Origin of the sequence: Cupriavidus sp. YR651 (assembly GCF_900101625.1) — a bacterium.
GTDB lineage: Bacteria > Pseudomonadota > Gammaproteobacteria > Burkholderiales > Burkholderiaceae > Cupriavidus.
Genome location: NZ_FMYZ01000002.1, coordinates 619,162 through 731,215 on the forward strand (window position 1 = coordinate 619,162; position 112,054 = coordinate 731,215).

Genomic DNA, 112,054 nt, shown 5'->3' on the forward strand with positions numbered 1-112,054 from the left:
AGGCGTTGCCGGTGGCCAGCGCCGCGCCCACGCTGCGGCCGAAGATCTGCAGAGGATAGTTCCACGGGATGATGTGGCCGGTCACGCCGTGCGGCTCGCGGATGGTCAGCACCGTGTAGCCGGGCTGGTAGGGAATGGTCTGGCCGTGGAGCTTGTCCACGGCGCCGGCGTAGAACTCGAAGTAGCGCGCGACGGCACGGGCGTCGGCGCGGGCCTGGCGCAGCGGCTTGCCGGTATCGCGGGCTTCCAGCTCGGTCAGTTCGTCCTCATGGGCGATCAGGACCAGCGCCACCCGGTTCAGCAGGCGCACGCGATCGGCCGGGGCCATCGCACCCCAGGCGCCTTCGGCGGCCTGGCGGGCGGCGTGGACGGCCACGCTGATGTCGGTGCTGTTGCCGCGGGCGATCTCCGCAAACGGTTGGCCGCTGGAGGGGTCGAATACCTTGATGCGCAGGCCGGAGTCGGGGGCGATCAGGCGGTTGGCGACGAAATGCTGGGCGTGCATGGGTGCCTCCGGGGCTCAGGTTTTGAGCAAATGCTTAATCGGGAATGCCGCATTATCGCGCAGTGCGCGGGCCGCGCAAGGCACCTGCTTTGTCAGCGTGCGGTCAGGCCTGACCCGCTATAATGCCGCCCATCCCACAACACTGGCATTCGGAGAACTCGCATGAGCTTCAACCTCGTCTCCCCGGGCAAGGACATTCCCAACGATTTCAACGTCATCATCGAGATCTCGGCCCAGAGCGATCCGGTGAAGTACGAGGCCGACAAGGAAACCGGCCTGCTGTTCGTCGACCGTTTCATCGGCACTGGCATGCGCTATCCGGCCAACTACGGCTTTATCCCCCAGACCCTGTCGGGCGACGGCGACCCCGTGGATGTGCTGGTGCTGACTCCGTTCCCGATCCTGGCTGGCGCTGTCGTGCGCTGCCGTGCGCTCGGCATGCTGAAGATGACCGACGAATCCGGCGTGGACGCCAAGCTGGTGGCCGTGCCTGTGGACAAGCTGTCGCCGGCCACCGCCTTCATGAAGGGCCTGTCGGATGTGCCGCAGAACCTGCTGGACCAGATCAAGCACTTCTTTGAGCACTACAAGGCACTCGAAGCCGGCAAGTGGGTGAAGGTGGACGGCTGGGCCGGCATCGAAGAAGCCCACAAGGAAATCATCGACGGCGTGGCGAACTACAAGAAGTAAGCGGCACCCGGCGGCTTCTGCCAGAATGAACCCCGCCAGCGTGCGGGGTTTTTTTATGACTTCCGGGCGATCTTGCGGCCCCGGACTGGGCATCGCCCGCGATAGCGCGCGGCTTTGCACGCAGACGCGAAGCGAGTGCCGGAGCCTCCGCGCATCCCCCGGCAATCACCCAAGCGCCTGTTGCGCCGCACAAGGAGTCTTCATGCGATTCGTGCCTGCCGCCGGAGAGCCGGACGGCATCCGCCGCTATGCGCCACCGCTGGTTTATCTGCACTGGGCGATGTTCGTGCTGGTGGGAGTGGCCTACGTCGCCATCAACCTGAAGGGGATGTTTCCCCGGGGCAGCGACGCCCGGTCGATGGCGATGGCCACCCATGAGGTTGCCGGCATCCTCGTGCTGGGGCTGGCCGCGCCAAGGCTGCTGTGGCGTCTCGTGGCCGGCGCACCGCCGCCGGAGCCGGGCCCGCGATGGTCGCACGTGCTGGCGCATGGCGCCCACATCGTGCTGTATGCATTTCTCTTCGCCCAGCCGGTGCTGGGGTGGCTGACGGTCAATGCGACGGGGCATGCGGTCGAGCTGCGCTCGCTGGGGATCGTGCTGCCCACGCTGGTCTCGCCGGACAAGGCGCTGGGCACGACGTTGAAGGGCGTGCACGAATGGCTGGGGACGGCGTTCTACCTCGTCATCGGCCTGCATGCCATGGCCGCGCTGTTCCACCACTACATGCTTGGCGACAACACCCTGCGGCGGATGGGGCGCGGCCGCTGATCAGCCGCGTGCGAACGGATTGCGCTCGTTGAGCTCGTCCATGTAGGCGTCGATGCCCTGGCGCTCGCGCACCAGGAAGCGCTCGACCGCGTCGGCAAACGACGGATGGGCGAGCCAATGCGCCGAACGCGTGGCCACGGGCAGGAAGCCGCGTGCCATCTTGTGTTCGCCCTGCGCGCCGCCTTCGAACGTGCGCAAGCCTTCGGCGATGCAGAATTCCAGCGGCTGGTAATAGGCCGTCTCGAAGTGCAGGCAGGGGTGGTGCTCCAGCGCGCCCCAGTAGCGGCCGTAGAGCGTGCTGACCTTCGGGTCCGCGTCGTAGAAAACCAGCGAACTGGCAATGGCCTTGCCGTCGCGTTCGGCGATGACCAGCAGCAGGTGCTCCGGCATCGCTTCCCCAATCCTGCGGAAGAAATCGAGGTTCAGGTACGGCGTGGAGTGATGCTCGCGGTAGGTCTGGCGGTAGCAGCGGTTGAACAGCTTCCACGCTTCATCGTCGATCTCCGCGCCGCGCAGTTGCCGGAACGTGATGCCGGCCTCGGCCACGCGGCGGCGTTCGGCACGGATATTCTTGCGCTTCTTTTGCGACAGCGTGGCCAGGAAGGCTTCGAAGCTGTCATAGCCCGGATTGGTCCAATGGAACTGCACGCCATGCCGCATCATCATGCCGGCTTCCTGCATCAGGTCCGCCTCATGGTCCGACGGGAAGAGCACATGCAGCGACGAGAGCTGGCTTTCTTCGGCCAGTGCCAGGGCAAAGCGCAACAGCACGCGGCGCGCGATATCGCTTTCGGCCAGTAGCCGGGCGCCGCGCACCGGCGTGAATGGAATGGCGGATAACCACTTGGGGTAGTAGGGGATGTCGTGCTGGCGATAGGCATCGGCCCAGGCCCAGTCGAACACGTATTCCCCGTAGGAGTGGGATTTTGCGTAGAGCGGCATCGCGGCGGCCAGCCGGTCCCGGCCGGGGGCGTGGCCATCGGGCACCCAGAGGGTCAGGAAACGGGCCGACCAGCCGGTGTCGTCGGTGGCGCTGCCGCTGGCGTGCATCGCATGCAGGAAGGCGTGACGCAGGAACGGCGTGGCTTCGGGCTGCGCGGCGACCAGGGCGTCCCAGTCGGCGGCGTCGATGTCGGCCAGGTCCGACACAATATCCGTCCGGTAGTTGGCCACCGGATCGCTCTCCAGCGGGGACTTCCCGGCCTCCCGGTCTTCCACCGGCTTGCAAGATTCCGACTGCATTCCGCCCGATCCACTCATGAATTCCATGTTTTCCGACACTTCAGCGCCGGTCGAGTCTACCGGAAGACTTGCTGCAGTGCAGGCGGCACAGGTGCATGACACGACGTGCGGCGCGGGCGCGTCGTAGAATGGCAAAAAGCCGCCATCCAGGCCCGACATGACACACCCATTCTTCAATCTCTATTCCCACGGCTTTGCGCGCGTGGCCGTTGGCGTGCCCGAGTGCCGGGTGGCCGATCCCGCCTACAACGCCGCGCAGACGCTCGCGCTGGCGCGGCAGGCTGCCGACGGCGGCGCGGCGCTGGTCGCGTTCCCGGAACTGGGCCTGTCGGCCTACACCTGTGACGACCTGTTCCATCAACGCGCGCTGCTGCGCGAATGCGAAACGGCGCTGCAGCAGATCGTGGATGCATCGGCCTCGATTCCGGCTGCGCTGATTGTCGGCATGCCGCTGCTGGTGGAACACCAGTTGTTCAACTGCGCCGTGGTGGTGGCCAACGGGGCAGTCCGGGGCGTGGTGCCCAAGAGCTATCTGCCGAACTACTGGGAGTTCTACGAGGCGCGCCAGTTCAGCGCCGCCGATTGCGCGCCCACGGGCCGCATCCCGCTGCTCGGCGTGAACGTGCCGTTCGGGGCGGGGCTGCTGTTCGAGATCGAGAACATCCCGTTCTTCCGTTTCCATGTGGAAATCTGCGAGGACGTCTGGGTGCCGATTCCGCCATCGTCGTTCGCGGCGCTGGCCGGGGCGACGGTGCTGGTGAACCTGTCGGCGTCGAATATCGTGATCGGCAAGTCCGGCTACCGGCACCAGCTGGTGTCGCAGCAGTCGGCGCGTTGCCTGGCGGCCTACCTGTACACCTCGGCCGGCAAGGGCGAATCGTCGACCGACCTGGCCTGGGACGGGCAGGCGCTGATCTATGAGAACGGTGAACTGCTGGGCGAATCGGAGCGCTTTTCCGATACGTCTCATTTGCTGTTTGCCGACGTGGACCTGGAGCGCTTGTCGCGCGAACGCATGCACCAGACCACGTTTGGCCAGTCGGTGCGCCGCCATCGCGAGGAGGTGGAGCAGTTCGACGTGGTGACTTTCCGCGTCGAGGTGCCGATGACGAAGGACCTGCCGCTGCAGCGCAAGGTCGAACGCTTCCCGTACGTGCCGTCGGACCCGCGCCGCCGCGACGAGCGCTGCATGGAGGTCTACAACATCCAGGTCCAGGCGCTGGTGCAGCGACTGTCGTCCAGCAAGATTTCCAAGGTGGTGATCGGCGTGTCCGGCGGGCTCGATTCCACCCACGCGCTGTTGGTCTGCGCCAAGACCATGGACCGCCTGGGACTGCCGCGCTCGAACATCCTGGCCTACACGATGCCGGGCTTTGCGACGAGCGACCGTACGCTGCAGCAGGCCCGCCAGCTGATGACGCTGATTGGCTGCACGGCGCGCGAGATCGACATCCGCCCGAGCTGCATGGCGATGCTCAAGGACCTGGGCCATCCGTACGCGCATGGCGAGCCGGTCTACGACGTGACCTTCGAAAACGTGCAGGCCGGCGAGCGCACCAATCACCTGTTCCGGCTGGCCAACCACAACCATGCGATCGTCATCGGGACCGGTGATCTCAGCGAACTGGCGCTGGGATGGTGCACCTATGGCGTTGGCGATCACATGTCGCACTACAACGTGAACGCCAGCGTGCCGAAGACGCTGATCAGCCACCTCGTACGATGGGTGGCGGAAACCGGGCAGGTGGCGGCGGGCGGGCAGGATGTGCTGCTGGCCGTGCTGGCCACGGACATCAGCCCGGAACTGGTGCCTGGCGGCGCGACTGGGAAGGGGCAGGACGAGGCGCCCGAGCAGAAGACCGAGAACATCATCGGCCCGTACGAGTTGCAGGATTTCAACCTGTACTACACGCTGCGCTTCGGGTTTTCGCCGTCCAAGGTCGCGTTTCTGGCGCTATCCGCCTGGGGTGACGTGGAACGTGGCGTCTGGCCGAACGGCCCGCATGTGGCGCGCAACGCGTACCAGCTTCCGGAAATCAAGCGCATCCTCGGTATCTTCGTCGACCGCTTCTTCCGTACGAGCCAGTTCAAGCGGTCCTGCATCCCCAATGCCCCGAAAGTGGGCTCGGGCGGGTCGCTGTCCCCGCGTGGCGACTGGCGCGCGCCGAGCGACGGCGAATCGGCGGTGTGGATGCGCGATCTGGCGCGGATTCCCGACTGAAGGGCGCCGGCAATGCGATCGAATCCGGCTGGTTTCCGGCCGGATTCGAGCAATTTTCGACCGGTATCCGGGCGGTTTCCGGCCTTGTGTGGGCGGGTCCGCAGTCCCGGAGTGGGGTTTCGGGCTAGAATCTGTCATCTTCCGACAAACAAATACAGGGGCCAGCCATGAAGCAGATTACCGCCATCATCAAACCGTTCAAGCTCGACGAGGTGCGCGAGGCGCTGGCCGATGTGGGCGTGACGGGGCTGACGGTGACCGAGGTCAAGGGGTTTGGCCGTCAGAAGGGGCACACCGAGCTGTATCGCGGCGCCGAGTACGTGGTGGACTTCCTGCCGAAGATCAAGATCGAGGTGGTGGTTGCCGAGAATCAGCTGGATACGGTGCTGGATTCGATCGTCAAGGCGGCCCACACGGGCAAGATCGGTGACGGCAAGATCTTCGTGACGGAAATCGAGCGCGTGATCCGCATCCGTACCGGCGAACAGGACGAAGCGGCCGTCTGATCGCCGAGACGTCGCCACACAATGGGAAAAGCCGGCCTTGCGCCGGCTTTTCTGCTTTCCGGCAAGTGCCGCTAACTGGGGAGCTTCCAGCCGAGCTGGACCGACAGCAGCCGCATGGCCATCGTGACCAGGGCGCCGGCCAGCAGCGCCAGTTCCTGGTCCGCACGCAGCCAGGTCAGCCCGACATAGACCCAGCAGCCGACGAACGAGCATGTGGCATAGGGTGAACGGTCGCGCAAGATCATCGGCACCTCGTTGCACAGCACGTCGCGCACCACGCCGCCGAACACGGCCGAGATGATGCCCATCATGACCGCCACCGTCGGCGTCATCTGCGCCACCAGCGCCAGTGACGTGCCTGTCACAGAGAACAGTCCGAGCCCGATCGCGTCGGCCACCAGCATGGCGCGGTCCGATGCCACGGTGCTGACCACGCGGAAGACGATGGCCGCGCCAATCGACATCGCGAAGATCAGCAACACGTAGTATTCGTGCTCGACCCAGTAGAAGGGCCGGCGGTCCAGCAGCACGTCACGCACGGTGCCGCCGCCGAATGCGGTGGCGAAGGCGACGATGAAGGTGCCGACGGCATCGAGCCGCTGCTTGCGGGCATCGACCACGCCGGAGATGGCAAACGCCAGGACGCCGATGACCTCCATCACGTGAAGGATCAGGGGCAGCCGCCCCATCAGGAGATCGATCGGCAGGTGCAGGTGCATCAGGCGCGCGGCTGGCGCAGCAATATCATGAGGGCGCCCGCGCCGCCCAGGGACTCGCGGGCCTGGACGAAGGCGATGACCTCTTCCTTCTGCACCAGCCAGCTGCGCACCTTGCCCTTGAGCACGGGCAGCTTGTCGGGCGAGCCGATGCCCTTGCCGTGGATCACGCGCACGCAGCGCACGCCGTTGCGTACGGAGCGCCGCAGGAATTCGGCCAGTGCCTCGCGTGCTTCGTCGCTGCGCAGCCCATGCAGGTCCACCTTGTCCTGCGGTACCCATTCGCCGCGCCGCAGCTTCTTGATCACGTCCAGCCCGATGCCGGGGCGGCGGAAAGACATGGTTTCGTCGATATCGAGCAGGTTCTCGACATCGAACTCGTCGGACAGGGAGGCCTCCAGCACGGCCTTGTCGTTGCGCTGGGTCTGCACCGCGACGGGGGCGGGAAGTTTCTGAGGGGGCGAGACGCGATTGCGGTCGCGCAGGGTGCTGACCTGGCCGATGCTGGCGCGGAAGACGTTGGCTTCTTCCTCGGCGCGCCGTGCGGCGGCTTCGGCTGCGATGCGCTCGGCCTCGCGCCGTTCGGCATCGGCCTTCAGGTCGTCACGCAGGTTGGCCAGATCGTGCAGGCCGAATCGCTTGGATGGGGTTTTTGCGCCGTGCGGCATGGGATTTCTCCGGGGGCTCGGCGACGATTATATCGGGGGACGCCGGGGCGCAGGGCCCCGGCAGGTCGGACCTTACTGCAGGGCTTCCACGAAGCGCTGGGCGTCCAGCGCGGCCATGCAGCCCGTGCCGGCGCTGGTGATGGCCTGGCGGTAGACGTGGTCCTGCACGTCGCCGGCGGCAAACACGCCCGGGATGCTCGTGGCGGTGGCGTCGCCGCCCAGGCCGCTCTTGGTCACGATGTAGCCGTTCTTCATCTCGAGCTGGCCTTCGAACAGGTCGGTGTTCGGCTTGTGGCCGATCGCCACGAACACGCCGGCCAGCTTCAGCTCTTCGGTCTGGTTCGTATCCTTGGTGCCGCGGATGCGCAGGCCGGTCACGCCCGATTCGTCGCCCAGCACTTCGTCCAGCGTGCTGTCGTAGCGAAGTTCGATGCGGCCTTCCTTGACGCGCTGGAGCAGGCGGTCCACCAGGATCGGCTCCGCGCGGAACTTGTCGCGGCGGTGGATCAGCGTCACCTTGCTGGCGATGTGCGACAGGTACAGTGCTTCCTCGACGGCCGTGTTGCCGCCGCCGATGACGGCGACTTCCTGGTTCTTGTAGAAGAAGCCGTCGCAGGTGGCGCAGGCGGACACGCCGCGGCCCATGAAGGTTTCTTCCGAGGGCAGGCCCAGGTACTGCGCCGAGGCGCCGGTGGCGATGATCAGGGAATCGCAGGTGTACTCGCCGGAGTCGCCGATCAGGCGGATCGGCCTTTCGGTCAGCTTGGCCGTGTGGATGTGATCGAAAATGATTTCAGTGTTGAAGCGCTCGGCGTGCGCCAGGAAGCGCTGCATCAAGTCCGGGCCCTGCACGCCGTTAGCATCGGCAGGCCAGTTTTCCACGTCGGTGGTGGTCATCAGCTGGCCGCCCTGGGCCAGGCCGGTGATCAGTACGGGGTTCAGGTTGGCGCGGGCTGCGTAGACGGCGGCGGTGTAGCCGGCGGGACCGGACCCGAGAATCAGTACTTTTGCGTGTTTTGCGGACATGATGCTTTCCTGTGGCCGGCGTTGCGCGCCGTAGGCGTCGCGCCGGTGTAACTCGAAACCGCCATTATAAGTGGGCTGGCGTTTGCCTACTGTTGCAAATTCCAATGGAGGCGATAGGGCCGGCCAAGGTTAAAATGGCCGCCATCGTCCACATCGAGCGATCTATAGACCCACCGAATGGCCCGCGCAACCACCACTACCCGGACCGACCCGTCGGCACTCCCATCGCGCATCGGCAAGCTGCTTGGCGAGGTGCGATGGTTCCTGTTGCTCGCCGTCACCCTCGGCTTCCTGTGCGTGCTGGCCAGCTACAGCAAGGCTGACCCAGGCTGGTCCCACGCCAGCCAGGTGGCGGATATCCACAACCTGGGCGGCCGCGTCGGCGCCTGGGTGGCGGACGTGCTGTTCTTCATCTTCGGCTTCTCCGCCTACTGGTGGAGCGTGCTGCTGATGCGCCGCTGCTGGCGCGGGTGGCGCACGCTGACCGCGGAGCTGCCCGAACGCGTGGCGGAGCCCCATCACAGCGTGACCATCAGCTGGATCGGCTTCGCGCTGACGCTGGTGTCCAGCATGGGTCTCGAAGCCATTCGCATGTATCCGCTGCGGTCGGCGCTGCCGCGCGCGCCCGGCGGCGTGCTGGGCGATCTGCTCGGCGGCTGGCTGCAACTGGCGCTGGGGTTCTCCGGCGCCACGCTGCTCCTGCTGCTGATGTTCGCCATCGGGCTGTCGCTGCTGTTCCATTTCTCCTGGCTCTCCGTGGCCGAACACGTCGGCGGTTTCGTCGAGACGCTGTTCCTCGGCTTCAAGGCCCGCCGCGAGAAGAAGCAGGACCGCATCATCGGCGCCGCGGCCAAGGTGGAACGCACCGAGACCGTGGAAGTCCAGCGCGTGCGCCAGGAGGAAGCGGTGCCGGTGCAGATCGTGCGTCCGCAGGCCGTGCCCAAGCACGAGCGCGTGGAGCGCGAGAAACAGCAGCCGCTGTTCGCCGATATCCAGGACTCCGCCCTGCCGCCGCTGTCGCTGCTCGATCCGACTCCCACCCACCAGGAAACGGTGAGCGCCGAGACGCTGGAATTCACATCCCGCCTGATCGAGAAGAAGCTCAAGGACTTCGGCGTCGAGGTCAAGGTCGTGGCTGCCTATCCCGGTCCGGTCATCACGCGCTACGAAATCGAGCCGGCCACCGGCGTGAAGGGCAGCCAGGTCGTCAATCTGGCGCGCGACCTGGCGCGGAGCCTGTCGCTCGTGTCGATCCGCGTGGTCGAGACCATCCCGGGCAAGAACTACATGGGGCTGGAACTCCCCAATCCCAAGCGTCAGACCGTTCGTCTGTCTGAAATTCTCGGTTCCCAGGTCTACAACGAAAGCGCCTCCAGCCTGACGATGGCGCTGGGCAAGGACATCGCCGGCAAGCCGATGGTGGCCGATCTGGCCAGGATGCCCCACTGCATGGTTGCGGGCACGACCGGTTCCGGCAAGTCGGTGGGCATCAACGCGATGATCCTGTCGCTGCTCTACAAGGCCCGCGCCGATCAGGTGCGGCTGATCCTGATCGACCCGAAGATGCTGGAAATGAGCGTCTACGAGGGCATCCCGCACCTGCTGTGCCCGGTGGTGACGGATATGCGCCAGGCTGGCAATGCGCTGAACTGGGCCGTGGGCGAGATGGAGCGCCGCTACAAGCTCATGAGCAAGCTTGGCGTGCGCAACCTGGCCGGCTACAACAAGAAGATCGACGAGGCGGCGGCCCGGGAAGAGAAGATCCCGAATCCGTTCAGCCTGACGCCGGACGCGCCGGAGCCGCTCGACAAGTTGCCGACGATCGTGATCGTCATCGACGAACTGGCCGACCTGATGATGGTGGTGGGCAAGAAGGTCGAGGAACTGATCGCCCGCATCGCGCAGAAGGCGCGCGCGGCCGGCCTGCACCTGGTGCTGGCCACGCAACGTCCGTCGGTGGATGTGATCACCGGCCTGATCAAGGCCAACGTGCCGACGCGGATCGCGTTCCAGGTCAGCAGCAAGATCGACTCGCGCACCATCCTCGACCAGCAGGGCGCGGAAGCGCTGCTGGGCATGGGCGACATGCTCTACCTGGCGCCGGGCACCGGCCTGCCGATACGCGTGCACGGCGCCTTTGTGTCCGACGACGAGGTCCACCGCGTGGTCGACAAGCTCAAGGAATCGGGCGCGGCCAACTACATCGAGGGCATCCTTGAAGGCGGACTGGTTGACGGCGACGGTGCGGGCGACAGCCTGGGCGGCGGCGCCGGGATTGCCGGCGGCGGCGGTGGCGAGGCCGATCCGCTCTACGATCAGGCGGTGGAAGTGGTGATCAAGAACCGCCGGGCGTCGATCTCGCTGGTGCAGCGCCATCTGCGCATCGGCTACAACCGTGCCGCACGGCTGCTGGAAGACATGGAGAAGGCTGGGCTGGTCTCCGCCATGTCGGGCAATGGCAACCGCGATATTCTGGTGCCCGCCGGGGCCTCGGCACGCGACGACGAGTAGCCGACGACGAATAGTTTGCGTTGGGGCCGGCGACGAATAGCCGGCGACGGGCGAAATGTGACGGGTAACATACCGTTACCGTCGTCACAGGAATTCGCCTTCCAACGCCGTGCTCTAACCCGGCATCCAGTGACTCACGAAGAAGGGATCTGAATCCATGGGATATCGCATTCTTGCGTCGACGTGTGCGGCGCTGGCCATGCTGGCCGCCACCGTGCCGGCCGCCCAGGCTGCCGCCACCGACCAGTTGCAGAGCTTTGTCACGAGCGTGAAGAGCGCTCGCGGCGAATTCACGCAAAAGCAGCTCAAGGGGCAGGGCGGTGACGCCAAGGTGGCGGGCTCGTCCAGCGGCACGTTCGCGTTCTCGCGGCCTGGCAAGTTCACGTGGCGCTACACCAAGCCGTATGACCAGCTGTTGCAGGCCGATGGCCAGACGCTCTACATCTACGACAAGGACCTGAACCAGGTCACCGAGCGCAAGCTTGACGGCGCGCTGGGCTCCAGCCCGGCCGCCATCCTGTTCGGCAGCAACGACCTGACGAAGAACTTCGACGTGAAGAATGGCGCGACGCGCGATGGCGTGGAGTGGCTGGACCTGACGCCGAAGTCGAAGGACACGCAGTTCGAGAAGATCAGCATCGGCTTCAAGGGCGGCAACCTGGAGGCGATGGAGTTGCGCGACGCGTTTGGCAACACCACGCTGCTGACATTCACCGCCATGCAGAAGAATCCGTCGCTGCCGGCGGACGCATTCCGCTTCACGGTGCCCAAAGGCGCCGACGTGATGAAGCAATAGGAGCCGCGATCAACATGACCCCGTCGTTCGATTTGTCGTCCGCTTCTTCGTCGGTTCCATCGTCCGTGCCGCCGGCCCGCCGCAAGCTCGGTGTGCCGGGTGGCGCCCTGGTCGCCGCGCTGTTGTTGTCCGCCTGCGCCCATTCCGGCGCAAGCAAGTTCGATGTCGATGCCTTCCTGCGCGCGTCCGACACGGCGCTGCCGGAAGTGCTCGGCAATGCGGATTTCCTGAAAGCAACGCGCGTATCGCACGAGCAATGCGCCACGCTCCTGCAGTCGCCTCACATCGGCGCGCTGGAGGACCTGCCGGCCAGCAACACGGCGCGGGGCCCGGCATGGCTGCTCCATCCGGCGGGTTCGCCGGACAAGGTCTGGCTGGTGGTGAGCGAGGCCGGTGGCCAGCGCAACTGCCACGGCCCGCTGCCCGCGGACGCCATGAAGGCCCTGACGTCGCGGGCCAAGGGCTGACGCCCCTGGGGAAGGGCTACGCCTGCGCCTCGCGCGCGTAGCGCTGCCGCGGCACGGGCAGCTTTTGCAGCTTCTCGCGCCGGATGCGGATCGCCTCCTCGTCACCGCGCTTGATGGCCGCGCGCAGCTTCAACACGGCTTTCCGGTATTGCTTTTTCTTGCGGATGCGGGTCGTGATGGCCATGGCAGTGGCTCCCTCCTGGATGACGGCAACGGCGCCGGCTGACCGCCATGGTAAGCCCGACGGCCGCGGTCACGGCCGAAGTCAAAAGAATTCAGATCGGGCGTCGAAGGGACTGAATTTGGCTCCGGCACACGGCCGGTGGCGATTCAGAGCAGAAAGCGACGGTTATCGTTCGGCGGGTAGGGTGTTTCGACCTTGCGGAACCGCAACTTGGTGCTGCTATTGAGCTTGCGGCCGGCCATCTTGCGCTGCAGCTGGCGATGCACGGCCCCAATATGGCCTACGGATCCCTGCGCGTATGGCTTGCCGTCGGTGGCGCCCGGCAGGCCGCCACCAGCCGCCAGCGCGGCATTGTGGGCCGCGGCCGATTTCTGGATCAGGACGTCCAGCACCTGGCGCGCCCGCACCGCCGCGTGAAGCGGACCGTCGGCCGGGTTGGCGCGGGCGCGGACCGCATCTTGCGGCAACTGCACATTGCCGGCCACGCGGCGCAGCCCCGCACGGAGTTCCGCGCCGTCCATTTCCGCTTCCTGCACGATCCACACGGCGTCATGCCGCAGCCAACCTTCCACGTCCGCCAGCCGGCGCACCAGCGCGGGCAGCAGCAGGGCGCCGCCAAACCGGCGCGAGCGGCGGATCGCGCTTAGCCCGATCCGGCGTACCTGCGGATTCTCATGGTCGATCAGGTCCGAGATCACGCGGTCGGCGTCCTCCTGTGCGGAAATCAGCTCGGCAAATTGCCCTGCCAGCGAGATCTCCTCCACGCCGCTGAGCTTGTTCTTGCTCGCGAGCCTGGACATCTTGAACAACAGCATGCGGTAACGCAGCATAGAAATCCTCGAACTTGGTAACCGATGAATGTCTGCGACAACCGCCGGTCACGCCGGCGTGGCGTCTCGCGTCGAATAAGACGCGGGCCATTGGAAGGTATCGGCAACACGGCAGGAATCTTTAGCCCGTTGCCGCACATTTTCAGGCGGCTCGGCACCGGGCGTGGGGGCTGGATGGTTGTGGGTGCGGACTGGCGGGCTGGCAAGCGTCAATCGTCTACACTGTCACGTTCCGCGCCGCTGCCGGCCGCTGCCGCCGCGCGCGCTTTGACTACGAGGTAGATCGACCGTGGCGGACTCGCTGTTTTCCGACCCCCCTGAACGTACCCGCCAGCCGCTGGCGGAGCGCCTGCGCCCACGCACTATCGATGACGTGATCGGGCAACAGCACCTGCTCGGCCCCGGCAGGCCGCTGCGTGTGGCGTTCGAATCGGGCGAACCGCATTCGATGATCCTGTGGGGCCCGCCCGGCGTGGGCAAGACCACCCTGGCGCGGCTGATGGCGGACGCCTTCGATGCGGAGTTCATCGCGCTGTCCGCGGTGCTTTCTGGCGTCAAGGACATCCGCGAAGCGGTGGAACGCGCCGAGCAGTACCGCGCGCATGGCCGCCGCACGCTGGTGTTCGTGGATGAGGTGCACCGCTTCAACAAGAGCCAGCAGGATGCCTTCCTGCCACACGTGGAAAGCGGCTTGTTCACGTTCATCGGCGCGACGACCGAAAATCCATCGTTCGAGGTCAACGGCGCACTGCTGTCGCGTGCCGCCGTCTACGTGCTCAAGAGCCTGGACGAGGGCGAACTGGGGCAGCTCGTGCTGCGCGCCAGCGAGGAACTGGGCGGCGTGACGTGGGATGAGGAGGCCTTGCAGCTGATCGTCGCTTCCGCCGACGGCGATGGGCGCAAGCTGCTGAACAACATCGAGATCGTGGTGCGTGCAGCGCGAAACGCTGGCGTGGACAAGGTCGATACCGCATTGCTGGGCAGCGCGCTGTCCGAGAACCTGCGCCGTTTCGACAAGGGTGGCGACGCGTTCTATGACCAGATCAGCGCGCTGCACAAGTCGGTGCGCGGCTCCGATCCCGACGGCGCGCTGTACTGGTTCTGCCGGATGCTGGATGGTGGCGCCGACCCGCGCTATCTGGCGCGGCGCATTGTGCGGATGGCGTGGGAAGACATCGGCCTGGCCGATCCCCGTGCCGCCCGCATCACGCTGGACGCCGCCGAAACCTATGAGCGCCTGGGATCGCCCGAAGGCGAGCTGGCACTTGCGCAGGCGCTGATCTACCTGGCCGTGGCGCCGAAGTCGAACGCGGGCTACAACGCCTACAACGCCGTGCGTGCTTTCGTTGCCAAGGACAAGTCGCGCACGGTCCCCGTGCACCTGCGTAACGCGCCCACCAAGTTGATGAAGGAGCTGGGCTACGGCCACGCGTACCGCTATGCCCATGACGAGCCGGAGGCCTACGCTGCCGGCGAGCATTACCTGCCGGACGACCTGCGCCGCCAGGACTGGTACCAGCCCACGCCGCGCGGGCTGGAGGGCAAGATTGGCGACAAGCTGCGCCATTTGCGCGACCTGGACGACGCCTGGCATCGGGCACGGAAGGGCGGGGCGCGTGGGCCGGCGGGCGGCGGCGAGATGGGGCAAATGAGGGACGAAAAGAAGGGCGAAAAGAAGGACGAAAAGCATGGCGAAAATGCGGCCCGTGACCCCGACCCGGAGGGCGATCGCTAAGCGGCCACCCGAAGCCGATTCTGAAATCGCGGAACAGGACCGTAAATCCCGGCAGATTCGGTCACGGCAGGGCTGGCCGGTGCAGTAAAATGTCGCGTTCGCCGGCATGTCGCCGGCACTGCACACCGATCGCAACATGCTCGACATCCAGCTGCTCCGCAAAGACATCGACGCCGTGGCCCAACGCCTTGCCACGCGCGGATTCCAACTCGACGTGGCTGCGTTCAAGGCCATCGAGGCCGAACGCAAGCAACTGCAGACCCAGACCGAGGAGCTGCAGGCCCGCCGCAACAGCCTGTCCAAGCAGATCGGCATGCTCAAGGGCAAGGGCGAGGATGCCTCGGGCCCGATGGCGGAGGTGGCTGGCATCGGCGACACGCTGAAGGCATCGGCCCAGCGACTCGCCGAGATCCAGGAACAGATCAGCGACGCCGTGCTCTCGATTCCCAACCTGCCGGATGAGAGCGTGCCGGTCGGCAAGGACGAGACCGCCAACGTGGAAGTGCGCCGCGTCGGCACGCCGCGCACGTTCGACTTCGAGATCAAGGATCACGTGGACGTGGGCGCGAAGCTCGGCTTGGACTTCGACACCGCCGCGCGCGTGACCGGCTCGCGCTTCGCGTTCCTTCGCGGCGGCGTGGCCCGCATGCATCGCGCGCTGGTGCAACTGATGGTGGACACGCATTCCGCCGAGCACGGCTACACGGAGATGTACGTGCCGTACATCGTCAATGCGGCGTCGATGCGAGGTACCGGCCAACTGCCGAAGTTCGAGGACGACCTGTTCAAGGTGCCGCGCAAGGTAGGCGGCGAAGACGGCCAGGACGCCATCGAGAATTTCTACCTGATCCCGACCGCCGAAGTGCCGCTGACCAATATGGTTCGCGATGCGATCGTCGCCGGCGACAAGCTGCCGCTGCGCTTTGTCGCCCATACGCCATGCTTCCGCTCGGAGGCGGGTTCCTACGGCAAGGACACGCGCGGCATGATCCGCCAGCACCAGTTCGACAAGGTGGAAATGGTGCAGGTGGTGGCGCCCGATCAGTCGATGGCCGCGCTGGAAGAGCTGACTGCGCACGCCGAGGCAATCCTGAAGAAGCTGGAACTGCCGTTCCGCACGATCGTGCTGTGCACGGGCGACATGGGCTTCGGCAGCACCAAGACCTACGACCTGGAAGTCTGGATCCCGGCGCAGAACACGTATCGCGAGATCAGCTCCTGCTCGAATATGGGCGATTTCCAGGCGCGCCGCATGCAGGCGCGTTTCCGCGCGGGCCAGGGCAAGCCGGAACTCGTGCATACGCTCAACGGCTCCGGCCTCGCCGTTGGTCGCACGCTCGTCGCGATCCTGGAGAACTACCAGAATGCCGACGGTTCGGTGACAGTGCCGAAGGCGCTGCAGCCGTACATGGGCGGCATCACGCGCCTGGAACCGGAAGCGTAAAAATTGTTGCGGAAGTCGCTTGCATTCCCGCGAGCGATCTCGCTATAATCTTGGTTTCGCCGCTGACGCGCGACCCAGTTACCGGAGAGGTGGCAGAGTGGTCGAATGTACCTGACTCGAAATCAGGCGTAGGTGCGAGCCTACCGTGGGTTCGAATCCCACCCTCTCCGCCATATAAGAAGCCACCCAGCAGCATCGGGTGAGCAACAACTTGCTGTATCGCTCAAACCGACGCACTGCGCAAGCAGCCGTCGGTTTTGTTTTTCTGCGAAGCCCATCCTTAGCGGGGTATGGAGTCTGCTATCAGACGCACGACATAGATTGTTCCAAACAACAACAATCTACTCAGCGGTCACATGTTAGTCGGATATGCACGCGTAAGTACGCAGGAACAAGAAACACACGCCCAAACCGATGCACTGCGTAACGCAGGCGTCGGTTTTATTTTTTCCGAGAAGCGATCAGGCGGCAGCATGGCCAAGCGGCCTGCACTCGAGGAAATGCTCACCAAGATCGGCGCCGGCGACACGGTTGTCGTGTACAAGCTGGACCGCATCGCACGCTCGCTCAAAGACCTACTCATCATCATCGAGCGAATCGAGGCTGCAGGGGCAGAATTCCGCAGCTTGACGGAACTAATTGATACCCGTTCCCCGGCTGGGCGGATGTTCTTCCAAATCGTAGGGGCATTTGCAGAGTTCGAACGCGAGCTGATCCGAGAGCGAACACGCGTAGGGATGGCGGCGGCAATGCGGCGCGGGGTCAAGATGGGCCGACCCACGGCCATGAGCGAAGCAGAAGAGGCCGAAGCTATGCGACTATGGTTCACAGGCGACTACACAAAAATCGCCCTAGCCCGCCGATACGGCACACACATCTCCAGCATCAAACGAGCCATCAAGCGATACCGTGAGCGTCACCAACCAAGCCTCCTGGACGCAGCGTAACGTGATAGCGCTGCAAGGCGTGTGCTCACGGCACCGCACGTAGCTGCTGCTAAATCCCATACCGGCTGACTCGAATCGAGTTCAACAGGCTCGTTGCTTTGATGCGTTCCAGCGCTTCCTTTGCCTTAGCTGCAATTTCTGCATGCTCAGTGTCTACCCATCTCAACGTCCACTTGATCAGAGCTGACAATGTTGGGTCACGGTGATCACCCATGAATAGCGCATAGTAGTCGTCTACCGAGGCCTTCCTCATCGCTTCGATATGTTCGGGGTTGTAGCCGCTGTTCTTAGCCATAAAGCTGACAGCCTCTTCGAGGCTGGGCAGCTGCGTGAGCGTGCTTTGCACAGTCGCGAAGGTGGCACGAAGTTTTCCGTCATCGATAGTTCCGCCGAAGGGATGCCCGGTTAAATCAAATGTTGCGGGCTTCGCCATATTCGTATCGACATATTTGCCGATCAAGTCGTCTGCTAAATCGTCTCGTCTCAGCTCTCTCAGCAGGCGGACGGTGCCGTTGAGATCGCCAACGCTGATTTCAGCGAGCGCGCTAGTCGCGGAGGAATGGAGGTCCGTGATAAACAGTTCCTGATCGCCGACAAAGGAGTTGTGAAAGCGCTGCCATGTGGCCGTAAACGGTACGGACACTTCTGTGCGGCGAAGCTCTTCATCCGTTTTTTTAGCGACGTCTACGAACCCTGTTCCCTCAAGGTAACCACGCTCCACCACGCGTGCAATGGCGAGATCGAAGTCATCGACGTGAGTAAATCCGTAAGCCTTCAGCCGCTTCACCCAGGCCACCGTTATGGGATCTCGCTCAGCCTCCTTCATGAACGAGATCAAGTCCTTATTCCACTTCTCAATGTCTTCGATCTTTGGCTTAGAAGAGTCGGGAGCGTACGCGCACCAGCAAAGCAAAACGGTGGTCGCGATGGATGCCTCGACTACCTTAGGGTGCATTCCACTTGTGGTCGCTGTAATACGCTCCACTAGTTGCCGAAGCTTTCGCAGGATGCGGACGTTGGTGATTTCGAGATCGGCGACGTGGCGGTACACCAGGTGTCTATAAGTATCATTGGGGTCAAAAACCACGTCGAAAGCTTCTTGCACTGTTGGTGCGTAGTGAATTTCGAAATCGACGGCCTTTTCGCGGTAAGCGCGGTATGCATCTTTATCGGCAAGCTTCTCAGCGTTGAAGATCAAGGCTACTTTGCAACTGCGTTCTTCGCTTAGTTCGGTAATGAAGCCTAGAATGTCCTCCGGCTTTATCTTTGTCCGTTCAAGGTCATCTATGCAGACGAGCGTGTCGTGGACGGCGCTAGGAGCAAGCGCTTCAAGTCCTAGCGAAACGCTACTGCCATGCGGAAGGCTTTTCAGCATCGGCGCGAATCGCGCGTATTGTCCTTTAAGCCAGTCCCTTGTGAGCGAGCTCCAGTGTTCATTGATTGTGCCGAAGTCTAGCTTTCTTCCAAGGGTGGCGACGGCTATCGACTTGGTGAAGAGCGCCATGCGCAACTCGGCCATGCTGTTGATGCCGAATAGGCTGACGTAGCAATAGTGCGTAAACTGAACGCTATCTTTGTGGGCCATCAGAGCCTCACGCCAAGCGTATGTCTTACCTGTACCCCAAGCCCCGGTAAGCGCTAGTACGTCAGCATCCTTGTTGCTCAGAAAATCCCGCAATACGTCCTTTGTGATTTGTACACTCATCCCCCCCTCCTTGGAAATTCATCAAAAGAAAAAACGAGTAGTTCGCGCGCGTCGTTTCGGCCGCCGAACTTCGACTATTCAGCGTAGGGATGCTGGGCGCCGCCAAGATCGTGGTAGTTTACCCCCGACAAAAACAACCGGGGTCAAACATGAGGCTAGCTCATGCTTTCTTGGTCATATGCGCGGTAGCCGCAAGCGGTCTTGCGAACGCCACCAAGTGTCGAAGCGGTAAGAAGACTTTGTACACGCAGGAAACCAAATGTCCCAGCGGCTACGCCGATGTCTCAGACACGTTTAACGGCACGGTCTCCACAATTGGAAAATCCGATGCTGTCCGGCAGCAGGAACAAGACTTTCTGTCAGGCCGAGCAAGGATGAACGCCGCGAGCGGCACAGCAGATCTATCTACGGTTAGCACCACCACCGTACAGGCTAGCTCAAATCAGGGAATGTGCTCTGCGCTTGCCGATCAAGCTCGCTCACTGGAGGCCGTCATGCGTCAGCCAAATTCACCTCAATGGCTCGACAACCTCAAGCAGCAACACAAGAACGTTCGCGACCAGCAGTACAGACTCGGCTGTTAATTGATGGCCAAAGAAGACTGCACGAAGGATTCCGGCCTCCGAGCAATTCCCAACTAAGTTCAGATGTCGTTCGAGTTGAGCCACACATCCGCGTAGGCATCCCGCTTCAGCCCCGCAATCTCCGAAGGCAACGGCGCAATGTATGTGGTGGACTTCTTAGCGGCATCCTTTAGCGACTGTCCAAGCACGTAGCACTCACCATCATCAATGATCACAATCCGATCATGAATCGTGTTGTTGCGTTTAACAGCGACTTGACGCCCAGTCTGTTGACGAAACGCCTCAAGAGCCGCCTTTACCTCAGCCTTCTTTGCGTTCGGTCCAAGAATCATATCCACGCTCGCGGACGAAGGAACAGCCGAAACGTAGGTGTCGAAGACGTTCGCATCGAGATAAGGGTCGACGACCAACACTCGATTCCGCACGCTTCCAAGAATGTCCCTCAGCGCGACAAAGAAGTCATAAACGGCTCCTGGGCCAAAAACGCTTCCTGGCTGCTGCTGTTGTGACAATCCATGCTCGAGCTTGGCAATAAGCGAATAGAGGCCCTGCAGAATCTGAGCAACCCACGTCGACGGGGTCAGCGCACCAGGCAGCATCCCCGCTGCAACTCGAAGAGATGTCGCGGCCTGTGAGTCCACGATATTGGCTACAGCCAAAAGATTCGCGATCCACTTCATCTGAGGAACTGCGTATCCTCGTTCGAAATCGGGGAGTGATTCCTCGAGTTCCCGAAGCTTTGCGAGCGCAATTTGCGGTTTCATATTTTTTCCTCCGAACACTGTTTGCGGCGGCGTAGCCGCTCACCAAACGTGCCAACCAGTAGCCTCGCGGATGATCGACCAGCATCTGTATGCTTGCATCACAGACATCACGGTCAAGAGTATTGTCATGGATGCCAATGACAAGCATACGGGCGTGTAAAGGGGGTCCATAAACGCCCCGAACCGTGTTCCAACCGCCAACCCCATGCCTGAGAAGGACTTCTGCGAAACGATCATCAAGCCAACGCCCATTAGCAACATAGTGACGGCCCGACCAGTATGACGTTGCTCAGTCGCCACCATCAGATAGAGCGCGCGCGCATCGGAGCGTATCAAATCTACAAGCGCCTGGCGCTTTTCCTGAGCTTGGGCATTGCGGGAATCAAGCGCTCGCGCCAATCGTTCGGAGAATACCGCTAGCCAGCGTTGCAGAAACGAGCTAGCGAAATTAATCAATATGCCAACGATAACCACACTGACCCACCAGCCGGGTGTGCTCAACAAACTCCAGAAATCGTTCATGACCGCTGCGAGATATTTGAAAGGGTAAAATTTACAACAATATTCGACCCGCAGCTAAGCCTTGACGAAATATTCTCCGAATATCTGTCACACGTAAGGGAAATTCACGGGGATGGCGAGGCTCCAACGAAGAAGTAGCGCCCACCATCGGACACATATGCCTGTATCTCATGCGCGGGGCACACTTCCATGGCTGCTTTCATGGCGTCCACGATCACCGTATGCATATCGGTCGTGTCCAGGCTGAAGTAGGTCACCGGCTCAGGCACAACGATGCCCTTGGACGTCCAGTAACGTTTTTTGTTGAGCTCGTGGTCATCAACGTCTTTGGTGATGTACTTCGCGATGTATGCGGCCAGCGCGTGACGCTTCCATTTGCCGCCAGTCTTTGGGTTTCGCACATCGACATTGCCATTGGGCCTGCCCAGCTCATCACGACCCACAATACGTCGCCAAATGCCACGCACGAGGTTGTAGACGAGGCGACCATGTACGGCCACATGGACATGCCAAGCGCCCCGCGTTTGGCGCTCAGGCACAGCAACGTAGTGCCACACGCCAGCACAACGCATGGCACGACGGAACGAGTCAAAATCGGCCTTGCAACGCTCGATGTCTTGCATGTTCTCCCGGTATGTGAGGGTCAGCAGACGATCAGCTTGAATGCTCTGACAGCGCAGTCGCACGTTCTTGCGGGCACGTTTCGAGGACGCATGTTTCGATTGCTCGACGTTCTCGGACTCACCGCGTTTTGCACGCGGCCGGGCTCGAATCTCATCCATCCGGGCACGCACTGCGAGCGGGTAGCCGTAGAAATTTACTGAGCCGTCGCCCTCGAAGTACCGCATGCGCCCAACGATAGTGTCCTTCCACGGACCATCGGTAAAGCCACGCCCCACATCGTTGTCACGTACCTGGGCTTGAAAGGCCAAGGCACGGGCATCCGCTTCGGAGTAATTGCCTTGAACAAGGCGATAGTTCGAATCTATACTGTTCGCACGCATTGCGAGTGTCCTTGAACGTGTCGCGATGTAGGCCCGGGTCTGCGCCAACAGATGCCGGGCTTTTTCATTTCGGCTTCGAGCTCATGTCGCCCTGCAAGCCGCGCCAGTACCGCATTTCCGTTAAGTGTTATTACTTCAAGTCTAGGGCTCGCTCCGCTCGCCCCGACCGTCCTCCTCCGTGCGGGCGGTCGGGGCGGCGGGCCAGACGCCCCTGCCAACCGCAACAGAAGCCCTTAGAGCGCCGTTGCCACATCCAAGCTACCCAGGCACCAAACGCCCTCAAAAGATTGAATAGAGCGCTTCGCGCTAGGGGCGCTCGCCGCGCGGCGTCTCCGGTCAGCCTGGGCGCGTCAGTGGCCCGCTGAGCTCGTCGTCCCTTTTCCGAACATAGTCCACTCCCTTCGGACTTTCGCGGCATAAACGGGCGACCTCCCAATTGCGAAAAGGCCGCAATTGGGCCCCTCCCATTTATTCCACGTTCCGAAGGGAGCGGCCTTGCATGTTCGCGGGACGACGAACTCAGCGGACTGATGCCGAAGCAGCTTCGGCAAGCCTCCCGGAGACCAAGACGCCGGGACTCAGAATCTAGCGGCCCGATGACCTTAAAGGCGGAAACCATGAACCAACTCACTCTCTCGCTCGCCGGCGGCATGTGCAACGCCCCGCTGTGGTTCGCCCTTCCGCGTAAGCGCCGCGCATCGCGCGCCAAGTTCGCTTTCCGCCCTTGGGTCCAGCTCGTGCTCAAACTGCCTATTCGCAAACTCATCCGCAATACCTCCCACTTCGTGTGGACGCGCCCCGATGGCAAGCAATTCGTCTGCCGCACCATCCGTCAGCTCGTAGCCCGCGTCATGGACTACGATGGCGCGATCCTTCGTGGCCTGCTGCCCATCGCGGAACGTCTACAAGCGTCGCGCCGCAAACGCTAACCTTCCGAGGCCTGAGGCACCGGCTTTTGGTTCATCACGCCATCTGCCGGCACCGCCGCAACCTGCGGCGCGTCGCATAGGGCCACGAGCTCGACCTGGTCGTACTTGAACTTGACCGCGCAGTCATTGAGCCGCGTGACCTTGTAGCCCGCCTCCTGCATCTGCTCGGAATTGCTCACGAATACCCGCTGGCCGTTCTGCGACATCACCAGGGCCACAACCATCCGTCCGTGCATGGTGGCAATGCCCGTGACGTGGATACCTAGCCCCGCGAAGGGATGGCCGCTTACCTGGCCATTGCGGGCCGACTGGCCATCACCAGGTGCGTGCTCATTGCCTGCGCGCGCACCTGGTGCAGAAGCAGGAGCGACCGCAGGAACAACACCAGGTGAAGCGGTGGCATTCCGCTGGGCGGCAAGCGGCTTGTCACGCGGCGCGCCCTTGAGCGGATTGACGCTCTTGCTCGTGGTGAGGATCACGACCAGGAGCACCATGCAAATACCGAAGCCGATGAAAGGCCAGCGACGCCACAGCGGGACAATGTCATTGGCGGTCAGCTCGGCGCCGGCCTGGCTCGTCTTGGTGTGGGAGCGATAGAACCGGAAGTACTTCGAATCATATTTCCGCACCCCGGTATTGACCACGTCGCCCCGGACACCGTCCACCACCTTACGGATATAGCCATTGTTCGAGCCAAACGCCGTGGCCTTGCGCACTCGATAGCAGACCTGCACCAGGTCAACGATGTCCTTGCAGACCTTGCCATGCGACTGCGTGATGAGCAGCACGTCCGCCAGCTCATGGCGGTGCATCGAGTACCACTCCCGCACCTTGCGCTGGGTGCCTTCCCTGGGCAGGCACATGTGCACCTCGTCAATGACGTAGAGCGGCCCCGCGCCATTGTCAGGATGCCGCCACGTATCTCCGTAGCACTCGCCCGTAGAGAAGGGACGGCGGTACACCTCAGAGTCCGCATCATCGACCAGGCCAAACGCCCCGCGCCGTGCCTCTGGCTTGCCCAGGGCATGACTGCGGATCTCCAGCAACGCCCGTTGCTCTGGCGGAAACTGGTCGAGCACCAGCGGAAGGTTAGTAATGACCTTGCGCCCGGATGCCAGGGCAGGGATCACGTGATACGCCACCGCCTCGTATGACTTACCGCCGCCAGGCGCTCCCAGGAGAAGGTTAATCATGGTCGCCATCCTGGTCGTCATCGTCCAGGGCATCGAACGCAGCCTGGATACGCTCGTACTTCTCCTGCAACCGCTCCAGACGCTCCTGGAGCGCCTCAATGCGATCGGTTGGCGCTGGCATTTGGTCCTCCAGCTCAGCGAGCTTGGCCTGCACATCCATGATGCGGTCCACAACCTCGCCATTGAACTCCATCAACTCGTCACGGCTGTATGACATGTCAGCTCCCCAAGCGCGTGAACGGGATCACCTGCAGAGTGAGCTTGATCAGGATCGCCGCCAGGATGATCGCCAGGGACTCGCCCACCCGAACCAGCCCGATCATGTTGACCAGGTCGGGCGGCATGCCGCTGATGTACTGCGCCGGGTTCATCGCCGCAAAGGCATCCGTCCCAGGCAAGCCGTTGAGCGCGGTCTGCGTCATTTTCAGAAGGCCCTCGACCAGCCAGCAGCCCAGGTCAGTGCCGAGCAGCCAAGCCGCGGCGAACGCCGCAACGGCGAGCGACCCCAACCAGGTCGCGAGCTTGACGATCTTGAGCAAGATCGCCGTGAAGAAAGCACCCATGTCCGCCCCCTTAGAAAATGATCTTGCGCGCCGTGAAGGCCGCCGTGGCCATCAGGATCAAGCCCACCGTCTGGAAGATCCAGCACGGCACGTCGAACTGCCGAGAGCCAAAATTGCCCGCCTTGCCCAGGTTGAACGACAGGCCCCACACCGGGCATTGCCCCGCGCCAAAGCTCGGGAACATCGTCTTCACCGCCTGGTAAAACTCAGTCGTCTGGATGTTCGGCTTGTTGTCCCGCCACACCCCCGCCAGGCCGTCCGGATACTTCTGCGTGTACAGCTTCGGCACCTCAGGCATGTCCGAGTCCTGGAAGGTGTAATCCGGCTTTTCCGACGACGACCCCGAGCCGACAGTGTTGCCCTGGGAATCCTTGGTAGTCGTGGTGGTCTCGTTGGTGACCGTGTAGCCCAGGGCGTTATCCCCCGCCGTGTTGCCGGTCTGACCGATCTTCATTGTCGGCGTGGTCGTGGACGTGGTCGTGTACGTCTGACCATCTGCACCAGTCGTGGTCTTGGTCGAAGGCTTGCCCTGGATCGTGGGCGAAGGAATCGTCCAGGAGGCCGCATCAACGGCATCCAGGGGCACCCATCCACCGTTGTCGTAAATATTCTTGATGACGTCAGGCGCCAGGTTCGCATGCGCGCCAAGGCCATTGGTGATAGCTGACTCAATCTGCGCATCCGTGGCCGGAGTCGCACCCTGTGCCGGGGCATAGCCAGGCGGCATACATTGCCCGTTGACCTTGGTCGAGCCAGGCTGAACACAAGTGCCGTCCGTGAAGCGATTAATACTGAGGTCTTCAAAAATCACACCGTTGTCAACGCGCTGACGCAAGCACCCATACGTCGTAGGGTGAACGCTAATGCCGGCATAAGTCGTCGCCACACCCGTGCCCGTTTTTATCCGGTCCGCAATGAGCGCCTTGCACAAGGTCGCGCCATCGCCGTACATCGTTCCCGTGCTAAGCGACACCAGCCCGTATTCCGTCGACGGGTAAGGCGTACCGTTAGGCGCCTGCTCAGGTGTGCCCGCTTTCGTCCACGCACCGTTGAGGTACGAGATCCCAGCCTCCAGCAGGAGCGAAGCCGCCACGGTGCCGGCGATCCCGCCAGGCGAGATCCGCGCGACGTTGACGATGCCTTTTCCCAGGGAAGACACAGGTGACTTGATGACGTCGATCACTGCCGTCTTGACCGCCGCCCCCATGCCCGACCCTGCGCCGACCTCCAGGACCGCCGTACGCTCCATCGTGGCGATCCCACCATTGAGCGTGACCACCTGGGGCGCCCCTGGATACCGCGCCCGGTTGTAGGCCGAAATATCGCGCGTGAGCTGGTCGATATTGGCCTGTGAGCTGGAACCGATGATGTTGCCGTTCGCGTCCCAATGCAGTTGCGTTTGCGCGCGCGCTTGCCCAATGAAAAACAGGGCCAACAAGAGCCCTGTCATTAACCATCCCAAGTAACGCTTAATCACGATGCCCGCCCCCGGAAAGCCATCAGAAAACAGAAGGCGCTCAAGCCCCCCAGGACAGCCATCAGGCCGTAGAAGAGTGCTACGAGCGCCCCTGTTGCCATCACTGACCCCTTAGGCCTTCTTGACGCCGCGCTTGCCCAGGTCGATGCCCTTGAACGCCATGTTGATGGCGATCACGACAACGCCCGTTGCAGCGACGAAAGCCGTCACGGTCGAAAAATCCACAGCAGCAAAAATGTCAGCCATTTCCAAACTCCCTTGAGGTTTGCCAGGGAAGCCGCCCCGACGCCGGTTGGGGTAGAGCCCCTTTAAACCTTGCGGATCATGTCCACCGCCACGCCGATGGCGAATCCCACCGACCAGGACACAACGACAGACATGAAGCCCCAGGAGAACACCGCCAGGACGTCCTGGGGCGTGATGCCGATGGTGGCGAGCTGGGCCAGAGTGCAGCAGGTCTCAGTCACGACGCGCCACCGCAGAAAGGGCAGAGCGGTACTTTGCGTACAGCGCCTGAGAATGAGCGCGGCGATCCTTCTCGACGGCCACATGTTCAGAGAGCAGAGACAGGAGCCAGCGCATCACTCACCCTCAGGTTCTTGCGTTTCGCAACTCTCCGGCGAATCGCAAACAGGGCAGTAGTAACCGCCCGTAGCCTCATCCTCGAACAGCGTCGATTGATCGACGCAGCCGCAATCCAAGCACTCGCGCCACCGAATTTCCTCGCCAGGATGACCCAACGCGCTCATCACCATTCCCCCATCAAACCGCCGAGTTCAGCGACAACCTTGCGCAATTCGATGCGCGTGAGACGCAGATGCATCGGCATGTCGGCATAGCGGGGATCGCGAAATTCGCACAGCAGATCGCCCAGGTCGAAACGAAGGAGCTCGCGATCCATCACCATTCCCCCATCAAACCTCCCATACCCTGAAGCACACGCGCTGCGTGCTCAGGATTGGCCTGCCAGTACAGGTCAGCGCGAAATTCGAGAAAGTTGAAGAGAAGGCCGCGAAGGATGTTCATCACCAGTCCCCGTAAACGAAACTGAGGCCGGCGAACCGGCCCCATCTTGTTGTTAGGCCGCTTGGGCCTGCTTCGCCGGTTGTGCCACCGGTCGACCATTCAGACCCTTCAGGCCCGACACTTCGAAATCGATACGACCGTCACGAACACGAGGCGAGAACTCGGGCAGGTAGTCACCTTGCGGCGTGTCCTTGAGCGCGTCCGCCAGCATGACCGTGCCCACGCTGATGCGCGGGTCCTCACCGTCGCGTTGCGCGGTAATGACGCACTGAGCTTCGTGCATGGTGTAGTCACGGCCCGTCTTGATCGACCGGCCCGAACGCGTGTTCACAGCAAGAATCGTCAGCTTGAAATTCATGGCTTGTTACCTTTCGAAATGAATGAGGCCGGCCGTGCCAGCCCGGAGCGGTTTACCCGCCGTCGTTTACGCCCTAAACTTCTGTTATTCCGTTCGAAATTATTACGTTCGGAACACACGAAGATTATTACGTTCGGAACAACGCAGCAAAGAGGAAATTTCTATGAGCTACCGCGAACTGATAGAGAAGGCGTTGCACGGTAGAAGCGTGTTGAAAGCAGCCATGGACTTGAACATCCCGCAGCCCTCTTTGCGGAAGTACTGCAATGGAGAGCGGATGCCCCCGTTCGACGTGGCCCTGCAGCTTGCGAATGAAGCTCAGATGGACCCGGGCGAGGTGTTCCTGATGCTTGCCCAAGAAGAGGCACGCAGGAGCGGCAAGGAGTTTAGGGGGATCGAAATGGACCCTCTCCGCCATTTATAAGAAGCTGTCCGGTTCGCCGGGCAAGCAACAAACTGTAGTAACACTCAAACCGACGCACTGCGCAAGCAGCCGTCGGTTTTGTTTTTCTGGCGCAGCGCTGGCAACCCTTCCGCAATCTATATTGGTGACGTGGCGCCATGCCATGGCAACCGGCAGGAGGGATGCCTATGAGTCGCAACACGCACTCAAATTCGAAGCGGCCGTCGCCGAATATCCGAATCGAGAAGCGGCACAGCAAGGACACTGATATGCAACAGGCCACGCAAGTGCATCGCGAGATGAAGATGCCCGAGCCCGGCGGCATGCGGCAGCGGACCCATCGCAAATAGCTGCAGCTCAGAATCCTGCATCACGACGCCCGGTATGGTCCGGGCGTCGTTGTTTTAAGATGACGCGTCTCCGCTGATGCCAGGCGGGCCGGCTGTCAGGCCGGCAACTCGCCAGCTCTCCAACTCGCCAATCCGTCCACCCGATCCGGCCACATGTCCTCGACCAGCACGCCCGTAGCGCCCGACAATCTTCCCGTATTGCCCGACGATCCCAACCTGATTGCGGGCATGCCGTACCGTCACTACAAGGGCGGCGCCTACGCCATCGCCGGGATCGGGCGGCTGGAGTCCGACCTGTCGGCAGTAGTGGTGTATGAATCGATGCGCGACCGGTCGCTGCTGTGGGTGCGGCCGGCCAGCGTCTTTGTCGAACCCGTGGACACGCCCGCGGGCACGGTGCCGCGATTCGCGCCGGCCTGGCCGGCGTCGCTGGCTTGTCTGGATTTCCTGTCACGCAGCGATGTGCTGGCGGTGCTGTCGCTCTATGACGCGCCATATCGCAAGTACCACGACCGCACGCATGTGCTCGAGATGTTCGAGGCCGCCCGCGCACGGGGCATCGCGCTGAACGCCGCGCAGGCGCTGGCCGTGTTGTTCCACGATGCGGTCTATGTGCCCGGCTGCGAGCACAACGAGGCGGCATCGGCGGCGTTGATCGAGACGATGGCGCCCAATGTCGATGCCTCGACAATCGCCGCTGCCGCCAGCATCGTGCGTGATACCGCCACGCATACGCCGTCCACCGACGATGCTGCCATCGTGCTCGATCTCGACCTGTTGCGCCTTGCCGCGCCGGCGGACGATTTCGATCGCTACAGCGAGGCAGTGTTTGCGGAGAATCGCGCGTTGCTGGCCGCGCGCACGGGGCTGGAAGGGGAGGCGCTGTGGCAGGCGTTCATGCAGCGTCGGGCCGCGTTCCTCGGCAAGCTGGCGGAGCGGCCGCGTCTGTTCCTGACCGATGCCTTCGCCGATGCGGAGGCGAGCGCTCGCGGCAATATCGTGCGTCTGCTGCAGCCAGGCGCCGGGGCCTGATCCGTCAGGCCGCGTCGGCGGGCGCGGCTGGCGTGGCCGGTGCGGCGGGCAGGCGCGACACCAGCAACTGGTCGATCTTGTGGTGGTCGATATCCACAACCTCGAACCTGAAGCCCGCCACGGTGATCGATTCCGATTTCTTCGGAATTCGCTTGAGCGAATAGATCACAAGGCCCGCCGCCGTATCGACGTAGTCTTCGCCGGGCAACGTGTCCAGGTCGAGCGCCTTCTTGAGGTCCCCGAGCGGCGTCAGGCCGTCGACGAGCCATGACGATTCGTCGCGCCGCACGATCTGCTCGTCTTCGGCGGAATACAGGATGTCTCCCATCAGTGCGCCGACGATGTCGTCCAGCGTGACGATGCCTACCACCAGTCCGTATTCGTTCATCACCACGGCAAAGCTCTCGTGCATCTCGCGGAAACGCGTCAGCGACTCCGACAGCGTCAGCGTATCCGGGATCACCCGCACATTCTTGTCGTGGTGCCGGCCGATGTTGCCGAGCACCGTGGCGCTTTCGTCGGCCAGCAGCAACTGCAGGATGTCCTTGGAATCGATGTAGCCGAGCACATCGTCGAGGTCGTGTCCGCAGACCGGATATTGCGCATGCGGCTGGTTGACCAGCTTGCGCCGCACGCTGTCGGCGGTTTCGTCGAGCGTCAGGTAGACCACGTCGTCCCGTGGCGTCATGATCGCCGTGATGCCCTTGGAATCGAGTTCGAAGACGTTTTCGATCAGGTGCAGTTCATGCTTGTGGAGCACGCCAGCCTCGGCGCCCGCGTCGACCATCGCCGCGATATCTTCCGTGGTGATCTGGTCCACGGGCTTGGTGGGCACGCCGAAGAGGCGCAGCATGGCATCGGCCGCGGCGTTGAAGATCCAGACCACGGGCCGGAGCACCTTGAGCAGCGTCAGAATCGGTCCGATGACGGCGACCGCGCAGGCCTCCGGGAAAGTCATCGCGATCCGCTTCGGAATCAGGTCGGCAAACTGGATGAACAGCAGCGTGACCACGAGGAAGGAGCCGATATTGGCGACGCGCTGCGCATGCCCGGCATCCATATAGGGGGCCAGCGCCTCATAGACGAGGTCGGAGACATGCTTCTCGCCGAGGATGCCGGCGAGGATGGCCACGCTGTTGACGCCGATCTGCACGATCGTGAAGAAGTTGCCGGGCTCCTCCTTGAGGAGCAGGACCTTGGTGGCGCGGCGATCCCCGCGCTCGGACAAGACTTGCAGCTTGGTGCGGCGGGCGGCGGTCAGCGCAATCTCGGAGATCGAGAAGAACGCACTGATCAGCACGAGAAGAATCAGGGTCAGGACGAACATGTTGGTTTCACGCGCCTGTCTGGGCGTGTTGATGATGGTGCACGGCGCGATGGTCTGTCAATCTGGCCTCGCGCGCGCTATTTGGTGACGGGGTCGAATTGCACGGCCGGCGCGTCCAGGCGCTGTGGCAGCGTGGCCGCGAGTTCCGCCGCTGCCGCCGCGAATTGCGTCTGCATGTCATCGACAAGACTCGAAGCGCCGCGATGGCTCGCGCGCAGGCGCTGGATCTCGAATGGCAGCATCGGTTGCACGTCGTGCAACGCCACATTGGCGGGGTTGGCGCTCAGTGCCGTGTACTGGTCGAGCAGCGTCACACCCAGCCCGGCATCGACCAGCGCGAGCGCCAGCGAATAGGTTTGCACCTCGAGCGTCGAGTGCGGTTCCAGCGCATGGCGTGCCAGCGTCTGGCGTACCAGCAGCCCAAGCGAGCTGTCATCGTCATAGCCAATGAACGGCCGCTCCATCAGCTTGCGCATGGCGACGGTACCGCGGCGTCCGCCTGCCGGAATTGGCTGCGTGCGCGGCGCGGCCAGCAGCATGCGGCCCGCGGCCACCGGTTCGCTGGTGATGGCTTCATGCCGCGGTGGCGAGAACGCGAAGCCGACATCGATCTGGTTGGCGAGCAGCGCGTCAACGATCTCGTTGGTGTGGTGTGTCAGCACCTGAACCTGCGTTTCAGGATGTCGCGCACAGAAACGCCGTACCGCGGGGACCAGCAGCGGATTGGCCAGGCTGGGCGTCGCGGCAACCCTCAGGCGTCCCGCGCCCTTGTGCCGCAGGCTTTCCGAGACGCGTCGCACACGCTCGATCTCGCCATATAGCCTTTCGACATCGCCGTAGAGCGCGGTGGCTTCCGGCGTGGGCTGCAGCCGGCCGCGCACGCGCTCGAACAGGCGGAAGCCGAGAGAGGCTTCGGCATGCTGCAGCACGCGTGTTACCACGGGCTGGGAGACATGGAGCAGCCGTGCGGCCTCGCTGACAGTGCCGGTCAGCATGACGGCGCGAAAGACTTCGATCTGGCGCAGACGCATTGTTGTGGTGCGGAGAAAAGCCTTCAGTGGTGCGGGAAATGGTGCTGTGCACTACGGGTAAGCCCGGGTGGCGGCCATCCATAGCCTGAAGACATATTCTGGCACGTATTGGCATTGGGCAAGCCGCGCCGGGTCGACTACGCTCTGGCCCATCGTATGTTCTGAATGCAAGGCAAGTCGATGCGCGTAGCAATCGTAGGAGCCGGCGTGGTCGGCATGACCACCGCCTGGCGGCTGGCCCATGACGGTCACGAGGTCACGGTGCTGGAGCGTCATGACGGTCCGGGCGAGGAAACCAGCTTTGCCAACGGCGGTCAGCTCAGCTACAGCTACGTGGCGCCGCTGGCCGGTCCGGGCGTGTTGTCGAAGGTGCCCGGCTGGTTGCTGGATCGCGATTCGCCGATGCGCTTCCGCCCGACGGCTGACCCGGCGCAGTGGCGTTGGCTACTGGCGTTCGTGCGGGCATGCAACGCCGCCACCAGCGAGGCAACAACGCGCAAGCTCCTGCGGCTGGCGTTTTATTCGCGCGACCTGATGCAGGCGTTCGTGCAGCGTCCGGAGGCGCGCGAGGAAGGCGGCGGCTTTGATTTTGCGCGGCGCGGCAAGCTGATCGTTCATCGCGACGCTGCCGCCTACGAATCGGCTTGCCGCCTGCTCGACTACCAGGCCAGCCTGGGTTGCGAACAGCAGGCGATGGACCGCGACGCGACCGTCGCGCTGGAGCCGGCGCTGGGCGGCATCCGCCATGACATCGCCGGGGCCATCTACACGCCGAGCGAGGAAGTGGGCGATTGTCATCGCTTTTGTCTGTCGCTGGCCCATCTGTTGCAAGGGAAGGGCGCTGTGACGATGCGCTTTGGTACGCGCGTCACGGGTCTGGTGCAATCGGGTGACCGCGTGACGGGGGTGAAAACGGACGAAGGCGAGGTCCGCGCCGACGCCGTGATCGTGGCGGGCGGCATCGGCAGCGTGCCGCTGCTGCGCCCGCTGGGAGTGCGCCCCATGCTCTGGCCGCTCAAGGGTTACAGCATCACGGTGCCGATTGTCGACGGGGCTCACGCGCCGCACATCAGCGTGACGGATTTTGCGAACAAGATCGTCTACGCGCGGATCGGCAACACGCTGCGCGTGGCGGGCATGGCGGATCTGGTACGCGGCGGCGCCACGATTGACCGCGAGCGTGCGCAGACGCTGGTCACGCAGACGCGTGCCGTGTTCGGCAGCGTGACCAATGGCACCGACCTCGATGCGCTGCAGCCGTGGGCGGGGCTGCGGCCCGCCACGCCGGATGGTCTGCCGATGGTCGGCGAGTCGCGCGTGCGCGGGCTCTGGCTGAACCTCGGCCATGGTGCGCTCGGATTTACGTTGGCCATGGGCAGCGCAGGGCTGCTCGCCGACAAGATGGCGGGCCGCAAGCCGGCCATCGATGCGGAAGATTTCAGTGCAGCGCTGGCGTAGCCGGCGCACACGGGTTGTGCTGGAAGTTTGAGAGTTGGTTGTGAGATTGCCTCAAGTCATGCCATTAAACCAAGCCCCATCAAGGAGCGAAACATGAAGCAACTGCCTGTCCGTCTGACCCCCACCGCCCGCCTGCTGGCCGCTGCCGCGCTGGTCTGCGCCGCCACCGGCGCGCACGCCGCCGATGGCGACACGCTCAAGAAGATCAAGGACAGCGGTGTGATCTCGCTCGGCTACCGCGAGTCCTCGATTCCGTTCTCGTATTCGGACGGCAAGGAAGTCATGGGGTACTCCCATGAGATCCTGTTGCAGATCGTCGACAAGATCAAGACGACGCTGAACATGCCGAACCTGCAAGTCAAGCTGACGCCGATCACCTCGCAGAACCGTATCCCGCTGATGCAGAACGGGACCATCGACATCGAGTGCGGCAGCACCACGAACAACCTGGAGCGGCAGAAACAGGTGGCGTTCTCGAACAGCCTGTTCGTCTACGGCATCCGCATGCTGACCAAGAAGGACTCGGGCATCAAGGAGTTCCCGCAGTTGAAGGACAAGAACGTGGTGACTACCGCCGGCACCACGGGTGAGCGCCTGCTGGTCAAGATGAATGGCGAGCAGGGCATGAACATGAACCTGATCAGCGCCAAGGATCACGGCCAGTCCTTCCTGATCCTGGAGACGGGGCGCGCGGTCGCGTTCGTCATGGATGAGCCGCTGCTGTATGGCGAACGGACCAAGGCCAAGAACGCGGGCGACTGGCTTGTCGTCGGCGCGCCGCTGCAGACCGAGAACTACGCGTGCATGTTCCGCAAGGACGATCCGTCGTTCAAGAAGCTGGCCGATGGCGTGGTGGCGGACCTGATGACGAGCGGCCGTGCCGAGAAGCTCTACGCCAAGTGGTTCCAGTCGCCGATCCCGCCGCGCGGCATCAACATGAACTACCCGCTGTCGCCGGACATGAAGCAGTTGTTTGCGGAACCGAACGACAAGGCATTCCAATAAGCGAGGGGTCGCAGCCGGTCCGCCACGTCGGGAGGCGGATCGGTTATATAGCCATAATGAATCGTTATTTCGCTGGTGATAGCGTTTGCGGTAGTGTGTAGCCCGTTATAGGCTCATAGGGCCACCGGCGCGCCTCCAGAAAATGAAGAGCGCAGCCGGATCTGATACCGCATCCCACTGGAGAACATATGCGATCGATTCGTACGGGTTGGTTCAAATCCCTGCTCGCTGCCGCGCTGCTGGCTGGCACCGCAGGCCTGACTGCCACCGCTGCACAAGCCGCGGACTTGCTCGACACGGTAAAGCAGGCGGGTGTGCTGAAGATCGGCGTGGAAGGTACCTACCCGCCGTTCGGATATCGAGGCGCCAAGAACGAGCTGGAAGGTTTCGACGTCGATGTGGCGCGGGCCATCGCCGGCAAGCTCGGCGTCAAGCCGGAGTTCGTGACTACTGAATGGAGCGCGATCATTGCCGGCCTGCAGGCGGGCAAGTTCGACGTCATCGTCAACCAGGTCGCCGTCACGCCGCAGCGCAAGCAGGCGCTCGATTTTTCCACGCCGTACGTCTACTCGGCCGCTCAACTGATCCAGCGCAAGGATGACAAGCGCGAGTTCAAGTCGCTGGAAGATCTGAAGGGCCACAAGCTGGGTGTGAGCCTGGGCAGCAACTACAACGAGCTGGCCAAGTCCGTGCCCGCCATCGACGTCAAGACCTATCCGGGCGCGCCCGAATACCTGCGGGATCTGGCCGCGCAACGCGTCGACGCCGCGCTCAATGACCGCCTGATGGTCAACTACCTGATCAAGACCGCCAACCTGCCGCTGCGGCCGGGCGCCGTGGTGCCGGGCGCCAACACGGAAGTGGCCATCCCGTTCCGCAAGGACAACCCCAAGTTCGCACAGGCCATCGACAAGGCCCTGGATGATCTCCGCAAGGACGGCACGCTGGCGAAGCTGTCGAACAAGTGGTTCGGTTCGGATGTGACCAAGCCACTGAAGTGATGCTGTTGCAGCGCAAGCGGCGGTTGCCACGCTGCTTGCGCTGATGCCAAGTCCTGATCTCGATCCGCGCCGTGGCCGCCGCGGCCGCTGAAATAGCCGAAGGCGCCCCTGGCGCGGGTGGCCGCCACAAGCGATATCCGTAGCCGCCCACGCCGGCACAGGCATCGCCGCCCGCCCAGGGCGTAAGACAACACCCACGTGCCGGGATCTGTGCCGATCACGTATGATCGCGCCATTCCTGATTCCTGCCGTTCCTTCCATGTCTGCTCTTGCGCTCGTTGTGGATTCGCTGCCCGTGCTGCTGCAGGGTGCGGTGCTCACGCTCAAGTTCGCCGTGTTGTCGATGGCGTTCGGCCTGCTTATTGGGATTGTGGTCGCGCTGATGGGAATCAGCCATGCGCCGGTTCTCAATAGGGCGGCGCGGGTGTACGTCAGCATCATGCGAGGTACGCCGCTGCTGGTTCAGATCTTCGTCGTCTACTATGGTTTGCCGGGCATCGGCATTGCGCTGGAGCCCACGCCGGCAGGGGTGCTGACGCTGAGTCTGAACGTGGGCGCCTATCTGTCAGAGAGCATGCGTGGCGCCATCCTGGGCGTCTCGCGCGGACAGTGGCTGGCCGCCTCCAGCCTGGGGATGACGCGAGGCCAGACGCTGCGCTACATCGTGGGTCCGCAGGCCCTGCGGCTGGCGGTGCCAAGCCTTTCCAACAGCCTGATCAGCCTGATCAAGGACACCTCGCTGGTGTCGGTCATTACCGTGACCGAATTGCTGCGCACCGCGCAGGAGATCATCGCGGCCACTTACCAGCCGCTGCCGCTCTATCTGGCGGTGGCTGCCATCTACTGGGTGCTCAGCACCGGGTTGTCCTTTGTGCAGCGCGCGCTGGAGCGCAGGCTGTCACTGCCGGGCCGTCACTGAGATCCCTGCCGCGCCACCACCGAATCGTCCCGCGTCGTCACTGCGCCTTTGATGGGGCAGGCGGAGGCTTGGGCGTCTCGACCTTGAGTGGCTGGCCCGTTTCCAGCAGCGTCTTGAGCCCCGCCAGGATCAGCGGCCAGCCATTGCGGCCGCCTTGCAGGATCTGCTCGTCCACGGGTTCCTGATGGGTTTCGCTGACGGTGAGCCGTACGGCTTCGCCCAGGGCATCGAGCTGCCACGTGACCACCACTTCGGGCAGCGACCGGAACGCCTCCAGCCACTCCACGCGCCACGTCACCGATAGCCGGTAGGGCGGCTCCGCCGCCAGGACCACGCCCTGGGAATCCACCTTGCCGTCGTCCATGCGCAGCACGAATGGGCTGCCCACCTGCCAGTCCGATTCGACGCGCCGGCCGAAGAAATATTTCACGCTTTGCGCGGGGTCTGTCAGCGCGGCCCAGACCTGCTCCGGCGTGGCGGCGATGTAGGTAACGACTACGGTATGCGGGGTGCGCATGCGAACCTCCTCTGAGATCGGATGGCGACCGGCGGAGCAGGGCGGTCGATAGCGATGGTGATCGTACTGTGGACCTGTCCCGTCTGCGCGGCAAGTGGCGGCCCATGAAAAAGGCCGGCTCAACGGAGCCGGCCTTGCGTGGCAACAGCGGGGTGCGGCGGGGGCATCCCCCGATGCCGCTCAGCCTTGCGCGATACGTTCCGCGATATGCCCCAGGGCCTCTTCGACCTGGTCCACCAGGATCAGGCAGAGATCGCCGGGCCGCAGGTGACCCAATGCCGTATCAATGGCCAGGAACTCGCCCCGGATTTCCTCGACATGGCTGGTGCGCTGCGCCCCTTCCAGCCCCTCGCGCAGCAGCGCCAGGACTTCGCCATCTTCGCGGCCACGCTGGCACTGATCCTGATACAGCACGACCTCGTCGAACACGCCGCCCAGGATCTGGGTTTGCCGACGGATGTCGACGTCGCGCCGATCGCCCGCGCCGCTGATCACGACCACGCGGCGGCTCGACTTCATGGTCTCCACCGCGTTGCACAGCGCCTGGATGGCGTCCGGGTTGTGGCCGTAGTCGGCGATCAGCGTGGCGCCCTTGTAGTCGAACACGTTGAAGCGGCCCGGGGCCGTCGCGGCGTCGTTCACGAAGGTTGCCAGTCCACGGCGGATCACGGCCCAGTCGATGCCCAGCGCCCACGCGGCGGCGACGGAGGACATCGCGTTTTCCACCTGGAAGCCGATGCTGCCGTTACGCGTGAGCGGAATGTCCGCCAGCGCAATGCGCACCTGATTCTCGCCCTCGGACGCCACGATGTGGTCGCCGTCGACGAACACCACGCGCTTGCCCTGCGCACGGTGCAGCGCCATGGTCGGCAGGCCCGGGTCTTGGGCGAAGAAGGTGACCGTGCCCGGGCAGGCATCGGCCATGCGCGCCACCATCGGATCCGCGGCGTTCAGCACGGCCATGCCGTGCGGCGCCACGTTCTGCACGATCACGCTCTTCAGCACGGCCAGGTCTTCCACCGTGCTGATGTAGGACAGGCCCAGATGATCGCCTTCGCCCACGTTGGTCACCACGGCCACGTCGCAGCGGTCGAACGCCAGGCCCTCGCGAAGCAGGCCGCCGCGCGCGGTTTCAAACACGGCGGCATCCACATCCGGGTGCAGCAGCACGTTGCGCGCGCTGCGCGGGCCGCTGCAATCGCCGGTGTCGATGCGCTCGCCCTGGATGTACACGCCGTCGGTGCCGGTCATGCCCATGCGCAGGCCGCTGGTCGCCAGCAGATGCGTGATCAGCCGCACCGTGGTGGTCTTGCCGTTGGTGCCCGATACGGCCACCACGGGAATGCGGCCGTCATCGCCGTCGGCAAACATCGTGGAGACGATGGCCTCGCCAACCGCACGGCCTTTGCCGTACGACGGCTGCAGGTGCATGCGCAGGCCGGGGGCTGCGTTGACTTCGACGATGCCGCCGGCCTGTTCCTCGAACGGCTTGAGCATCGTCTCGCACACGGCGTCCACGCCGCAGATGTCCAGACCGACCATCTGCGCCGCGGCCACGGCGCGCGAGGCGATGTCCGGGTGGACATCGTCCGTCACGTCGGTGGCGCTGCCGCCCGTGGACAGGTTGGCGTTGTTGCGCAGCACGACGCGCGTGCCCTTGGCGGGCACGGCGTCGGCGCTCAGGTTCTGCTTGGCCAGCGTGGCCAGCGCGATATCGTCGAAACGGATCTTGGTCAGCGACGTGGCATGGCCTTCGCCACGGCGCGGGTCGCGGTTGACGTCCTCGACGAGCTGGCGCACGGTGTGCACGCCATCGCCAATCACCTGCGGCGGATCGCGGCGCGCCGCGGCCACCAGGTGCTTGCCCACCACCAGCAGGCGGAAGTCGTGACCGGGGATGTAGCGTTCGACGATGACGTCGGACGAGATATCGGCCGCGACTTCGTAGGCCGTCATCACTTCCTCGCGCGTGCGGATGCGCACGGCCACGCCCTTGCCCTGGTTGCCGTCACGCGGCTTCACCACCACCGGGCCGTTGATTTCCTGGGCGGCGGCCCAGGCTTCCTCGGCGCTGCTGACGGATCGGCCCATCGGCACCGGCACGCCGGCGGCGTGCAGCAGGCTCTTGGTCAGCTCCTTGTCCTGGGCGATCGACTCGGAGACCGCGCTGGTCATGTCGGTCTCGGCAGCCTGGATGCGGCGCTGCTTGCTGCCCCAGCCGAACTGCACCATCGATCCCTGCGTCAGGCGGCGATACGGAATGCCACGCGCCACGGCCGCATAAACGATCGAGCCCGTGCTGGGCCCCAGGCGCACATCCTCGTCCAGTTCACGCAGACGGTGCAGCGCATCGTCAAGGTCGAACGGCGTGTCGTCGCGGGCGGCGATGCAGAGTTGCTCGGCGAGGCCGAATGCCAGGCGGCCGACCTCTTCCTCGCTGTACTGCACGACTACCTGGTACGTGCCCGGCTCCACGGTTGGCGACGTATTGGCGAACGTCACCGGGCAGCCGGCGGAGGCCTGCAGGCCGAGCGCGGCCGTCTCCAGTGCGTGGGCCATCGATGGCGATCCGGCTTCATCGTCCGGACGCAGCGGGCCGATGGCGGGGAAGCGCGCACGCAGGCGGTCTTCGAAGCCAGGCAGGTCCGCCAGCAAGTGCGAGGTGTCCGGGCACGCCACGATGGCCTCGATGGCGGTGTGGCGGCACCAGAGATTCGGGCCACGCAGGGCCCGGATGCGAGAGACTTCCATAGAATCTGTTTTCCGTTGTTCTTCGCGCTGGCAGGTACGGAACTACGCGCGGCGGCCGGGGCGGCCCATCCACTGGTGGACCTGCTCGACGGTGCTCTCGGGGGAGCCCTCGTCGCATTGCAGGACCAGCAGGTCGCCCGCCACCAGCTGCGACAGCGCGGCCTCGATGGCGGCGCGGCGCGAGCCTTCGTCGATGATCTTGGTCACGCGGCGGCCTTCGTACAGCCCCTTCTTGAGCTGCGCGCGGGCCTCCGCGTCCGGCAGGTCGCGCCTGACGCTGTGGTCCTCGCACAGGAACACACGGTCGAAGCTCTTGCCGATCACCTTGCCTTGCGCGATCAGGTCTTCGTCGCGGCGCTGCACGCCGGCACCGAATACCAGCATGCGTCGCTCCGCCGGGAAGCGATCCAGCGCGGCGGCCAGCGCTTCCAGCGCAGTCGCGTTGTGCGCGTCGTCGACGATCACCGTGGCACCCTGGCGCTCGAACAGCGTAAAGCGGCCCGGCACGTCCACCTGGCCCACGTCGAACGTCACCACGCCGGCGCGGATCAGGTCGTTGGAGATGCCCAGTGCCCAGCCGGTCGCCACGGCCGCCAGCACGTTCTCGATCTGGAACGCCACGCGGCCCGCGTAAGTCAGCGGGATGGCCGACACATCGGTCAGCGCGGTCTCGCTGTTGCCCGTGGCCAGCACGATCTTGCCGTCGCGCACGAACACGGCACGCTTGCCGCTGGCGCGATGGGCGGCGATGGCGGGCAGGTCCGTGGACAAGCCGAAGAAGATCACGTCGCCATCGCACAGGTCGGCCATCTCCACCACGCGCTCATCGCGCGCGTTGAGCACGGCCACGCCGTTCTTGAGCACGACATCGACCTGCGTACGCATGACGCTGTACATGCGGTCCTCGTCCTCGACGTAGTAGTCGCCAAGGTGGTCGGGATGGTCGAAGTTGGTGACCACGCCAACCTGGCAGCGGTCATAGGGCAGGCCTTGCGACAGGATCATGCCGCTGTCGTTTTCGAACACGGCGGCTTCCACCGCGCGGTTCATCAGGATGCGGTGGCCGGCTTCCCAGTTGGCGCGGTCGCCCGCATCCACCTGGCGGCGATCCAGGAACAAACCGTCGCTGCATGCCAGGCCGGTGTGCTTGCCCGACAGTTGCAGCAGGCGCGCGACCAGCTTGGCCACCACGGTCTTGCCGTTGGTGCCGGTGATGCCCACCACCGGGATGCGGCCGTCGTCCTCGCCGCCGTCCTTGGCTGCCGGGAACAGGTGGTCGACGATGGCGCGGCCCACGGGGCGCGGCGTGCCGTCGGCCGGCTTGATGTGCATCAGCAGGCCAGGGCCGGCGTTGACTTCGACGATGGCGCCACGCTGCTCGGCCAGCGGACGCGAGATGTCCTCGGCCACCAGGTCCACGCCGGCGATGTCCAGGCCCACCACGCGGGCGGCCAGCGACGCATGCGCGGCCACGCTCGGATGCACGCGATCGGTCACGTCGAAGGCGACGTTGCCGTTGCGCTGGATCAGCACGTGGCATCCTTCGGTCGGCACGGAATTGCCGTCCACCAGCCCCTGGCGCTTCAGCTCCAGGCGCGCGGCGGAATCCAGGCGCACGCGGTTCAGCGGATGGTCTTCCGTGCTGCCACGGCGCGGGTCGGAATTGATCTGCGATTCGATCAGTTCGTCGATGGTCGACTTGCCGTCGCCCACGACGCTGGCGGTCTCGCCCATCGCGGCGGCCACCAGGCGGCCGCCCACCACCAGCAGGCGGTGCTCGTTGCCGGGAACGAAGCGCTCGACGATCACGCCGTTGCCTTCGTCGATGGCTACGCTGTAGGCCGTTTCCACTTCCTCGCGCGTCATCAGGTTGGTGAACACGCCGCGGCCGTGATTGCCGTCATAGGGCTTGACCACCACCGGCACGCCGATACGCTCGGCGGCGTCCCACGCATCCCCGGGACTGTCGACCATGCGGCCTTCCGGTACGGGTACGCCGCAGGATTCCAGCAGGCTCTTGGTCAGGTCCTTGTCGCGCGAAATGGATTCGCCGATGGCGCTGGTGCGGTCGGTCTCGGCCGTCCAGATGCGCCGCTGGCGCGCGCCGTATCCCAATTGAACCAGATTGCCATCCGACAGTCGGATGGACGGGATGTCGCGGTCGTCGGCTGCATCGACGATGCAGGCGGTGCTCGGCCCCAGGCAGTGCTCGTCCACCAGGCGACGCAGGTTGTCGACGGCTTCTGGCACGTCGAACGGGCGGTCCTCGATGGCGGCCATGACCAGGTCGCGGGCGGTGAACAGGGCGGCACGGGTGACTTCCTCGTGCCAGGCGCGCACGATGACCTTGTAGACGCCGCGTACCGGGGTCTCGCGGGCCTTGCCGAAGCCGCCGGGCATGCCGGCGAGGTTCTGCAACTCAAGCGTGACGTGTTCCAGGATGTGACCGGGCCAGGTGCCTTCCTTCAGTCGCTGGAGGAAGCCGCCGCGCTCGCCGATACTGCAGCGATGCTCGATCAGCGTCGGCAACCAGGTCGACAGGCGCTCGTAGAACCCCGGAATCTTGTTGGAGGGAAAATCCTCCAGTTCCCCGATATCGACCCATGCCTCCAGAACGGGCCGATATGTCCACATATTCGGGCCGCGCAGCGACATGACATCGAAAATCTCAATGTCCTTCTTTTTCATTGATTTAGCTTGAGGCTGTGGGCGAATGCCCGAGAAATGGAAGCCTAACCTTTCATTAACGTTACAACGGCATCAGGGTTGACCCTTGAAGGCCGGAACGCGTTGTGCAGCGCACCAGGCGCCCCCGCTTGTTTGCGTTATGTATACTTGCGGGCAAAATTGCGGGCCGCCAGTCGGCGACCGCCTTAAATTGTTTCAAGTTATGTCCGTCTCTCACCCTTTGTGGACGTATTGCGGACGCATTTCGCGCCAACAATGACCCAGTCTTCCCTGTCCGCTTCCACCCACCCCGGCCCGCAAGGACCCTGGGGCGCCGATCTCGGCTCCCACCTCGTGCCCGGGGAAACTATCCTGGCCGGGCTGGAGCTGGACCTGGACGCAAGCCTGCATTTTACCCAAGGGTGGCTGGTTGTGACGGATCGCCGTCTGATCGGCCGCTCTCCCGGCGAAAAAAACCTCAAGAGCTGGGACCTTGCGCCCGGTCTGACCCTGTCCCACAGCGACCATGCCGGCGTGGGGATGCTGGAACTGACCGATGCGACAGGTCGTCTGGGCAACTGGCGCTACACGCTTGGTTACAATCCCGACGCCCTGCGGCTGGCCGATCAGTTCGAAGCGCGCCGGGACCTGCTGATTACCGGGCAAGCTGTCGCGGCGTCCGACGATGACGTATGCCCGACCTGCAAGGCGCCGATCCCGCCGGGCGAGGAGGTGTGCCCGCAATGCAGCCGCGACCTGGAAACCCCGCCTTCCACCTGGGCGCTGCTGCGGCTCTGGCGCTTTGCCCACCCCTATCGCTGGGAATTGCTGGGCGGCTTTGTCCTGCTGCTGCTGGGTACCGCCGCCACGCTGGTGCCGCCATACCTGACCATGCCGCTGATGGACAAGGTGCTGATTCCGTATCAGAACGGCGCGCCGATCGACTATGACCAGGTCAAGCTGTACCTCGCCGGCCTGCTCGGTGCCGCACTGGTGGCATGGGGGTTGGGCTGGGCACGGACCTATCTGCTGGCGCGCGTATCCGAGCGCATCAGTGCCGACCTGCGTACCACCACTTATGAGCATCTGCTCAAGCTGTCGCTCGAATACTTCGGCGGCAAGCGAACCGGCGACCTGATGGCGCGCATCGGTTCGGAGAGCGACCGGATCAGCGTGTTCCTGTCGTTGCATCTGCTCGACTTCGCCACCGACGTGCTGATGATCGCCATGACCGCGATCATCCTTATCTCGATCAACCCGTGGCTCGCGCTGGTTACGCTGGTGCCGCTGCCGTTTATTGCGTGGATGATCCACATGGTGCGAGACCGTCTGCGCCACGGCTTTGAGAAGATCGACCGGATCTGGTCCGAAATCACCAATGTGCTGGCCGATACCATCCCGGGCATCCGTGTGGTGAAGGCCTTTGCGCAGGAAAAGCGCGAGGTCGAACGCTTCCGTGAAGCCAACAAGCACAATCTGGCCGTCAACGACCGCGTAAACGCGGTGTGGTCGCTGTTCACGCCGACGGTGACGCTGCTGACGGAAGTGGGCTTGCTGGTGGTGTGGATCTTCGGTATCTGGCAGGTGAGCCACAACGCCATCACGGTAGGTGTGCTCGTCGCGTTCCTGACCTATATCAGTCGCTTCTACACGCGCCTGGATTCGATGAGTCGCATCGTGTCGGTTACGCAGAAGGCGGCCGCTGGCGCCAAGCGGATCTTCGACATCCTCGACCATGTTTCGAGCGTGCCGGAGCCGCAGAAGCCCGTGCACATCGACAACGTGAAGGGGGCGATCGAGCTGCGCGACCTGGGCTTCCGCTACGGCAACCGTGCGGTGATTCGCGGCCTGAACCTGTCGATCCAGCCGGGCGAGATGATTGGCCTGGTGGGTCACAGCGGATCCGGCAAGAGCACGCTGGTCAATCTGATCTGCCGTTTCTACGATGTGTCCGAGGGTGCGATCCGCGTGGACGGTATCGACATCCGCTCGCTGCCGGTGTCTGAATTCCGGCGCCATATCGGGCTGGTGTTGCAGGAGCCTTTCCTGTTCTTCGGCACGATCGCCGACAACATCGCCTACGGCAAGCCCGATGCAACGCGCGACGAGATCATTGCCGCGGCCCGCGCTGCCCACGCGCACGAGTTCATCCTGCGCCTGCCTCATGGCTACGATTCGCTGGTAGGTGAGCGTGGCCAGGCGCTGTCTGGCGGGGAGCGCCAGCGGATCTCCATCGCTCGTGCGCTGTTGATCAACCCGCGCATTCTGATCATGGACGAAGCCACGTCGTCCGTGGATACCACGACGGAGAAGGAAATCCAGAAGGCGCTGGACAATCTTGTGCAAGGTCGTACGACCATTGCCATCGCGCACCGGCTGTCGACGCTGCGCAAGGCGGACCGTCTGGTGGTCATGGACCGAGGTCAGATTGTCGAAGTGGGCAACCACGATGAACTGCTGGCGCGCGAAGGCGCGTATTTCAAGCTGTACCAGGCCCAGGCCCGCAATGTCGATGCCGATACCGATGTGACCAGCGACGGCGAGAAGCTGGCACCCGTGGAGGCCGTCAATGCCCAATGATCAGAATTTCGAACAAACGGCCATGCAGAAGCCTGAATACACGCTGTCCCGTAACCAATTCGGCAAACTGGTGCTGACGCTGGCCGATGGCACGGCGCATGAGGGGGTGGTGCCAGTGCGCGCATTCCCGATCTCCGCGCCAGATGACGGGGTCGGCATGGTCAGTGCCGATGGCCGCGAACTGGCATGGATTCCGCGCCTGGATGCGCTGCCGGCCCCGATGCGCGCGCTGATCGAGGGAGAACTGGCCGGGCGGGAGTTCATGCCGGAAATTCGCAGCATCGTGGATGTTTCCACCTACGCGACGCCGAGCGTGTGGACCGTGCAGACTGATCGCGGGCAGACCGATCTTGTGCTGCGTGGCGAGGAGGATATCCGCCGGCTCACGGGGAGCACGCTGCTGATCTCGGATAACCACGGCATTCACTATCTGATCCGCGACCAGTTCGCGCTCGACAAGCACAGCCGCAAGATCCTGGATCGTTTCCTCTAGGCGGTCCAGGCGGCTTCCGGCGACCTGGAGTCACAAAGCAAAACGGCACGCAAGTCACGCGTGCCGTTTTGCTTTTGGGAACCCAGTCCAGTCAGTGCAGGAAGGGCGGTGTGTCGTCGTCCTCGTCGTCCCAGTCTTCGTGCACCACCGGCGAATCGGGCACCATGTCCCAGACCATCGAATGGAAGCGGACGGTGAACCATTCGCGGAACATCGCCAGCGACAGTTCTTCCGGCCACATCGAGTCATCGAACCACTCGCCGAGCATGAATTCGAAGAACTCTTGCCAGCGTTTTTCCACCCAGTGAAGCGCGTTCTCTGGCGAGTCGGCCACATCGGATGGCAACAGGAAGACACTCCCGTCGTCACGGACATCTTCCAGTGACAGGGTCGGGACCGGCTCGGGGTCAACCGCCTTGATCCAGTCCAGGAACGGCTGCTCGGGGATCAGCATGATCATGGAGCGATTCAGGGTAAAGCGCGGATGGTCGGTCATGGAGGAAGGAAGGAGGGAGGGAGCAACGGTGGCCTATTGTAGCCGCGCCTGCACGTCGGCCATCGATTATCGGAGGTGCGGCTTCGTCGACGACCCCATTCACGCATACGCTCATTCACCGTGCGCTCGCTCCAAAGAAGCGGGACATGTCACGGCGCGATGAAAACGCGGCGCGCGAAAACGGCCTTGTTCGCCACGCGCCGGATGGGCCGGGGCGCCGCTTAGTCACCGTACGCTTGCGATGGTCTCCAGGCAGTGTTGTTTCTTGTCATAGGGCGTCGATTTAGAGGGGTGGAATCGTGCATGAAATGCCGTTGGCCGCTACAGTTTCGCCTCGTGAATGCCGTCATAGATGAGACTTGGCATTGGAGACGGGAAAATGAGCTTTACGTTTCACTTGCCCGGCGATGCTGTCGTCCCGACCATGACGGAGCGATTCGCCGAGGCGGAAAAAATTGAAAATCGCGAAGAGCGCTGGACTGCCCAGGCGATGATCGCGCTGGACACTGGTGACATGTACCTGGTGGGATTGGTCTTGTTCAAGGCGATTCAGGAATTCGGTCCACGTCAGTTCGCAGAACGTTCGGGTGAGGCGCCGGCGCGCCTGGCTCGACTCTGGATGCCAGGCGTGCTGACATCCGTCGACCAGGCGGGAACGCTGTTCGAACACTTGGGCGTCAGCCTGCCGGTGGAGCGTTTCCACTCGGCACGCCTCGCCAACTTCCCCGTCGAGAACACATCGGTCCACTAGATCGAGTGGAAAAGAAAAAAACCCCGCAGACTTCACGTCTACGGGGTTTTTTAATAACTGGTGGAGCCGGCGGGAATCGAACCCGCGTCCGCAAGCCCTCCACAGAGAGTTCTACATACTTAGTTCTGTCATTTGATTTAACCGCCGCATCGCGGACGAACACGCTCTACGACGGCGAGTCACTAAATTTTCGTCTCCGGACCCGTGACACTCCCGGAGCTTATCTGACGTAAATGACCTCGCGTAGTCTTGCGACCCTAGCCCGTCAGCGAGCCAGTGCGAGGACGGCCGCAATTAAGCGGCCAGTGCGTAACGTTCGTCGTTAGCAGTTATTGCATTCCCATTGATTAACGAGGTGACGGGTCCTCGGTATGCCCTCCACTGCTTCGCAACCCACGTCGAAACCAGGTCGGCCCCAGTGTGAAGAAAACGGATTGTACCCGGTTTCGACGCGTGCCGGGCGCGTGGGTTCCCGTCGCGATCAGGCGATGAGGGGAATCAGTTCGGCAGGGTGCCGGATGAGATAGTCGGCACCCCAGTTCTCGGGTCGTTCGCCGTCGCCGCAGTAGCCGTACGCCGCCGTCACCGTGGCCATGCCTGCGGCCTTGCCGGCCTGGATGTCGCGCAGGTCGTCGCCCACATACAGGCAGCGCTCTGGCGCGACACCGCTGACCTCGGCGGCGTGCAGCAACGGAGCAGGGTGCGGCTTGGCATGGGGGGTGGTGTCGCCGCTGACCACCGCTGATGCGCGCGGCGCCAGCCCGATGGCAGCCACCAGTGGCACCGTGAAGCGGGCGATCTTGTTGGTCACGATTCCCCAGCGAATACCCGCGGCTTCGAGTTTCGCCAGCACCTCGTCCATGCCGTCGAACAGGCGCGTATGTACGGCGATATCCGCTTCGTAGTAATTGAGGAACGTATCACGCAGCGCGGGGAATTCGGGATCTTCGGGGCACTTGCCGAACGCCGCGCCGATCAGGCCGCGCGCGCCGTGCGATGCCACCGGGCGAAGCTTCTCATAGGCGACGGGTGGCAGGCCGTGCTCCACCACCAGCCGATTTGCGGCGGCGGCGAGGTCGGGGGCGGTATCGGCCAGCGTGCCGTCGAGATCGAAAAAGACTGCGTCGAAGGTACGCATGGGCTCAGGCCGTTTTCCGAAAGGCCATCATGTAGTTGACGCCCGTATCGTTGGCAAGCGCGTACTCCTGCGACAGCGGGTTGTAGGTCATGCCACGCATCTCGATCAGGTCAAGCCCCGCATTGCGCGCAAAGCGAGCCAGTTCGGATGGCGTAATGAATTTCTCGTAGTCATGCGTACCGCGCGGCAGCATGTTCAGCACGTACTCCGCGCCGACGATGGCCAGGAGGTAGGCCTTCAGGTTGCGGTTGATCGTGGAAAAGAAGACGTAGCCGCCCGGGCGGACCAGCGTCGTGCAGGCGCGCACGATGGAGGCCGGATCGGGTACGTGTTCCAGCATCTCCATGCAGGTCACGACATCAACACTGGCCGGCATGCGTGCCGCCAGGTCTTCGACGGCGATTTCCTCGTAGGTGACCGTGACGCCCGATTCCAGGCTGTGCAGGTCCGCTACCTTCAGCGCCTTGGTCGACAGGTCGATGCCTCGCACGGTTGCGCCTGCGTGCGCCATGCTTTCAGACAGGATGCCGCCGCCGCAACCTACATCCACCACATGTTTGCCCGCAATACGCGCGATGCCGTCAATCCAGCCAAGCCGCAACGGGTTCAGGTCATGCAGCGGCTTGAACTCGCTGTTCGGGTCCCACCATCGGTGGGCCAGCTCGCTGAACTTGTCGATCTCCTTAGGGTCGGCATTGCGGCCGCCAGTAGTGGAGTCGATAGGGGGATGCAGGGTGGACGATTGCGACATCATGAATTGGGTGTGCCGGCGACCTGTCGAGGGTGAGCAATCACCCCGTCAATATGCCGACAGCCGCGCCGACGGGCCGGCAGGTCTGAGAGAAGTCTGCGCCAACTTTACCAAAAAAAAAGCCCAGCTTGCGCTGGGCTTTCTTCATCGGAGAGGCTCTTCCGATTAACGTGCGCTGCGGGTGCCGACCACTTCGACTTCCACGCGGCGGTTCGGCTGCTGGCAGGAGATCTGAGCGGTGCGGTTGCCCTTGCACGACTTCGGATCCACCTTCAGCTGACGCTTGCCCTTGCCTTCGGTGTACACGCGGTTGGCTTCCACGCCCTTGCTTACCAGGTAAGCCTTGACGGATTCAGCACGGCGGATCGACAGGCGATCGTTGTACTTGTCCGAACCGAACGAGTCGGTGTGGCCAACGGCGATGATCACTTCGAGGGTGATGCCTTGCAGCTTCGAGACCAGATCGTCCAGCTTGGCCTTGCCTTCGGGCTTCAGAACAGCCTTGTCGAAGTCGAACAGGGTGTCAGCAGCGAAAGTGACCTTCTCGCTCGACACAACCGGCGGAGCAACCGGGGTCGGGGCCGGAGCCGGAGCAGCAGCCGGAGCCAGTGCGCCATCGCACAGGGCGTTAGCCGTTGCCGGGGTCCAGGAGCTGTCGCGCCAGCAGAGCTCGTTCGTGCCATTCTTCCACACGTACTCGCTCGTACCGTTGCCCCAGTTGTCGTTCACAGCCTTCTTTTCATAGGGGACGGACTGGGCTTGAGCGGATGCAGCCATTACTGCGGTAGCTGCAACGAGCGCGAGCTTGGCAAATTTTTTCATATTTCTCCTCTCAGGATGAGATCACCGCAGGGTTACTGCGAGCAAATGGACGAAAACAAGTCATACATTCTTCGGAGTATAACATTCTCGATGTGGTTGATGCTCCACTTCGAACAATGTCTGGCTCTTCGCTGGGGAATTGTGCCACAAGGCTCGTTTCCTAAGAAGTAAATATATTCGATTCAACCTCTGGCTTTTAGGCCTGTGGTGTTTGTGCAACATCGACCTTGCATCGCCCGCAAAGCCTTGTCCCGTATGGGTTGTGGGCGGCAGGGGGTGGCTGGTGGACGTCGGTGCCGGGGGCGTTCGGGAGGGGCCGGGGAGGGGGCGGGAAGGGGGTGCCGCGCATGATAGAATGGCACGTTACCCATGTCCGGGAGGTGTCTGTCTTGCGCTCCGGATTTCGGGTCTCATTCGCTTAAACCCGCCGCATAAACCACGCCGCAATGGATCAATTCGCCAAAGAAACCCTTCCGGTCTCCCTGGAAGAGGAAATGCGCCGCTCATACCTCGATTACGCCATGAGCGTTATCGTGGGGCGCGCGCTTCCCGACGTCCGGGACGGCCTGAAACCGGTACACCGGCGCGTGCTCTATGCGATGCATGAGCTCAATAACGACTGGAACCGGCCTTACAAGAAATCGGCCCGTATCGTCGGTGACGTGATTGGTAAGTATCACCCGCACGGTGACACCGCTGTCTACGACACCATCGTCCGGATGGCGCAGAACTTTTCGCTGCGCTACATGCTGGTGGACGGCCAGGGTAACTTCGGTTCGGTGGACGGCGATAACGCGGCGGCGATGCGTTATACCGAAATCCGCCTTTCGAAGATTGCCCATGAAATGCTTCACGATATCGACAAGGAAACGGTCGATTTCGAAGCCAACTATGACGGTTCGGAGAAAGAGCCCGGTATTTTGCCGGCCCGTATTCCGAATTTGCTGATCAATGGTTCGTCGGGTATTGCGGTCGGTATGGCGACCAATATCCCGCCGCATAACCTGAATGAAGTCGTCGATGCCTGTCTGCATCTGCTGCGCAATCCGGAAGCCACTGTCGACGAACTGATCGAGCTGGTGCCGGCGCCCGATTTTCCGACCGCCGGCATTATCTATGGCATTCAGGGCGTCCGAGAGGGATACCGCACCGGCCGCGGCCGCGTGGTCATGCGCGCCCGGACGCACTTCGAGGATATCGATCGCGGGCAGCGCCAGGCGATCATCGTCGACGAGCTGCCGTACCAGGTGAACAAGCGGACGCTGCTTGAGCGTATCGCCGAGCTGGTGACCGAGAAGAAGGTCGAGGGCATTTCCGATATTCGCGACGAATCTGACAAGTCAGGTATGCGCGTGGTGATCGAACTCAAGCGCAACGAAGTGCCCGAGGTTGTCCTGAACAACCTCTATAAGAACACCCAGCTGCAGGACACCTTCGGCATGAACATGGTGGCGCTGGTCGATGGGCAGCCACGCCTGCTGAACCTGCGCCAGATGCTGGACGCGTTCCTGTCGCACCGCCGCGAGGTGGTGACCCGCCGCACCGTGTTCGAGCTGCGCAAGGCGCGCGAGCGCGGCCATGTGCTGGAAGGGCTGGCTGTTGCGCTGGCCAATATCGACGAGTTCATCGCCATCATCAAGGCCGCGCCGACCCCGCCGATCGCCAAGCAGGAACTGATGGCGAAGTCGTGGGATTCGGGCCTCGTGCGCGAGATGCTCGCACGTGCCGAAAGCGACACGCCGGGCGGCCGCGCCTCGTATCGTCCGGACGGCCTGCCGGCCCTGTTCGGCATGCAGCCGGATGGTCTGTATCGTCTGTCCGATGGCCAGGCGCAGGAAATCCTGCAAATGCGTCTGCAACGCCTCACCGGGCTGGAGCAGGACAAGATCGTTCAGGAGTACCGCGAAGTCATGGCGGTGATCGCCGACCTGCTGGACATCCTGGCGCGTCCCGAGCGGATCACGACCATCATCACCGACGAGCTGGGTGCCATTCGTGCCGAGTTCGGCGACGAGCGCCGTTCGCAGATCGAGCTGAACGCGACCGAACTGGACACCGAGGACCTGATCACGCCGCAGGACATGGTCGTCACGCTGTCGCACAGCGGCTATATGAAGAGCCAGCCGATTTCCGAGTATCGCGCTCAGAAGCGCGGAGGCCGTGGCAAGCAGGCGGCCGCGACGAAGGAAGACGACTGGATCGACACGTTGTTCGTCGCCAATACCCACGACTACATCCTGTGCTTCTCGAACCGTGGCCGGTTGTACTGGCTGAAGGTCTATGAAGTACCGCAGGGTTCGCGCAACTCGCGTGGCCGCCCCATCGTGAACATGTTCCCGCTGGCGGATGGCGAGAAGATCAACGTGATCCTGCCCGTGCGCCAGTTCGACGCCGAGCACTTCATCTTCATGTCCACGGCCCGTGGCACCGTGAAGAAGACCGCCCTGACCGAGTTCTCGAACCCGCGCAAGGCCGGCATCATCGCCGTGGACCTGGATGAGGGCGATTTCCTGATCGGCGCCGCAGTGACGGATGGCCAGCATGACGTCATGCTGTTCTCCGACGCCGGCAAGGCGGTGCGCTTTGACGAAAACGATGTGCGCCCGATGGGTCGTCAGGCGCGCGGCGTTCGCGGTATGAACCTCGATGAAGGCCAGGCCGTGATCGCAATGCTGGTGGCCCCGGCGGAAACCGAGGCGACTGACGCTGCGGAAGAGGGTGCTGCCGCGACTGTGGGCAGCGTGCTGACTGCTACGGAAAACGGCTACGGCAAGCGTACGCCGATTTCCGAATACACTCGACACGGTCGCGGGACCAAAGGCATGATTGCGATCCAGACGAGCGAGCGCAATGGCCGCGTGGTTGCGGCGGCGCTGGTTTCGCCCGAAGACGAAATCATGCTGATTACGACCGGTGGCGTGCTGATCCGCACCCGGGTGGCTGAAATCCGCGAGATGGGGCGCGCCACGCAAGGGGTCACGCTGATCAACGTCGATGAGGGTACCAAGCTGTCGGGCCTCCAGCGCATTGTCGAGAGCGATGCCGACAACGGCGCTTCGGAAGAGGCTGAAGAGGCAGACGACGCCACGGGCGCCACCGATGCCGGTGCCGCCGACGCGGGTGCCAATTCGTAAGTTGTTGCAACAACAGGACGGCGGCCGGAACTCGCCAGACGGCCGTCCGGACTAATCCGGACATATTTTCCAGGGAGTCATAATGCTGAAAACCTATCGACGTATCGCTGTTCTGGCTGCTTTTGTCCCGACGTTCATGATGGCGCAAGGCGTGCATGCGCAGGACAACGACAAGGACAAGACCGCTGCCATCAAGGAACTGCTTTCCGTCATGCAGGCAGATCAAGCCGTGAAGGGCCAGGCCGATAACTGGCAAGCAGGCGCCAAGCAGGAAGCACCGCTGGTCCTGGAGCAGGTCCTGGTGGAAAACAAGACGCTGAACGACAAGCAGAAGCAGGCCGCTGTCGACAAGCTCAAGAAGAACGGTGCCGTGCAGCGCATGGTCGACGGCGCCGGCACGCAGTTCTCGACCGACGGCTTCAAGCAGGACGCTCTCAAGGCCCACTACGATGCGTTCGGCAAGTACTACTCGACGCAGGAAATCAAGGATCTCACCACGTTCCTGAAGTCGCCGACCGGCCAGAAGTTCATGGCCAACCAGGGCAAGGCGACGCAGGAAATCTGGGGTTCGATGATGCAGAAGTACGGCCCGCAAGTGGGCAAGTCGATGCGTGACGCGGCTGAGAAGGAAGTGGCCGCCGCCGCCAAGTAAGTGATCGACGGCTGGCCTCGCAGGGTATTCCACCCGGTGGGGCCGCACCACCGCCGCCCCCGAGGTGTCCAAGGGGCGCGGGTTTGAGGGATAATGGCTGCCTGGTTCAAACCGGCAGCCATTTTTCCATCTCCCCTCCATGAACGATCCCCAGAATCCCGCCCTCGCTGGCCTGCAACGTACCCTGGCCGAGCGTGTGTTCAATTTCTCGCCGGGCCCGGCCGCGCTGCCGACCGAAGTCCTCCAGCAGGCCGCCGAGGAAATGCTGTCATGGCGGGGCACCGGTGTCTCGGTGATGGAAATGAGCCACCGCAGCCGCGAGTTCGAGGGTATCCACAACGAGGCCCTTGCCGACCTGCGCGAGCTGCTGCAGGTTCCGAAGAATTTCCGCATCCTGTTCCTGCAGGGCGGCGCTATTGGCGAAAACGGCATCGTGCCGCTGAACCTGGCCAATCGCGTTCACGCGGACAAGCCGAAGACCGATTTCGTCGTGACGGGTACCTGGTCGGTCAAGACCGAGCAGGAAGCGCGCCGCTACGGCGAGGTCAATATCGCGGCCTCCAGCAAGGATCAGAAGTTCGTCAAGATTCCCGACGCAGGTAGCTGGAAGCTGTCCAACGATGCCGCATACGTGCACCTGTGCACCAACGAGACGATTGTCGGCGTGGAGTTCCACGAGATCCCCGACATCGGCCAGACCGGCACGCACGACAAGGGGCGTATCGTCGTGGCCGATGCGTCGAGCCACATCCTGTCGCGCCCGATCGACTGGTCGCGTGTACAGGTGGTCTACGGCGGCGCGCAGAAGAACATCGGCCCGGCCGGCGTGACGATCGTGATCGTGCGCGAGGACCTGATCGGCTTCGCGCATCCGCTGTGCCCCACGGCGTTCAACTGGCGCCTGGTGGACGAGCACGATTCGATGTACAACACGCCGCCCACCTACGCGATCTACATCGCGGGGCTCGTGTTCAAATGGCTCAAGGCCCGGGGCGGCGTGGACGCGATCGAGCAGCGCAATATCGCCAAGGCGCGCGCGCTCTACGACTTCCTGGACCAGAGCGACTTTTATCGTAACGAAATCGACCCCAGCTGCCGCTCGCGGATGAACGTACCGTTCTTCCTGGGCGATGAATCGCGCAACGAAGCATTCCTGACCCAGGCGCGCGCGAACGGCCTGGTACAGCTCAAGGGCCACAAGTCCGTGGGCGGCATGCGCGCCAGCATCTACAACGCGATGCCACTGGAAGGTGTTTCCGCGCTGATCGACTTCATGCGCGAGTTCGAGCGCACCGCCGCCTGACGACGGCTTCCGGCCGCGCCGGCGCGCATGAGTCGTGCCGCGCGGCATCGCCCCGATTTTCCCCAGGCCGCCCGTTGCGGCCGACCAGGCCTTGATATGACCCACCAAGACAAGCCTCGCGCAGACGCGGATGCACAATCGAATGGCAACGCCGGGCCGAGCCCCCAGGAGCAGGCGCTGTCCGCCGACCTGGCGCCGCTGCGCGACCAGATCGATACCGTGGACCGTGAACTGCTGGCCCTGCTAAACCGTCGCGCCCAGCTTGCGCTGGACGTTGGCGAGGTCAAGAAGAAATATGGCGCGCCTGTGTTCCGTCCCGAGCGCGAACTGCAGGTCATCCGCAAGGTGCAGGCCGCGAATCCGGGCCCGCTGCTCGGCGAGAGCGTGGCGTCGATCTGGCGCGAGGTCATGTCGGCTTGTCGTGGACTGGAGAAGCCGCTGGAAATCGCATTCCTGGGCCCGGCCGGCACGTTCTCGGAACAGGCGCTGTATGCGCACTTTGGCCACGAGGTCACTGGCGTGCCGTGCCCGAGCATCGACGAAGTGTTCCGTGCCGTGGAGGCGGGCACCGTCGAATACGGCGTGGTGCCGGTCGAGAACTCCACCGAAGGCGCGGTATCGCGCACGCTGGACCTGTTCCTGCAAACGTCGCTCAAGATCAGTGGCGAGATTGCGCTGAAGGTGCATCACAACCTCATGGCGTCCACGCCGGACATGAATGGCGTGACCGTCGTGCGCGCGCATGCGCAGGCGCTGGCGCAGTGCCAGCACTGGCTGACGGCCAACTATCCGCATCTGGAGCGCCAGGCGGTGTCCAGCAATGCCGAGGCCGCGCGCATGGCGAGCGAGGATCCCACCGTGGCGGCGATCGCTGGCGAGTCCGCGGCCAATCGCTATCACCTGCACGTGGTGCGGACCCACATCCAGGACGATCCGCACAATCGCACGCGCTTTGCCGTGATTGGCCGCTACGAGACGGAGCCGTCAGGCAGCGACCAGACGTCGCTGATCCTGTCGGTGCCGAACAAGGCCGGCGCGGTGTATCAGCTGCTGGCGCCGCTGGCCGAGAACGGCGTGTCGATGTGCCGATTCGAATCGCGCCCCGCGCGCAGTGGCGCGTGGGAGTACTACTTCTATGTGGACGTGGAAGGCCACCAGCACGAGCCCGCCGTTGCGCGGGCGCTGCAGGCGCTGCACCGCAATGCCGCGTACCTGAAGGTGCTCGGTTCGTATCCGTCCAGCAAATAACAAGGGAGCGAGGAGACTCATGGCAGAGCAGCGCAGCGCCGATCCGGGCAATTTCGCCGACTATTTCGGCCCTTCCTATGTGCGAAAGATTTCTCCGTACATCGCAGGCAAGCCGATTTCGGAAGTGGCCCGCGAGTTCGGGCTCGACGAAGCGCGCATCGTCAAACTGGCATCGAACGAGAATCCGCTTGGCATGCCAGCGTCAGCGAAGTCCGCCATCGCGGCTGCCATGGACGACCTTGGTCGCTATCCGGACAGCAATGGTTTCGAGCTGAAGGCGAAACTGGCCGCGCGGTATGACGTACCGGCCGAATGGCTGACGCTGGGTAACGGCAGCAACGATATCCTCGAGCTGGCCGCCCACGCATTGGTGCGTCCGGGCGAGTCGATTGTCTACGCCGAGTTTTCGTTCGCGGTGTACGCGCTGGCCACGCAGGAAGTGGGCGCTCGCGCCATCGAAGTCAAGGCGCGCAACTACGGCCACGACCTCGATGCGATGGCCAAGGCGATCGCGCCGGATACGCGTCTGATCTTTATCGCCAATCCGAATAATCCCACCGGCACCTTCGTGTCGGCAGGCGAGATCGAAGCCTTCCTGGCCAGGGTGCCGCCGAATGTGGTGGTGGTGCTGGACGAGGCCTATAACGAATATCTCGACGCCGGCCAGCAATACGAGTCGGTGGCATGGGTGCGCAAGTATCCGAACCTGATGGTGTCGCGCACGTTCTCCAAGGCCTATGGTCTGGCCGGCTTGCGTGTGGGCTATGGCGTCGCGCAACCTGCGCTGACTGATCTGCTGAATCGCGTGCGCCAGCCGTTCAATGTCAACACGCTGGCGCAAGCCGCAGCCGTGGCAGCGCTGGGCGATACGGATTTCCTGCGCCAGAGTGCGGAACTGAATCGTACGGGCAAGGCGCAGTTGGTGGATGCGTTCGACCGCCTGAAACTGGAATACGTGAAGTCGTCCGGCAATTTCGTCATGGTCCGTGTGGGCGATGACGATGGCGCCGGCGCGCGCGTCAACCTTGCGCTGCTCCAGCAGGGCGTGATCGTCCGCCCGGTGGCCAACTACGGCCTGCCGCAATGGCTGCGGGTGACGATCGGCCTGCCGGAAGAGAATGCCGCGTTCATCGCGGCCCTCGAACAAGCGCTGAAGTGAACTGAAATGATGGCTGATTTCCTGAATTTTCCCGCCCTGGTGGCCTGATACCGTGAGCGATCTGCATTTTTCTCGTGTTGTGATTGTCGGCGTGGGCTTGATCGGCGGCTCGCTGGCGTTGTCGCTCAAACGCGCAGGCGTGGTGGGAACCGTGGTGGGCGTGGGCCGCTCGGCGGCGTCGCTCGAAAAGGCAAAGGCGCTGGGGGTGATCGATGAGATCGCCTCGCTGGAAGATGCCGCGCGCGGCGCCAGCATGATCGTGCTGTGCGCGCCGGTGGCCCAGAACTTTGCGCTGCTGCATGCGCTGGAGCCGCACCTGCAGCCGGGCACTATCGTGACCGATGCGGGCAGCACCAAGTCTGACGTTATCGTCGCGGCCAAGACGGCGCTCGGCGACAAGGTTGCGCAGTTCGTGCCGGCACACCCGATTGCCGGCCGCGAACTGAATGGCGTGGAAGCTGCGCTCGACGACCTGTACCTCGGCAAGAAGGTGGTGCTGTGCCCGCTGCAGGAGAATGCGCGGGCCGACGTGGCGGCTGTGCGCGCGATGTGGGAAGCCGCGGGTGCCCATTGCCACGTGATGTCGGCGGTCCAGCATGATGCCGTGTTTGCCTCGGTCAGCCACCTGCCGCACCTGTTGTCCTATGCATTGGTCGCTCAGGTGGCCAACGCCGAGGACGCAGCGCTGAAGCTGGATTTTGCCGGCGGAGGTTTCCGCGACTTCACGCGAATCGCGGCCTCGTCCCCGGAGATGTGGCGCGACATCTGCGTCGCCAACAAGGAAGCCCTGTTGCGTGAGATCAGCACCTACGAGGCCGTGCTCGCGCACCTGAAGACACAAATCAAGAACGGCGACGGCGACGCGCTCGAACGCGTGTTTGCGCGCGCCAGCGCCGCCCGCCTGAAGTGGGGCGCCGCACGTGCGGCAACCACGAATGTCGAACCCTGATGTCGTCGCGCGCATTTGAACGCGCCACGACCACGCTGCAAAGACCATGGAACATCTCACCCTCGGCCCCCTGAGTCGTGCATCCGGCACGGTCCGCCTGCCTGGCTCGAAGAGCATCTCCAACCGCGTGTTGTTGCTGGCTGCGCTGGCGACCGGCGAAACGCGCGTGCGCGAGTTGCTCGATTCCGACGACACGCGCGTCATGCTCGAGGCGCTGAAAGTCCTTGGCGTGGCGTGGCGGCGCGATGGCAATGACTGCATCGTGACTGGCGTCGGCGGCAAGTTTCCGAACCAGTCGGCGGATCTGTTCATGGGCAATGCCGGCACGGCGATTCGCCCGCTGACGTCCGCGCTGGCGCTCCAGGGTGGCACCTACAAGCTGTCCGGCGTGCCGCGCATGCACGAGCGGCCGATCGGCGATCTCGTCGATGGCCTGCGGCAGGTGGGCGCCGCGATCGACTATCTCGGCACGGAAGGCTATCCGCCGCTGCAGATTCGCCCCGCGCAAATCCATATCGATGCGCCGATCCGGGTGCGTGGCGATGTGTCGAGCCAGTTCCTGACCGCGCTGCTGATGACGTTGCCGATGGCATCGGCACCGGCGGGCCGGATCGAAATCGAGGTGATCGGCGAGCTGATTTCGAAACCGTATATCGAGATCACGCTGAACCTGCTGGCGCGCTTCGGCATCCAGGTGGAGCGCGAGGGCTGGGAGCGATTCCTCCTGCCGGCCGGTGCGCAATACCAGTCGCCGGGCGAGATTTATGTCGAGGGCGATGCTTCGACCGCCTCGTACTTCCTGGCTGCGGGGGCCATTGGCGGCGGACCGGTGCGCGTGGAAGGCGTGGGGATGTCGAGCATCCAGGGCGACGTGCGTTTTGCCGAGGCGTTGAACCGGATGGGTGCCAACGTCATGGCGGGCGACAACTGGATCGAGGTACGCGGCACGGAACGCGATGACGGGCGCCTGCATGGTATTGAACTCGATTGCAACCATATTCCCGATGCGGCCATGACCCTGGCCGTGGCGGCGTTGTTTGCAGAGGGCACGACCACGCTGACCAATATCGCCAGTTGGCGCGTCAAGGAGACGGATCGGATTTCAGCCATGGCGACCGAGTTGCGCAAACTCGGCGCCGAGGTGGAGGAGGGCGCCGACTACCTGCGCGTGACCCCGCCGGCATCGCTATCGGACTGGCAGACTCCCGCCGACGGCATTGACACCTATGATGATCATCGCGTGGCGATGTGTTTCTCGCTCGCCGCCTTCGGACCGCTGCCCGTGCGGATCAATGATCCGGGCTGCGTCGGCAAGACGTTCCCGGAGTATTTCTCGGTGTTTGCCGGGGTGGCGCGGTAAGCGCCAGCTCCGGTCAAATATCAGGCGGCGGCGAGTCGGGCCGCCGCGGGTGCGCGGTTTTCCGTCGCCCGGGCGAGCGCGCGCGCTTCCCGGCGGTTCCAGTACTTGTCGAAGAAGTAGTGGGCTACGGTATTGACGGCTGGCTCGATGAAGGTGATGGCACCGCTGATGGCCAGATTGCCTGTCAACGCATAGGTCACGCTGAAGGCGATGCCCAGGTGCATGATGCCGAAAGTCAGGGTCTTGGCCATGTTAGATTGCCTCGCGTTCGTGGACTTGGCGTCGTGCTTCATGGCGGGGCCATCCCGCACGACTCATGGCCCAGATGATAATAATTCCAAATTGATTTCGACAATCAATAGTTTCTAGCTTTGTAATAAAAAATGACTATTATTGACGTCATCACCATAGATGGCCCTACCGCATCCGGCAAAGGCACGGTGGCGCACAAGGTGGCGGACGCTCTGGCATTTCACCTGCTCGACAGCGGAGCCTTGTACCGTCTGGTGGCCCTGGCGAGCGATCGGGCTGACGTCGACCTGCAGGACGTCGATACCCTTGCAAGAATGGCGGCTCGTCTCGATGTGAAGTTCGGCCCGGACCGGGTCTGGCTGTCTGGCGAGGAGGTCAGCCAGGCGATTCGCCAGGAGGCGATTGGCAACCGTGCGTCGGCAATCGCCGTGCATCAGCCGGTGCGTGATGCGTTGACGGCACTCCAGCGGGGCTTTCGCAAGCTTCCGGGCCTCGTGGCCGACGGCCGCGATATGGGCACGGTGATCTTCCCTGACGCCCGCCTCAAGGTATTCCTGACCGCGAGTGTCGAGGCGCGCGCCCGGAGGCGCTATAAACAATTGATTGATAAGGGAATTTCTGCTAATATCGAAGACCTTTTGCGTGACCTTGAAGCACGCGACGCCCGGGATCGCACCCGGACCGCCGCGCCGCTGCGTCCCGCTGAAGATGCGCAACGGCTCGATACCTCCGAAATGACGGTGGAGGAAGCCGTGGCGCAGGTGCTGGAGTGGTTTGCCGCCGTGCGGCATTGACCGGCCAGCGCCGGCAAGAGCCTGACATCGGAAACATGTCGATGGCAGGTGTTGTTCAACCCAACCCCGCTGCATTGGCAGACTGAGCGCGATCGTCGCGCCGGCCAGCGTACTGCGGATTGCTAACTTACGTTTATGTCCGACCTGCAAACTAACGAATCCTTTGCCGCACTGTTCGAGGAATCTGTCGCCCGCTCCAATATGAAGGCTGGCGAAGTGATCTCCGCTGAAGTCGTGCGCATCGACCACAACTTCGTGGTCGTCAACGCCGGCCTCAAGTCCGAGGCCTTCGTGCCGGTGGAGGAGTTCCTGAACGACCAGGGCGAACTCGAAGTGCAGGCCGGCGACTACGTCTCCGTGGCCATCGACGCGCTCGAGAACGGCTATGGCGACACCATTCTTTCCCGCGACAAGGCCAAGCGCCTGGCATCGTGGCTGAACCTCGAGAAGGCGCTGGAAGACGGCGAAATCATCTCGGGTACCGTGACCGGCAAGGTCAAGGGTGGCCTGACCGTGATGGTCAATGGCATCCGCGCCTTCCTCCCGGGCTCGCTCGTGGACGTGCGTCCGATCAAGGACACCACGCCGTACGAAGGCAAGACCCTGGAATTCAAGGTCATCAAGCTGGACCGCAAGCGTAACAACGTCGTGCTGTCGCGTCGCGCCGTGGTGGAAGCCACCCTGGGCGAAGAGCGCCAGAAGCTGATGGAAACGCTGAAGGAAGGCGCCATCGTCAACGGTATCGTCAAGAACATCACCGACTACGGCGCGTTCGTGGACCTGGGTGGTATCGACGGTCTGCTGCACATCACCGACCTGGCATGGCGTCGCGTGCGTCACCCGAGCGAAGTGCTGTCGGTTGGCCAGGAAATCACCGCCAAGATCCTCAAGTTCGACCAAGAGAAGAACCGCGTCTCGCTGGGCGTGAAGCAACTGGGCGAAGATCCGTGGGTGGGCATCTCGCGTCGCTACCCGCAAGGCACCCGCCTGTTCGGCAAGGTGACCAACCTGACCGACTACGGCGCATTCGTCGAGATCGAAGCCGGCATCGAAGGTCTGGTGCACGTGTCCGAAATGGACTGGACCAACAAGAACGTGGCGCCGTCGAAGGTTGTCCAGCTGGGCGACGAAGTGGAAGTCATGGTCCTGGATATCGACGAAGACAAGCGTCGTATCAGCCTGGGCATGAAGCAGTGCAAGGCCAATCCGTGGGACGATTTCAGCCGTAACCACAAGAAGGGCGACAAGCTGTCGGGCCAGATCAAGTCGATCACCGACTTTGGCGTGTTCATCGGTCTGCCTGGCGGCATCGACGGCCTGGTGCACCTGTCCGACCTGTCCTGGCAAGAGACCGGCGAAGAGGCCGTGCGCAAGTACAAGAAGGGCGACGAAGTGGAAGCCGTGGTACTGGGCATCGACGTCGACAAGGAACGCATCTCGCTGGGCATCAAGCAGCTGTCGGGCGATCCGTTCAACAACTTCATCTCGGCCAACGACAAGGGCTCGCTCGTGACCGGCGTCATCAAGGCCGTGGACCCGAAGGGCGCCGTGGTGCAGCTGGCTGACGACGTGGAAGGCTACCTGCGTGCTTCGGAAATCTCCGCTGACCGCGTGGAAGATGCCCGCAACGTGCTGAAGGAAGGCGAACAGATCACCGCCCTGGTGGTGAACGTCGACCGCAAGTCGCGCAACATCAACCTGTCGATCAAGGCCAAGGACAATGTAGAGCAGCAGGAAGCGATGCAGAAGTTCCAGGCTGACACCGGCACGGCTGGCACGACCAACCTCGGCGCGCTGCTGAAGGCCAAGCTCGGCCAGGACAACCAGTAATCGCAAGCGCCCGCGTCCGCGAGACCGCCCATGACCAAGTCCGAGCTCGTCGAAAAACTGGCTGCCCGTTTCCCGCAGTTGCTGCTGCGGGATGCGGACATCTCGGTGAAAACGATTCTCGACGCGATGTCCGAGGCGTTGGCCGATGGCCACCGTATCGAGATTCGCGGCTTCGGCAGCTTCGGTCTGAATCGGCGGCCTCCGCGCGTGGGTCGCAACCCCAAGTCCGGCGAACGTGTGCTGGTGCCCGAAAAGCGGGTCCCGCACTTCAAGGCGGGCAAGGAGTTGCGCGAACGGGTTGACCGTAGCCTCGCTCCGTCTCAGGGCAGCGTCGTGACCGGCAACGGTCAGGCGACGCACGGCAAGGTGGGCCAGTCGCTGGCTCCGTCGCAGTCTTCGGCCTCGGCCGGTGCACTGCACGAGGACAGCCAGCTTAATCTGGTCCGGTCCTGACGATGCGTGGCGGCGCATACCGCTCGCTTCGATCTGCAAAGCTGTTGGAAAGCGCTCCTCCGGGAGCGCTTTTTCGTTGGCAATGCGTTGGCGGCGCCACTCGGGGCGGTGCGACCAAAGGTTACCGTCTGCAATAAGTGATTCCGTTACAATGCCGGGAATCCGTCGCCGGTGCCCTGACGCGCGAACGCACGGTCGGGGTGTCCCCGTTTTCGTCTCGATGGCAGTCACTGCATGAAACTTGTCGCCTGGATTTTCCGCATCGTCCTGTTCGCCCTGCTGTTCGTGCTGGCCTTGCGCAACACAGACGATGCTTCCCTGCAGCTGTTCTTCGGTGCAGTCTGGCATGCCCCGCTGATCCTGATCCTGCTGGCTGCGTTTGGCCTGGGAATCGTTGCGGCCCTCGCGGCCGTGGCGCCAGGGCTGATGCGGCAGCGCATGGAGGCTGCGCGGCTGCGCCGGGCGCTGGGAGAGGCGCGCGCGCCTGCGCCCACCGACAGCGTGCCGCCTGAAGCCAAGCCCGGTGTCCCCTATAACGTAGTCGGTCCGAAAGTCTGACCCATGATGTTTGAATCCTGGTGGCTGCTAGCGCTGCCACTTGTCTTTGGCCTTGGCTGGATGGCCGCGCGCTTTGATCTGCGCCAGTTGATCAGCGAGCAGGGCGCACTGCCGCGCTCGTATTTCAAAGGCCTCAATTTCCTGCTTAACGAGCAACCGGATCAGGCGATCGATGCATTTGTCGAAGTCGCCCGGCTGGACCCGGAAACCACTGAACTCCACTTTGCGCTGGGGGCTCTGTTCCGCCGTCGCGGTGAGACCGAGCGTGCTATCCGCGTGCACCAGAACCTGGCTACCCGGCCAGACCTGCCAGAACCCGAACGCGAGCATGCGTTGTATGAACTGGGCCAGGACTTCCTGCGCGCCGGTTTGCTCGATCGTGCCGAAGAATCGCTGCGGCGCCTGATGTCCGGGCCGTATGCGGTCTCCGCCAAGCGCGTGCTGCTGGAGCTTTACGAAGTCGAGAAGGAATGGCAGAAAGCCATCGACGCCGCGCGCGAGCTGCAGACGCTGGAGCAGAAGGACTACCGTGTGCAGATCGCCCAGTTCTGCTGCGAGCTGGCACAAGACGCGCTGCAGAAGAAGCGCCCCGAGGATGCCATCAGCTGGCTGCGCCGCGCCTCCGAGGAAAATCCCGCCAATGTGCGGGCGCCGATGCTGCTTGGTGACGTGGCCGCCACGGCCGGCGATGCCCGCGGCGCGCTGAATCACTGGCTCGGCATCGAGTCGCAAGATGCCGCGTACCTGCCGCTGGTGGCCGATCGCGTGGTCAAGGCATACGCCACGCTCGGTGAGCAGGGCCAGGCCCTCGACTGGTTGCGTGGCCTGTTGCAGGGCAATCTGGCGCCCGAACTACTCGATACCGCCTATCGCACCGAGTTGGACGTCAACGGGCCCGTTGCAGCCGCCGCGCTGATGCGCGATCAGCTGCGTCGCCAGCCGACGCTGCTGGCCTTGACGAAGTATTTCGAGGCGCAGGCCGCCGAGATGCAATCGCTGGAGACCGTTGCGACCGAAGGCGGCGCGGTAGCCACGACCGGTGACGATGCGACCGCGGAGGGGCAAGGCAAAGAGACCGCGGCCATTCGCGATCTACTGCAGCTACGCACCCGCAACCTGGCCCGCTATACCTGTCGCGAGTGTGGTTTCCGTGCGCGCCTGTTCTACTGGCAATGCCCCGGCTGCAATCGCTGGGAAACCTATGCGCCGCGCCGTTCCGAAGCGCTCGGCTAAATCCGCCTGACGCGACTGAGACCCTCCCTGTATTGGAGCTTCTGCTATGAAAGTCACGATTATCGGTAGCGGCTATGTTGGCCTGGTTACCGGTGCCTGCCTGGCCGAACTCGGCAATTCCGTGTTCTGCCTCGATGTCGATGAAAAGAAAATTGCGCTGCTGAATGCCGGCGGCGTACCAATTTACGAACCCGGCCTGAAGGAGCTGATCGAGCGCAATCGCGCCGCCGGCCGCCTGACGTTCTCCACGGATGTCGCCGCCAGCGTGGAGCATGCCGATGTGCAGTTCATCGCCGTCGGCACACCGCCGGATGAAGATGGTTCCGCCGACCTCCAATACGTGCTCGCCGCCGCGCGCAACATCGGCCGTCACATGACCGGTTTCAAGGTCGTGGTGGACAAGTCGACCGTGCCAGTGGGCACTGGCGATCGCGTGACCGCCGTGATTCGCGAGGAACTGGCCGCACGCGGCCTGGAAGACCTGCAGTTCTCCGTGGTGTCGAACCCCGAGTTCCTGAAGGAAGGTGCCGCGGTGGAAGATTTCATGCGGCCGGACCGCATCGTGCTGGGCTGCGCGCCGGACGCGGCAGGCCGCCATGCGCAGGCCATCATGCGCCAGCTCTACTCGCCGTTCAACCGCAATCACGAGCGCACGTTCTATATGGACGTCCGCTCGGCCGAATTCACCAAGTACGCCGCCAACTCGATGCTGGCCACGCGGATCTCGTTCATGAACGAACTGGCCAACCTGGCCGACCAGGTCGGCGCCGACATCGAACTGGTGCGCCTGGGCATCGGCTCCGACCCGCGCATTGGCTACAGCTTCCTCTACGCCGGGGCCGGCTACGGCGGCTCCTGTTTCCCGAAGGACGTGCAGGCGCTGATGCGCACGGCCAGCGCGCATGGCAAGCCGATGCGTGTGCTGGAGGCGGTCGAAGCGGTCAATGATGCCCAGAAGCAGGTGCTGGCCAACAAGGTGATCAAGCGTTTCGGCGAAGACCTGACCGGCAAGACGTTTGGCGTCTGGGGCCTGGCGTTCAAGCCGAATACCGACGACATGCGCGAGGCACCGTCCCGCGTGCTGGCCCGGGAACTGGTTTCGCGCGGCGCCTCGCTGCGCGTGCACGATCCCGTGGCGATGGAAGAAGCCCGCCGCGTGATCGAGGCCGACCTGGCCGACATTCCCGGCGGCATGGCGCGGGTACACTTCTGCGACGCGCAGATGGATGTCCTGCGCGACGCTGACGCGCTGGTGATCGTGACCGAGTGGAAGGTGTTCCGCAGCCCCGATTTCGCGCAGATTCGCGGCTTGCTGAAAACGCCGGTCATCGTCGATGGTCGTAACCTCTATGAGCCCGATGCGATGGCCGAGGCCGGCATCGAGTATCACGCGATCGGGCGTTCCACCTCGAATCGCTGACACGTTCAACCCGCGTATCCAGACCGCCGCGCCATGACCTGGCGCGGCGGCTTCGCAAAGGGAAGTTCATGAGCAAGAACCCGATTCCGCAGGACCAGATCCGACAATCTCACGTACTGGTGGTGGGCGACATGATGCTCGACCGCTACTGGTTTGGCGACGTCGAGCGCATTTCGCCCGAGGCTCCCGTGCCCGTCGTGCGAATCAAGCGCAGCGACGAGCGCCTGGGCGGCGCCGCCAACGTGGCGCGCAACGCCGCCGCGCTGGGCGCAAGAGTGGGAATGCTGGGCGTGGTGGGCGACGACGAGCCCGGACGCACGCTGGAGGCGCTGCTGGCCGAAAGCCATGTGCAGCCTTACCTGCATCGAGATGCCAGCCTCAACACCACCATCAAGCTGCGCGTGGTGGCGCACCAGCAGCAGTTGCTGCGCGTCGATTTCGAAAATGCGCCCGCGACGGAAGTGCTGGCTTCGGTACAGGATCGTTTCAACAGCCTGTTGACGGACTACCGGGTGCTGGTGCTGTCCGATTATGGCAAGGGCGGCCTGACGCACGTAGGCCGCATGGTCGACGCCGGTCGCGCGGCGGGCTGCGCCGTGCTGATCGATCCGAAGGGCGACGACTATTCACGCTATCGCGGGGCCACACTGATTACGCCCAATCGCGCCGAGATGCGTGCCGTCGTCGGCGCCTGGAAGACCGAGGCCGACCTGACGATCCGCGCCCAGAACCTGCGCCGCGAACTCCAGCTGGAAGCCCTGCTGCTGACGCGGTCGGAAGAGGGCATGACGCTCTACACCGAGGCGGAAGTCCTGCACGTCTCGGCCCAGGCCCGTGAGGTCTATGATGTATCGGGGGCTGGCGACACCGTGATCGCCACGCTGGCCACCATGATCGGCGCAGGTGTGCCGCTCAAGGAGGCCGTCCAGCACGCCAACCGTGCCGGCAGCATCGTCGTGGGCAAGCTGGGTACCGCCGTTGTCACTTATTCCGAACTGTTCGGCGCTGCCTGACGCGCGCCCATCGCCCCTGTATCCATCATGACCATCATCGTGACCGGCGCCGCCGGCTTTATCGGCAGCAACCTCGTCAAAGGCCTGAACGAACGTGGCGAGACGAATATCGTCGCCGTGGACAACCTGACACGCGCCGAGAAATTCAACAACCTCGTTGACTGCGAAATTGCCGACTACCTCGACAAGGAGGACTTCGTCGCCCGCTTTGCGCGCGGCGACTTCGGCAAGGTGCGTGCGGTCTTCCATGAAGGCGCCTGCTCCGACACCATGGAGACCGACGGCCGCTACATGATGGACAACAACTACCGCTACACGCTGGCGTTGATGGAAGCATGCCTGGAGCAGGGCACGCAGTTCCTCTACGCGTCGTCGGCGGCGACGTATGGTGCGTCGACAATGTTCCGCGAGGACCGCGAGTATGAAAAGCCGCTGAATGTCTACGGCTACTCCAAGTTCCTGTTCGACCAGGTGGTGCGCCGTCGATTGCCGTCGGCGCATTCGCAGATCGTGGGCTTCCGCTACTTCAACGTGTACGGACCGCGTGAATTCCACAAGGGCCGCATGGCATCCGTGGCGTTCCACCACTTCAATCAGTTCCGCGCGGAAGGAACGGTCAAGCTCTTCGGTGAGTACAACGGCTACGCGCCCGGCACGCAGAGCCGCGACTTCGTCTCCGTCGAGGACGTGGTCAAGGTGAACCTGCATTTCCTGGACCACCCGGAAAAATCCGGCATCTTCAACCTGGGTACGGGCAGGTCGCAGCCGTTCAATGACATCGCCATGTCGGTCGTCAACGCGCTGCGCGAAATCGACGACAAGCCGCCCCTGACGCTGGAAGAGCTGGTGCAGGAAGGGCTGGTCGAGTACGTCAAGTTTCCCGATGCGCTGCGCGGCAAATACCAGTGCTTCACGCAGTCCGATGTGTCGCGGCTGCGCGCGGCCGGGTACACCGCGCCATTCCTCACGGTCCAGGAAGGCGTGTCGCGTTACTGCAAGTGGTTGCTGGAACGCAACGCCTGAAGCCGTTTCGGACGTTTCCGACCCGCAACCGCAACAAGCCGGTTGCGGTCCGCCACACAACCGCGCGGGGGTTGTGAACCTTTGTGGCAAGCCGTTTCCGACGGCTGCGCACGCTCCTATCCTGACTGTCCCTCACTGCCATCCCGGCGGTGGGGCAGTCACCAGAAACGGAAAGGAGTCTCCCAGATGCGCAAGTCTTCTGATCATCGTTCGTTCAATACTTCCCTCTTTCGATGCATTCGCCGCGCGGGCGCGGTCCTGGCCATGTCGGTCGCGATCGCCGGCACGGCCTACGCCGAGGTTGACGTCAACGCGGCCGACGAGGCGGCGCTGACCGCGGTCAAGGGCATCGGCCCGGCCACCGCAAAGCGCATTGTCGAAGAACGCGGCAAGGGTGGTGCGTTCAAGGATGCCAACGACCTGGCAGACCGCGTGCCGGGCGTCGGGCCCAAGTCCGTGGCCAACCTGCAGGAAGCCGGGTTGTCATTCGGCAAGACGGCGGCGACGGCGGCGGTAGCCCGCAAGGACACCAAGCCGGCGCCGAAGGCCCAGCGCTGAGGCCAGCGCCTCGCTCCGGGGTCAACAACGCGGGGTTGGTATGCGTTGTGCTTGATTGACGACCGGCGCCACCCCGCCGGCCGTCTCGCGGTACGCGAACGCGCGGAGTATCATGCGCAACGCTGCTGGCGGCAGCGCCTGCCGCATCGCGCAATACAGCAATTCCATCCAACAACGACACCACGAATGGGCCGGGCCTCTGCAGGCCTGGTCATTGAAAGGGAGAGAAAAACATGGCGAATGGCGAGGACGCGGGCTTCCTGCCGACCTGGCGGCTCAAGACCGAGGGCGTGATCGGTCCGGATGAGCGGTTACCCGCAGGGCAGACGCTGCTGGCCGGGGTCCAGCATGTGGTGGCGATGTTCGGTTCGACCGCCATCGCGCCGATCCTGATGGGCTTCAATCCGAATATCGCCATCTTGTTCTCGGGCATTGGCACGCTGATCTTCTTCCTGTGCGTGCGCGGCCGGGTGCCAAGCTACCTGGGATCGAGCTTTGCGTTCATCGCCGTGGTGATTGCGGCCACGGGCTACGCGGGTAGCGGCCCCAATCCGAACATTCCCGTCGCGCTGGGCGGAATCATTGCGGCCGGCGCCGTCTACACCGTCATCGGCCTGATCGTCCAGGCGGCAGGCTATGCATGGGTGGAGAAGCTGATGCCGCCGGTGGTAACGGGCGCGATCGTCGCCGCCATCGGCCTGAACCTGGCCCCGGTGGCCGTCAGGGCCGTCAGCGGCGCGCCGCTGGACACCTGGATCGGCTTGCTGACCGTGCTGGCCGTGGGACTGATCGCCGTGCGCGCGCCCGGCATGGTGGGCCGACTGCCGGTTCTGCTGGGCGGACTGGCCGGCTATGTCGCGTACTACGTCACCACCAACATCATGGGCCTGGGCAAGGCCATCGATTTCTCTGGCGTGGTCGCGGCCAGCTGGTTCGGCCTGCCGGCGTTCGCGGCGCCGGTGTTCGTGCCGAGTGCGATGCTGCTGATCGCACCAGTTGCCATCGTGCTGGTGGCAGAGAATTTGGGCCACATCAAGGCGATCGGTGTGATGACGGGACGCAATCTCGACCCTTACATCGGCCGCGCCTTCATCGGCGATGGCGTGGCGACGATGCTGTCCGCCACCGGGGGTGGCACCGGCGTGACCACCTACGCCGAAAACATGGGCGTGATGGCCGTGACGAAGATCTATTCGACACTGATCTTCGTGGTGGCTGCCGCAGTGGCCATCCTGCTGGGATTCTCGCCCAAGTTCGGTGCGCTGATCCTGACGATTCCCGGTCCCGTGATCGGTGGCCTGACAATCGTTGTGTTCGGCCTGATTTCGGCCACCGCTGGCCGGATCTGGGTGCAGAACCACGTGGATTTCTCAAGCTCTCGCAATCTGATCACCGTAGGTGCCACGCTGACCGTGGCGGCCGGCGATCTGACGCTCAAGCTGGGTGGCATGACGCTGGGCGGCATCGGGACGGCCACCTTCGGTGCCATTCTGCTGTATCACCTGCTGGGCAAGGGCCGGACCGAAGAGCAGAGCCTGACGCACTGACCGGGGTCTGGCGGGGGCGGGTGCAATGCCCGCCCTGGCGATGCGGGTAACGTGGGTGCATTACAATGGCCTGCGAAAACTGACTCTCCCCGCACCATGGCCTACAAAACGATTGAAGACACCATCGGCAATACGCCGCTGGTCCGACTCCAGCGCATCCCCGGCGCCGCCATCGACGCGCGCGGTAATACGATTCTCGGCAAGCTCGAAGGCAACAATCCGGCTGGTTCCGTCAAGGACCGCCCGGCATTGTCGATGATCCGTCGTGCGGAGGAGCGTGGCCGCATCAAGCCCGGCGATACGCTGATCGAGGCGACTTCCGGCAACACCGGCATTGCCCTGGCCATGGCCGCCGCCATCCGCGGCTATCGCATGGTGCTGATCATGCCCGAGGATCTGAGCCTGGAGCGCCGTCAGAGCATGGCGGCCTACGGGGCGGAGATCATCCTCACGCCAGTCAAGGGCGGCATGGAATACGCGCGTGACCTCGCGGACGCCATGGAGCGCGAAGGCAAGGGCGTGATCCTCGACCAGTTTGCCAATCCGGATAACCCGCTGGCCCACTACGAGACCACCGGCCCGGAAATCTGGCAGGAAACGGAAGGCCGCATCACGCACTTCGTGTCGGCAATGGGTACCACCGGCACCATTACCGGTGTCTCGCGCTACCTGAAGGAAAAAAATCCCGCGATCCAGATCATCGGTGCCCAGCCGGCGGAAGGTTCGCGTATCCCCGGCATCCGCAAGTGGCCGGAAGCCTACCTGCCGAAGATCTACGATCCGAAGTTCATCGATCGCCAGGAGCCGGTGAGCCAGGCCGATGCCGAGCACATGGCCAGGCGCATGGCGCGCGAGGAGGGCATTTTCTGCGGGATCTCGGCCGCCGGCGCGCTGTGCGTGGCGCTGCAGATTGCCGAGGAGGTGGAGAATGCCACGATCGTGTTCGTGGTCTGCGACCGCGGCGACCGCTACCTGTCGACGGGCGTTTTCCCGGCCTGACAGCCCGAGCGAGCGTGCCCGGTGAGCGGGGATGGTCTTGCTGACCGACGCCTGTCGAACGAAGTCAGCGGCCGCCGCGCCGCCCAGTCAGTTCAAACTGCCCGCGCCATGCGGGCAGTTTGCTTTTCGGGCTCGTCAGCCCATCAGCCCATTGCCGCCTTCACTGCCTCACCCAGTTGATATACCGCCAGCGCGTAGAAGAAGCTGCGGTTATAGCGGGTGAGCACGTAGAAATTGCGCAAGCCGATCATGTACTCGGTCGGCTGGTCGGGCGTGGGCAGGTCGACGACCAGTACGCCGGTTTCGCCTTCACGGTTGACGTCGATGGGCTCGTCCACGCGCAGGCCTGCACGCGTCAGCTGATTCAGCGTGCGGGTCGGCCACGGTTCGCCATCCGCTGCGGCGGTGGCGATGCCCCGGCTGCCGTCGTCGCCCGCGATGCGCCAGACGACCGGACGGCCCTGTTCCCAGCCATGCAGCTGCAGGAAGCGACCCACGCTGCCGATGGCGTCGGTCGGGCTGTTGCGCAGGTCGACGTGGCCGTCGTTGTCATAGTCGATCGCGTACTCGCGCAGGCTGGTCGGCATGAACTGCGGAATGCCGACAGCACCAGCGAACGAACCCAGCACCGAGTACACGTCGGTCTTTGTCTCGCGGCACCAGAGCAGGTAGTCGGCCAGCTGGTCACGGAACAGTTTGGTGCGTGACTCGCGGTTGGGCGTATCGGGATAGTCGAAGGCCAGCGTGGAAAGGGAGTCGAGCACGCGGAACGTGCCCATGTCGCGCCCGTAGATGGTTTCCACGCCGATGATGCCGACGATGACCGATGCCGGTACGCCGAACTCGGCCTCCGCGCGGCGAAGCGTGTCGCGGTGCTGCTGCCAGAAGCGGACGCCGGCGTTGATGCGGATCGGCTCGATGAAGCGCGAGCGATACGCGCGCCAGCTCTTCTTGCCCGGCGTGGCCGGCGGCATGATCAACCGGGACACCGTGGCCGAATACACGGCCTGGCTGAACCACGTGTCGAGCTCGGCCCGCTGAAAACCGTGGCGTGCCACCATGTCGTCGATGAACGCGCGGGTTTGCGGATGATTCTGATAGCGGCCCGGTTCGATTTCTTCCTCCCGGACGCTCACGCGGCGTTTGCCGGCGGCGAGGAGCTGAGGAGAAACGCCGCACAGGCCCAATGCGGCAGCGGTGAGTGCGGCGCCCATCAGCGGGCGGCGCAAGGAACGCTGTTTGTCGGTCATGTTGTCCTTTGCAAGTCGCACCGAGTATAGCGGATGGCATGGACGCCACGGCCCGCATCCCGGCCCACATCCCGGTCCACGCAGGCCCGGCACGTCCTGTGCTAACGTAACGTTTGGAGACAAACTTGACCCACAACGACAATGCCAACGGGCTACTACACACACCCGGCGTTCCTGTTGCACGAGATGGGACATTTCCATCCTGAGTGCCCGGAACGACTGCAGGCGATCGAGGACCATCTGATCTCGCATGGGATGGATGGTCTTCTGGACCGGCGCGACGCCCCGGCCGCGACAGAAGAGCAGATCGAGCGGGTGCACCGGCCGGACTATGTGGCCAGCCTGGCCACCGTGAGTCCGGTCAGCGGCTACCATCCGATCGACCCGGACACGACGATGAACCGCCACACGCTGACCGCCGCCACGCATGCGGCTGGCGCGGCGGTGGCGGCCACCGACGCCGTGATTGCCGGCGAGCTGGAGAATGCGTTCTGCTGCGTGCGGCCGCCGGGACACCATGCCGAGCCCGATCGCGCGATGGGGTTCTGCTTTTTCAATAACGTCGCGATTGCCGCCCGACATGCGCTGGCCGCGCACGGACTGGCGCGCGTGGCGATCATCGATTTCGACGTCCATCACGGCAACGGCACCGAGGCCGCATTCCGCGGCGATCCGCAGGTGCTGATGTGCAGCTTCTTCCAGCATCCGTTCTATCCGTACAGCGGCACGGAGCATATCGCCTCCAACATGTCGAACATCCCGCTGCCGGCCTATTCCAATGGCATGGCGGTACGTGAGGTGGTGGAGACGATCTGGCTGCCACGCCTGAATGAGTTCAAGCCGGAGATGCTGTTTATCTCCGCCGGCTTCGATGCGCACCGGGAGGACGACCTCGGGCAGATGGGGCTGGTGGAGCAGGACTACGCCTGGATGACCGAGCGGCTGGTCGAAGTGGCGCGTGCCTATGGCAAGGGCCGCATCGTCAGTTGCCTGGAAGGGGGCTACAACCTCAGCGCGCTGGCCCGCAGCGTCCTGGCTCACCTGAAGGTATTGGTGGAGAGCTGATCACGCGGTGGATGGGGTGGAAAATGAGACGCCAAGACCTCAATTTGTGGCGAATTGGCGTCCAAAAGCCACGCTATATGCCGTCAGCGCATAAAGCCATCGAAAAATTCTCGTTTGAGGTATGAAGCGGATCGCATAAAATGCGGGCTTCAGAAAAATAATGAGCGGCAACAACGCAGGAGACCCCGCGCTGTTGCCGTTTTCTTTTCCTCTTTCCATGATCGAACTGCAAGGACTCTCGCAGCGATTCCCCGGCGGGTCGGGGGAAGTGCATGCACTGCGGGACGTCAGTCTCTCCATCGCGCCTGGCGAGGTCTTCGGCATCATCGGCCGTAGCGGCGCCGGCAAGAGCACGCTGGTGCGTGCCATCAACCTGCTGAACCGGCCGACCAGCGGTCGTGTGATCGTCGACGGGCAGGACCTCACCACGCTCGACAACGGCGCGCTGCGCGAGGCTCGCCGCGAGATCGGCATGATCTTCCAGCACTTCAACCTGCTGTCGTCGCGTACCGTCTATGACAACGTGGCGCTGCCGCTGGAGCTTGCAGGCAAGTCGCGCGACGAGATCGCCGCGACGGTGCTGCCGCTGCTGGAACTGGTTGGCCTGTCGGCGCTGCGCGACCGCTATCCCGCGCAGATCAGCGGCGGCCAGAAGCAGCGCGTAGGCATCGCCCGCGCGCTGGCTAGCAAGCCGAAGGTGCTGCTGTCCGACGAAGCGACCTCGGCGCTGGATCCGGAAACCACACGCGCGATCCTGGATCTGCTCAAGCAGATCAATCGCGAGCTGGGCCTGACCATCGTCATGATCACGCACCAGATGGAAGTGATCAAACAGGTCTGCGATCGCGTGGCCGTGCTGGAAGCCGGGCAGGTGGTGGAGAGCGGACGAGTGATCGATGTTTTCCTGCGCCCGCAGCACGAGGTCACGCGCGCGATGATCGGCGACGTGATCGCGCAGGAACTGCCGGCGAGCGTGCTCAGGCGCGTGGAAAGCCGCCTCGGCAACGGTCGCGACCATGTCTATCGCCTCGCCTTCACGGGCGATAACGTGGACCAGCCGGTGCTGGCCCAGGCGATCCGCCAGCACGGGCTGGACTTCAACATCCTCCACGGCCACATCGACGAGATCCAGGGGCAGGCCTTTGGCTCGCTGGCGATCATGGCGACGGGCGAACCGGCCGACGTGCGCGCGGCCATGGGCTATCTGCAGGCGCAAGGCGTTCTGGTGGAGGAGATCGAACATGTGGTCTGAAATGTTTGACCTGTTCCTGGCCTCGTTTGGCGAGACCCTGCTGATGGTGAGCATCTCCGGCGTGGTGGGCGCGCTGTTTGGCGTGCCGCTGGGCGTGCTGCTGCATCTGACCAACCGTGGCGGCGTGGTGTCGCATCCGCTGTTCAACCGCACGATCGGTGTGGTTGTGAATGCGGTGCGCTCGATTCCGTTCATCATCCTGCTGGTGGTGGTGATCCCGTTCACGCGCTTTATCGTCGGCTCGTCGATCGGCACGACCGCGGCCGTGGTGCCGCTGACGATCGCCGCGATTCCGTTCATCGCGCGCCTGGTGGAAGCCGCGCTGCGCGAAGTGGACAAGGGCCTGGTGGAAGCCGCGCAGTCGATGGGCGCCACCACCGGGCAGATTGTCTGGAAGGTGCTGCTGCCCGAGGCGATGCCGGGCATCGTGGCGGGCCTCACCATCACGTTCGTGAGCCTGGTTGGCTATTCGGCCATGGCCGGCGCCATCGGCGGCGGCGGGCTGGGCGACTTGGGCATCCGCTACGGCTACCAACGCTACATCACCGAGGTCATGGTCGCCGTGGTGGTGATCCTGATCGTCTTCGTGCAGGCCGTGCAGAGCTTTGGCGACTGGCTGGTCCGCCGCATCAGCCACCGCTGACTACGTCATTCCACATACATAACAGGGAACAAGGGGTACATCGAAATGCAACGTCGCAATTTGCTCAAGACCGCCATCGTGGCGCTGGGTGTGGTGGTGTCCGCTGGCGCCTTCGCGCAAGACAAGCCGATCAAGGTTGGCGTGACTGGCGGCCCGCACGCCCAGATCATGGAGCAGGTGAAGAAGGTGGCGGCCAAGGATGGCCTGAATATTCAGGTGGTGGAATTCAGCGACTACATCCAGCCGAACGCGGCGCTGGCCGCCGGTGACCTGGACGCCAACAGCTACCAGCACCTGCCGTACCTGGAAGCCCAGATCAAGGATCGCGGCTACAAGTTCACGCACATCGGCTTCACGGTGACGTTTCCGATGGGTGTCTACTCGAAGAAGGTGAAGTCGCTCGACCAACTGAAGCAGGGTGCCCGCGTGGGCGTGCCGAATGACCCGACCAACGGCGGCCGCGGCCTGCTGCTGCTGCAGGCGAAGGGCCTGATCAAGCTTCGCCCGGATGCCGGCCTGAAGGCCACGCCGCTCGACATCGTCGAGAACCCGAAGAAGATCAAGATTGTGGAACTGGACGCCGCGCAACTGCCGCGTTCGCTGGACGATCTGGACGCCGCCGCGATCAACGGCAACTACGCGGAATCGGCTGGCCTGTCGCCGACGCGTGACGCAATCGCCACGGAAGGTCCGAAGGGTCCCTACGCCAACCTGATCGCCATCCGCGAAGCCGACAAGAACAAGCCGTGGGTCGCCAAGCTCGTGAAGGCCTACCATTCGCCGGAAGTGAAGCAGTACATCGCGAACACCTACAAGGAATCCGTGATCACCGCATGGTGATTGCCGCCGGGCAGGTTTTCGAGGTTTTCATCCAAACTCTGTGCGCGCAGGGCATCCTGCGGCACAATGGGTGAACTTTTTATGGATTGCCGGGCTATGCCCGGCAATTCTTTGCCTATAAAATAGTACGATCGTTCGAAAAACAAAAGCGCCGCCACCCCGGTGGTTATAATGGCGAGCGATTCAAATCTTTGGACTATCAGCTATCAGTGGAGTGAGCGCATGAAAGTACTCGTCGCAGTCAAGCGGGTGGTGGACTACAACGTCAAGGTCCGCGTGAAGTCGGATGGCACGGGCGTCGACCTGGCCAATGTCAAGATGAGCATGAACCCGTTCGACGAAATCGCCGTGGAAGAGGCCGTGCGCCTGAAGGAAGCTGGCGTCGTCACCGAGGTTATCGCCGTGTCGTGCGGCGTGACGCAATGCCAGGAAACCCTGCGCACCGCGATGGCCATCGGCGCCGACCGCGGCATCCTGGTGGAGTCGAATGAAGACCTTCAGCCGCTGGCCGTGGCCAAGCTGCTCAAGGCCCTGATCGACAAGGAGCAGCCGCAACTGGTGATCCTGGGCAAGCAGGCCATCGACGACGACTCGAACCAGACCGGCCAGATGGTGGCTGCGCTGGCGGGCCTGCCGCAAGCGACGTTCGCCTCGAAGGTGGTTGTCGCTGACGGCAAGGCTTCGGTGACGCGTGAAGTGGATGGCGGTCTGGAAACGCTGTCGGTGAAGCTGCCGGCCGTGGTGACCACCGACCTGCGCCTGAACGAGCCGCGCTACGTGACGCTGCCGAACATCATGAAGGCCAAGAAGAAGCCGCTGGACATCGTGAAGCCGGAAGACCTCGGCGTTGACGTCAAGCCGCGCCTGGCCACCGTCAAGGTGGTGGAGCCTGCCAAGCGCAGTGCTGGCGTGATGGTGCCGGACGTAGCCACGCTGGTGCAAAAGCTGAAGTCTGAAGCCAAGGTTATCTGAGCGCGGGGAGAGAAAACATGACTGCACTCGTCATTGCTGAACACGACAATCAATCGATCAAGGCCGCCACGCTCAACACCGTGACGGCGGCTGCCCAATGCGGTGGCGATGTCCACGTGCTGGTGGCCGGCTCGAACGCCAAGGCTGCCGCCGATGCTGCCGCGAAGATCGCCGGCGTATCCAAGGTGCTGCTGGCCGACGCCGCCTACTTCGGCGACGGCCTCGCCGAGAACGTGGGCGAGCAGATCCTGGCCATCGCCAACGACTACTCGCACATCCTGGCCCCGGCGACTGCCTCGGGCAAGAACATCCTGCCGCGCGTGGCCGCCAAGCTGGACGTGGCCCAGCTGTCGGACATCACCAGGATCGATTCGCCTGACACGTTCGAGCGCCCGATCTACGCGGGCAACGCGATTGCCACCGTGAAGTCGTCGGACAAGATCAAGATCATCACCGTGCGTGGCACGGCGTTCGACCCGGCTGCCGCCGAAGGTGGCTCGGCTGCCGTCGAAGCGCTGCCGGCCGTGGCCGATGTGGGCATCTCGCAATTCGTGTCGCGCGAAGTGACCAAGAGCGACCGTCCGGAACTGACCGCCGCCAAGATCATCGTGTCCGGTGGCCGTGGCGTGGGTTCGGGCGAGAACTACACCAAGGTGTTGACCCCGCTGGCCGACAAGCTGGGCGCCGCCCTGGGCGCCTCGCGCGCCGCCGTGGACGCCGGTTTCGTGCCGAACGACTACCAGGTTGGCCAGACCGGCAAGATTGTGGCACCGCAGCTGTATATCGCCGTGGGTATCTCGGGCGCGATCCAGCATCTGGCCGGCATGAAGGACTCCAAGGTGATCGTCGCGATCAACAAGGACGCGGAAGCCCCGATCTTCTCGGTGGCGGACTACGGCCTCGTGGGTGACCTGAACACCGTGGTGCCGGAGCTGGTGGCCGCACTGGGCTGATGCCCGACCGGCCGGGGCAGACCCGGCCGGCAAGAACAAGAGAAATTGAGCCGTTCCGGGCGCGTCCCGCGAGCGGCTTTTTTACAAACTCTGGAGACATCGATGACCTACCGTGCACCGCTCAAGGACATGCTGTTCGTCATGAACGAACTGGCGAGCCTGGAAACCGTCAGTCAGTTGCCTGGCTATGAGGACGCCACGCCGGACACGGCGCAGGCTGTGCTGGAAGAAGCCGCCAAGTTCAACGAACAAGTGTTGGCGCCGCTGAACCGCATCGGCGACACGGACCCGAGCAGCTGGAAAGCCGGCGTCGTGACCACCACGCCGGGCTTCCGCGACGCCTTCCGCCAGTTTGGTGAAGGCGGCTGGCAGGGTGTGCTGCACCCGGTCGAGTTTGGCGGCCAGGGTCTGCCCAAGCTGGTGGCCACGCCGTGCAACGAGATGCTGAACACCGCGAACCTGTCGTTCGCACTGTGCCCGTTACTGACCGATGGCGCGATCGAAGCGCTGCTGACCGGCGGCACGGAAGCGCAACGGACAACGTTCCTGCCGAAGCTGATCTCGGGCGAATGGACCGGCACCATGAATCTGACCGAGCCCCAGGCCGGCTCGGACCTTGCCGCGGTGCGCACCCGCGCCGAACCGCAAGGCGACGGCACGTACAAGGTCTTCGGCACCAAGATTTTCATCACCTATGGCGAGCACGACATGGCGGACAACATCGTCCACCTCGTGCTGGCGCGCACGCCGAACGCGCCGGAAGGCGTGAAGGGTATCTCGCTGTTTATCGTGCCGAAGTTCCTCGTCAATGCGGACGGCAGCGTTGGCGAGCGCAACGACGTGCATTGCGTGTCGATCGAACACAAGCTCGGCATCAAGGCCAGCCCGACGGCCGTCCTGCAGTTCGGCGATCACGGCGGCGCCATCGGCACGCTGGTGGGCGAGGAGAATCGCGGGCTGGAGTACATGTTCATCATGATGAACTCCGCGCGCTTCTCGGTAGGCATGCAGGGCATCGCGGTGTCCGAGCGTGCCTATCAGCAAGCGGTGGCCTTCGCGCGCGAGCGCGTGCAGAGCCGCCCGGTCGATGGGTCGGCGCGCGAAGCCGTGACGATCATTCACCATCCGGACGTCAAACGCATGCTGATGACGATGCGGGCACTGATCGAAGGCGCGCGCTCGGTCGCCTACGTGGCCGCCGCCGCGTGCGACACCGCGCACCAGCATCCGGACGAGGCCGTGCGCAAGCAGAACCAGGCGTTCTACGAGTTCATGGTGCCAGTGGTGAAGGGCTGGAGCACGGAGCTGTCGATCGACGTGACGAGCCTGGGCGTGCAGGTGCACGGTGGCATGGGCTTTATCGAGGAAACCGGCGCTGCGCAGCACTATCGCGACGCCCGCATCCTGCCTATCTACGAAGGCACGACGGCGATCCAGGCCAACGACCTCGTCGGGCGCAAGACCTTGCGCGACGGTGGCGCCGTGGCACGCGCGATCTGCGCGCAGATCGCCGAAACCGAAGCTGCGCTGGGCAAGCACGGCGGCGCGGCATTCACTGCCGTGCAGGGGCAACTGAAGAAGGGCCGCGAGGCGCTGGAAGCCGTCGTGCGGTTTGTTGTCGACAACGCCAAGGGGGACCCCAACGCCGTGTTCGCGGGCAGCGTGCCGTACCTGAAGCTGTGCGGCATCGTCTTCTCCGGCTGGCAGTTCGGCCGCGCGATGCTGGCAGCGGATGCCCGGCGCGGTGAAGATCCGGCGTTCTACGATGCCAAGATCGCCACGGCGCATTTCTTCGGCCAGCACATCCTGTCGCAGGCATCGGCATTGCGTGACGCCATCGTCGACGGCGCCACGCCGGTCAATGCGCTGACGGCGGATCAGTTCTGACGTAAAGCCGTTCTCGCTTCAAAAGAAAACGAGGCAGTCATCGCGACTGCCTCGTTTTGCATCTGGCGTTTGATCTCGGAGCACGTGCCAGCGGAATTGGTGCCAAACCGGAAACACCGTGCATCCCTGGAAGGCCCTACCGTCACAATCGGAGGTCATCTAGGATTGACACGGGTTGTACCGTAGCCTTGCCAACATCGACGTGCGTCACGAAGATCGTCGTGACTGGGGGTACCGGCCCGATCGGCAGCAAAGGTCCAGGCGCAGCGCGCCCTGGCAAGTGAGGCTTCGACGAATGGATGACTGCGTCGGAGCGCTCGTCACTGAGCTCGAGAATGCAACATGGACAACGAGAAGCTGCAGCCTCCCCCACTTTCCCTCCTCGACAGGTATCGGGGCCGGGATTTTGAGCCACTGTACACAACGACCGTCACCGTTTCCGGCGGCGAGACCGGACACGGTCGGGCATCTGGCGTGGCCCGTTCCGATGACGGGAATCTTGTCGTGGATCTGCGGTTGCCCGAGGAGCTCGGAGGGCCCGGCAATGGGACCAATCCCGAGCAGTTGTTTGCCGCGGGCTTTGCCGCTTGCTTTCACGGCGCGCTGAACTTGCTTTGCAAGCGTGTCAACATGGAGAGCAACGATACCTCTGTGGAGGTGCAGGTGTCGTTCGGCCGTGACCCCATGGATGGAGGCTACGCATTGCTCATCGATGTCCGGGTCCGGGTGCCGGGCGTTGAACGCCACGTGGCGGAAGAGCTGGTTCGAAATGCCGAGCGCTTGTGCCCTTACGCAAAGATGGCCCGGCAAGGGACCGTCAATGTCGTGGCCGTTGTGGACTAAGAGGTGGCTTCAAACTGAAGCGAAATTGAAGCGAAGCGGTTCTGGTTCGGATATTCGGCATCGACATGCTCCGTGCTAGGAGCGGATGCCGAACAGGCCGTGCCAGAACGAATCGAAGGCGCCGGGGTGGCGCCTGGCTCGCGTCCCGTCGTCAGCGTTTGACGCCGCCGCGCCAGCGGACGCCTTGGCCTCAGCTGCATCCGCAGCCAGCTCACTGGCCCGCCGGGACTCCTGCAAGGCCCATACGCTGTCCGCGATGCGTCCCGCCAGTTCCGCCTCGCAATCCCGGCCGAGCAACACGCCGAAGAGGACGTCGCGATGGTGGCCCTCGCCGGCATATCGCATCGCGATCGCCACCATCTTCTCGTAGTGTTCCTGCTCGATGCGCTGGGCTTCGCGTTGCGCCTCGCGTTCCTGTTCTTCCTGCGCCGCGTGTTCAGCCTCCCAGCGTCGCATCTCCTGCTCGAATACCTCGTCGTAGACGCGGCGCTGTTCGGCATCGGAAAGGATGGAGTAGGCATCGCGGATTTCCTGGAACGCAGCATGCGCTTCCGCCTCGCGGCCAAGGTTGCGGTCGGGGTGCCACTTCATGGCCGCGCGGCGGTAGGCGCGCTTGATCTCGTCCAGAGTGGCGTCCGCGTGCACGCCGAGGGTCGTGTATAGGGTAATCATGAGCCGATGAGGCGACTGCGGGGGAGGGCGTTCATCCTAGCACGGGGTGACGTGGCGGCATGGCCGCCGCAGCGTCGAGGTGGTTCTGCACTGCAAAAAACGCACTGATGCGCACGTCGATGTTCGCGGCAAGTCCCTTCGCATTTGGCGCGTGCGCTTGACGCCATGCAGATCGACGAAGCCGCTTTTATCTGGCCGGCCGGCTGCCTGCGAGATAGCCGACCACGAGCCGGACCAGTGCATCTTCAAACGCCGGCTGGCTCAGCATGGCGACATCCTGCCGTAGCGCCGCACGCAGAACGCCCATCACGGCGCGCCCAAGCACGAAGGCCTGCATGGCGTCGAGCGGTTCGGCGTGCGCGTCCAGCGGCGCACGCCAGCCCAGGAGCAGGCCCTGCGTCATGGCGTCGATCTGGGCATCGATCGCGCCTGCCTGCCCGCTGCGCGCCATGATCTCAAGCATCTGCTCACGGGCCCGCATGCGGCCGCCGAAAGCGCCGAGGATGGCGCGCACGGCCATCCGGGCGCCCTGATGAGGTGCCGCATCCGTCGCCTGCGCAGCATCCGCGCGAGCCTGCATCTCGGTGCGCAGCCGCTCGAAGGTCTGTTTCATTTCGCGTTTTGCCAACGCCAGGAGCAAGGCTTCCTTGTTTGGAAAGTACTGATACAGCGTGCCGATGCTGATGCCGGCCAGCTCGGCGACGCGGTTCGTCGTGAAGCCCTGCAAACCGTCCTGCTCCAGGATGCGGATCGCCGCCTCGAACATGAGTCCAATCTTGTCCAGGGCGCGCTGCTGACTGGGCTGGCGCCGCGCAGGGCCTTGTTTGGCAACGTTTTTCTCTGGCATGAGGGTGGGCGGAGAAGGCGAGTACAAGAAACTGAGCTTTGTTCATATTATCGCCATACCGCTGCAATGCGCGACTCTTGTCGATCCGTCCCGAGACTTCATGGTCCCCTCGAAAATCTTGTTGTGGGCGCTGCCCGTCGTATTCCTGCTCTCGCTGGCCGAGGCGATCACGCTGACGCTCCGCGCGCGGTTCTCCGGCACCGAGCCGTTTGACTGGCGGGCCATGAGCGTCAGCCTGTTCGATCAACTCGTGCGGCATTTCATCCTGGCCGTCCCCATCTCGCTGGCCGCGCCGGTATTCGCCCTTGCCTGGCAACATCGCGTCGCGACGATCACGCTGGGGCCGTGGTGGACCTTTGCGGTGCTCTTCGTCGGGCAGGAGTTCTGCTATTACTGGTTCCACCGCGCCGCGCACCGTGTGCGCTGGTTCTGGGCCACGCATGCGGTCCACCATTCGCCGAATCAGCTGAATCTGTCGGCCGCGTATCGGCTGGGCTGGACCGGTCGGCTCACCGGCTCCACGGTGTTCTACACGCCGCTGGTCTGGCTGGGATTCGAGCCCCGGCTGGTGCTGACCATGCTGGCGCTGAATCTGCTGTACCAGTTCTGGATCCATGCCACCTGGATTCCGCGTCTGGGCTGGCTCGAGAAAATCCTCAACACGCCGTCCGCGCATCGCGTGCATCACGCGTCCAACCTGCGTTACCTGGATGCCAACTATGGTGGTGTGCTGATTCTGTTCGACCGGCTATTCGGAACGTACATCCCGGAAGACAAGAGCGAGCCGTGCATCTACGGCCTAGTCAAGCCGGTCACCAGCTATAACCCGCTGGTGGTGGAGCTGTCGCAATGGGTTGCGCTGGGCCGCGATTTGCTCGCGGCGCGATCGTTGCGGGAAGTCATCGGCCTGCTCTGCATGCCCCCGGGATGGCGCGCCAATGGCGAACACGAAACCACCGAAGCGTTGCGCGCCCGCGCCGGCCTCGCGGTCTCGACCCTGCCGGCGCCATCGCAGGCCGCGCTGGCGGAGGTGCAGCGGCTTCCGGGATAGTCTCCTCCGCGATTGCTCGACGGAGGTGGATAAGACAAAGGGCGACCCGCGGGTCGCCCTTTCTCGTTCCTGCTGTCGGCGGTCAGGCCGGCATCGGACGCGGCACGCCTTGCATGCGCGCCGGCTTGCGATAACGGTCGACCGAAAGGTCGTCGGCACGAATGGCCGGCCGCGTGCCGGAAACCAGGTCGGACAGCAGCTGGCCGGAGCCGCATGCCATCGTCCAGCCCAGCGTGCCGTGACCCGTGTTCAACCACAGGCCGCGAATGCCGGCAGGGCCGACCACTGGCGTGCCATCGGGCGTCATCGGGCGCAGGCCAGTCCAGAACGTGGCGCGGCTCACATCGCCCGCGCCTGGGAACAGGTCGGTCACCACATGTTCCAGGGTGCGGCGCTTGGCCGGATCCAGCGACCGGTCATAGCCGACGATCTGCGCCATGCCACCCACGCGGATGCGGTCGTCGAAGCGCGTAATGGCGACCTTGTACGTTTCGTCGAGCACCGTCGACACCGGGCTGCGCGACGCATCGGTCATCGGCACGGTGATGGAAAAACCCTTGAGCGGATACACCGGCAGGTTCGACAGGCCCGGCAGCACATGCTTCACGAACGGCGTGGACCAACTGCCCAGCGCCACCACGACGGCATCGGCGAACATCGGCTGGCCGGCCACCAGGGCGCCGGTCACGGCGTCGCCTTCGGTCAGCAGGCCGTCAATCGAACGGCCATAGAGGAACTGCACGCCGATGGATTCGGCCATGGCTGCCAGCCGCTGGGTAAACAGCTGGCAATCCCCGGTTTCATCATTCGGCAGGCGCAAACCACCGGCCAGCTTGTGGCCGACGGCGGCAAGCGCCGGTTCGCTCGCGGCGAGTTCCTCGCGCGAGAGCAACTCGTAGGGCACGCCTGCGTCCTTCAGCACGGCGATATCCTTGGCCGCGCCTTCCATCTGCTCGGCGGTGCGGAACACCTGGAGCGTGCCTTGCTGGCGGCCTTCGTAGGAAATACCGGTCTCGGCACGCAGCGCGCGAATGCAGTCGCGGCTGTATTCGGCCAGGCGAACCATGCGTTCCTTGTTGACCGCGTAGCGGTCGGCCGTGCAGTTCTGCAGCATTTGCCACATCCACTGCAGCTGGAACAGCGTGCCGTCAGGTTTGATGGAGAGAGGAGCGTGCTCCTGGAACATCCATTTGATGGCCTTGAGCGGGACCCCAGGGGCCGCCCACGGCGACGCGTAGCCCGGCGAGATCTGGCCGGCATTGGCAAAGCTGGTGCCGAGCGCGGGCGCTGCCTCGCGATCGACCACGATCACTTCGTGACCGGCTCGGGCCAGATACCAGGCACTGGTGACGCCGATGACGCCACTGCCAAGAACGAGAACGCGCATTTTCGGGGGCTCCCAACTGCAATGTCAGGGTAATAAAGGATTCGTATCTATACTATTGACTTCCAGGCAGTCATAGTTATCGAACTTATCTCGAAAACAGGAAAAAATCATGAGAACGAGTCGTCAGCCAGTACGGACCCTGGATCGACTGGATCGGAAAATCCTGACGGTGCTGCAGGCGGACGGACGGGTGTCGATGAAGGATCTGGCGGAGACCGTGGGACTGACCATCACGCCGTGCATCGAGCGCGTGAAGCGGCTGGAGCGCGACGGTGTCATCATGGGCTACTACGCACGACTGAATCCGGCGTTACTGGGCAGCGCGTTACTGGTGTTCGTCGAGATTTCGCTGGGCAACAAATCAGGCAACATGTTCGAGCAGTTCCGGCGCGAAGTACTGCGCATTCCGGAGGTGCTCGAGTGCCATCTGGTATCGGGTGATTTCGACTACCTGATCAAGGCGCGCATCCGCGAGATCGGCGAGTACCGCCGGCTGCTCGGCGATATCCTGCTGCAGCTGCCGGGCGCCGCGCAGTCGAAAAGCTATGTGGTGATGGAAGAGATCAAGGAGACACTGGCCATCTCGGTCGAAGAGAAAGAGCGGGGCCAGCAAGGCTTGGCATGAGCGAACAGCGGCGCGACCAGACACGCGAAGAGAGGGATCGGAGCGACCGCGACGACGACGGCCAGGGCCAGCGTCGACCAACGGCGGCCCGCAAGGGGCGAGGCGCGGTCAGCAACCTGCAGGGGCGCTTCGAACGCGATCAGCGCGAGGCGTTTGACGATGGCTGGGCGTCGGCCGACGAAGATGTCGTGCACACGGTTGAGGTTGCTGCGGGAGCGGATGCGATCGAGTCGCCGCCGGCCCGCCTGATCACGCAGGTGACCACGGAGCGAGCGCGCTCGATTCTTACGCGCAATGCATCGCCGGACATTCCGTTCGATGTTTCACTGAATCCCTACCGAGGGTGCGAGCACGTTATGTAGCCCCAAGAAGTGTTCACGGAAACAGTGAAATCCCTTGTGTGGCGGCCGCTCTCGGGGAAGTGCGCAACTTATTGCTCAAGTTGCCGCAATGTTCATGTCCTTGACTTTTGGTCTCTGCTGACTAGGCTCGTGCAGTACATGCTGCTCCAGAATGTTCAGCACTACGGAGGTCCCAAATGAGCAATGTGAACATTCCATCTGTGCTCAATGAGACTCACCGACGCATTCGATCGGACCACCCGTTGCGGCGGACTTAGGGCTCAAAGAAACCTAGCCTCACATGTACCGTGACGCAGTGGAATCACGTCTGCCATATTTTCGTCTCACGGAATTCTCAGGCTCCGACGGCGTGGCTTATGCGGTTCGAAAGACTTGGGAGCGTTCAATGAGCGAAGTCAGCGATTTTCTCGAAGGCGAGGTTGTCCTATTCACGCATGAAGGGGGCGAAGGGGAACTGAAACCCGGGCATCCATCCTTTTTCATCGAGACCGAGAATGCTGCCCATATTTTGGAAGAGATAACTCTCTTTTTGGCGAGGCACTTCGTTTATGCGGGTAGTACTCCCAGTCGTCATACATGGGCGGCGGCTGCTCAAGCCCTTAGGACATGGCTTCAATTTCTGCAGGCAATAGGAAGATTCTGGCGCGACGCGACTGCGCAAGACCGAATTGATTATCGTGAAGCCTATAAAATAGCATATTCACCCCGTACCGGTGAGCAATACGACGCAGGGACAATAAGCTCCCGGATGTCTATCATCCGGGAGCTTTACGTCTATGGACGTTCTTCCGGTTGGTATGATGGTGATATCGGCGAAAATGTAGAGCTAGTTCCTGAGCAGACGGGGAAAAGAGGTAAGGGCAGACTTACCGGACAAAAGGATCGGGACCTACCTAAAGCCAGAAAAAGTTCTGTCATCCACCCAATTTCCCCACTTCCATTGCAAGCGCTTCTTGCATTTGCAGGGCCTCGTGCGTCGCAGCCAGGAAACGATGCTCGGTCGCCTCGTGACAGGCTCACTATGGATTGCGGGTGGGCTGCGGGCCTAAGGGTAGGGGAAATTGCGAATCTCACTACCCTTCAGTTTCTCAGCCTATCCCCGGATCCCGAAGCGCTTTACGCCGACCTCCCGATAACAATCCTACGAAAGGGAGGTGTAAAGAAGATTGTCGCCATGCCCACGTGGTTAGTAATGGACATTCTGGCTTACATCGAAGGAGAGCGTGCGGCTTCTCTTCGAGCCGCAGAAGTGAGCGCGAGGAACGCCCCCATCACTCTCTTTTTGACGCACCCCGACAGCAATCGCGCCGGCCGCCGACTTTCAATTAGTCGCATGCAAGGCATGTTCGAGGAAGCTTGCCTGGCAACTGGTCTGGTGAAGCACTTCAAGTTCCGAGATGAAAATGGCGAAACTACTCAACGCATGCGAGCGCGACACTGCATTCACGACTTGCGGCACACCTATGCCGTTTATACCTACCATGCGGAAGTACTGAACGGCAATTCAGAGCCCTGGAAAAAGATCCAAGCTCAACTGGGCCACGAGAATTTGGAGACCACCATTCAGATTTACCTTGCCTATGTCGAGATCTTCAGCAAGAAGCCGGGCTTGATCAACGTTCGTAAAATGCTGGGCGTATGAAACAGGGCAGAAAGAATTCCGCGTCGGCAGTTGTTGCTCAAGCCAAGGCGCACGCCGAAAAGCAAGGGGAAGAAGGCGATGGGACTGGCGCGCTTCCGCTCGTTCGCGTCGAGCGGGCTGGGGATGCGACAGGAAAGGCACTCCTTCTAATAGTGATTCCCTCGGCCAAGAGGCCTGTCCCTCACAAATATGATGTGAGCTTCCTTCGTTCCTATCCATTGCTCTGTTCATTCTTCTTGGCAGGATTGATAGGGTATTTGCCCGCGCGTTCCCATAGGACGCGAATGCATGGAGTCGACGACCTAAAAGATGGGTTTTTCAAATTTCTTCACGAGTATTGCCCGACCGCAAGCCTGCGACCGGAAGATATAACCGATGAATTGTTGGTTGAATTTCGAACGTGGCTTACAAAGCAAAAAAGGGCAATAGATGGCAAGCCCTATCATCCCAAATATGTCGGAAGAAAACTAGGTGCCCTTCGGTCAATATTGGCAAGTCTTAGCACCGGCAAATGGGTTGCAATAGCCTGTTCAGTGGCGCAGAGGGTACCTTTCGGTCCGCAAGAAATAACCAAACACAACACGCCAATCGAGGTGTTAAGCGTCGACACCTTGGTCAACATCATACGTTCTTGCGAGAATGAGGTGTTGGCGTTCAAGGCTCGATGGGAGCAGGGCGAAATTCTTCTTCGGGAAGGGCGAGTAAAGATCTGTGCTGAAGATGTAGATCTCAAAGATCTGTCAGTATGTTTGGCGCTATTGGCAGATAAGTATCCTGGCGTTGTACCTAACGTTGGTGATTTTAAGAAGGAATTTCCAGAGCTTGGGCTGAGGGCGAAAAAGCATGGTATCGGAAAGTTGACATGCTATCTATATCCGTCTGCGCGGGACCTTATTCCGTTTGTCATTCTCCTGGCCGTTGTCACAGTATTTAATGCTGATACGGTGCGCAGCCTGAGATGGGATCACATAGATCGGGATGTGGACAATGCTGGCTCGCTCGCTATTTTAATTGTGGGCGAGAAGGCGCGTGCCAATGCCGATCCGGTACGCGTTCTAGACCCAAATCCAGGTGGCGATGGCCAGCTTGGTTTGGGCGAGCTTTTGGAAATCTTGGAGAAGGTTACTGCACGTATCCGTCGCTTTGCGAATGAGGAGGATGCAGAGGATCTTTTTCTTTATGTCCCAGAAACAAAAACTAAAAGGGTGGCCACTTTGATGGACAAAAATATAGGGCAGAGTGGAGTTAGTTGGACGAATGGTCTAAAGAATTTTATAAAGGATAGCAACCTGCCACATTTCGCGCTCGATCAAATCCGCCCCACGATAATAGATCTTGTGCAAATTTTTGGCGGAGGGCTTGAGGAGGCAAAGGCCATCGGTGATCACTCCAAAATCTACACAACGTGGATAAGTTATACGAGTGATGGCACAAAGAAGAAAAATAGGGAAAGCATAGGGATCGTAACCCTCCTCCGGGAGAGATGGTTTACCACAGCCGGGAGGATTGATCCACGCAAACTCTTGCCGTGGCAGGATAAGGGGGCGGCGACTCCTGGCTTTCTCTGCGCTGACCCATTTGATTCACCTCTCTCGAATCAGCGCGGAAACATTTTATGCAATGCTTATGGTGAATGCCCCGGGTGTCCTAACGCTGGAGCTTTACCTCTTGAATCTCTGTGTGTTGCGCATTATTTCGCGTTGCAAAAATCTATTTTTGAGAGCCGGTATCAAATGAGTCCAGAAACGTGGGTTCAGCGATGGGAACCGCAACTGATCGCACTGAATAATCTCTTGGGCGCCGTTCCGAGTGAGGTGGTTGAAGACTCGAAGAGTTTCAGTGTAACTCTGCCGATGGTGGGCTGATGTCATGAATGTAAAATACAAGCCGGAAAAAGTTGCGCCAAACGAAAGGTCTCAGAGCATTTATGATTTGAGCGATGATGAGTTAGGGGATTTCTGGGTAAGCGACTGTAGTCAGGTAAAAGACCTTGAATGGTTCTTCCCGAACCAGACGCCCGGAGCAAAGAAATCGAGCAGCACGCTGAATTGGGGGATGAAACTCTATGATGGGAGTCGCTTAAGCGATCCAGAGCATGCACAAAAGTTGTGCTGGGCCAAAATCGCGATGCTGACTCTATTGAAGGACCCTGAATACGGAGCCCCTCCCGCACCTGGAAGCATGCTTGCTTACCAGCAGGCATTCAAATGGTTGTTGTCCTGGATGTCTGAAATGGCCTATTTTCTGCCATCAGAACTCACTCCGTCTGTGGTGGAGCACTACATCGAGGATTTACCTCGATTTATCTTGGACTGCAACGAAGAGGAAGTGCTGACGATCTCTACGACCAGTCGTGCGCTAGACGCGCTGGCTGTGCTTTGGCAACAGCGTAAGCAACTCAAAAGATTCGGGATTGAGTCACTTCAAAGTGACCCGTTTTTTCAAAAAGGCGTAGCAACAGTCGCAGAGGATATATCGGGGCAAGGGGTGGGGTGGATTCCCCCACTTCCTGATGAAGTTGCTATCCCCATTTTCAACAAGGCTTTTTGGTTTGTGAGAGTGCCGGCCGAGGATATTTTGAAACTGGTTGAAGCTCACGAGGTAAGGACGGGGGAAAGTGCAGACGTTAGGTCAAAACGCATACGTCGGAGAATACTGAGTTTCAATTTTGCTCACGATGAAAGTAATGGTGGTCGGTGGCATAAAAGCATCGCAGATATTATTCCAAAGAGAGCTTCATACGATTTCACACCGACCCTCACTGTGAAACATCTAGTCCGGAATTTGGTTGGTGCCTGCGCAATCCTCCTGGGAGGGCTGTCGGGGATGCGAATTTCCGAGATGTGCGGTTTGGAGGTGGGTATCGACCCCAAGACTAAATTGCCTACTAATGTTCGTATAGAAACAGGTGCCTCTGGTTTGTACGAGTGGTTTGTGCTCAAATCGGTTGAGGCAAAGGGAAACAAGGGGATTTTGGTTGAGGTTGAGTGGGTGCTCGGGATGCGTCTGGCCGGTAGTAATGAGATACCGCCCGCAGTTCATGTATTGCAGTTGCTAAATCGACTTTTTTCGATTTGGCGGGAAACGGCAGGCTGCACCAAGCTGCTACTACAGTGCTGCCAAAAAAATTCGCTTGCTGTGCCGGGAAATGCGCTTGCAGGGATTCCTGCTGATGAGCTTAGGATGACGATGAAGGATTTCGTCGCTAACTGGGTGGATCTATCTAATCTCCCGGATGAGAGTAGGCATAAAACTTCGGATAACGACCTGATTCCTTGGCGGGAGACAAAAGGAAGAATATTGAGCACTTATATGCTCAGAAAAACATGGGCGAGTTTCACCCTGGCAGTTAACCCTCGTTTGCTTAGAGCGATACAGATGCAGTTTCACCATCTTCGCTCGGCTGTTACTGAAGTTAGCTATATCGGGAGCAATCCCCTGTTGGTCGAGTCTCTTGATTCGGTCGCGCGGCAGAAGCGAAATATGTGGATATATGAGATGGCGACCGGCCAGTTGGCGGCAAGCGGGAGGATGGGCAAGCAACTGTACGAGGCCTCAAAACATCTTCACGCGCATTGGACGAACTTGCCCACGGCGGAGCGGTGGAAGAGAATTGCCCGGTGGGCAGACGGAAACGAGATTAACTTTTTCTTCGCAGATCACAGTACATGCAATCCCATGCTGCGCAGTGAAATGCGGTGTCAGGATGTTGCTAAGACGCCTATTTGGCTGCGTGTTCGGCCGAATTTTCGGACGCGTGAGCCGGGCTTGTGTGCTGGCTGTGCGTGCGCAATAGTAGATCAGAGTCACGAGCCGTTTTGGGCCAACCGCTATGTGCAACACAAAGTGGCGATCTGGCGTGCTGAGCAACTCGGCACGACCGGCCAGTTCAAAGTGATACAGGCCCGTGCGGAGCAGGCGAAACGATTCCTGGCGTCTTTTGGAACAGATTTGGCTCCCCTGGATATTCTCGTCAGACAGCAAGTGGAGGGTGCCTCATGATCAAGCTTCGACGTGAGCGGCAAGCAGGACTCGACCCGATAGAGCAGGCATTTCGGGATGCGCTTCAGCGACTGATTGAGGGAGAGCCCAAGAACAAGAGGCTCAAAGAGTTGGCTTCGAAAGGAATTCTACGAATTAACTCTGCTAGCGTGGCGCTTGAGGCAGGTTACTCGCGTACGCTGATAGGAATGGACGGATGCCGATACCCAATCGTTCGTCAATTAACCATGCAGCGGAGGGCGCCTCATGACCAAGCTGCGACGTGAGCCGCCTGCAGACATGGACCCAATTGAGCAGGCATTCCGGGATGCGCTCCAGCGGCTGATTGATGGAAAGCCTAAGAATGAGAAGCTCAAGGAGTTGGCTTCGAAAGGAACGCTACGAATCAACCCTACCAATGTGGCGATTGAGGCAGGTCACTCGCGTACGCTGATAGGAATGGACGAATGTCGATACCCCATCGTTCGCCAGTTAATCAAGCAAGCCAAACAGGGCAAAAGCTCTCTCCCAACAACACACACCGAGCTTATACAGCGGCTGCGTGCCGACAAGGCTGAGCTTATTGTTCGGGTCAACCAGTACAAGGCTGAAGCGACCGCACACTACCTCGCGCGCGTAAAAGCCGAGAAGAGGGCGGACGTCGCAGAAGGTCGAGCGGCGCGTCTTCGCAGAACGCTGTCTGCGAAGGGCAACGTTACCCATATCGTTCCTAAGGACGCCTCCCGGCCTTCTGCGCCATCTGACGAACAATGGAGGGATTAGCCTCTCCTAGGTGCTTCACGTCGGCCGCATAGCCGTAGAGGCGGTGGAGCCCCAGCGCGATCGCTGCCGACCGAGAATACCCACCTTCACAGTGCACCACCACGGTCGCCACCTCTCCTGGCAGCTCCACGACGAACCTTAGAATCGCCACTGCGTGCTCCGGCCGGAACGAATCTGCGAGCTTCTCCTTCGCTCGAGCCGATAGCTCCGGGTTCATGAAATCCACATCGGCGAAGCTCAGCCGCAAAACCTGGTTGAATCCATCCAGGCTGGCCAACTGCCTCCCCGGCGCTGTCACGGAAATGACGGCCACCGACTCCAATCGCGGCAACTTCTCTGCGACATCCCGCGACACTGCCAGCACCTGGCGTTTTCCGTCCCTCGGCGGCTTATAGAGCTTGTCGATAGCATCCTTCAACTGAAGCGGCACTTCTATCCCTCCCTGGTTGCCCGCTCAGCCCTGCAGCAACGCTGCCAGTCTCCCGATGAGCCAATCCAGCTCATCCTCGGAGCACCAGCCTTTCTGCGACACTGATATCCGCAGCCTTCGAAGCGTCTTCTCCCGCGCCTGTCCTGGATGCCCCGTCTCGTCCTTCTGCGCAACTTGCAATAGCTGCTGCGCCAGGTCTTCGCAGATATCCCAACGCTCATAACGCTCTTCCTCGGTCTGACCGACGACGTATCGCCCGTCAATCCCTCGAACGCCGATTTTTGGCTGCACGCCAGTAACTACCGCGGGAATCGTGATGCGCGGGAAGTTCTCAGGCACGTCATTGAGGTTCATGTTTGATTTCCGGCTTCTTCGCCCGAGGCTTGCTCGCGCGCTGGCGAGGCTCAGCACCCCTGGTCATCATCAATGGATTGATGGTCGCAACTGGCCCAATCGTGGCGAACCACTCCTGCCTGCCCAACGCTCGAACGACGCAGACGAGCGTGTGTAACGACGAGCCGTTACCCAGCTCGAGGTTCCGCAACGCCCGCGTGCTGACGCCGGCGCGCTCAGCCAGGACGGCCTGTTCCAGATTGCAATTGATGCGTAGGCGCTTGAGACTGCTGCCAATCTCGTGTTCGAGCTCCTCAGGGGTGTACGACCGAGTCGGGTCTACTCGCGCCATGTCACTACCTTCTGGCGCAAAAATGTCTCTGCAACTACGGGCACATTTGTTCCGCTAGCAGCCGTTTCGACCTCACTACAGGCAACTTCTTGCCGGTTGAAGCAGAGGGAAAGGGTGGCTCGGTTCGGCATGTTGGTCGAGGCTACTCAGGCTTATGTGTGGCGTGGTACTTCGCCATCGTCCTGAGCGCGGCCACGAAGTATGTCTTCCCCGTTGCTGTGACGTCGTCGATGGTGCAGGTCACTTCTTCTTTGGTGGCGGTGAAACTCGCGCCGTGCGTCTGTGCGTATTCGAGGACGGCCAAGCGGCTCGTCGAGTCGCAAGGCGTCAGCTGTACATGGGCGTTATTCATCGAATAGACCCGAAGGCTACCTCTGCTGGCGTCGTACGCGGCAAAAGCCTTTGTGGGGTCGCCAATGATTTCGAGCTCATCCGTTATGCATAGCTGGTACATCAGCTCGAGCTCGTTCATCTGGTCGATGGCTTTGCCAAAGCTGTGCTTGGTAGTGGTCGTCGCCCCCTCGGGCCACTCATCGAGCAATGCGGCCAAGCCCTTGCGTATGTGTTCCATTTCAAAATCTCGTAGTCCGGAGGACCAATGTTGAGCCACGACCTCCCCTGGTCGGCGCGTTCCATGCGGGAGTGGCAGCTTCAGTAGTTTGCGAATACTCCATTTTGGGGTATTCCAAATCGGAGTGCAAGCTGGCCCGTTCGATTGCACTCGGACTAGTGATGAAGAAGACTATTCATGCGGAGGAGAACCGCCTGATGCTGGAGTTGCTTCGTGTCAAGCGGGAGGAGGCTAAGCTAACTCAGGTTGAGATTGCAAAGTCCTTAGGAGTGAGACAGGCGTTCGTCAGCAAGTGCGAGCTGGGGCAGCGCCGGATGGATGTGATCGAACTCCGGGAATGGTGCATAGCTTTGGGAACATCGGTAAGCGCGTTCATGGACGAGCTCGAATCTACGTTGCTCGCTTTCGAGGACACCGTTGCTGCGCTTGCTTCACAGAAGAAGCCGAAGCGGAAAGCGAAGCTGCCGACAACCGGTGGGCACTGAATTCCGAGCACGACTCGCACCAGTACGTTTTTACGATATACGTTTCGACAAGGCGCTCCGATCAAGCCGCGTGCGTGTCCACGCCGGAGGTCGGAAATTTTCGTTCATCAGGTGAGCGAGAGAATGGCACGGCTTTACGCCTATTCTTCGGGAGCGTTTCAGGCGCTTTCGGTCCGCAGATGCGCATTTTCGGCAGCCTCGCGTCGTTCATGAAGCTTTCGCGCACCTACACTCCTATGTAGGCCACGCGCCTGCGCGAACTGCGCGCCCGCAGCTTCGCAATCTCCGACCTGGTAGCAGCTTCAGCGCGTCCCGGTCGCCTCTGCGAAACACGTGAAACGACTCAATGACTTAGGCGGCAACGTGCATGCCGTCGGTACCATGGACTTCTTCGCTCGATACTGGCGCAAGCCGGAGATGCCGGCGGAAGGTCTTCCTAGCTACGCAATGGCATTGACGTGCCCAGTGACAGCTTCAGCCCTGGCCAGCCTGCCCGAGAGCCTCTCGCCGGCGACAATCTCCTTCGAGAGCGTGGAGCTCGGCGGGCATCCGATCATTGCGATTAAATTGGTCCTCGCTGGCTTGGAGATTGTCTGGCTCGCCGACGCGGAGGACGCAGACAACTGGATGGGCATCGAGTTCTGGAGAAAGTGGCAGGTCGTGCCCATCGTGCTTGGCGTGGAAGAGCAGGGCGAGAAGAGTTATCGATTCTTCCTTCCGGCGATGAGCTCGGACGTGCGCCCATCCGGTGATTTACTGGGCTGGGCCGACGGTTGGGGTGACATGGAGCCATGGACGAGCATGGCTGCGTACTGCAAGGCCCATGGCGCAGCGTTTCCGGTTGTGTCTACACGGGTTCCGGCGCTTCCGCGTCCCGCCGGCTTCGGAGCTCTTAAGTATCTGGGCATGGATTAGGTGTGCGGGTCTCAATTGAGTCGGGCGGGGATTGCGGTCCTGCTACATGTCCAGGTAGGTATCACGACTGGTCTCGCCCGAAGGGCCCGCCAGCATTCTCTTGGTAAGAGCGCGCCCTCCATTGCGTGCCAGTCTAGTTGCGGTATCACGCGGTATCACTAGTTTTGAAACTTCTCAAAACGGATGACACCTCGTGATACCTCGGGCGTGGTTTTTCTTATTTACGCCGCGGGAGTGCGCTGAGGATACCTGCTGTCCCTATACTCAGGATGCAACAGACATCGACCACCTACCTCGACGCTCACGACCTTGCAGCTGTTCTCAAGGTCACTCCCGCCACAATCCTCCGCCGCTCCAAACGACGGCCTCATACGTTGCCTGCGCCCGCTTACCTCGGGCCGCGCTTTCCACTTCGCTGGCGTCGGACAGACGTAGACGTTTGGCTTGATGTTCGCCGTGCGAGTGCTTAAACAGTCATAAAACGTGAGTATCCGCTCAAGTATCCGCTCATTTCGGCTGGAATCCGCTCATTTTGAGCGGATTCGGGGTCTGTACATGAGCGAATTGGACCCGGACGTCGGCCCTGGCAGCCCATCTTTCGGCTCGCCGCAGCGGCGCGATTACAGGTTTATCGCCCGATGCAATGAGTGTTGCCGTCGGCTCCAACATCACTGCCGCCATCATCCTCCGCCGTGTCCGAGGTCACCCCCATACTTTGCCGCCGCCGCGCATCTCGGCCCTCCCTTTTCGCTTCGTGGGAGACGGGCGGACATCGACTCTTGGCTGACTGAGCGAGGTGCTTCCTGATAAGCAGAGCAGCGCAGAAGGGGCGCGACCCGCAGAAACTTCGCAAATTAGAGGAATTCTTCAAATTTGAAATTCTCTGCCTAATCCAAACCAGTTTTTTCAGCGAGCTTCGAGGCGCCTCACGAACGGCTCGTTTGGGCTCTTTTCCCCGCGAATTTCACGCCGTAACATGCGGCCATTCGCAGCTGGAAACCCTCCGCATCCGGATGATTCCGGGTCATGTCAGATGCAGGAGTTTTGGCGCTATACGGGATTGCAGATCGCAGAAGCCCACGACGGTGCATGGCGCCACGTGGACCTCATCTGCCGCGTTCGACTAGAGCGCGCAATCCTTGGTCATAACTTCAGCAGGACATTGGAAATGGATATTAACTACTTCGTGGGCCCGAATCGGATGCCCATCGCTTTACTGCGCGCACTGGACGAAGTGGGCGCCCCGTTCAGGCAAGCGCGAGGTTTGCCGGGCGACATGCCCGCACTTACGTGCGCGATCCCGAAGGAAAAACGACACCTCTTGGGCTCGACGTATGAAAAGTCAACCCTCGGGTTCGGGTTCATCGACCTTGATGAGCGGCGCAAGCTGCAGACGCTTCGCTTCCAGATGGGAGATTTGCAGTTCTACTTCGTGGCAGACATGCTCGACGCAACGATGTGGGAGGCAATCGACGTGTGGCGAACGGTGGGACGTCTTCCGTTCCTGTTCTACGTCGAAGAAGGGGACTCGTGGGACGCGTCGTTCGTTGTTGTCGATGCGATTACAGGTCCGCTGCGGAATGAAGCATTTAGGGGCACCCCGGACGCGGTACCGAGCGCTAGTACCCTATACGAGTTGTTTGATTTGGTTTCAAGCGGACAACTGCAAGAGGCCGCGACCTCCGACATCCCCGGGGTGCCACTTCGTCATGTTTTTGTGAACGCGATGTCAACCTATTCGATGGTCCAGGCCCTCATGCCGGACAGGACAGCTAAGCTGGAGGCAAGAAGGTACGTTTAAGAACTCTCAAGTGCGCGACCCATGTGGTTGCGCATTTTTTGCGCGGTGCACTACTACACAAAAAGTCTCACCTCAAGCCTGAACCGTCAGCGAGCAAAGGCACTGAGGCGGCCCATTGCGGCGGGCGCACCTTCCGCCTCTTCCGATGTCTTGGGATTCGGCAGCAACCGTTGGGCTATCGCCGGCCGGCCATGAAGGCAAGCCAGTCCGACGCGTACGCGCATTGCATTGGCTCGGGGTCTTCTTCGATAACTGGACAACCCGAAAACTCAATGCGCTTGCGAAAGAACGTGGCCGCCGGCTCAGGGATCTCAGAAAGCCGAACGTAGCTGGTGTTTCCAGATTGGTGAATGGGGACACCCACAGCCTCAGGTCGCGGTGGCAACTCTTCGGTCCCAGTTAGTCCTACTGCCAGCGCACGAGCTACTAAATCAAAAACAGATGATGCGTAGCGGGGGTAGGCGCGCAAAGTTTGCTTCACCCTATCGCCAAAGGGAAGCTCGTTCAGTTGCACGGAGTAGTCGGACATTGCGCTGTGCTCAAGCCTGCCGATGTATGCCGTTGCAATCTGCCTTCCTGAGTCGTCGCGCCCCGGTCGAACTACTTCTACAGTGACTTTAAGCATGATGATGAACGTCGTTACAGCGACTCTCTTGCGAGACAGTGGAAGCGCAGTGTATTGCGATTACAGCGGGGGTAGGGAAGTCTTCGCGTAACCGGCACGATCTTGCCGGTTAGTCCGGGCCAGCTTGAAGATGATTTCCAATCATGGCTTGGCCTTGATAATCTCCATCGCAACGCGAGGAGAAAGACCATGTTTGGCGGGAAGTATCGGCACATCCATTCGAACGACTGCATGCTGAAGCCAAGGCGGCTGTCATGATGGCAGAGATGTCCGTCACGCAGCTGCACATGCTCTACTTGGGTTTCGATGGATCGCGCCATCCCGAGGGGGTCTACCGGACCCCCAACGGCATTGAGCTGTTGCGCCATCCCCGGTACAGTTTGTTCGAACACGTGCCACTGCTAGAAGAAGTTCTAGCTCCGTACCCTGATGTCCCGGATTGTCCTATCGACGTCGTGGCAACCGCTTGAAGGTGGTTATGAGTATGAAAAATCGCGGCCCTCTAAAAGCCCCAACGCGCGGTGCATGGGTGGCACCTTCGACCGGCACGTAACGCGGAAGGCATGGTTCGAAAGCATGTCACGGCCGGACCAAGTCCTTCTCGATGTCTGCCAGTGGATTGCTGTCGATGATTCGCCGGACAAGTGGCCGTCCTGGACGCTTTCTCACACAGTGCGTACCGACGCCGTGCTTGGCATTGCAGCGCCATCAGCTTAGCGAGTTTTCGCTTTGCGTCAGATGAGACTCGATACTGAGCAATACTCGACCGTGTCAACAGAGTGAAGAAGATGGGCATCAGGACAGCCGTGATGTATCCGATCATCCTGTCATGCCCACTTTCCATCACCGCGGACAGGGCTGGATAGAGACTGCCTGCCAGGAGAACAATCAAGATCCAGCGTCTAGATTTCGTTGTGAAGCGTGATAGTGCTTGCATTGGATTGGTTGAGGCCGTGAGCGAAGGGGCTAGCGTCTCTTCGTCGATGTGGGCTGCGTCTCCTTCGCGGATGAAGGCGTGCTGGCCGACTGGATGGCGCGTGCCTGCTGGTCGAGAAATCTTTGCTGCATGGCGAGTTGCTCGCGAAGGATGGACTCGACCCGCTGCTGTTGCGCCCCGTTATCTCGATCCATCTCTATTGCCACCCAGAGCTGAATACCGGTGGCGAAGACCGTCACCACCACGGATGCAACGACAGCCCATTTGGTCCACCAAAGGCTCCTCGCCGCTTGGGCGACCGTCTCCTTTGCCCCCTTCTGGTCGTCCTCCACCTTCTTGAACCAGGCCGGCAGTACCTCCTTGACCATCGTCTCATTCAGCCCCGCGACTACGTCGACCAGCGCATTCATCTTTTGCAGCGTCTCGCGGCTGTTTGCAGCGTTCTCAAGCGTCGCTCGCCCGAGCGGCATTTCCTCGGGTCTTGAGATACGAGGAACTATGAGATCGGCAGTCCTCGGTCTGACAGGATCGCTCGGGATACCACGGCCTAGGTCAACCTCCGTCGGCAGCTTAAGTCCGCTCCATGCTTTGGCGGCGCCGCCAAGGTCGGGAAGTTTGTCGAGTTGCTCGCGAAAGCCGCTCGCCGCTGATCGGATGTTTGCAAGCCCGTCAAGGCTACCTTGTAGCTTCTTGAGCGTATCTCCTGCAAGGAAGCTGTAGCCCGCCCCGATTTGCATCTTGTCGAATATGGCCCGGAGGCGCTCAGTCTCCTCACCTTTCTGTTTAATAAGCAACTCGCCGAACGCCGTCATGTCGGCGTCCGGTGGCAGATCGTCCCAGTCATTACGCTTGGTCAGAACCGTTGCCAGCATCGACAAGTCTTCCGGAAGCAGCGCCACCATGTCGCGATCGTCCAGTGGACTGGCGTCTTCCCTATCGGGATTGCGGTTTGTAAGCAGTCGGATCGCTGTGCTGCCTACTAGCGGAGCTTCCTTGTCATCGAGCGACGACCATTCTCTCCAGGTTGGAGCTCTGACATACAGTGTCCCAATGGATGTTTCCACGGCGGACTTCTTTGGGATGAGGTCATCAAGCTTAAGCTGTTGCTTGCCTGGCCGATTCGGTTCGTCAGGCGGAATAGGGGGAGTTTCTGCTGTCATGACGGAACGTTTATGAACACAAGAACCTGGAGCCTGAGTGCTCGATAGCCGGGACTCAACGCATGCTGGGTACTGGGTGAGGCGGAATGCGATGGCAAATCGAAGCTAGATGATCTTCATCATCGCCTCGAAATGATCCTTGTCGTTGGTCTGGATGAGGCCAAGCAAGTCCGTGAGCACGGCGGGAGCCTCGGACAGCACCGACAGGTCGTGGTCAGCTTCGACCTGTTCCATATGCGAGTGGGTGTGTAAGAACCGCACGACTCTCGCCTTCGCTGCGGCGTCGCCCTGCAATGCATCAATCTGCTGCCCGAGATTCCCAGCGCGACCAGGGACTCGGAACGACAAGAACGATTCAAGCAAACGCCGAGCAATATTGGGTAGACCGTACACTTCAGCGAGACTCTTTGGTGCAGCCGCTTTGGAGCCGTCACTCACGCACCGGAAAAGGTAGTGATACTCCGACTCGTATTCATGCAAGAGCGGATCCAGCGTACGGAGGGTGGCACCCCGTTGTCCGTCTTCTATCGTCGGTGCGAGCATATAGAAGTGTGTGTCCTTGGACTTCGCGGGCTCGTACGGTTTGTTGTTGATCTTCCCTGCATAGTTGAACCAATTCTTAACTTGCCGGAAGAAGCTAAAGTTGTGGGTAAGGATGAAGATCTGCTTTGCGTCCTTCGTACGCGTCTTCATGTAGCCGAAGGCGCAGTACAGCGAATTCGCGTCTAGGCTCGATACCGGGTCGTCGATGACCACGATGCCGTTCTTGATGTCGAACGTCGCATCACTCAGCGTCTTCAAGAAATACATGAAGGCTATCGCCGTCCGCTCCCCGTCACTCAAATGCATGGCCGGCAGAGCGCCCCGCATGATGGTGTAACCCGTATCCCTCACCTCAAAGCGAAGCTCGTCTCTTCCTAGATAGGCAGCCATCTCACGGTTGAGCTCTTCGGCGGGCTTGAGATGCTGTCGAATCTCGCGCTGGAGATTCCGCACCTGGCCAGCAATTGGTTCGAGCCTGACGCTCTCTACGTCCAGCAAAACTCTTAGGTCGGAGATAGACGTAGTCCGAGAACCCCATTCTTCCAGCGTCTTGACGCCTTCATCGATTTCCAGGGCTGCTCGGGCGGCTGCGGCGGCTACGTCAAAATTGTCGGTGTGAGTGTTGTGTTTCTGGACCACATTCAGTAGTCGCTGCACTGCCGAGAAACCCGACAACGCCCCGATTGCTGTTACGCCATTGAATATCAGTTCAATGAACTTCGCGAGCCCGGAATCTGTGGGGAAGTCGAATCTCGGAAGATAGTCCGTGAGATTGAGCGAGCGGAAGGGCTGTTTGAGTTTTTCCTCAAGGGCACTTTGAACTCCCTTGAGATACATCTCAACACTCAAAGACTGGGTCTTCAGTTGCCCAATGGCGGCATCGAACTCCGAATGGAGATGAGGATAGAGTGCTGACCGCTCTGGGATGGTCTTTGCCAAAGCCTCGCTGCGAATCGAACCAACCGTTTCGATGAGGATTTGAAGGCGCTCCTGATGTGCCTTGAAATTGTCGTTGAAGTGTGCGGCGAGAGTCTTTAGTCGAAGAAGCGGCAGCGGCTGATCACAGAATTTGCAGTGCGTCGCGTCTTCGCTATGCAAGTGAACACCTTCTTCGACCCAGTCTGCAAGCTCTGGAGCTCGAACGAGTTCCTCGATGGTACTTGAGACAACTGTGACCCGAAGTTCTTCAATAACTGCTTGCGTGAGTTCGGGGAGTTGGATATTTCCAGATGTAGGTTGGGGCAGCTTGGGCATCTGCGTGCCCTTAATAGCATCCTCTAGCCGTTTGCGTTCCGCATCGTCCAACTGCGCGGTCGCGGACTTTTTGCCAGCTACGCGACGCATCAATTCCTTGAACTTCGGCGCTTCGTAGTTGTTGTAACGCGCATCACCGAGAAGGAGGTTCCGAATGCTACGGGCTTGGTTGGTGCAGAAGCTATTGAAGTCAGCTGTAGTCGTCTCTAGCTGCTTGGAAATCGAAGTGACCCGTTTCCGGAGGTCGTCTTGAAGCTGTAGCAGATCAGTGACCTGCTTCTGTTTGTTTGTGCTGTCCTCTCCCAAATAGAAAACAGGAGGTAGTTCATGCCCAGGCACTTCGAAGACGTTTCGATCGACGAAATCTCGGTTGAAGACCCTGATGGGAGGTGACGTGGCCACTCCGAAGTCTGCCCCCTTTAGCGCACCGCTTTCCAACAGCAGCTCCACGTAGGCCGCATCGGGTGTCTCGCCCCGCTGGAGAAATCGAAATAGGGTGGATAGAGAGGTCTTACCTGCGCCGTTCCAGCCATAGATGAGGTTGTAGCGACCAAAGTCTGGAAGCTCGTTCCACTTGAAGTTCCTGAAGATTCGGTAACCTTGAAGTTTCGTAATCTGCTTGATTGCCATGCCTCTCGCCTTTCTCTGGACGATTCGCGCCGAATGGGTACCCGTTTGAACGAAATACATTCTACGCCGAATGTATCAATTTCAACGTCAAGAGAATTTTAGGTAATTTTTCTCCGCTGTTGAAATGCAGCCTGAGACAGTTAAGCTATTGCGCCACCTTAAGTTGGCAAATCAACAAGGAGAACGAACGCAATGGCTACTTACAAGCAACTGTTGGCCCAAAAGGAAGCACTGGAAGCGCAAATCGCAGAGGTGCGCTCGACCGAAGTCGCCGGCGTCATTGAGCAGATTCGCACGTTGATGGAACAGTACGGGCTGTCCGTCGAAGATGTCCAAGGCAAGCGTCGCCGCGGTCGCCCAGCAGGAAGTGGGGCAGTGAAGGCCGCCAAAGAGCCGTTGCCCCCGAAGTATCGTGACCCGAAGACTGGCGCGACTTGGTCGGGCCGCGGCCGTGCGCCTGCTTGGCTGGGAAAGAACCCCAATCGGTTCCTTATTGCCGAGGAGTAACCTCAGGTGGCCCCTACCTCAGCGAGGCTAGGGGCATCACTTTGCAAGTGTATGGTACGTTCTCAGTTGAGCGTCGGGTCGAATGACTCAAGGAAGTCGTCCGCATTCTGACGAACTCCAATCAGGTTGAACCGTGCGAGTGTTATGTCGTCTACCTCGACTTGGGCCGGTGATACATAAACGCTCCGATCGCCATTCCGATTGCGGTCTTCCATAAGTTCCGCCATGTTGCCATCTCGCAAAGAGTGCCCGACCACCGCCACCCGGCTTGTGGACAATAGTGCGCGTAGGCTCTGAAATACCGGGCGATTTTCGATGGCTCGAAGATCGGCTGTCGTAAGACACAGTGACTTCAGATCAGTAATGCTCCCGTTCATCTTATAGATGCGAAGGCGACCATCATTTGTCGCAGGGGCCTCAGAGTCAGGGGTGATGACTTCATAGGGAACGTTCTTCTCGATGCAAGCCAACTCGAAGAGTGTGTCGAAATTCGTCGTCACGATGGCCTTAAACTTCAGCACAGCCTGCTGGTGAGCTACGGTTGGGCGTACGTGCTGTGGCGGATTCATCGTCTGTTCGACTACATCTAGAAGCTTCGCTCTTCCAAGGCGCGCCTCCAAAAGACTAGCTACCTCGCTAAAGTTGTATCGATAGAGGTCTGACGTATCTTCCATTGATGGCCACAAGAATCGTGCCAACGCCGTGGTCAGTACGTAGGCGGTCGGGTAGCCGGCAATTATGGAAAGTCCTGCTCCTGCAACAAGAACCCATTCGGAGTCTTGAGTGTTGGTACGAGCGCCCTCTTGAGAGGGTCTCGGAATGGCAGGTACGGGGGTGATTTTTGAATCCCGTGATCGAACGTGTTCCTTGAGGAAAGAATTCGTCCATAGACTCACAAAAGCGCTGGACGCTTTCTCTGCCAGATCGTCAGCCCATTCGAACTCGGTGCGAAATAGCCCATTATGCCAATCAGAAACTTCCTTTCTAAAGTTATCCCGCTGCTCGTCCGGTTTAGTGCCATATGAAAGCTTCTTCATGAAGGCGATTACGGGAATTCCCAACTCGCGAGCGTAGTCGAATTCCAGGTGAGTCACAGATTTCTTCTGTCCTGCTCCGTAGCCACTCGTGGGGTTCCAGCCATAACTAGTACCAAGTATGAGCACGCAAACATGGCATTGCTCCATCTTTTCCCGAATAACTTCCCAACTGGACTCGCCAGTAGGACTGAATTCCTCGGCGAATACCGGGTCGATTCCCAGGCCTTTCAAGCTCTTTACTACTGCCCTGCGTTCGTTCTGCAGGTCTTCCATCGTGCTGCTGATAAATGCGCGAACCTTGGTCGACATACTGGACTCAAATTAAATCATAGATTGATAACAAATAATGCGTCTCATCGGCAAATTTATGGCTACGGCTCGAGTGCTGAAATGACCCATTTACGTTCGAACGGCGTCAAGGCGGCGCTCTTAGACTGTGCTATAGCTGCCAGCTTAGCCGTAAGGCCAGCCTTGGTATCACCGGTGTGGAAGCGTTCCGAGATCTGAATGGGGATGCCCTCTTCGTCAAGGTTCTTCAATATCTCGTCCTTAAACCACCGGCTCAGCAGCTGAACAAAGAGACTGTAGTCCGCCGGCTTCTGCTCAGCCCGTACAAAAGCTTCAACAAGTGAGAACCACTGAGGGAGACCGTACTCGCAAGCCCGAAGAAAGCGAAAGACGTTGTCGTAGTTCTCTGGGTTGCCGATGTACTTCGAGTCATACTCGTTAAGAAAGGCCTTCATCGTGCGGGCCTTTCGAATGGAGTAAATTAGGTAGGTAAGCGATTTCGCCGTGAAAGCGCCGAACTCGTTTGGCCGCCTGACCGAGCACACTACATCTACAAGCGTCTTGATTTGCTCATAGTGAGGGTATCTGGTCCATGTCAGCTCCGCTCCTTTTTTTAGAGCCTCTGAAACGGCGTCCTTCAATCGACCAGCGCTTTCGAGGCCTAGGGAAGCTGCTAGCTTGAGCCCCGGACCGTCGAGGCCGAGGAGCTCACGTACGGATGTCAGTCGCTCGTCCGTTGACTTCTTCGCAGGCATATCATCGAGCTGCACGACGTAATCCAAGGGTACAACGTCCTCATCTGCGAACAGGGTTGGATACACCTCCATCTCTTCTTCAAGAGGTGTTTCGTTAAACAAGAAGACCTTTCCTACGTGGTGTTGTCCGAGTCGTCCGGCTCTTCCCTTGATGTTGGAATACGTGAAGAAGTCGTATGGCTCCTTGTTTATGCTCTTGTCATAAATAAGGACGGTTTTAGCGGCCGTGTTGACACCTTCGATGAGCGTGGATGTACAGAACATGACGGGGAGCGTGTCATCATTGAAGAGCCTAACCATATGAGCAGCAATGGCACGAGGCAATCTGCCGTGATGGACCCCGAATCCAAACCTCACAGTGGAAACTAGAGACCAGTTTGCACCTACGTTCTCCGCTAACCAAGCCGAGAACTGGTCCGCGGTATCGGATACCGCCATGCTGTCTGCCGCGGATGCGGCGATCTTGTTGGCGCGGTCGGGAGACGACACGAAAACCAGCGCCGGCCAGTTGTCGTCCTCACCAATCTCGTCAAGAAGTCGCTCCTCCTTGTTGTCAATACCACGCAAGTCAAAGGTGTCGACGGCGACAGTAGAGAACTTCGTTCGAAGAAACTCGAACTTCCAGCGCCCGCCTTCGGTGAAGTGGACGTTGTCGATGTTCGGGCCGAGGAAGAAGTATTGTCTCGAGCGGTTGAGCAGCTTGTACACCGCAGCGTTCAGCGTGATGCTTCTATCGTCCCGCCTGTTCGGGTCGAGCTTATAGAATTCATCGACGACTGTGAGGTCCAACTTACCTAAGTCTGTGCGATGAATCAGTCGTTCCTGGGTGCCCAAGAAGATGGTCGGTACGCCTTCTGGTGCCGCCTCGTTAGGGTGCATCACCACGACGAATCGGTCCCTGAATCGCCGTTGGAACCTGCGACGGAACTCATCCAGGAGGGCGATAGTCGGCAATACGATGGCAATCCGGGAATACTTTCCAGAGGCGAGCAACGCATCGACCAACAGACTCTTTCCGAAACTCGTGGGGGCGCTAAGTATGAGGTTCTTGCCAGCCAGGAGGATATTTAGGGCTTCGATCTGTTCACGGTGCAGGGTAACCCCGTCAAGCTCGGGAACCGTCACTGCTTCCGCAAGCAGCAAATCCGAATCAGTAGCTGCACCCTTGTCGATATAGTTCCAAAGTCCGCAGGCTCGGGCGAGCGAGCTCAAGGGCTCACGGAAGGAGTCCAGTTCGGGACGCTCGACAACAAGCTCGGAAAGTCGTGGGACTATCTCGAGCACGCTTGGGCTGATTGGCGCCTCCGATTGGACCGCGCTCGCTGCACGTTGGAGGACACTGAACACCTGCGCCTTCAGGGCTTGCCCTTGCATAGCTGTGATCGTTGACCATTCTTGGGCAGAAATTTGCATGGTCAGTCCTTAATCAATAGACCCTTCAATCGCCTATCAAACGCGTTCGCCAGCCGCTCTTTAGATTCTAGCGGTACGTAAATTAGATGAACCTTAATCTTCTGCGGGAGCTTTGATGCCGAAAGCTTGTCGCGAAGTGCGCTGAGTTCCTGCAACACGCTTCCTATGTACTCATCCGTATGGGACTTGTGCTGTTTGACAGCATTGCTATCGCAGGCAATACATATTGGGAAGACCGCGTTCTCGAAGAGAGCGTCGATGGAAGTCTGACTCGAGAGAATCTTTCGGATCTTGTCCGAGTGTGGTAGATATTTTGGAACCAATGGCGAAAGCAAGAGCTTCTCTTGCTTGAGGAAACCGGCATCAATGTGCTCGCTTACGGACTTGATGGCTGATGCGACAGCGTCGGTACCGTCCGTGTAGAACTTGGACTCCCCCAGCCATACCTCGAAATCATCTTCGCCGATGTAGCGAACATGGATCAAGTCAAATGACTTTACGACATCGTTCGACGCTGTTTTATAAAATACTCTTGGGGCTAAGGGAACTGTGCCGAAAAAATCTCGACAGATAGCATGTAGGGCGATCTCTCCAACCTCACCGCGCTTGTGGTAGTTGTCGGTTGCATAAACTCGCACAGCGGCCTCTTTGAGGCGGACGTACATGTTTCCGTGATGCACGTCCAACTCTTCCTCTTTCAAGGCGTAATCGGGAATCCATTCGATTATGTGGTCGGCAAGCGCACCACATCGCCATTCGCTAAGCTCATACCCCGCGCAATAGCTGTAGTGCAGCCAGGGATCATCAAGCGCATGGAGTTCAGCAAGTAGCCGCTCAGGCAATGAGTGAACCTTCATCGTGCACCCCCGTGAGCTAACTGGGCTGATTTTCTTGGGCAGCCCATGTCAGGCCAGTTAGTCTGACAGGTATGATGCCTTCCCTTCATGTACCCCCCGATTCATTATTTTTAGTTCTTATATACTGATTGTAGTGCGATTTGAATTATGTCTTTAGGAAGGTTACCGATGTCACGGTGTTCGCGACCCGGCCACATCAAGTGCCTTCCGGGTGCTGAAGTCAATGCTTGTTCCATCGCTGCGAACGACGAAGAAACACGACGTATCGCCGGGGTGGTCTTGGTCCTTGCGGCGCTCAAAGTGCGAAATGCCCGAGCCGACTTTGGTCGGCTCACCTGGACTCAATACCGAGTCGTAGACCTGTAGCAGCGCTGCCAGGTCGTCGTGGTCGCCTGCGTCAGTGACACGCGCCCCATCTGAGTACCTGGCGAGCATAGCCTTAAAGTGCTCAACCGCATCGCCCTTCTTCGACCAGCTACGGCCGTTGGGCAAGTTGATGGAAACAGATTTTCCCATGATCTCTCCCTAGTTCAGTGGCCGAATGACCTTGCCTTCCCACTGAATCAGCTGGAACTTGAGGCCGGCGGTCGCCTCAAGAAACACCGACTCCATCTCATCGAAAGAAGCGGCAACGATGGACTGCAGACCGGTTTGCGCGCTCAACAGCTGAAGTAGGGCGTGCTGGCTCATGGCGCGCATCGAATGCTGCCCGGGCTCATCCATTAGAAGGATCCCCGGATGATGTCCTTCTACATCTGGCATCGAAGATGCTTGGTAGAGAGCCAACAGGTAGCCCCAAATGAGTCGTACGAAGTCGCTTGCGCTGGAGTCGGCGGTGAGGTTTGTTTGCTGGCCCTTGGTCTTGATGATCTGCCTCAGCTCAATGTCAGAGAGGACGGGTGTCAAAGTGTCCAGACTGATGCGGATGTCCTCAACTTCCGCGCTCTCGTAGCCAAACGAACTCGCATTGCTCCGGAAGAAGTTCTCAAAGTACCGGATGTGTGCGAGGTCCGTTTTGCTGTATGTCTCTTTCGGTAGAGCGCGGCGACTGGCTTGGTTGGCGCCAAGACGACTCGCCACCCCTTCAAAGACGGTTATTAAGGTATCAAACTGGGAAGTCAGGACTTTCAGGTTGGACAGTTCCAGTTCAATCTGAATTTGCCTGCGAACGACGGCGCGAGACTCAACAACGCCATTGCTGAGGTCGCCGCGCAGCGAGTTATGATAGTCGCGGGTTGCCGCCAGACGTGCCGCTACGTCGCCTGCGGCAATCTCGGAGTTACGAATTTCCTCCAACACGCCGTTAATTTGGCTCTGCAGCATGAGCCGCTGACTGTCGAGGTATTTGATGTTCGTCTCAAGATCCATCTGAGGCCCGGAGACGATTCCCGCCAGCAGGGTGCTCTCGACGGCCTGATGGCATGTAGGGCAGTGATCGGTGGCAAGCTCGAGGTCCAGCTGAGCTCCGAGCACACGTAGCTTTAGTGCGGTCTTGTTACGCTCTACATCTTCGGTCGCTTCAGCGTGCAACTGACGAAGCTCCGCCAGAGATGCATTCTGCAGCGTGAGGTTCGTCGTCACCCGCTCATGCAGAACGCTCAGCCGTTGAAGTTCCGCCGAAACCGACTCGAGTTCCTGAAGCGCTTCAGCACCCGAAGCCTCCTTGTATGCCTCAGCTTTTGCGCCGAGCGTTGCGTGCTCCTCTCGCAGGGCGCTGACATAGTATGCCAGCGAAGTCTGGGTCTTCCCGTCTGACTTTACGAGTTGCACCGATGACGCGTCGAAGGTGGACGTTGCAGTCGCAGAGAGGCCCTCGATGACGACTCCATTCGCGGTCGTAGCAAGGCGGAGCTTCTCGTAAGCCTTTCGCCAATCGGAGTCGATTCCCAGCGACTCAGCATCCAGCTTGGCGCGCTCGGCCTGCCGTTCGAAAACGCTCAACCCCAACAAGAACTCGGTCACACGGATGCGGGTATCCCGAATTCCAAAGAAAGGAGCATTGGCAATGTAGTCTGTCCATCCGCGCTTCTGCTCCACCGCCAGGGCCGCGAAAATCGTCTGGAGGTAAAGTTTCGCCATCCCTCCGTTCGTCGTTGGGACCTGAGGAAGTTGATAACCCAGGAACTGCTCTAGGAACAGAAAGAAGCCTTCTTCCTTTTGGGCGCTACCGGAGTCAAATAGATAGGTCGGTCGTGGAGATCCCAGTGCCGCGTCGCCAGTCAGGCGCGCACCTTCAAAGATTTCCACAAGTTTGGAGCTACGGGCGTCATCATTGATGGCCCTTCGAAGGGTGACGATTCGACCGTCAGCATTCTCCAGTTCGAGAAGTACCTCAGACATGTCGACCTGAATGCGTGTCTCACCATGAACGAAGTAGTCCTTGACGGCGTAGTTGAGAACCTTCTCGCCTTTGCCGCCAATTAGCTCCTCCATGCCTAGCCCGTAGATCAGGCAGTTGAAGAGGGTACTCTTCCCGCTTGAATTGCTCCCACGGATAACAGTAAGGCCGCGCCCGAACTCGAATTTGAAGCCAAACTCTCCGGCGGCGGTCTTCAATCTCAGCTTGATGGCACGGATGATCATGCTGCCTCCCATCCCTTAGCAACTTTGTCGATCATAGCCTCGGTTATGTCCTTGCCAATCTGTATCAGTAAGCTGCGTTCTTCTGCGAACGCGCCGGAGTCTTTGAGCACCTCCGCGATGAATGCCTTGCCTTTGTCTGCGATTTGGTATCCGGTCGATGTCGGTTGAACAAGTTCTTCCGCGATCGCGAAACGAACGGCAATAGCTAATGCCGGGTCGAATCCCCAGGCCGTCATGAGAAGGACCTTTGCCTTCGCCGCTTCCACGAGCTTCTGAATGCGGTCGGTTCTCTTCAACGCCCAATTGAACAAATGGAGGCGAGCCAGGGAGGACTTCCCGCCCCGAGAGGACAAATGAAGTACTAGTAGTACCTGCGCGATCTTATACAGTGGGCGGTGCTCTACGAGAACAGGAGAAGGGCGGCGTACAAAGCGAAGATGGCGCTTTTCAGCCAATAGTTCAGCCATAGTCAACCTCGCACACGGCAATCCATCTCGACACCATCAGCCGCGCGATCAACGCAGCTTCAGTCCCGTCGATGGCGGGGGCCAATTCCTTGGTAATGCGGTCAGTCAAGCCATCGCGAATTTTTTCGGTAAGTTCCTGAGGTGTTCCTTCCCAGGTGGCGCACGCCTCGACGACGTCGGCCTCATAGCCGTTGATGAGCTTGGCCAGTCGCGAGTGAACAGCAGGCGCTTCTTCATTTATCCGTCTGAAGTGAGCGTCATGCTCCAAGAACTCCTTCAACGTTATTTTCGCGAACTTTTCGGTCAATGAGTCGACCTTTTCGGGCGGATATCTCCCTTCAAATCTAGCCCTGGTTTTTCGTGCGACGTTCTCGTGGTATATGGCCGCGCCGACGTCTACATGCGGAAGCGTAACAGGCAGGCCGCCGAAATTCATGGACTGACCGGTGGCGGCCATCATCTCCTGAATCTCTGCCGCGTAGTGGTCGCCGTCATGCACCAGAACTTGAAAGTCCGGTTCGAGAATCGATAGACTCCATCCGCGAACCTCTGCTTCCTTTGTCTGAGCGTGCTTGAGTAGCTCGTTGTGGGCGATGACCGGGGTGACCAAGTACCAGCGTCGCAACTTCGTGGGCCCCAAAAGCTTCTTCAGGTCTGCCTCGTTGGTCCGCAGCTTTTTTAGATCAGTCGTAATCTTGTCGCGTTGCTTATCGTGCAGGTCCTTGGTGGGGTAGGCCTTGTCTGGGCAGTAGCACTGGTATCCACATCCCGTGCTCTTGGTGAAACCTTCCAAGCCATAGTCCCCAGGTGTGGCGGGAATATTGAGATAGCCGTCCTCAGCGAATTTGCGCTTGAAGACGAGTTGGCAGAGTCTTTCCCAGCTATTCCCATCAAACGGGCCGTACGGAGTCGAGAACACAGTGGATTCTCCCGCCCCTAACCCAGTCCTCGGAGGAGGACGAAGTGGATCGGCGTATTCCAGTGACCTGATGGAGTCCGATCCCGGAAAATTCGGGTAAAAGTGTTTTGGTCAAGGCCCAAGTAATGCTCCCAGGTCGCCAACAGCTGCGAAATTTGAACTAAATGTCGCTCTGTCGCTTCGAAGCACATTTTTCGGCATCTGTAGCAATTTGTAAAGGCAACAACAGCCCCAACGTTGTTCTGCAGCGCCAAGGATTGGGCGCCCGCGCGCGTGGGGACGCCTTCGGCAAGCGTATCGGGCGTGGGAACAGATGAGGGAAGAAGAATGGTTGGGACCGTTTTCGCGCGCTTGCTGGTCAACCCCGATCGGGGAGGGGTGAGCAAATGGAACGCCTTGGTAACTCACACTTCCACTGCCGTAGCAATAGCGCTGTTTCTATGGGCTGGCCCGGCGCGATTTGGACGCCGGAAAATTGTGACATCTCCACCCATTGCGCGCCGGTTCAAATCTTCGCTATGCTGCGCGGATTCCGGCAATAGTGCCGGTAGTTCTGCGACAGGAGCCACATGGCAACGAAGAAGACGGCCGCCCCGAAGACTGCGGTAAAGAAAGCGGCAGCACCGGCAAAGAAGGCTGCTCCCGTAGTGAGGAAGGCCGCGCCCGTAGCGAAGAAGGCTGCAGCAGCGCCCGTAGCAAAGCCGCTGAAGGACACGTTCAACAAGTCGAGCCTGCTGGCCCACCTGGTTACCCAGACTGAGTTGGACAAGAAGACGGTGCAGACGGTCCTGTCGCACCTCGAGAACACCATCGTGAGCTCGATCCACAAGAAGGGCGCAGGCGAATTCACGCTGCCGGGCCTCTTCAAGGTGTCGGCCATCCAGGTTCCCGCCACGAAGAAGCGCTTCGGCAAGAATCCGTTCACTGGCCAGGATCAGTGGTTTGCTGCCAAGCCGGCGTCCGTGAAGGTCAAGGTTCGTCCGCTGAAGAAGCTGAAGGACGCTGCGGTGTGAGGTACAGCAGCTAGCAGTGATAAAAAGAGGGGCCCCTTTCGCATTTGGAATCCTTGGGCAGGTGTTCTCATTTCCGATCCCTGGCGACGGGCGCAAAAATGGAGCCGTTGGGACGGTCACTGAGCTGGCTCTATTTTGGCGAAGCTATCTGTTAAGCTACCTATCAGCACGAAACTAGTGGAGAAAGACCGAATGGCAACCTACAAGCAACTGCTGGCTCAAAAGGAAGCGTTGGAGGCCCAACTCGCTGAAGTCCGCGCTAATGAAGTGGCCGGCGTCATTGAGCAGATCCGAACGCTGATGGAGCAATACGGTCTGTCCCTCGAGGACATCCAGGGCAAACGCCGTCGTGGTCGACCGGCCGGAAGCGGCGTTGCTAAGGCAGCCAAGGAACCCCTGCCGCCGAAATACCGCGACCCGAAGTCAGGCAAGACATGGTCGGGCCGCGGTCGGGCGCCCGCTTGGCTTGGCAAGAACCCGAATCGCTATTTGATCGCAGAAGAGTAAAGCATCGCGCGATGCTGGACCGACGGCCCCAGGCCTTATCGTTAGGCGCCAATAGATCCTCACAAGCTCGCGCAGGCGAGAACCCGCTGCTGGCGTGCTTGATTAAGAACCGCCTTGCCTACCTGGAGCCACAGAACCACCTGCGGTGGAACTGCTGAGGCGCTACCGGGCTAGCTAGGATGCCGACGGCCTACGCGCGCGGCGAGGATTGACGGCGCACCCGTCGTATGGAACGAGTCAAACTAAGGTTCAATGGAA

General features: G+C 61.4%; 106 protein-coding genes, 1 tRNA gene, 1 other RNA gene and 1 pseudogene (1 of these 109 cut by a window edge). 61 read left to right on the forward strand and 48 right to left on the reverse strand.

Features of this window, described 5'->3' with window-relative positions; translation table 11 throughout:
* A protein-coding gene (locus BLR29_RS09005; protein ID WP_092136361.1) for an aldehyde dehydrogenase family protein crosses the window boundary here: on the reverse strand, positions 1-505 show its beginning. 932 nt of this gene lie to the left of the window's left edge; the window shows 505 of its 1,437 coding nt (coding positions 1-505); the start codon lies at positions 503-505; its stop codon lies off the left edge, out of view.
* Between the two features lie 162 nt (positions 506-667).
* On the opposite strand from BLR29_RS09005, the gene ppa reads away from it, so the two are divergent.
* Both ppa and BLR29_RS09015 read left to right on the forward strand, forming a co-directional pair.
* Positions 668-1,195 carry an inorganic diphosphatase gene (gene ppa, locus BLR29_RS09010; RefSeq protein ID WP_092136363.1) on the forward strand — a complete coding sequence of 176 codons (528 nt, stop codon included), beginning with the start codon at positions 668-670 and terminating at the stop codon, positions 1,193-1,195.
* Between the two features lie 202 nt (positions 1,196-1,397).
* Complete coding sequence (locus tag BLR29_RS09015) at positions 1,398-1,964, forward strand: cytochrome b (protein WP_092136365.1); 567 nt, start codon at positions 1,398-1,400, stop codon at positions 1,962-1,964.
* Here BLR29_RS09015 and BLR29_RS09020 read toward each other — a convergent pair whose 3' ends face one another.
* Positions 1,965-3,206 carry a GNAT family N-acetyltransferase gene (locus tag BLR29_RS09020; RefSeq protein WP_092136711.1) on the reverse strand — a complete coding sequence of 414 codons (1,242 nt, stop codon included), beginning with the start codon at positions 3,204-3,206 and terminating at the stop codon, positions 1,965-1,967.
* A 157-nt stretch (positions 3,207-3,363) separates the two neighbouring features.
* Here BLR29_RS09020 and BLR29_RS09025 point away from each other — a divergent pair, with 157 nt between their 5' ends.
* On the forward strand, positions 3,364-5,427 hold the full coding sequence (locus BLR29_RS09025) for an NAD(+) synthase (protein ID WP_092136367.1): 2,064 nt from the start codon (positions 3,364-3,366) through the stop codon (positions 5,425-5,427).
* 167 nt (positions 5,428-5,594) lie between these two features.
* Complete coding sequence (gene glnK, locus BLR29_RS09030; RefSeq protein ID WP_061957551.1) at positions 5,595-5,933, forward strand: P-II family nitrogen regulator; 339 nt, start codon at positions 5,595-5,597, stop codon at positions 5,931-5,933.
* Positions 5,934-6,004: 71 nt separating this feature from the next.
* Here the strand turns inward: glnK and BLR29_RS09035 are convergent, their stop codons facing one another.
* The 3 genes from BLR29_RS09035 to trxB form a co-directional block, all read right to left on the reverse strand.
* Entirely contained in the window at positions 6,005-6,652 is a 648-nt protein-coding gene (locus BLR29_RS09035) for a trimeric intracellular cation channel family protein (protein WP_092136369.1), read from the reverse strand.
* On the reverse strand, positions 6,652-7,317 hold the full coding sequence (locus BLR29_RS09040) for a Smr/MutS family protein (protein ID WP_092136371.1): 666 nt from the start codon (positions 7,315-7,317) through the stop codon (positions 6,652-6,654). Before BLR29_RS09040 ends, BLR29_RS09035 begins: the two co-directional genes overlap by 1 nt.
* A gap of 72 nt (positions 7,318-7,389) precedes the next feature.
* A complete protein-coding gene (trxB, locus tag BLR29_RS09045; RefSeq protein WP_092136373.1) occupies positions 7,390-8,343 on the reverse strand; it encodes a thioredoxin-disulfide reductase in 954 nt (317 codons plus the stop codon).
* A 177-nt stretch (positions 8,344-8,520) separates the two neighbouring features.
* Here trxB and BLR29_RS09050 point away from each other — a divergent pair, with 177 nt between their 5' ends.
* The 3 genes from BLR29_RS09050 to BLR29_RS09060 all read left to right on the forward strand — a co-directional run bounded on the left by BLR29_RS09050 (position 8,521) and on the right by BLR29_RS09060 (position 12,117).
* The gene (locus BLR29_RS09050) at positions 8,521-10,854 is read left to right on the forward strand and encodes a DNA translocase FtsK (protein WP_092136375.1); all 2,334 of its coding nucleotides are present in this window, start codon (positions 8,521-8,523) and stop codon (positions 10,852-10,854) included.
* Positions 10,855-11,011: 157 nt separating this feature from the next.
* On the forward strand, positions 11,012-11,650 hold the full coding sequence (gene lolA, locus BLR29_RS09055; protein WP_092136377.1) for an outer membrane lipoprotein chaperone LolA: 639 nt from the start codon (positions 11,012-11,014) through the stop codon (positions 11,648-11,650).
* Positions 11,651-11,664: 14 nt separating this feature from the next.
* Positions 11,665-12,117 (forward strand): hypothetical protein, encoded by a 453-nt coding sequence (locus BLR29_RS09060; protein ID WP_092136379.1) that lies wholly within the window; start codon positions 11,665-11,667, stop codon positions 12,115-12,117.
* Between the two features lie 16 nt (positions 12,118-12,133).
* Here BLR29_RS09060 and BLR29_RS32390 read toward each other — a convergent pair whose 3' ends face one another.
* On the reverse strand, positions 12,134-12,301 hold the full coding sequence (locus BLR29_RS32390; protein ID WP_176860900.1) for a hypothetical protein: 168 nt from the start codon (positions 12,299-12,301) through the stop codon (positions 12,134-12,136).
* Between the two features lie 146 nt (positions 12,302-12,447).
* On the reverse strand, positions 12,448-13,131 hold the full coding sequence (locus tag BLR29_RS09065) for a hypothetical protein (RefSeq protein ID WP_092136380.1): 684 nt from the start codon (positions 13,129-13,131) through the stop codon (positions 12,448-12,450).
* Positions 13,132-13,420: 289 nt separating this feature from the next.
* On the opposite strand from BLR29_RS09065, the gene BLR29_RS09070 reads away from it, so the two are divergent.
* From BLR29_RS09070 to BLR29_RS09085, 4 genes are all read left to right on the forward strand, one after another.
* Positions 13,421-14,866, forward strand: a complete 1,446-nt coding sequence (locus BLR29_RS09070) for a replication-associated recombination protein A (protein WP_304441183.1) — start codon at positions 13,421-13,423, stop codon at positions 14,864-14,866.
* A 136-nt stretch (positions 14,867-15,002) separates the two neighbouring features.
* On the forward strand, positions 15,003-16,310 hold the full coding sequence (gene serS / locus BLR29_RS09075; RefSeq protein WP_092136713.1) for a serine--tRNA ligase: 1,308 nt from the start codon (positions 15,003-15,005) through the stop codon (positions 16,308-16,310).
* An 83-nt stretch (positions 16,311-16,393) separates the two neighbouring features.
* A tRNA-Ser gene (locus BLR29_RS09080) sits at positions 16,394-16,483 on the forward strand.
* A gap of 183 nt (positions 16,484-16,666) precedes the next feature.
* Entirely contained in the window at positions 16,667-17,257 is a 591-nt protein-coding gene (locus BLR29_RS09085) for a recombinase family protein (RefSeq protein WP_092136382.1), read from the forward strand.
* Positions 17,258-17,306: 49 nt separating this feature from the next.
* Here BLR29_RS09085 and BLR29_RS09090 read toward each other — a convergent pair whose 3' ends face one another.
* From BLR29_RS09090 to BLR29_RS09105, 4 genes are all read right to left on the reverse strand, one after another.
* Entirely contained in the window at positions 17,307-18,962 is a 1,656-nt protein-coding gene (locus tag BLR29_RS09090) for a hypothetical protein (RefSeq protein ID WP_092136384.1), read from the reverse strand.
* A gap of 643 nt (positions 18,963-19,605) precedes the next feature.
* Positions 19,606-20,310, reverse strand: a complete 705-nt coding sequence (locus BLR29_RS09095) for a phospholipase D-like domain-containing protein (RefSeq protein WP_092136386.1) — start codon at positions 20,308-20,310, stop codon at positions 19,606-19,608.
* 39 nt (positions 20,311-20,349) lie between these two features.
* The gene (locus tag BLR29_RS09100) at positions 20,350-20,832 is read right to left on the reverse strand and encodes a hypothetical protein (RefSeq protein ID WP_092136389.1); all 483 of its coding nucleotides are present in this window, start codon (positions 20,830-20,832) and stop codon (positions 20,350-20,352) included.
* A gap of 104 nt (positions 20,833-20,936) precedes the next feature.
* Positions 20,937-21,836 carry a rolling circle replication-associated protein gene (locus tag BLR29_RS09105; protein ID WP_092136391.1) on the reverse strand — a complete coding sequence of 300 codons (900 nt, stop codon included), beginning with the start codon at positions 21,834-21,836 and terminating at the stop codon, positions 20,937-20,939.
* A 617-nt stretch (positions 21,837-22,453) separates the two neighbouring features.
* Between BLR29_RS09105 and BLR29_RS09110 the strand changes: the two genes are divergently transcribed.
* On the forward strand, positions 22,454-22,765 hold the full coding sequence (locus tag BLR29_RS09110; RefSeq protein WP_092136715.1) for a hypothetical protein: 312 nt from the start codon (positions 22,454-22,456) through the stop codon (positions 22,763-22,765).
* Here the strand turns inward: BLR29_RS09110 and BLR29_RS09115 are convergent.
* From BLR29_RS09115 to BLR29_RS09140, 8 genes are all read right to left on the reverse strand, one after another.
* Entirely contained in the window at positions 22,762-23,958 is a 1,197-nt protein-coding gene (locus BLR29_RS09115; protein WP_092136393.1) for a zonular occludens toxin domain-containing protein, read from the reverse strand. The genes BLR29_RS09110 and BLR29_RS09115 overlap by 4 nt on opposite strands.
* Positions 23,951-24,175 (reverse strand): hypothetical protein, encoded by a 225-nt coding sequence (locus tag BLR29_RS09120; RefSeq protein ID WP_092136395.1) that lies wholly within the window; start codon positions 24,173-24,175, stop codon positions 23,951-23,953. Before BLR29_RS09120 ends, BLR29_RS09115 begins: the two co-directional genes overlap by 8 nt.
* 1 nt (position 24,176) lies before the next feature.
* A complete protein-coding gene (locus tag BLR29_RS09125; protein WP_092136397.1) occupies positions 24,177-24,521 on the reverse strand; it encodes a DUF2523 family protein in 345 nt (114 codons plus the stop codon).
* Between the two features lie 10 nt (positions 24,522-24,531).
* The gene (locus tag BLR29_RS09130) at positions 24,532-25,959 is read right to left on the reverse strand and encodes a hypothetical protein (RefSeq protein WP_092136399.1); all 1,428 of its coding nucleotides are present in this window, start codon (positions 25,957-25,959) and stop codon (positions 24,532-24,534) included.
* Positions 25,960-26,109: 150 nt separating this feature from the next.
* Complete coding sequence (locus BLR29_RS32785; protein WP_255371146.1) at positions 26,110-26,244, reverse strand: hypothetical protein; 135 nt, start codon at positions 26,242-26,244, stop codon at positions 26,110-26,112.
* Between the two features lie 62 nt (positions 26,245-26,306).
* Entirely contained in the window at positions 26,307-26,465 is a 159-nt protein-coding gene (locus BLR29_RS32395; RefSeq protein ID WP_176860901.1) for a hypothetical protein, read from the reverse strand.
* A 281-nt stretch (positions 26,466-26,746) separates the two neighbouring features.
* Positions 26,747-26,899 carry a hypothetical protein gene (locus tag BLR29_RS32400; RefSeq protein WP_176860902.1) on the reverse strand — a complete coding sequence of 51 codons (153 nt, stop codon included), beginning with the start codon at positions 26,897-26,899 and terminating at the stop codon, positions 26,747-26,749.
* Positions 26,900-27,076: 177 nt separating this feature from the next.
* Complete coding sequence (locus BLR29_RS09140; protein WP_092136403.1) at positions 27,077-27,382, reverse strand: hypothetical protein; 306 nt, start codon at positions 27,380-27,382, stop codon at positions 27,077-27,079.
* Between the two features lie 163 nt (positions 27,383-27,545).
* On the opposite strand from BLR29_RS09140, the gene BLR29_RS09145 reads away from it, so the two are divergent.
* A complete protein-coding gene (locus BLR29_RS09145; protein WP_092136405.1) occupies positions 27,546-27,806 on the forward strand; it encodes a helix-turn-helix domain-containing protein in 261 nt (86 codons plus the stop codon).
* Positions 27,807-28,288: 482 nt separating this feature from the next.
* On the forward strand, positions 28,289-29,167 hold the full coding sequence (locus BLR29_RS09150; protein WP_255371147.1) for a DUF1653 domain-containing protein: 879 nt from the start codon (positions 28,289-28,291) through the stop codon (positions 29,165-29,167).
* 4 nt (positions 29,168-29,171) lie between these two features.
* Here the strand turns inward: BLR29_RS09150 and BLR29_RS09155 are convergent, their stop codons facing one another.
* Together BLR29_RS09155 and BLR29_RS09160 are read right to left on the reverse strand one after the other, a co-directional pair.
* Complete coding sequence (locus BLR29_RS09155; RefSeq protein ID WP_092136407.1) at positions 29,172-30,494, reverse strand: polyamine export protein PaeA; 1,323 nt, start codon at positions 30,492-30,494, stop codon at positions 29,172-29,174.
* 77 nt (positions 30,495-30,571) lie between these two features.
* Entirely contained in the window at positions 30,572-31,525 is a 954-nt protein-coding gene (locus BLR29_RS09160) for a LysR family transcriptional regulator (protein WP_092136409.1), read from the reverse strand.
* A 180-nt stretch (positions 31,526-31,705) separates the two neighbouring features.
* On the opposite strand from BLR29_RS09160, the gene BLR29_RS09165 reads away from it, so the two are divergent.
* From BLR29_RS09165 to BLR29_RS09180, 4 genes are all read left to right on the forward strand, one after another.
* Complete coding sequence (locus BLR29_RS09165; protein ID WP_092136411.1) at positions 31,706-32,983, forward strand: D-amino acid dehydrogenase; 1,278 nt, start codon at positions 31,706-31,708, stop codon at positions 32,981-32,983.
* A gap of 93 nt (positions 32,984-33,076) precedes the next feature.
* Positions 33,077-33,988: a glutamate/aspartate ABC transporter substrate-binding protein gene (locus tag BLR29_RS09170; RefSeq protein WP_092136413.1), complete on the forward strand. Its 912-nt coding sequence runs from the start codon at positions 33,077-33,079 to the stop codon at positions 33,986-33,988.
* A 188-nt stretch (positions 33,989-34,176) separates the two neighbouring features.
* Positions 34,177-34,989, forward strand: coding sequence for a transporter substrate-binding domain-containing protein (locus BLR29_RS09175; RefSeq protein ID WP_092136415.1), 813 nt, complete (start codon positions 34,177-34,179; stop codon positions 34,987-34,989).
* A gap of 259 nt (positions 34,990-35,248) precedes the next feature.
* Positions 35,249-35,908 (forward strand): amino acid ABC transporter permease, encoded by a 660-nt coding sequence (locus tag BLR29_RS09180; RefSeq protein ID WP_092136719.1) that lies wholly within the window; start codon positions 35,249-35,251, stop codon positions 35,906-35,908.
* A 37-nt stretch (positions 35,909-35,945) separates the two neighbouring features.
* Here the strand turns inward: BLR29_RS09180 and BLR29_RS09185 are convergent, their stop codons facing one another.
* The 3 genes from BLR29_RS09185 to cphA (BLR29_RS09195) all read right to left on the reverse strand — a co-directional run bounded on the left by BLR29_RS09185 (position 35,946) and on the right by cphA (BLR29_RS09195) (position 41,864).
* On the reverse strand, positions 35,946-36,425 hold the full coding sequence (locus BLR29_RS09185; RefSeq protein WP_092136417.1) for an SRPBCC family protein: 480 nt from the start codon (positions 36,423-36,425) through the stop codon (positions 35,946-35,948).
* A gap of 180 nt (positions 36,426-36,605) precedes the next feature.
* Positions 36,606-39,176, reverse strand: a complete 2,571-nt coding sequence (gene cphA, locus BLR29_RS09190; protein ID WP_092136419.1) for a cyanophycin synthetase — start codon at positions 39,174-39,176, stop codon at positions 36,606-36,608.
* A gap of 42 nt (positions 39,177-39,218) precedes the next feature.
* Entirely contained in the window at positions 39,219-41,864 is a 2,646-nt protein-coding gene (gene cphA, locus BLR29_RS09195) for a cyanophycin synthetase (protein ID WP_092136421.1), read from the reverse strand.
* Between the two features lie 255 nt (positions 41,865-42,119).
* Here cphA (BLR29_RS09195) and BLR29_RS09200 point away from each other — a divergent pair, with 255 nt between their 5' ends.
* Together BLR29_RS09200 and BLR29_RS09205 are read left to right on the forward strand one after the other, a co-directional pair.
* On the forward strand, positions 42,120-44,423 hold the full coding sequence (locus BLR29_RS09200; protein ID WP_092136423.1) for a cyanophycin metabolism-associated ABC transporter: 2,304 nt from the start codon (positions 42,120-42,122) through the stop codon (positions 44,421-44,423).
* Entirely contained in the window at positions 44,413-44,916 is a 504-nt protein-coding gene (locus BLR29_RS09205) for a cyanophycin metabolism-associated DUF1854 family protein (RefSeq protein WP_369804573.1), read from the forward strand. Before BLR29_RS09200 ends, BLR29_RS09205 begins: the two co-directional genes overlap by 11 nt.
* 91 nt (positions 44,917-45,007) lie before the next feature.
* Here the strand turns inward: BLR29_RS09205 and BLR29_RS09210 are convergent, their stop codons facing one another.
* Positions 45,008-45,412: a hypothetical protein gene (locus BLR29_RS09210; RefSeq protein ID WP_092136425.1), complete on the reverse strand. Its 405-nt coding sequence runs from the start codon at positions 45,410-45,412 to the stop codon at positions 45,008-45,010.
* A 379-nt stretch (positions 45,413-45,791) separates the two neighbouring features.
* Here BLR29_RS09210 and BLR29_RS09215 point away from each other — a divergent pair, with 379 nt between their 5' ends.
* Positions 45,792-46,163, forward strand: a complete 372-nt coding sequence (locus BLR29_RS09215) for a hypothetical protein (RefSeq protein ID WP_092136427.1) — start codon at positions 45,792-45,794, stop codon at positions 46,161-46,163.
* A 58-nt stretch (positions 46,164-46,221) separates the two neighbouring features.
* On the opposite strand, the gene ssrA is transcribed toward BLR29_RS09215, so the two are convergent.
* From ssrA to ompA, 4 genes are all read right to left on the reverse strand, one after another.
* Positions 46,222-46,580: a transfer-messenger RNA gene (gene ssrA, locus BLR29_RS09220) on the reverse strand.
* Positions 46,581-46,644: 64 nt separating this feature from the next.
* On the reverse strand, positions 46,645-47,301 hold the full coding sequence (gene gph, locus BLR29_RS09225) for a phosphoglycolate phosphatase (protein ID WP_092136430.1): 657 nt from the start codon (positions 47,299-47,301) through the stop codon (positions 46,645-46,647).
* 4 nt (positions 47,302-47,305) lie between these two features.
* On the reverse strand, positions 47,306-48,055 hold the full coding sequence (gene ubiG / locus BLR29_RS09230; protein ID WP_092136432.1) for a bifunctional 2-polyprenyl-6-hydroxyphenol methylase/3-demethylubiquinol 3-O-methyltransferase UbiG: 750 nt from the start codon (positions 48,053-48,055) through the stop codon (positions 47,306-47,308).
* A 162-nt stretch (positions 48,056-48,217) separates the two neighbouring features.
* Positions 48,218-48,874: an outer membrane protein OmpA gene (gene ompA / locus BLR29_RS09235; RefSeq protein WP_092136434.1), complete on the reverse strand. Its 657-nt coding sequence runs from the start codon at positions 48,872-48,874 to the stop codon at positions 48,218-48,220.
* A gap of 446 nt (positions 48,875-49,320) precedes the next feature.
* Here ompA and gyrA point away from each other — a divergent pair, with 446 nt between their 5' ends.
* From gyrA to aroA, 7 genes are all read left to right on the forward strand, one after another.
* Entirely contained in the window at positions 49,321-52,008 is a 2,688-nt protein-coding gene (gene gyrA / locus BLR29_RS09240; RefSeq protein ID WP_092136436.1) for a DNA gyrase subunit A, read from the forward strand.
* Positions 52,009-52,090: 82 nt separating this feature from the next.
* The gene (locus BLR29_RS09245) at positions 52,091-52,660 is read left to right on the forward strand and encodes a DUF2059 domain-containing protein (protein WP_092136438.1); all 570 of its coding nucleotides are present in this window, start codon (positions 52,091-52,093) and stop codon (positions 52,658-52,660) included.
* 139 nt (positions 52,661-52,799) lie between these two features.
* On the forward strand, positions 52,800-53,963 hold the full coding sequence (gene serC / locus BLR29_RS09250; protein ID WP_092136440.1) for a 3-phosphoserine/phosphohydroxythreonine transaminase: 1,164 nt from the start codon (positions 52,800-52,802) through the stop codon (positions 53,961-53,963).
* A gap of 96 nt (positions 53,964-54,059) precedes the next feature.
* Positions 54,060-55,211 (forward strand): prephenate dehydratase, encoded by a 1,152-nt coding sequence (pheA, locus tag BLR29_RS09255; RefSeq protein ID WP_092136442.1) that lies wholly within the window; start codon positions 54,060-54,062, stop codon positions 55,209-55,211.
* 19 nt (positions 55,212-55,230) lie between these two features.
* A complete protein-coding gene (hisC, locus tag BLR29_RS09260) occupies positions 55,231-56,370 on the forward strand; it encodes a histidinol-phosphate transaminase (RefSeq protein WP_092136444.1) in 1,140 nt (379 codons plus the stop codon).
* Positions 56,371-56,422: 52 nt separating this feature from the next.
* Entirely contained in the window at positions 56,423-57,319 is an 897-nt protein-coding gene (locus BLR29_RS09265) for a prephenate dehydrogenase (protein ID WP_092136446.1), read from the forward strand.
* 46 nt (positions 57,320-57,365) lie between these two features.
* Entirely contained in the window at positions 57,366-58,679 is a 1,314-nt protein-coding gene (gene aroA, locus BLR29_RS09270; protein WP_092136447.1) for a 3-phosphoshikimate 1-carboxyvinyltransferase, read from the forward strand.
* A gap of 20 nt (positions 58,680-58,699) precedes the next feature.
* On the opposite strand, the gene BLR29_RS09275 is transcribed toward aroA, so the two are convergent.
* Complete coding sequence (locus BLR29_RS09275) at positions 58,700-58,930, reverse strand: DUF2061 domain-containing protein (RefSeq protein ID WP_092136449.1); 231 nt, start codon at positions 58,928-58,930, stop codon at positions 58,700-58,702.
* Positions 58,931-59,062: 132 nt separating this feature from the next.
* Between BLR29_RS09275 and cmk the strand changes: the two genes are divergently transcribed.
* From cmk to cysM, 11 genes are all read left to right on the forward strand, one after another.
* A complete protein-coding gene (cmk, locus tag BLR29_RS09280; RefSeq protein ID WP_092136450.1) occupies positions 59,063-59,725 on the forward strand; it encodes a (d)CMP kinase in 663 nt (220 codons plus the stop codon).
* Between the two features lie 135 nt (positions 59,726-59,860).
* Positions 59,861-61,555 carry a 30S ribosomal protein S1 gene (gene rpsA, locus BLR29_RS09285; RefSeq protein WP_092136452.1) on the forward strand — a complete coding sequence of 565 codons (1,695 nt, stop codon included), beginning with the start codon at positions 59,861-59,863 and terminating at the stop codon, positions 61,553-61,555.
* A gap of 30 nt (positions 61,556-61,585) precedes the next feature.
* Positions 61,586-62,008 carry an integration host factor subunit beta gene (locus BLR29_RS09290; protein WP_092136454.1) on the forward strand — a complete coding sequence of 141 codons (423 nt, stop codon included), beginning with the start codon at positions 61,586-61,588 and terminating at the stop codon, positions 62,006-62,008.
* 234 nt (positions 62,009-62,242) lie between these two features.
* The gene (locus BLR29_RS09295) at positions 62,243-62,566 is read left to right on the forward strand and encodes a LapA family protein (RefSeq protein WP_092136456.1); all 324 of its coding nucleotides are present in this window, start codon (positions 62,243-62,245) and stop codon (positions 62,564-62,566) included.
* 3 nt (positions 62,567-62,569) lie between these two features.
* Positions 62,570-63,799: a lipopolysaccharide assembly protein LapB gene (lapB, locus tag BLR29_RS09300; protein ID WP_092136458.1), complete on the forward strand. Its 1,230-nt coding sequence runs from the start codon at positions 62,570-62,572 to the stop codon at positions 63,797-63,799.
* Between the two features lie 46 nt (positions 63,800-63,845).
* Positions 63,846-65,219: a UDP-glucose dehydrogenase family protein gene (locus BLR29_RS09305; RefSeq protein ID WP_092136460.1), complete on the forward strand. Its 1,374-nt coding sequence runs from the start codon at positions 63,846-63,848 to the stop codon at positions 65,217-65,219.
* Between the two features lie 68 nt (positions 65,220-65,287).
* Complete coding sequence (rfaE1, locus tag BLR29_RS09310) at positions 65,288-66,232, forward strand: D-glycero-beta-D-manno-heptose-7-phosphate kinase (protein WP_092136462.1); 945 nt, start codon at positions 65,288-65,290, stop codon at positions 66,230-66,232.
* Positions 66,233-66,259: 27 nt separating this feature from the next.
* Positions 66,260-67,255: an ADP-glyceromanno-heptose 6-epimerase gene (rfaD, locus tag BLR29_RS09315; RefSeq protein ID WP_092136464.1), complete on the forward strand. Its 996-nt coding sequence runs from the start codon at positions 66,260-66,262 to the stop codon at positions 67,253-67,255.
* 186 nt (positions 67,256-67,441) lie between these two features.
* Positions 67,442-67,813, forward strand: coding sequence for a ComEA family DNA-binding protein (locus BLR29_RS09320; RefSeq protein WP_092136466.1), 372 nt, complete (start codon positions 67,442-67,444; stop codon positions 67,811-67,813).
* A 233-nt stretch (positions 67,814-68,046) separates the two neighbouring features.
* On the forward strand, positions 68,047-69,360 hold the full coding sequence (locus tag BLR29_RS09325; protein ID WP_092136468.1) for a solute carrier family 23 protein: 1,314 nt from the start codon (positions 68,047-68,049) through the stop codon (positions 69,358-69,360).
* Between the two features lie 96 nt (positions 69,361-69,456).
* Complete coding sequence (cysM, locus tag BLR29_RS09330) at positions 69,457-70,359, forward strand: cysteine synthase CysM (RefSeq protein ID WP_092136470.1); 903 nt, start codon at positions 69,457-69,459, stop codon at positions 70,357-70,359.
* Between the two features lie 143 nt (positions 70,360-70,502).
* On the opposite strand, the gene mltB is transcribed toward cysM, so the two are convergent.
* The gene (gene mltB / locus BLR29_RS09335) at positions 70,503-71,609 is read right to left on the reverse strand and encodes a lytic murein transglycosylase B (RefSeq protein WP_092136472.1); all 1,107 of its coding nucleotides are present in this window, start codon (positions 71,607-71,609) and stop codon (positions 70,503-70,505) included.
* Positions 71,610-71,750: 141 nt separating this feature from the next.
* Here mltB and BLR29_RS09340 point away from each other — a divergent pair, with 141 nt between their 5' ends.
* From BLR29_RS09340 to BLR29_RS09375, 8 genes are all read left to right on the forward strand, one after another.
* Entirely contained in the window at positions 71,751-72,674 is a 924-nt protein-coding gene (locus tag BLR29_RS09340; protein ID WP_092136474.1) for a histone deacetylase family protein, read from the forward strand.
* Positions 72,675-72,891: 217 nt separating this feature from the next.
* Positions 72,892-73,926, forward strand: a complete 1,035-nt coding sequence (locus BLR29_RS09345; protein ID WP_092136476.1) for a methionine ABC transporter ATP-binding protein — start codon at positions 72,892-72,894, stop codon at positions 73,924-73,926.
* The gene (locus BLR29_RS09350; protein ID WP_092136478.1) at positions 73,916-74,569 is read left to right on the forward strand and encodes a methionine ABC transporter permease; all 654 of its coding nucleotides are present in this window, start codon (positions 73,916-73,918) and stop codon (positions 74,567-74,569) included. The genes BLR29_RS09345 and BLR29_RS09350 overlap by 11 nt, the downstream gene beginning before the upstream one ends.
* Positions 74,570-74,614: 45 nt before the next feature.
* Positions 74,615-75,409 (forward strand): MetQ/NlpA family ABC transporter substrate-binding protein, encoded by a 795-nt coding sequence (locus BLR29_RS09355; protein WP_092136480.1) that lies wholly within the window; start codon positions 74,615-74,617, stop codon positions 75,407-75,409.
* Between the two features lie 222 nt (positions 75,410-75,631).
* Positions 75,632-76,381 carry an electron transfer flavoprotein subunit beta/FixA family protein gene (locus tag BLR29_RS09360; protein ID WP_092136482.1) on the forward strand — a complete coding sequence of 250 codons (750 nt, stop codon included), beginning with the start codon at positions 75,632-75,634 and terminating at the stop codon, positions 76,379-76,381.
* A 17-nt stretch (positions 76,382-76,398) separates the two neighbouring features.
* A complete protein-coding gene (locus BLR29_RS09365; RefSeq protein WP_092136484.1) occupies positions 76,399-77,334 on the forward strand; it encodes an electron transfer flavoprotein subunit alpha/FixB family protein in 936 nt (311 codons plus the stop codon).
* Positions 77,335-77,436: 102 nt separating this feature from the next.
* Positions 77,437-79,221, forward strand: a complete 1,785-nt coding sequence (locus BLR29_RS09370; protein WP_092136486.1) for an acyl-CoA dehydrogenase — start codon at positions 77,437-77,439, stop codon at positions 79,219-79,221.
* 342 nt (positions 79,222-79,563) lie between these two features.
* Positions 79,564-80,064: an Ohr family peroxiredoxin gene (locus BLR29_RS09375; protein WP_092136488.1), complete on the forward strand. Its 501-nt coding sequence runs from the start codon at positions 79,564-79,566 to the stop codon at positions 80,062-80,064.
* A 75-nt stretch (positions 80,065-80,139) separates the two neighbouring features.
* Here the strand turns inward: BLR29_RS09375 and BLR29_RS09380 are convergent, their stop codons facing one another.
* The gene (locus tag BLR29_RS09380) at positions 80,140-80,736 is read right to left on the reverse strand and encodes a J domain-containing protein (RefSeq protein WP_092136490.1); all 597 of its coding nucleotides are present in this window, start codon (positions 80,734-80,736) and stop codon (positions 80,140-80,142) included.
* 187 nt (positions 80,737-80,923) lie between these two features.
* Positions 80,924-81,502 (reverse strand): TetR/AcrR family transcriptional regulator, encoded by a 579-nt coding sequence (locus BLR29_RS09385; protein ID WP_176860903.1) that lies wholly within the window; start codon positions 81,500-81,502, stop codon positions 80,924-80,926.
* A gap of 181 nt (positions 81,503-81,683) precedes the next feature.
* Here BLR29_RS09385 and BLR29_RS09390 point away from each other — a divergent pair, with 181 nt between their 5' ends.
* The gene (locus BLR29_RS09390; RefSeq protein WP_092136494.1) at positions 81,684-82,634 is read left to right on the forward strand and encodes a sterol desaturase family protein; all 951 of its coding nucleotides are present in this window, start codon (positions 81,684-81,686) and stop codon (positions 82,632-82,634) included.
* Between the two features lie 82 nt (positions 82,635-82,716).
* Here the strand turns inward: BLR29_RS09390 and BLR29_RS09395 are convergent, their stop codons facing one another.
* The gene (locus BLR29_RS09395; protein WP_092136496.1) at positions 82,717-84,021 is read right to left on the reverse strand and encodes a D-amino acid dehydrogenase; all 1,305 of its coding nucleotides are present in this window, start codon (positions 84,019-84,021) and stop codon (positions 82,717-82,719) included.
* Between the two features lie 109 nt (positions 84,022-84,130).
* Here BLR29_RS09395 and BLR29_RS09400 point away from each other — a divergent pair, with 109 nt between their 5' ends.
* From BLR29_RS09400 to BLR29_RS31875, 6 genes and pseudogenes are all read left to right on the forward strand, one after another.
* Entirely contained in the window at positions 84,131-84,646 is a 516-nt protein-coding gene (locus tag BLR29_RS09400; RefSeq protein ID WP_092136498.1) for an Lrp/AsnC ligand binding domain-containing protein, read from the forward strand.
* Positions 84,643-84,999 (forward strand): annotated as a pseudogene (locus BLR29_RS09405) (radical SAM protein); the annotation flags it as partial. The gene BLR29_RS09400 and the pseudogene BLR29_RS09405, both read left to right, overlap by 4 nt.
* A gap of 394 nt (positions 85,000-85,393) precedes the next feature.
* Positions 85,394-86,650 (forward strand): tyrosine-type recombinase/integrase, encoded by a 1,257-nt coding sequence (locus BLR29_RS09410; RefSeq protein WP_092136500.1) that lies wholly within the window; start codon positions 85,394-85,396, stop codon positions 86,648-86,650.
* A 284-nt stretch (positions 86,651-86,934) separates the two neighbouring features.
* Positions 86,935-88,515 (forward strand): hypothetical protein, encoded by a 1,581-nt coding sequence (locus BLR29_RS31865; RefSeq protein ID WP_143018422.1) that lies wholly within the window; start codon positions 86,935-86,937, stop codon positions 88,513-88,515.
* A gap of 4 nt (positions 88,516-88,519) precedes the next feature.
* A complete protein-coding gene (locus BLR29_RS31870) occupies positions 88,520-90,652 on the forward strand; it encodes an integrase (protein ID WP_143018423.1) in 2,133 nt (710 codons plus the stop codon).
* Positions 90,653-90,898: 246 nt separating this feature from the next.
* Positions 90,899-91,414, forward strand: a complete 516-nt coding sequence (locus tag BLR29_RS31875; RefSeq protein WP_143018424.1) for a hypothetical protein — start codon at positions 90,899-90,901, stop codon at positions 91,412-91,414.
* Here the strand turns inward: BLR29_RS31875 and BLR29_RS09425 are convergent.
* From BLR29_RS09425 to BLR29_RS09440, 4 genes are all read right to left on the reverse strand, one after another.
* Complete coding sequence (locus BLR29_RS09425) at positions 91,362-91,832, reverse strand: hypothetical protein (protein WP_255371148.1); 471 nt, start codon at positions 91,830-91,832, stop codon at positions 91,362-91,364. The two genes, BLR29_RS31875 and BLR29_RS09425, sit on opposite strands and share 53 nt — an antisense overlap.
* A 36-nt stretch (positions 91,833-91,868) precedes the next feature.
* A complete protein-coding gene (locus tag BLR29_RS09430; RefSeq protein ID WP_092136507.1) occupies positions 91,869-92,198 on the reverse strand; it encodes a hypothetical protein in 330 nt (109 codons plus the stop codon).
* Positions 92,185-92,529 (reverse strand): helix-turn-helix domain-containing protein, encoded by a 345-nt coding sequence (locus BLR29_RS09435; protein WP_092136509.1) that lies wholly within the window; start codon positions 92,527-92,529, stop codon positions 92,185-92,187. Before BLR29_RS09435 ends, BLR29_RS09430 begins: the two co-directional genes overlap by 14 nt.
* Before the next feature lie 142 nt (positions 92,530-92,671).
* Complete coding sequence (locus BLR29_RS09440; RefSeq protein ID WP_092136511.1) at positions 92,672-93,100, reverse strand: hypothetical protein; 429 nt, start codon at positions 93,098-93,100, stop codon at positions 92,672-92,674.
* 161 nt (positions 93,101-93,261) lie between these two features.
* On the opposite strand from BLR29_RS09440, the gene BLR29_RS09445 reads away from it, so the two are divergent.
* The 3 genes from BLR29_RS09445 to BLR29_RS09460 all read left to right on the forward strand — a co-directional run bounded on the left by BLR29_RS09445 (position 93,262) and on the right by BLR29_RS09460 (position 96,301).
* Positions 93,262-93,585 (forward strand): helix-turn-helix domain-containing protein, encoded by a 324-nt coding sequence (locus BLR29_RS09445; protein ID WP_092136513.1) that lies wholly within the window; start codon positions 93,262-93,264, stop codon positions 93,583-93,585.
* A gap of 333 nt (positions 93,586-93,918) precedes the next feature.
* Positions 93,919-94,500, forward strand: a complete 582-nt coding sequence (locus BLR29_RS09450; protein WP_143018425.1) for a hypothetical protein — start codon at positions 93,919-93,921, stop codon at positions 94,498-94,500.
* A gap of 1,168 nt (positions 94,501-95,668) precedes the next feature.
* Positions 95,669-96,301 carry a hypothetical protein gene (locus BLR29_RS09460; RefSeq protein WP_255371149.1) on the forward strand — a complete coding sequence of 211 codons (633 nt, stop codon included), beginning with the start codon at positions 95,669-95,671 and terminating at the stop codon, positions 96,299-96,301.
* A gap of 175 nt (positions 96,302-96,476) precedes the next feature.
* Here BLR29_RS09460 and BLR29_RS09465 read toward each other — a convergent pair whose 3' ends face one another.
* Positions 96,477-96,926, reverse strand: a complete 450-nt coding sequence (locus BLR29_RS09465; protein WP_092136519.1) for a hypothetical protein — start codon at positions 96,924-96,926, stop codon at positions 96,477-96,479.
* Between the two features lie 429 nt (positions 96,927-97,355).
* On the opposite strand from BLR29_RS09465, the gene BLR29_RS33190 reads away from it, so the two are divergent.
* Positions 97,356-97,643, forward strand: coding sequence for an HAD domain-containing protein (locus BLR29_RS33190; RefSeq protein ID WP_176860904.1), 288 nt, complete (start codon positions 97,356-97,358; stop codon positions 97,641-97,643).
* Positions 97,644-97,892: 249 nt separating this feature from the next.
* On the opposite strand, the gene BLR29_RS09475 is transcribed toward BLR29_RS33190, so the two are convergent.
* Positions 97,893-98,927, reverse strand: a complete 1,035-nt coding sequence (locus BLR29_RS09475; RefSeq protein WP_143018426.1) for a hypothetical protein — start codon at positions 98,925-98,927, stop codon at positions 97,893-97,895.
* A 201-nt stretch (positions 98,928-99,128) separates the two neighbouring features.
* The gene (locus BLR29_RS09480; RefSeq protein WP_092136525.1) at positions 99,129-101,450 is read right to left on the reverse strand and encodes an ATP-binding protein; all 2,322 of its coding nucleotides are present in this window, start codon (positions 101,448-101,450) and stop codon (positions 99,129-99,131) included.
* Between the two features lie 192 nt (positions 101,451-101,642).
* Here BLR29_RS09480 and BLR29_RS09485 point away from each other — a divergent pair, with 192 nt between their 5' ends.
* Entirely contained in the window at positions 101,643-101,957 is a 315-nt protein-coding gene (locus tag BLR29_RS09485; RefSeq protein WP_092136527.1) for an H-NS histone family protein, read from the forward strand.
* 62 nt (positions 101,958-102,019) lie between these two features.
* On the opposite strand, the gene BLR29_RS09490 is transcribed toward BLR29_RS09485, so the two are convergent.
* From BLR29_RS09490 to BLR29_RS09520, 7 genes are all read right to left on the reverse strand, one after another.
* Positions 102,020-103,303, reverse strand: a complete 1,284-nt coding sequence (locus BLR29_RS09490) for a DUF4062 domain-containing protein (RefSeq protein WP_092136529.1) — start codon at positions 103,301-103,303, stop codon at positions 102,020-102,022.
* 62 nt (positions 103,304-103,365) lie between these two features.
* Positions 103,366-105,450 carry a DEAD/DEAH box helicase gene (locus BLR29_RS09495; RefSeq protein ID WP_092136531.1) on the reverse strand — a complete coding sequence of 695 codons (2,085 nt, stop codon included), beginning with the start codon at positions 105,448-105,450 and terminating at the stop codon, positions 103,366-103,368.
* 2 nt (positions 105,451-105,452) lie between these two features.
* The gene (locus BLR29_RS09500; protein WP_092136532.1) at positions 105,453-106,307 is read right to left on the reverse strand and encodes a HamA C-terminal domain-containing protein; all 855 of its coding nucleotides are present in this window, start codon (positions 106,305-106,307) and stop codon (positions 105,453-105,455) included.
* Between the two features lie 171 nt (positions 106,308-106,478).
* Positions 106,479-106,823, reverse strand: coding sequence for a DCL family protein (locus BLR29_RS09505; protein WP_092136534.1), 345 nt, complete (start codon positions 106,821-106,823; stop codon positions 106,479-106,481).
* A gap of 9 nt (positions 106,824-106,832) precedes the next feature.
* Positions 106,833-108,890 (reverse strand): ATP-binding protein, encoded by a 2,058-nt coding sequence (locus tag BLR29_RS09510; protein WP_176860906.1) that lies wholly within the window; start codon positions 108,888-108,890, stop codon positions 106,833-106,835.
* Positions 108,887-109,357, reverse strand: coding sequence for a hypothetical protein (locus BLR29_RS09515; protein ID WP_092136537.1), 471 nt, complete (start codon positions 109,355-109,357; stop codon positions 108,887-108,889). Before BLR29_RS09515 ends, BLR29_RS09510 begins: the two co-directional genes overlap by 4 nt.
* Positions 109,350-110,276, reverse strand: a complete 927-nt coding sequence (locus tag BLR29_RS09520; protein WP_092136539.1) for a hypothetical protein — start codon at positions 110,274-110,276, stop codon at positions 109,350-109,352. Before BLR29_RS09520 ends, BLR29_RS09515 begins: the two co-directional genes overlap by 8 nt.
* Before the next feature lie 569 nt (positions 110,277-110,845).
* On the opposite strand from BLR29_RS09520, the gene BLR29_RS09525 reads away from it, so the two are divergent.
* Positions 110,846-111,289, forward strand: a complete 444-nt coding sequence (locus BLR29_RS09525) for an HU family DNA-binding protein (protein WP_092136541.1) — start codon at positions 110,846-110,848, stop codon at positions 111,287-111,289.
* A 192-nt stretch (positions 111,290-111,481) separates the two neighbouring features.
* Positions 111,482-111,796: an H-NS histone family protein gene (locus BLR29_RS09530; protein ID WP_092136543.1), complete on the forward strand. Its 315-nt coding sequence runs from the start codon at positions 111,482-111,484 to the stop codon at positions 111,794-111,796.
* Positions 111,797-112,054: the final 258 nt, after the last annotated feature.

What these genes read in the sequence shown, in the direction of transcription:
- BLR29_RS09140 (WP_092136403.1), bottom strand. Translation starts at nt 27,382, where the DNA reads ATGAATTTCAAGCTGACGATTCTTGCTGTGAACACGCGTTCGGGCCGG.
- cmk (WP_092136450.1), top strand. Translation starts at nt 59,063, where the DNA reads ATGACTATTATTGACGTCATCACCATAGATGGCCCTACCGCATCCGGC.
- BLR29_RS09390 (WP_092136494.1), top strand. Translation starts at nt 81,684, where the DNA reads ATGGTCCCCTCGAAAATCTTGTTGTGGGCGCTGCCCGTCGTATTCCTG.
- BLR29_RS09035 (WP_092136369.1), bottom strand. Translation starts at nt 6,652, where the DNA reads ATGCACCTGCACCTGCCGATCGATCTCCTGATGGGGCGGCTGCCCCTG.
- BLR29_RS09495 (WP_092136531.1), bottom strand. Translation starts at nt 105,450, where the DNA reads ATGCAAATTTCTGCCCAAGAATGGTCAACGATCACAGCTATGCAAGGG.
- aroA (WP_092136447.1), top strand. Translation starts at nt 57,366, where the DNA reads ATGGAACATCTCACCCTCGGCCCCCTGAGTCGTGCATCCGGCACGGTC.
- BLR29_RS09100 (WP_092136389.1), bottom strand. Translation starts at nt 20,832, where the DNA reads ATGAACGATTTCTGGAGTTTGTTGAGCACACCCGGCTGGTGGGTCAGT.
- BLR29_RS09340 (WP_092136474.1), top strand. Translation starts at nt 71,751, where the DNA reads ATGCCAACGGGCTACTACACACACCCGGCGTTCCTGTTGCACGAGATG.
- ompA (WP_092136434.1), bottom strand. Translation starts at nt 48,874, where the DNA reads ATGAAAAAATTTGCCAAGCTCGCGCTCGTTGCAGCTACCGCAGTAATG.
- BLR29_RS09185 (WP_092136417.1), bottom strand. Translation starts at nt 36,425, where the DNA reads ATGCGCACCCCGCATACCGTAGTCGTTACCTACATCGCCGCCACGCCG.
- BLR29_RS09410 (WP_092136500.1), top strand. Translation starts at nt 85,394, where the DNA reads ATGAGCGAAGTCAGCGATTTTCTCGAAGGCGAGGTTGTCCTATTCACG.
- BLR29_RS32400 (WP_176860902.1), bottom strand. Translation starts at nt 26,899, where the DNA reads ATGGATCGCGAGCTCCTTCGTTTCGACCTGGGCGATCTGCTGTGCGAA.
- pheA (WP_092136442.1), top strand. Translation starts at nt 54,060, where the DNA reads ATGACCCACCAAGACAAGCCTCGCGCAGACGCGGATGCACAATCGAAT.
- serC (WP_092136440.1), top strand. Translation starts at nt 52,800, where the DNA reads ATGAACGATCCCCAGAATCCCGCCCTCGCTGGCCTGCAACGTACCCTG.
- BLR29_RS09290 (WP_092136454.1), top strand. Translation starts at nt 61,586, where the DNA reads ATGACCAAGTCCGAGCTCGTCGAAAAACTGGCTGCCCGTTTCCCGCAG.
- BLR29_RS09060 (WP_092136379.1), top strand. Translation starts at nt 11,665, where the DNA reads ATGACCCCGTCGTTCGATTTGTCGTCCGCTTCTTCGTCGGTTCCATCG.
- serS (WP_092136713.1), top strand. Translation starts at nt 15,003, where the DNA reads ATGCTCGACATCCAGCTGCTCCGCAAAGACATCGACGCCGTGGCCCAA.
- rpsA (WP_092136452.1), top strand. Translation starts at nt 59,861, where the DNA reads ATGTCCGACCTGCAAACTAACGAATCCTTTGCCGCACTGTTCGAGGAA.
- BLR29_RS09500 (WP_092136532.1), bottom strand. Translation starts at nt 106,307, where the DNA reads ATGAAGGTTCACTCATTGCCTGAGCGGCTACTTGCTGAACTCCATGCG.
- trxB (WP_092136373.1), bottom strand. Translation starts at nt 8,343, where the DNA reads ATGTCCGCAAAACACGCAAAAGTACTGATTCTCGGGTCCGGTCCCGCC.
- BLR29_RS09510 (WP_176860906.1), bottom strand. Translation starts at nt 108,890, where the DNA reads ATGATCATCCGTGCCATCAAGCTGAGATTGAAGACCGCCGCCGGAGAG.
- BLR29_RS09085 (WP_092136382.1), top strand. Translation starts at nt 16,667, where the DNA reads ATGTTAGTCGGATATGCACGCGTAAGTACGCAGGAACAAGAAACACAC.
- BLR29_RS09295 (WP_092136456.1), top strand. Translation starts at nt 62,243, where the DNA reads ATGAAACTTGTCGCCTGGATTTTCCGCATCGTCCTGTTCGCCCTGCTG.
- BLR29_RS33190 (WP_176860904.1), top strand. Translation starts at nt 97,356, where the DNA reads ATGTCCCGGATTGTCCTATCGACGTCGTGGCAACCGCTTGAAGGTGGT.
- BLR29_RS09165 (WP_092136411.1), top strand. Translation starts at nt 31,706, where the DNA reads ATGCGCGTAGCAATCGTAGGAGCCGGCGTGGTCGGCATGACCACCGCC.
- BLR29_RS09440 (WP_092136511.1), bottom strand. Translation starts at nt 93,100, where the DNA reads ATGGAACACATACGCAAGGGCTTGGCCGCATTGCTCGATGAGTGGCCC.
- BLR29_RS32390 (WP_176860900.1), bottom strand. Translation starts at nt 12,301, where the DNA reads ATGGCCATCACGACCCGCATCCGCAAGAAAAAGCAATACCGGAAAGCC.
- BLR29_RS31875 (WP_143018424.1), top strand. Translation starts at nt 90,899, where the DNA reads ATGACCAAGCTGCGACGTGAGCCGCCTGCAGACATGGACCCAATTGAG.
- BLR29_RS31865 (WP_143018422.1), top strand. Translation starts at nt 86,935, where the DNA reads ATGCATGGAGTCGACGACCTAAAAGATGGGTTTTTCAAATTTCTTCAC.
- BLR29_RS09515 (WP_092136537.1), bottom strand. Translation starts at nt 109,357, where the DNA reads ATGGCTGAACTATTGGCTGAAAAGCGCCATCTTCGCTTTGTACGCCGC.
- BLR29_RS09145 (WP_092136405.1), top strand. Translation starts at nt 27,546, where the DNA reads ATGAGCTACCGCGAACTGATAGAGAAGGCGTTGCACGGTAGAAGCGTG.
- BLR29_RS09015 (WP_092136365.1), top strand. Translation starts at nt 1,398, where the DNA reads ATGCGATTCGTGCCTGCCGCCGGAGAGCCGGACGGCATCCGCCGCTAT.
- BLR29_RS09465 (WP_092136519.1), bottom strand. Translation starts at nt 96,926, where the DNA reads ATGCTTAAAGTCACTGTAGAAGTAGTTCGACCGGGGCGCGACGACTCA.
- BLR29_RS09160 (WP_092136409.1), bottom strand. Translation starts at nt 31,525, where the DNA reads ATGCGTCTGCGCCAGATCGAAGTCTTTCGCGCCGTCATGCTGACCGGC.
- BLR29_RS09155 (WP_092136407.1), bottom strand. Translation starts at nt 30,494, where the DNA reads ATGTTCGTCCTGACCCTGATTCTTCTCGTGCTGATCAGTGCGTTCTTC.
- gyrA (WP_092136436.1), top strand. Translation starts at nt 49,321, where the DNA reads ATGGATCAATTCGCCAAAGAAACCCTTCCGGTCTCCCTGGAAGAGGAA.
- BLR29_RS09480 (WP_092136525.1), bottom strand. Translation starts at nt 101,450, where the DNA reads ATGGCAATCAAGCAGATTACGAAACTTCAAGGTTACCGAATCTTCAGG.
- BLR29_RS09105 (WP_092136391.1), bottom strand. Translation starts at nt 21,836, where the DNA reads ATGCGTGCGAACAGTATAGATTCGAACTATCGCCTTGTTCAAGGCAAT.
- cphA (WP_092136419.1), bottom strand. Translation starts at nt 39,176, where the DNA reads ATGGAAGTCTCTCGCATCCGGGCCCTGCGTGGCCCGAATCTCTGGTGC.
- BLR29_RS09095 (WP_092136386.1), bottom strand. Translation starts at nt 20,310, where the DNA reads ATGAAACCGCAAATTGCGCTCGCAAAGCTTCGGGAACTCGAGGAATCA.
- lolA (WP_092136377.1), top strand. Translation starts at nt 11,012, where the DNA reads ATGGGATATCGCATTCTTGCGTCGACGTGTGCGGCGCTGGCCATGCTG.
- BLR29_RS09370 (WP_092136486.1), top strand. Translation starts at nt 77,437, where the DNA reads ATGACCTACCGTGCACCGCTCAAGGACATGCTGTTCGTCATGAACGAA.
- BLR29_RS09025 (WP_092136367.1), top strand. Translation starts at nt 3,364, where the DNA reads ATGACACACCCATTCTTCAATCTCTATTCCCACGGCTTTGCGCGCGTG.
- BLR29_RS09395 (WP_092136496.1), bottom strand. Translation starts at nt 84,021, where the DNA reads ATGCGCGTTCTCGTTCTTGGCAGTGGCGTCATCGGCGTCACCAGTGCC.
- rfaE1 (WP_092136462.1), top strand. Translation starts at nt 65,288, where the DNA reads ATGAGCAAGAACCCGATTCCGCAGGACCAGATCCGACAATCTCACGTA.
- BLR29_RS09435 (WP_092136509.1), bottom strand. Translation starts at nt 92,529, where the DNA reads ATGGCGCGAGTAGACCCGACTCGGTCGTACACCCCTGAGGAGCTCGAA.
- BLR29_RS09460 (WP_255371149.1), top strand. Translation starts at nt 95,669, where the DNA reads ATGGATATTAACTACTTCGTGGGCCCGAATCGGATGCCCATCGCTTTA.
- BLR29_RS32785 (WP_255371146.1), bottom strand. Translation starts at nt 26,244, where the DNA reads ATGGCTGACATTTTTGCTGCTGTGGATTTTTCGACCGTGACGGCTTTC.
- BLR29_RS09150 (WP_255371147.1), top strand. Translation starts at nt 28,289, where the DNA reads ATGTCCTCGACCAGCACGCCCGTAGCGCCCGACAATCTTCCCGTATTG.
- BLR29_RS09365 (WP_092136484.1), top strand. Translation starts at nt 76,399, where the DNA reads ATGACTGCACTCGTCATTGCTGAACACGACAATCAATCGATCAAGGCC.
- BLR29_RS09020 (WP_092136711.1), bottom strand. Translation starts at nt 3,206, where the DNA reads ATGCAGTCGGAATCTTGCAAGCCGGTGGAAGACCGGGAGGCCGGGAAG.
- BLR29_RS09355 (WP_092136480.1), top strand. Translation starts at nt 74,615, where the DNA reads ATGCAACGTCGCAATTTGCTCAAGACCGCCATCGTGGCGCTGGGTGTG.
- BLR29_RS09115 (WP_092136393.1), bottom strand. Translation starts at nt 23,958, where the DNA reads ATGATTAACCTTCTCCTGGGAGCGCCTGGCGGCGGTAAGTCATACGAG.
- BLR29_RS09305 (WP_092136460.1), top strand. Translation starts at nt 63,846, where the DNA reads ATGAAAGTCACGATTATCGGTAGCGGCTATGTTGGCCTGGTTACCGGT.
- hisC (WP_092136444.1), top strand. Translation starts at nt 55,231, where the DNA reads ATGGCAGAGCAGCGCAGCGCCGATCCGGGCAATTTCGCCGACTATTTC.
- BLR29_RS09050 (WP_092136375.1), top strand. Translation starts at nt 8,521, where the DNA reads ATGGCCCGCGCAACCACCACTACCCGGACCGACCCGTCGGCACTCCCA.
- BLR29_RS09175 (WP_092136415.1), top strand. Translation starts at nt 34,177, where the DNA reads ATGCGATCGATTCGTACGGGTTGGTTCAAATCCCTGCTCGCTGCCGCG.
- BLR29_RS09245 (WP_092136438.1), top strand. Translation starts at nt 52,091, where the DNA reads ATGCTGAAAACCTATCGACGTATCGCTGTTCTGGCTGCTTTTGTCCCG.
- BLR29_RS09125 (WP_092136397.1), bottom strand. Translation starts at nt 24,521, where the DNA reads ATGGGTGCTTTCTTCACGGCGATCTTGCTCAAGATCGTCAAGCTCGCG.
- BLR29_RS09490 (WP_092136529.1), bottom strand. Translation starts at nt 103,303, where the DNA reads ATGTCGACCAAGGTTCGCGCATTTATCAGCAGCACGATGGAAGACCTG.
- BLR29_RS09215 (WP_092136427.1), top strand. Translation starts at nt 45,792, where the DNA reads ATGAGCTTTACGTTTCACTTGCCCGGCGATGCTGTCGTCCCGACCATG.
- BLR29_RS09485 (WP_092136527.1), top strand. Translation starts at nt 101,643, where the DNA reads ATGGCTACTTACAAGCAACTGTTGGCCCAAAAGGAAGCACTGGAAGCG.
- ppa (WP_092136363.1), top strand. Translation starts at nt 668, where the DNA reads ATGAGCTTCAACCTCGTCTCCCCGGGCAAGGACATTCCCAACGATTTC.
- gph (WP_092136430.1), bottom strand. Translation starts at nt 47,301, where the DNA reads ATGCGTACCTTCGACGCAGTCTTTTTCGATCTCGACGGCACGCTGGCC.
- BLR29_RS09200 (WP_092136423.1), top strand. Translation starts at nt 42,120, where the DNA reads ATGACCCAGTCTTCCCTGTCCGCTTCCACCCACCCCGGCCCGCAAGGA.
- BLR29_RS09375 (WP_092136488.1), top strand. Translation starts at nt 79,564, where the DNA reads ATGGACAACGAGAAGCTGCAGCCTCCCCCACTTTCCCTCCTCGACAGG.
- BLR29_RS09275 (WP_092136449.1), bottom strand. Translation starts at nt 58,930, where the DNA reads ATGGCCAAGACCCTGACTTTCGGCATCATGCACCTGGGCATCGCCTTC.
- BLR29_RS09320 (WP_092136466.1), top strand. Translation starts at nt 67,442, where the DNA reads ATGCGCAAGTCTTCTGATCATCGTTCGTTCAATACTTCCCTCTTTCGA.
- BLR29_RS09170 (WP_092136413.1), top strand. Translation starts at nt 33,077, where the DNA reads ATGAAGCAACTGCCTGTCCGTCTGACCCCCACCGCCCGCCTGCTGGCC.
- BLR29_RS09065 (WP_092136380.1), bottom strand. Translation starts at nt 13,131, where the DNA reads ATGCTGCGTTACCGCATGCTGTTGTTCAAGATGTCCAGGCTCGCGAGC.
- BLR29_RS09110 (WP_092136715.1), top strand. Translation starts at nt 22,454, where the DNA reads ATGAACCAACTCACTCTCTCGCTCGCCGGCGGCATGTGCAACGCCCCG.
- BLR29_RS09180 (WP_092136719.1), top strand. Translation starts at nt 35,249, where the DNA reads ATGTCTGCTCTTGCGCTCGTTGTGGATTCGCTGCCCGTGCTGCTGCAG.
- BLR29_RS09120 (WP_092136395.1), bottom strand. Translation starts at nt 24,175, where the DNA reads ATGTCATACAGCCGTGACGAGTTGATGGAGTTCAATGGCGAGGTTGTG.
- BLR29_RS31870 (WP_143018423.1), top strand. Translation starts at nt 88,520, where the DNA reads ATGAATGTAAAATACAAGCCGGAAAAAGTTGCGCCAAACGAAAGGTCT.
- BLR29_RS09445 (WP_092136513.1), top strand. Translation starts at nt 93,262, where the DNA reads ATGAAGAAGACTATTCATGCGGAGGAGAACCGCCTGATGCTGGAGTTG.
- BLR29_RS09325 (WP_092136468.1), top strand. Translation starts at nt 68,047, where the DNA reads ATGGCGAATGGCGAGGACGCGGGCTTCCTGCCGACCTGGCGGCTCAAG.
- BLR29_RS09040 (WP_092136371.1), bottom strand. Translation starts at nt 7,317, where the DNA reads ATGCCGCACGGCGCAAAAACCCCATCCAAGCGATTCGGCCTGCACGAT.
- BLR29_RS09430 (WP_092136507.1), bottom strand. Translation starts at nt 92,198, where the DNA reads ATGAACCTCAATGACGTGCCTGAGAACTTCCCGCGCATCACGATTCCC.
- BLR29_RS09205 (WP_369804573.1), top strand. Translation starts at nt 44,413, where the DNA reads ATGCCCAATGATCAGAATTTCGAACAAACGGCCATGCAGAAGCCTGAA.
- rfaD (WP_092136464.1), top strand. Translation starts at nt 66,260, where the DNA reads ATGACCATCATCGTGACCGGCGCCGCCGGCTTTATCGGCAGCAACCTC.
- mltB (WP_092136472.1), bottom strand. Translation starts at nt 71,609, where the DNA reads ATGACCGACAAACAGCGTTCCTTGCGCCGCCCGCTGATGGGCGCCGCA.
- lapB (WP_092136458.1), top strand. Translation starts at nt 62,570, where the DNA reads ATGATGTTTGAATCCTGGTGGCTGCTAGCGCTGCCACTTGTCTTTGGC.
- BLR29_RS09380 (WP_092136490.1), bottom strand. Translation starts at nt 80,736, where the DNA reads ATGATTACCCTATACACGACCCTCGGCGTGCACGCGGACGCCACTCTG.
- BLR29_RS09360 (WP_092136482.1), top strand. Translation starts at nt 75,632, where the DNA reads ATGAAAGTACTCGTCGCAGTCAAGCGGGTGGTGGACTACAACGTCAAG.
- BLR29_RS09350 (WP_092136478.1), top strand. Translation starts at nt 73,916, where the DNA reads ATGTGGTCTGAAATGTTTGACCTGTTCCTGGCCTCGTTTGGCGAGACC.
- BLR29_RS09345 (WP_092136476.1), top strand. Translation starts at nt 72,892, where the DNA reads ATGATCGAACTGCAAGGACTCTCGCAGCGATTCCCCGGCGGGTCGGGG.
- BLR29_RS09090 (WP_092136384.1), bottom strand. Translation starts at nt 18,962, where the DNA reads ATGAGTGTACAAATCACAAAGGACGTATTGCGGGATTTTCTGAGCAAC.
- BLR29_RS09385 (WP_176860903.1), bottom strand. Translation starts at nt 81,502, where the DNA reads ATGTTCGAGGCGGCGATCCGCATCCTGGAGCAGGACGGTTTGCAGGGC.
- BLR29_RS09400 (WP_092136498.1), top strand. Translation starts at nt 84,131, where the DNA reads ATGAGAACGAGTCGTCAGCCAGTACGGACCCTGGATCGACTGGATCGG.
- BLR29_RS09525 (WP_092136541.1), top strand. Translation starts at nt 110,846, where the DNA reads ATGGCAACGAAGAAGACGGCCGCCCCGAAGACTGCGGTAAAGAAAGCG.
- cphA (WP_092136421.1), bottom strand. Translation starts at nt 41,864, where the DNA reads ATGAAAAAGAAGGACATTGAGATTTTCGATGTCATGTCGCTGCGCGGC.
- BLR29_RS09530 (WP_092136543.1), top strand. Translation starts at nt 111,482, where the DNA reads ATGGCAACCTACAAGCAACTGCTGGCTCAAAAGGAAGCGTTGGAGGCC.
- cysM (WP_092136470.1), top strand. Translation starts at nt 69,457, where the DNA reads ATGGCCTACAAAACGATTGAAGACACCATCGGCAATACGCCGCTGGTC.
- BLR29_RS09210 (WP_092136425.1), bottom strand. Translation starts at nt 45,412, where the DNA reads ATGACCGACCATCCGCGCTTTACCCTGAATCGCTCCATGATCATGCTG.
- BLR29_RS09505 (WP_092136534.1), bottom strand. Translation starts at nt 106,823, where the DNA reads ATGGGAAAATCTGTTTCCATCAACTTGCCCAACGGCCGTAGCTGGTCG.
- glnK (WP_061957551.1), top strand. Translation starts at nt 5,595, where the DNA reads ATGAAGCAGATTACCGCCATCATCAAACCGTTCAAGCTCGACGAGGTG.
- ubiG (WP_092136432.1), bottom strand. Translation starts at nt 48,055, where the DNA reads ATGATGTCGCAATCGTCCACCCTGCATCCCCCTATCGACTCCACTACT.